This window comes from Citrobacter sp. KTE30 (genome assembly GCF_000398825.1).
Classification (GTDB): Bacteria; Pseudomonadota; Gammaproteobacteria; order Enterobacterales; family Enterobacteriaceae; genus Citrobacter; species Citrobacter freundii.
In genome coordinates this window covers 160,570-275,912 of record NZ_KB976055.1, presented here as the reverse complement: position 1 = coordinate 275,912, position 115,343 = coordinate 160,570, and the positions used below count along the sequence as shown (strand labels likewise).

Below are 115,343 nucleotides of genomic sequence, written 5' to 3'. Positions count from 1 at the left end.
GGCAGCGTAACCGCCTTATCCGGCCTGCAAATCAACAGTTAGCTAATGGCAATCGGGAAGATGGACCCGAGGATCATTGCCCCAAGGATCGCCCCGCCGGTAATCGGTTTTTGCCACAGATAAAACAGCAGCGCACCCGCCAGAGAACCGATTCCGATAGGAATAGAAGCCGTCATCGCGCTGAGGATAATCAACGGTCCGAGGAAGCGGCCGGAGGCGTTACCGGCCCCCATCATGACGTCCGCACCGTAGGTTGAGTCGCTCTGGTTGATGGTGAACTTACGCGCCAGAATGATGATGTAGCCAATCGCCAAACCAATCACCAGACCAGTGACCAGCGAGGCGGCAAAGTTGGCGACCGGGAAGATAATGCCCGCGCCCAGCAGCAGCGCCGGAACACCTAACCCAACCCCGGTCTGAATCGCCCCGCCGATATCCAGAATACCCACCAGCGAACCTTCAATGATGCGGGCAAACAGGAAACTTGCGCCAAATGCCGCCACCGCCCCGTAGGAGCCGGTATCCATTCCAGCTTTCAGCATCGCCACAAAAGCCACTTCGTTAAATGCGCCAATACCGTACAGGTAGTACATGTGCGTTCCGGCAAATACGCCGGATGAGAGCAGGCCCACGAAGATCGGGAACGACCAGTCAGCGAACCAAAAACCTTTATTCTGTTCCATGATGACCTCCGTTATTTGCCGCTGAGCGAGTTGTGGATAAGTTCGAGCCAGTTAGGCACGGTCAGATGGAAGGATTCGATCATCTTCATATCGAAACCGCGGAAGAAGCCGCTCAGAACAAACAGCGCGACGATAGCTACCATCATCACTTTCGTGACGTGGTTCCAGCCGCTTTCTTCAACACCTTTGCCGATCAGAATGCCGAGCACCAGCCCCGGAACGGCGTTGCCCATGATCAGCTGCGCCGCGCCGCCAAAAACGGTGGCCCAGAAGCCGGATTTCTTACCGGCGTCGATCGCCGCCAGCCAGAAGATCACCGGCATCACGGTGTTAACCAGCAGGTTAGCCGCGGGCACCAGTACCTTGACGGCGGTAACCTGCAGCGCTTCCGGTACGGATGACGCAGTGAGGTTCAGAAAGGTCACCACGATCATCCCGATAACGCCGCAGGCAATTGCCATGCGCTTAGGATCGTGCAGCGTTTCACCGACGTTGCGATTTTTAATCATCAGCGCGGCGGCGCCCCAGTTGGGGATGATGCGATGGTCGACGTCCTGAGTGAACGCCCCCGCCGCAACGGAGGAAGCCCAGGCGTTAAAGAAGAAGCCCAGGCCGAACGAGAAGTGAGAAGCCGGATCCCCTTCGCAGGAATTCAGTTCTCCAAGAGTACGAAACGCGCCCATCCCTTGAGTGGTAGGCGCATGAAACATGCGTGCAGCCCCAGCGCCGACACCAACGCCAACCAACGCGCCGATGATGAGCGATTTTATTAATATTATCAGGAACATAATTATGCCTTTTAATAGAAAATCAGCGTTGCGTAACGAAATCCACCTTGTCGAGATTGATGGCAGTCACGTTGACGGTCACGTCCAGCTCCACGCTGAAAGTGCGTCTTTCCCGGCGCAAAAAGAGGAATAAAAACGCCTCTTTACGCACCGATTCACGCGCTTGAACAACCTGCACATCCTGTGGCTCAATACGCAGTAAGATATGCGGCGACGCTTTCATCACCGCAGCCTGAACGTGGTTCAGGGCATCGGCAAAGGCGCGAGCTTTGGTCTCGCCCTTACCCGTGACTCTCACCGTGGTGGTGAATTGCTCTTTCATGCTTAAGCGCCGTGTTTCTTTTGCCAGGCCTGCACCAGGCGCTCGCCGAGCTCTTCTTTGTCCATAAAGCCGAATCCCAGTACGTTGCACCCTTCGTTGATGGCGGTTACCCCTTCATCGACCGAACGCATGCCGTATTTCGCCTTGTAGCCGTATTTGGTCTGCGCAGTAATCGCACCCGCACCACCGCTGCCGCAAAACGAGATACCAAAGGTGGCGTTTTCCGCCTTCATCACGTCACCCAGCTTCATATCTGCTGCAACGCCCGGCACCACAACGGCACGGCCACCCGCTTTCTCTACGCCTGCCGCCACTTTCTGGCCTTTACCCAGACGATCGCCAATCACTACGGTAATCTGTTCCATCTTTTTCTCCTTAAAGGTTGTCTTTCGCGACTTCAAAGTGCACCGACAGCAGCCAGGCCTCTTCCTCAGGAAGATTGCCAAACTCGGCGACCACGTCGCGGGCAAGCGCCATTGACTCGGCAGATATTTCATCAAACAAGCTGGCATCGACTTCTGGTAAGGGTTCACCCGTTGCCGAGCGGTGCGCCATGGCGCGAACATGCGACGTCAGCATCTGTTCCTGTACGGCGTTGGGAATAATGTTGCGTTCACGCAGCAAGGCATACACCTGCGCCAGCATGCGGTCGGCCAGTTCCACCGATTCCCCCATGTCATTCATTACAGCTCCGTTATTCACTCGTCTTACCCCGTTAATGTCTCTGAGGGTAAATTAGCGACGGAGGTTATAAGTTTGTAGCGAGTTGTTTTCCACTTCGAAGTGGAAAGGTGTGCAGCGATAGTGATCTGTGCCGCAAAAAGGGCTGGAACCACGATTTATCACCGGAAGAATGTGATTGAGATCGCAAGAGTGGGCAGCAAAATGGAAGGAAGTGCGAACAATGAATGGACGATAAAAATGAAAAAATGTGATGGGGATAGCGTTTACTTATGGGGCGTGCAGTAGCGGGGGATTTTATCCGGCCTACGGGTATGCAGGCCGGATAGCGCAGATTAGCGGAACTTCTTGTGGTTTTCGTTGCGCGTGGTTTTCAGCTCTTCCGCAACGGCTTTCGCCTCTTTAACTTTACCTTCGTTCGCCAGCTTCAGCGCGCCGTCAATCTGGCCGATCAGCGTGTCAAAGCCGTGGCGGAAATCTTTCATCTCCGGGCTGTCCGGGGATTTGTTTTCCAGCTTCGGCGGCGTACCTTTTTGCGCGTCCAGCGCGGCTGCACGCATTTTGGTTAACGCGTCTTTCAGTTCAGTCGCATTATCCGTTTTTTCGACAATTTTCAGGTTGTCGTTGAGGATCCCCATGTCATCTTCGAGATCGGCTGCAAACGCAGAAAAACCAAGAACCAGCGTTGAAGCCGCGACGATCGCTAACAGGTGTTTACGCATTGCTCACTTCCTTTTTTATTATTAAAAATTAACGCCTTAACGAGTATTACTGCCCGGCGATTTTCATCTCCGGTAACAATACCGAACCACATTGGATATTACTGCGCGTTTCAATATCGTTCCCCACGGTCACAATATTGCGCCACATCTCTTTTAAGTTACCGGCGATGGTAATTTCACTCACCGGATACTGAATTTCACCATTTTCGACCCAGAAGCCCGCCGCGCCGCGCGAGTAATCGCCGGTAATGCCGCTTACGCCCTGTCCCATCAGCTCAGTAACCACAAGACCTGTGCCCATCTCTTTGAGCAACTGCTCGAAGCTTAGACCTTGTCCCGGAATTCGCCAGTTGTGGATCCCGCCTGCATGACCAGTGCTCTTCAGCCCCAGCTTACGTGCGGAATAGTTGGTCAGCAGCCACTGAGTCAGCACGCCGTCTTTAATAATGTCGCGGCGTTCGGTCCGTACGCCTTCGCTGTCGAACGGTGAAGACGCCAACCCTTTCAGCAGGTGCGGATGTTCTTCAATAGTCAGCCATTCCGGCAGAATTTGTTTGCCCAGCGAATCCAGCAGGAAGGTGGATTTGCGGTACACCGAACCGCCGGCGATCGCGCCGACCAGGTGTCCGAACAGTCCGGTCGCCACTTCGTTGGCGAAAATCACCGGCGCTTTCATGGTGGACAGCTTACGCGGAGACAGGCGTGATAAGGTACGGCGAGCACAGTCAGCCCCCACCCACTCCGGCGTTTGCAGATCGCCCATCGCCCGGCCAATGGTGTAGGCGTAATCACGCTCCATATCACCATTTTCTTCCGCGATCACGCAGCTGGAAAGGGAATGACGCGTGGAGCAGTAGCCCTGCAGCATGCCGTGGCTGTTACCAAACACTTTGATGCCATAGTGGCTGTTAAAGCTGCCGCCTTCGGTATTGGTGATACGCTTATCAGCCTGCAGCGCCGCCTGTTCAGCACGAGCGGCCAGTTCGATGGCTTCATCAGGGGAAACTTCCGCCGGGTGGAACAGGTCCAGATCGGGCGCATCAAAGGCCAGCAGGTCTTTATCTGCCACGCCTGCGCACGGATCCGGCGAAGTGTAACGTGCAATGTCCAGCGCAGCCTGCACGGTGCGTGCAATCGCCTGCGGGCTTAAATCGGTGGACGATGCGCTGCCCTTACGGTTCTGGTGATAAACCGTAATCCCCAGTGCACCATCGCTATTGAATTCGACGTTCTCCACTTCACCATAACGGGTGCTGACGCTAATACCCGTGGTCTTGCTCAAAGCGACTTCCGCGCCATCCGACTTACCTGACGCTAATTCCAGTGCCGTCGAGACTGCTTCTTCCAGAATCTTACGCTGCGCTTCAACTTGTGAGATTACTTTCATCGCAAATGCCATAATGTAGAGAGAGTTTCTCTGAAGTCTAACAGAGAACCGTTTTTCAGTGCGCATCTTAACTGGTAACATTAGCCTCTTTTTTTAAGGAGCCTGAAATGACAAAGCAGCCCGAAGACTGGCTCGACGACGTTCCCGGTGATGACATCGAAGACGAAGACGATGAAATTATCTGGGTCAGTAAAAGTGAAATTAAACGCGATGCCGAGGAGTTAAAACGCCTGGGTGCGGAACTGGTTGATCTGGGGAAAAACGCGCTGGATAAGATCCCGCTTGATGCGGATTTACGTGCCGCCATTGAGCTGGCCCAGCGTATTAAGATGGAAGGACGCCGCCGCCAGCTGCAGTTGATTGGCAAAATGTTGCGCCAGCGCGATGTTGATCCTATTCGTCAGGCGCTGGACAAGCTGAAAAATCGTCACAACCAGCAGGTCGTTGTCTTCCATAAGCTGGAGCAACTGCGTGACCGAATGGTTGACGGTAGCGATGAAGCCATCGAAGAAGTGATGAATCTGTGGCCTGACGCCGACCGCCAGCAACTGCGTTCGCTGGTGCGTAACGCCAGGAAAGAAAAAGCGGGCAACAAGCCGCCAAAATCTTCCCGCCAGATCTTCCAGTATCTGCGTGAACTGGCGGAAAACGAGGCCTAACCTCTTTGTCCGCCGAAAGTGCCGGATGGCGGTGCAATCACCTTATCCGGCCTACAATCCGTGAATTCGTTGTAGGCCCGGTAAGCGTAGCGCCACCGGGCATTTTTTTACTCTTCCGCTTCCGCCTGAGCTTTCTTCGCCAGGCCATCCAGCAGTTTTTGATGAATACCACCAAATCCGCCGTTGCTCATCACCAGAATGTGATCGCCTGGCTGCGCGGTTTTCACCACCATATCTGCCAGGGCATCCACATCGCCACTCCAGTGTGCCGGCTGAACGCAGGCTTCAGCGACTTCGGCTACCTGCCACGGAATATGCGGAGGTTGCAGCAGGAACACTTCGTCCGCACGGCCTAACGACGGCGCCAGATCGTCTTTGCACAGGCCCATTTTCATGGTGTTCGAGCGAGGTTCCAGCACTGCGATGATGCGCGCCGTACCGCCTACTTTACCGCGCAACGCCGCAAGCGTTGCCAGAATGGCCGTCGGGTGATGGGCAAAATCGTCATACACCGTCACGCCATTGGCTTCACCGCGCAGCTCAAGACGACGACGGGCGTTAATGAATGAACCGAGCGCATTAGCTGCATCTGCAGGTACGACGCCCACATGGCGCGCGGCCGCAATCGCCATCAGACCGTTATGCATATTGTGCTCGCCCACCAGGCCCCACTTCACTTCGCCGACTTTTTCACCGTCCAGCCACACTTCCCACTCAGAAGCATCGGTGGTCAGTTTTTTCGCCTGCCAGTGACCTTGTTCGCCCACCAGCTCTTGTTCGCTCCAGCAGCCCATCGCCATCGTTTGTTTCAGATTGATGTCGTTTTCCGGGTAGATGATGCGTCCCTGGCCCGGCACGATACGCACCAGGTGATGGAACTGTTTCTGGATCGCTTTCAAATCGTCAAAGATGTCCGCGTGATCGAACTCAAGGTTGTTGAGGATCAGCGTACGCGGGCAGTAATGCACGAATTTAGAACGCTTGTCGAAGAACGCGCAGTCGTACTCATCCGCTTCAATCACGAAGAAGTCGCTTTCGCCCAGACGCGCAGAAACCTCGAAGTTACCCGGTACGCCGCCGATCACAAAGCCAGGCTTATAGCCGCAGGCTTCGAGGATCCAGGTCGCCATTCCGGCGGTGGTGGTTTTGCCGTGCGTACCCGCAACCGCCAGTACCCAGCGGTCGCGCAATACAAAGTCATGCAGCCACTGCGGGCCAGACATGTACGGAATGTTCTTCTCGAGAACCGCTTCCACGCACGGATTACCACGGGTCATGGCATTGCCGATGATCACTAAGTCCGGCTGCGGGTCGAGCTGGCTGGCATCGTAACCCTGAATCAGATCAATGCCTTGCTTCTCAAGTAAGGTACTCATCGGCGGATACACATTGGCGTCCGAACCGGTTACTTCATGACCGAGCGAGCGCGCCAGCATCGCCAGACCGCCCATGAAAGTGCCACAAATTCCCAAAATATGAATGCGCATACGTCACTATCCTTTTTTAATCTGGGGGCCATTTTACGCACATGTCCGGCAAGTGAGAAACGCATTTCAGGATATTCCGCAGTTTGCTGGCGCGATTCACCTAAGCGCAACAATGGAAATATTTGTTAATATTGTTGCGGTCGCTTTACTCCACATAAATTGCAGGGAAAGTGTTATGAAAACGTTAGGTGAATTTATTGTCGAAAAGCAGCACGAGTTTTCTCATGCTACCGGTGAACTCACTGCTTTGTTGTCGGCAATAAAGCTGGGCGCCAAGATCATCCACCGCGATATCAACAAGGCCGGTCTGGTCGATATCCTGGGTGCCAGCGGTGCTGAGAACGTGCAGGGAGAGGTTCAGCAAAAACTCGATCTGTTCGCGAACGAAAAACTGAAAGCTGCACTGAAGGCGCGCGACATTGTGGCGGGCATTGCCTCGGAAGAAGAAGATGAAATCGTCGTCTTTGAAGGCTGTGAACACGCTAAATACGTTGTGCTAATGGATCCGCTGGATGGCTCATCCAACATCGATGTTAACGTCTCTGTCGGTACGATTTTCTCTATTTACCGCCGCGTAACCCCAGTCGGTACTCCGGTCACGGAAGAGGATTTCCTGCAACCGGGCAACAAGCAGGTTGCTGCAGGTTACGTGGTTTATGGTTCTTCCACCATGCTGGTGTACACCACCGGCTGTGGCGTGCACGCCTTCACCTACGATCCTTCTCTGGGCGTATTCTGCCTCAGCCAGGAACGTATGCGCTTCCCGGCGAAAGGCAGCACGTACTCCATTAACGAAGGTAACTACATCAAATTCCCGAACGGCGTGAAGAAGTACATTAAATTCTGCCAGGAAGAAGATAAGTCAACCCAGCGCCCGTACACCTCGCGCTACATTGGCTCTCTGGTTGCGGACTTCCATCGCAATCTGCTGAAAGGCGGGATCTACCTGTACCCAAGCACCGCCAGCCACCCGGAAGGGAAACTGCGTCTGCTGTATGAATGCAACCCAATGGCCCTGCTGGCCGAGCAAGCGGGCGGCAAGGCGAGCGACGGTAAAAATCGTATTCTGGATATCATCCCGGAAAGCCTGCACCAGCGCCGCTCCTTCTTCGTGGGTAACGACCATATGGTTGAAGATGTAGAACGCTTTATCCGCGAGTTCCCGGACGCGTAAGCGCAACATCCGGCCTACAGCACGTTGCAGGCCGGATAAGCGAAGTGCCATCCGGCACAATACGGTGATATTGCCGGATGGCGGCGTAAACGCCTTTATCCGGCCTACGCACGGTTAGGCTGTCTGTAGCTTAAATACGGCCATTGCTTCGATTAGCGCTGAAGACTGTTCTTCCAGCGAGCGGGTAGCCGCTGACGACTGCTGTACCAGCGCCGCATTTTGCTGCGCCGTTTCATCCATCTGAATCACCGCAATATTCACCTGCTCTATGCCGCGACTCTGTTCCTGGGACGCACTGGCAATTTCACGCATTAGTTTGGTCATGCGCATGACTTCATTGGCAATCTCATCCATGGTTTCGCCCGCCTGCTGCGCCAGCTCACTACCTTCCCCTACGTGGGTGTGTGAATCACTGATTAACGTGCGGATCTCTTTGGCCGCCTCGGCGCTGCGGCTGGCCAGATTACGTACTTCACCTGCAACAACCGCAAAGCCCCGCCCCTGCTCACCGGCGCGCGCCGCTTCAACGGAAGCGTTGAGCGCCAGGATATTGGTCTGGAAAGCAATACCGTCGATTACGCTGAGGATGTCGGCGATTCGGCTGGAGCTGCCGGAAATATCGCGCATTTTCTCGATCACATAGCACACCATTTCGCTACCGCGATCGGCGGTATCCGACACCGATTTCGCCAGTTGGTGAGCCTGTTCCGCGTTCTGCGCATTCTGTTTCACCGTCGCCGTGAGTTCTTCCATGCTGGCGGCGGTCTGCTCCAGTGAAGTGGCTGTCGATTCAGTGCGTTGCGCCAGATGCTGGTTCCCGGCCGTCAGTTCACGACTGCCAATATCAATTTGCGAACTGGCATCGCGTACGCGTTGTACCGAGTCGCCCAGCGCATGGCGCATGTCATCCATTGCCGCGTTCAGGCGGTTGAATTCAGCGCTGGCCGACAGCGTGGTAACCGGTGATAAATCCCCCGTCGCCAGACGTTCCAGTTGCTCAACCATATTATCCAGCGGTTTGAGAAACTTATTTCGCAGCATAAACCAAATAACCGCCAGCAATGCGATAGCAGTCAACATCGCAGCACTCATAATACCGTGATAAATCAATGAGGTAATGACACGCGTAGAGGCATATAGCCCCATACCACCGGTCAGTAACAGAAGGAAAGTCAGCAAAGACAATAACACCAACAAACTTGATCGAATTGAAAGGGATTTTGGCATCGTTATATTTCCGGTTGTAGGGTTAAAACAGACCTGTACAGAACCTATCGACTACAACCGGAAAAAGTTTAGGTATTTAAATGTTTTGTGCAAAATCAGGATGTTACTTTGGTGTTGCCGCCGTACCCACTCGGGTAACCGGCGAGCTTTGACGATTTTCCCAAAGCACCGTCAGACCGCGTTGTAACGCTATAAAAATAAACAATAAAATGCCAATCGCGATCTTCGTCCACCAGGAACTTAATGTGCCATCAAAATTAATGTAGGTCTGGATCAACCCCTGAATGGCAACGCCAAACAACGTCCCTAACACCGTACCGACCCCACCACTTAGCAGCGTTCCGCCAATCACCACTGAGGCAATCGCATCCAGCTCAACGCCAACGCCCGCCAGCGCATAACCCGCCTGGGTGTAAATGGAAAACACAATGCCGGCAAGCGTCGCCAGCCCGGTAGACAGCATATAAATGCGGATCGTTGTGCTGCGAGTAGAAATGCCCATCAGGTTAGCAGAGGTGGCGTTGCCGCCAATGGCGTAAACCTGATTACCAAAGCGCGTACGGTGCGCAAGGAAGATGCCAATCACCACCACGCCCAGCATTAACAACCCCATCGCGCTCAGGCGACCGCCGCCAGGAATTTTCCATGCCAGACTTGAGAGCGTGTCATAAATCGGATGGTTAATTGGGATCGACTCTTCAGAGACCAGATAGCTGACGCCGCGCAGGAAAAACATTCCCGCCAGCGTAATAATGAATGCTGGGATCTTCAGCGCATCAATCAGTAACCCCATAAACGCGCCAAACGCACAGCCCATCAGCAAAATCAGGGGGAACGCCAGCAGCGGGGAAATACCCCAATAGCCAATGGCCTTCGCCAAAAATACGCCGGTAAACGCGATCACCGAGCCAACGGAAAGGTCGATCCCGCCAGAGAGGATCACGAAGGTCATGCCCACGGCGATAATCCCTAAAAAAGCGTTATCGGTCAGGATATTGCAAATCACCCGGGTGGAAGCAAAAGCTGGAAACTGCGTCAGGCAGTAAAGGTAGCCCAGCACAAACACGCCGAGGGTGATCATCAGCGGTAAATTACGTTTTATCATGACCACGCACTCCTTTTATCAGGCTGATAAAGCGTTGTGACTGCACGACCAGCACACACAACACCACCACGGCTTTGACCACCTGATTCAGTTCCGGCTGGAAGCCCGACAGCAAAATCCCGGTGTTCATGCCCTGAATAATCAACGCGCCTACCACCGACAGCAGCAGGTTAAAGCGCCCGCCCATTAGCGAGCCACCACCGATGACTACCGCCAGGATGGCATCCAGTTCCAGCCATAATCCGGCGTTATTGGCATCTGCCCCACGAATATCCGCCGTGACGATAATGCCAGCGATAGCCGCGCACAGGCCGCTCAACACATAGGTGAGCATCACGATAATGCGGGTGTTCACCCCAGCGTTTTTTGCCGCACGAATGTTGATACCCACCGCTTCGATAAACATACCCAGCGCCGTTTTCCGCGTCAGCAGCCAGAACACCACCAGCGTGAGCAGTGCAATAATTACCGGCGTAGGGAACAGTAAGAGCGAGCCGCTACCAAACCACGACAGCTCGGGCGAGTTGAAAGTGACGATTTGCCCGGAAGTGATAAGCTGCGCCACTCCACGCCCGGCCACCATCAGGATTAGCGTGGCGACAAACGGTTGGATCTTGAGTATGGCCACCAGAATCCCATTCCACAGCCCAGCCAGAATGCCGGAGCCTAAGGCGGCAAGCAGCACCACCGGTAGACTGTGCCCGGCCACCGTCATCGCCGCAGTAGTGGCGCCAGCAATAGCCATGACGGCCCCCACGGAAAGGTCGATGCCGCCGGTGGCAATCACCAGCGTCATACCAATCGCCAACAGCGCCACGGGAGCGGCGCGGTTGAGAATATCAATCGGGCTACCAAACAGCCGACCATCCTGCAAAATCACCTGGTAGAAGTGCGGGGCGACCAGGCTATCCACCAGCAGCACCAGCAGTAGCGCCACCAGTTGTGGCATCCCCTTTGGCCAACGGAACCGCCGTTTAGGCGGATTGGATTGAGGGAGGGATTGAGGCATCACCATAGTCTCCTTAGGCCGCAATGGCGTTCATGATCGCCGGTACGGACAGTTCAGCCAGTGGGATCTCGGCCACTTGTTTGCGATCGCGCATAATAATGACCCGATCGGCATAGCCCACTAACTCTTCCAGTTCGGATGAGATGACCAGCAGCGCCAGACCATCCGCGCACAGCGTTTCGATCAGTCGGATAATCTCCGCATGCGCGCCGACGTCGATCCCACGCGTGGGTTCATCGAGGATCAGGAACTGCGGTTTGGTCAGTAACCAGCGCGAGAGCAATACTTTTTGCTGATTGCCGCCGGAGAGAAACTCGATCGGCTGTTCAGCGTTGGGGGTGCGAATTCCGAGCTGGCGGATAAAACGCTCGGCAATCTCGTTTTGTTCTTTCCGTGGGATAGGCCGCAGCCAGCCGCGCTGCGCCTGCAATGCCAGAATGATGTTTTCCCGCACCGAAGCGGCGGCAATAATGCCATCCGTTTTGCGATCCTCCGGACAGAAACCGATTCCCAGACACGAAGCCTGATGCGGCGATCGCAAGGTCTGCGGTTTGCCTTTGATCAGCGCACTTCCGCTGTCGGCGGGTTTAATACCGAAGATCACCTCTGCCGTTTCCGTTCGCCCGGATCCCAGCAGTCCTGCGAGACCGACGATCTCACCGGGACGCACCTGTAGATCAAACGGCGCGATGGTGCCTTTTTTGCCAAAGTCGCTAAAGGCCGCCACCGGCTTATCGCTAAGCAATGTGCGTCCCGCACGCTGTAGCGCATGGGTATCCAGTTCGCGACCCAGCATCATTTTGACCAGTTCAATTTGCGGTAATTCCCGGGTTTCACGGCAGCCAACGAAGCCGCCGTTACGCAGAACGGTGATGCGATCGCTGACCTGATAAACCTGATCGAGGAAATGAGTGACGAAGATCAGGCTGACGCCCCGATCGCGCAGATGACGCATCAGGCCGAACAGCATTTCAACTTCCTGGGTATCGAGGCTGGCGGTCGGCTCATCGAGGATCAGCACTTTCGCGGAGAGATCGATCGCCCGACAGATGGCGACGATTTGTTGCATCGCCACGGAAAAGCGGTTCAGCGGCTCACGCACGTCAAGGGAAAAACCGTATGACGCCATCAGCTCCGTCGCGCGTTTTTCCATCTGCTTGCGCTGAAGCAGGCCAAAACGCCGCGGCTCACGGCCAATAAATAAGTTATCGGCAACCGACATATTGGGCAGCAGGTTCACTTCCTGGTACACGGTGCCAATCCCCAGTTGCTGGGCATGGGCGGTGTTTTTGGGGGAGATCGGTTGGCCTTCGAGCCAGATAGTGCCGCGATCTGCATGGTAAACGCCGGTCAGCGCTTTGATGAGCGTCGATTTGCCGGCTCCGTTTTCCCCCAGCAGCGCCATAATTTCACCGCGACGCAAGCTGAAATCTACGTTATCCAACGCTTTGACGCCGGGAAAGAATTTGCTTAATCCTTCGGTGCGGAGGATTTCCTGATGTTGGTCGGTGGTCATGATTCCTCCTGCATCACGCCGGATGGCGCTACGCTTATCCGGCCTACAAAAGAGCGTAATGTAGGCCGGGCAAGCGCAGCCCCCCGGCATTTTCATGAAGGCTTAGTAGCCCATGTTTTTCTTCTTCTCTAACTCTTCTTTCGCCGTATCCGGCAGATAGAGGATCGACTTGGTAATGGTCAGCTTCTCAGGCATCGTGCCGTCTTTTTTGAATTTCTCCAGCGCGTCGAATGCCGGCCCCGCCATATTCGGCGTCAGTTCAACGCTGGCGTTGGCTTCACCGTCAATCATCGCTTTGTAGATATCCGGTACGCCGTCGATAGAACCGGTGAGAATATCTTTGCCGGGTTTCAGACCCGCTTCTTTGATCGCCTGGATAGCACCGATCACCATGTCATCGTTGTGGGCGTAAACCATGCAGATGTTCTTGCCGTTGTTTTCTGCTTTGATAAAGCTCTCCATCACTTCTTTCCCTTTACTGCGGGTGAAGTCACCGGACTGAGAACGGATAATTTTGATGTTTGGCGCACTGGCGATGGCTTCAGCAAAGCCTTTTTTACGATCGATCGCCACGCTGGCCCCGACGGTCCCTTGCAGCTCAACGACGTTACACGGCTTGCCGTCCACTTGTTTAATCAGCCAGTCGCCGATCAATTTGCCTTCCAGCACGTTGTCGGCGGTGACGGTGGTCATATAGAGAGATTTGTCTTTTACATCGATGGAACGATCAAGCAAAAAGACCGGAATGTCGGCATCTTTCGCTTCTTTTAAAACCGGCTCCCAACCTGTTGCCACGACCGGCGCAATAAAGATGGCGTCGACGCCCTGCGCAACAAATGAGCGAACTGCTTTAATCTGGTTTTCCTGCTTTTGTTGGCCATCAGCGATTTTCAGCGTAATTCCCCGCTTTTCGGCCTCGCTTTTCGCGACGTTGGTTTCTGCTGCGCGCCAGCCCGATTCAGAGCCAACCTGCGAAAATCCTACGGTTAAAGGGGCTGCCATTGCCATAGACGACATGGCTGCCGAAACTGCTGTGACTAAAAGTAAGCGCTTCCACATAAGTGCGTCCTCGTAGGGTGATTATTGTTGGTTAATTAACCGTTGCGAAAAAACTATAGACAATTGAGCATGTAACGGATTGCGTTACATCACACTTCAAAAAAGTAAATAAAACGTTAATCACAACTTTGTAATCGCTTTCATCTCGCTATGAAAAATGCGGCTGAAGATATGGACTTTTCTGTCACGAGAGAGAGGTGAAAAGAAGAAAATGCACGCAGAGAAAGCGAAAACAAGCGGAGACATTCCGCGCGAGTTGGCTATAATACCCGCCACTTGTTTGCCATAGCTTATTTAAAGGAAACAGACATGAGCTTACTCAACGTCCCTGCCGGTAAAGACCTGCCGGAAGATATCTACGTTGTTATCGAGATCCCTGCTAACGCAGATCCGATCAAATACGAAGTTGACAAAGAGAGCGGCGCCCTGTTCGTTGACCGCTTCATGTCCACCGCGATGTTCTATCCGTGCAACTACGGTTACATCAACCACACCCTGTCTCTGGATGGTGACCCGGTAGACGTTCTGGTCCCGACTCCGTACCCGCTGGAGCCAGGTTCAGTGATTCGTTGCCGCCCGGTTGGCGTACTGAAAATGACCGACGAATCCGGTGAAGATGCGAAACTGGTTGCGGTACCGCACACCAAGCTGAGCAAAGAATACGATCACATCAAAGATGTGACCGACCTGCCGGAACTGCTGAAAGCGCAGATCACCCACTTCTTCGAGCACTACAAAGACCTCGAAGCTGGCAAATGGGTAAAAGTTGACGGTTGGGACAACGCTGAAGCTGCTAAAGCTGAAATCGTTGCTTCCTTCGAGCGCGCGAAGAAGTAAGTTGGCTTTCTAAGATCAGCATAACTTATTGAAGCCCCTCACTTTATGAGGGGCTTTTATTGAGATCAATCTAAACAATTAGTTTCAGTTCAGGCTTCGTTTCAAAGAAACGTTCTTGTTCTTGAAAATCTATTAACCTACTAGCCCCTTCAGGTATTTTGGTTCTCGAAATTTTCACTCCAGATTTACAGGTTTCGCACCAAATAACCTTCCAGCCAATATCACCATTATCGAAACCAAAGTATTGATAAGAAAGTCCTTTTTTACCACATGCTGGGCATTCACATGAACTGTAACTACCATCATCTTTTGGTAAGTGCTTCATCCATTCAAGATAGGTCAAAGAGTTCATCTATTTGTACTCCTCTAGCTTTCCGGTCTTATTATTCAGGTAAAATTGCCAAAAGTTATCTTCAATACTATGGGCGGCTTTTTCATTCAATATCAATTCTTTATTCATCTTGATTGCATCATCAGCATATGTATTTGGATGCTTAAAGAGATAGATTTGCATAGTATGTGTTCTTTCATGTCCTAACGTTTTTATTAATTGCTCAATATCCGCAAAAGCATCCGGGTACAAATCAATATCACCACTAGGGTGAGTATAACCATAGATATTCTTACCTTTCAGGTCAGAATCCCTGATAATTCTCACTTTAACTCCCCCCAAGCCTATCCCACCTTCACGTGCAGCCTGTTCAACATAGCGCATCTGCATAGGCACTTTTAGATCTGAAAACACTTCAGTATTGCTAGTCCGACGATATAAATTTTCAGTGGTGTTACTACGCCCTAATGATATGCTCTTGGTTTCAATCCGCCCCAGCTTTTCAAGACTTCTTATCGTCGAACTTAACTCCATCCTCCCAAGCCCATAACCAGCGGCAATAGAGGCAGCCGTAATGGCGACGCCGACCGTTTTCTCATTAAGAATCTGATCGTAGCCTTTGACGGCATCACCACCCAGTTTTTCTGCAGTGTCCCTGAACCCTTCGATGTTACCGTTATAAATCCCTCCAGCCGCCAGCAATCGGCCCACACCTGCACTGTTAAGAGTTTGAGTCTGGGGTTTCGGAATCGGAACAAAAAGCTTATTGTAGTCTGCAGGTAAAGCCAGATAGCTACACTCGGTATTGCTTATCAGGTGCTTACAAAGGATATAATCATAATTTACTGATATTATTTCTGTATCTATCTGGTCTTTTATAACCCTCATCTGAATACTTGATATCGATGCACCTCTGAGCTGAATATAATAATACTTCTCCCATTGACCATATCTATTTATGTGATAAAACCAAAACTCAAGAAACAGGTTTTCATTGTTATTAATCGCATTCATTAATAGTGGTGAGCTTTTATCTATTTGCTTACTGAATGTTAAGTTCTTTAGATTCGTACCTTTACCTGTACTCGCTACTCCTGCAACCAGAGAAAAAACAAATATTTCATTCACATGATTCTGTTGCCACCGATTACCAACTGAATCAATTGTGCCACATCCATCAGAAATATCGCCTTGTTGTTCACCAATGAGCTTGAGATAAACAATATTACTCATTCCATTACTATCCTTACCTGGATAATTATTTTTACAGAATGAGAGTGCAACTAAAATAAAATTATTTCTGCTAACGTGATCATATTGCCTTACAATAATCCACGGTGATGTTTTGAGTAAAATAATAAATTATATTAATTAACGCTTTATTGAACAGGTATTTTTATGTGATGAAAAAAAAGAGAAATGCTTCCTGATAGCCCAAGATTACAGCGACCATCGTATAAAACAACGCCACCCGAGGGTGGCGTGTTATACCTGTCGTCTTTCAAACTGCCTCTGCGTTGGCTTTACTCGGCCTTTGGCCTCGCCCCTTCGGGGCCAGCGTAAGCGCTGTTCAAACTGGCTGTGCCAGTTTGTCCTCGCTCACCCCAGTCACGTACTGAAGTACGCTCCTGGGGATTCTCTGCGTCGCCGCCTTGATGCAACTCGAAATCCATCAGGTATATGTTAGTACTGGTCTCTGTCTAACCAGTTACCGCTTTCAATCAGCGTTAAGCCATCAACCGGACGTTGGTACACGTACATCCATGCACTTCCGTACGGCGTTTGAATTAACTGGCGTGCGTATTCACCGCCGCGGGTACGCAGAGCGTCAAGCTCTGCCAGCGTGGCGTTATCAATACGATAAACTTCCCCGTGTACTGTTCCATTCCCCGGAACGGCGCCTGGATAGTGGCCCAGGCTGTACAACTGGTAGTTATCGATACTGAAATTTCCCAGCAACAGGGCATTGGTCATCCAGTGGCTGTTGCCTTGTTTGGTTCGTAAACTGCCGTAGACAAATATTCGCATTGCTAAAACTCGAACTGATAGAGCAAATCAAGTGCCTGATCTACGCCAGACACTGCTTCCAGATATAGCTTAGGCATCAGACGATAACGTAGCGTGAGTGTCGCTAAGGAGTCAAATATACCCACACCATATTTCACCTGCAGACCTGGCAGTACGTATCCGCTGACAACCACCTGAGATGAGTCGCCCACCCCTTGCGTGTCCAGTGCCAGATTGCTTACGCCAAATGTCTCCCCGATTTTACCCACAACCTGACCACTTTGTGCAACCCCCAGACCAATAAGCATTGAGGTCATCGCTGCGCTATCGCTCTGCTCGCTATCCAGCCCTTGTCCGCGTAGCAGGTAGGAAAGCGCCATTTGCTGCGACATTGCCGGGTCAGAGAAGATCTCCGCCTTCGGTTCATCGGCGGTACCAGTGACGCGAACGCCAGCGATCACGTCGTCTTCGGTGGCATCAGGGTTACGAATCGCTTCGATGTTAAGCAACGGCTGATCCGGCGGACCGGAGAACAACAGCTCGCCCTTACGCACAATCAGATCCTGACCATAGGCATGGAAGCGACCGCTCGGAATATTAATTTGTCCGTTCAGCCCCAGCCCCTGCTTATCCTGCACCACTTTCAGATCGCCCGTCAGACGCGCTTTCAGACCAAAGGCGTCAAGACGCACGTTGTTACCGACGTGGATGTTCAGGTTGCTGTTGATCGGAATGCCGGCGGTCTGCGGTTTCTCGGGCTGCAGATTGTTGTTAAGCATGACCATATCGCTGGAAACCCCAACCGCGCTTTCCGGCAGGTCATGTACCACGATACGCGCCCACGGCACATCCACGTTGCCATCAAGGGTGAACAGGCTTGGCGTGGCTTCAAAGACCACGTCCGGCGAGACATCCAGGCGGACCATTGGCGGTACGGTAATACGTACCCTACTGCCTTTAGCCGCGACGCGCGCCCGCCAGTTGTCTATTTGACTCCAGTCGGCATCGCCGCTCAGGTTAATTTCTCCCTGCTGCGTACGCACCACGCCCGCCAGCGTTGAGCGTGTTCCGGTGAAGTTAACAGCTAACTGGCTTGGCTGCATGTCAAACGGCATAAAGTTACCGTCTATATCAAGACCGCTCAGTTGCAGCTGTCCGAGCAACTGCGGGCTTTGCACATCGCCGCCCAGCCGCAGGTTGGCGTTGATCATCCCTGCCGCTTTTTCACCGCGCGAGAAGATGGGGTTCACCATCGCCAGATTGAAGTTGCGAATATTGACGTTACCGCCCAGATTACGGCGCCCTTGCGGGTCTGTTACCTGCACCTGTCCGTCAAACTGTCCGTTGTTGGTCAGACGAATCAGCCAGCCCAGCTCGGCACGGTTATTGTGCAGGTCGGCGGTGAGATTCAACGTTTCAAACGCCACGGGGAGCGGTGCATCATTCACGCTTTGCGTGACCTTCACGTTACGTCCGCTCAGGGTGACCTGCCCCTGTGGCAGACCCTCTTTGGTGGTGTCCCAACTCACATCGGCTTTACCGGTGAACACACCGCTGGCCTGGGTTGTCTCCGGCATAAACGGTTTTAGCATCGCCAGGTCGAAGCGGTTTAGATTCACCACCGCGCGCCCTTCCGCACCCGCATCAATCGTCTGTGGTACGCACAGCTCCGCATTCGGGTTGTTCCAGCAGTGCGGTCCGATACTAATTTTTTGTTCCTGATTACGGTAATCCAGCGCGATAGCCCGGTTGAGCGACCACGGACCGACCGGCGTCTGGAAGCGAGTATTGCTTAACTCTCCTTTCCAGCGCTGTTCTTTGCGATCAAAGCTCCCGGCAAGATCCAGTTGCCCGGAAACCGGTTCCCCCTGAATGCGCAACTGCAGCTCGTGCTGCTTTTCACTGCCTTTGGCGTTGAGCGTCACCAGGCCAATATTCACGTCAGGTTGTACAATCCGCTCTACGCGAACATTAAGATTACCGGCGATTTGCTCGGCCGATTTAACATCCCCTTCAACACGTACCTGAGCAACGGAAAGTTCCTGCCAGCGCAGACCACGGGCGGTAATATCCGCCAGCAGCTGTGGTGCTTCAACCGTACCGCGAACTTTTACCAGCCCTTTCGCCGTACCACCCAGCCCCGGCAGCGCGTTATCCAGGCTTGGGGCATCAATCGTCGCGTCGAGGTTGAGGTCTTTAACCCCCAGTTCACCTTTTACGTCCGCACTGTTGCGTCCCAGTTCCAGATGCAGGCCCGGGATCGTCCACTGCAGGTAGCTGTTCCCCTTCAGCGAACCGTTCACATTGACCTTATTCTGCTTCACGTTGCCGGTCAGCTTCAGCTCGGGAACCTCCATCTGCCAGCTTCCGCCGTACAGACTGCCGCGAGTTTTCACCAGGCCATTCAGTTTTGACGGCCAGTCCGGGATCGCTTTTGCGGTGTTGATACCATCCAGCGTTAGCTCCCCGCGCCAGCTGATCGCCTGCTGCCAGTCCACCAGCGCTTTCAGCTCGGTTTTCCCTTCCAGCGCCGCAACGCTGAGTTTGTCGAGATTGATCTGCTGCTCGTTGCCTTTGGCGTCCAGCGTGATGGTAGCCGGTGGAATATCCTGACCTTTCACGGCGGTACGCATCGACAGCGTATAGTCGGTCATCTTACCGGTCAGTTTGAGTTTGATGTCATCGGCCTGGAACTGTTTCTCACCGGTAAACGGCCAGTAAACCTGCTTACTCACCACCTCAATGTTGAGCGGTAATCCGGCTTCAGCCAGACGCGTCTGTGCACGCAGGTCCATATCCACCGGACCAGACAGATTGACGCCGACTTCCAGCTGCTCGCGCAGCGCGCCGCCGACCTTCAGCTTCACCTTTTCGCCTTTTAATGGGTCGATGTTTAGCGTGCTGTTTAACGTAATATCAACCGGCCACGTGTCGGTCAGTTGCGCCGTGCCGCTGGCTTTTACCGTTCCCTGATTCGAGTCGATGTCCAGCGCGTCGAGCTTCATGTTGCCGTCAATGCTGCTCACTTTTAGCAGCATGCTATGGACCGTTAAATCCGTATCTCCGGTCACGCGCAGCTGCTCGCCGCGAAACTCTTCAATATTGAGATTGAGCGGCAGATGGACATCGGTCATTTCCGGCAGCACCGGCTGTGAGAACAGATCTTTTAGCGTTTCGCCGAGCGGCTTTTCATCCGGCTGCGGGTTTTGAATCTTCGGTTCGACAACCTCTTCCTGCGCCACTTCCGCCACTTTGGGCAGAGCAATCAGCAGCCCCTGTAATGACGTTGGCTTCAACGTCAGCGTTTTTTCCTGCCAGTTCAGGCCGGAGGTAAAATCCAGCACCGAAACCGTGGTGTCATCGATTTTGATATTGATGTTGTTAAGCGCCACGCGTGAAAGCGTGATGGGGTAAGGCGTGGAAAGGTTAAGCGGACCGCTCTCTTCTTCCTCAACCGGCGCAGATGGCGGCATCTTTTTGCTGTCGATCGCCACATTGATGTTTTTCAGTGCCAGATCGTTGACGCACAGACTGCTGTCCCACAGGCAGTTAAGCCCCACAGCCAGATGCACTTCGCCGGCATTCACCGCCACGCCAGGCTGGTCATAACGAATATTTTTCAGTGATAAATCCCGCCAGCCGCCGGTGACCTGACCAATCTCCAGCCCCGGAACCCAACGATTAGCTGCTTTGAAGATCAGATGCAGGCCCGAGGTGGTACCGACGAGGAACGCCACCGTGCCTAACAACAGCAGGATAAAAATCAGCACACCGAGGCTTATCTTCTTCCATAAACTCATAATTCAGGCCCCAGACCGATGTAAAACTGTAAACCATGTTCATCTTTGTCGCCGACCGGGACGGCAAAGTCGAGCTTGATAGGCCCCACTGGTGATTGCCAGCGTACGCCGACCCCGGCACCGGTTTTGAAATCGCTTCGGCGAATATCGCTGACCGCTTCACCGCTATCGACAAACATCGCGCCCCACCATTTACCGGTCACGTTGTACTGGTATTCCAGCGAGCCAGTTGCCAGCTTGGAGGCCCCTTTCAGCTTGCCGTCGCTACCTTCCGGCGAAATAGATTTGTATTTATAGCCGCGAATACTGCGATCGCCCCCGGCGAAGAAACGCAGATCCGGCGGTACTTTGTCGAAGTCTCCGGTCTCAATCCAGCCGAGATTACCGCGCATCACAAAACGATGGCGATCGTACAGCGTGCGGATCCAGACGTTTTGCGCCTGGAAAACGGAGAAATCAACATCTGACCCCCAGGCGGTGTTGGAGTAATCAATAGAATAACGCTGAGAGTCGCCCCAGACTGGCATCAAGCCGCCGCGTGAGCGCGTCCGGCTGATCATCACGCCCGGATAGAGCAGCATAGTGGTGTTGGTGACGTTACCCTGGGTAAAGTGGTCGAGGCTCCAGCGCAGGTTAATCGCGCGCTGCCAGCCGCTGGAGAGGTCCCAGTAGCGGGAAACCGCAAGCGTTGTGGAATCCTGCTCGGTATCGTTTAAATCGGTTCGCTTAAAGCCGCCCTGTACCAGGTAATACTGTTCCAGCGGGTTCTTTAACAGCGGCATTTTATAGCTGAAATCAAGCACCTGCTCTGGCGCCGAGATACTGGCGCTGGTTGTCAGGCTGTGGCCGTAGGAGTTCATCCACGGCTTTTTCCACGAGGTCTTCACCCGTGGTCCGACATCAGTTGAATAACCAACCCCGGTTTCGATGGTGTTTTCGGTGCGCGGTGAGACCACGCCTTTCAGCGGCAGCACTTTGGTTTTGCGGGCTTTATCAAACTCCGGCGCGACGACCACGGAGTTAAACCATCCGGTCGCCGACAGACGACGGTTTAGTTCGCCCAGATCTTTCGACTCGTACTCTTCACCTTCTTTAAAGGGCACCAGATTTTGCAGATACTCATCGCGAATTTGCGAGCCTTCAAAGGTGACATGCCCAAAGCGATAGCGTTCACCGCTGTTGTAATCGATATCCCAGAACGCCTGGCGGCGCTCAAGCGCTATTCCAAGCTGGCTTTTATTAAATTCACTGTCGAAATAACCTTTGCGCAGCGCCACGCTGGTGAGTGACTTTTTGAAGTTGTCATAGTCCCCCTGATTCAGCACGGTGCCGATTGCCGGGCGCGTTTTCAACAGATCCAGATAATCTTTATCCGTACGCGCGCCACCACGCAAAATCACCTCGGTGCCACCAATCAGCACCGGCTCGCCGGGGGTCACTTTGGCGATCAGCACCTGGCGGCCTTTCGCCGGCGGTGGACGTAGTTCAAAATCAATGGTCGGCTCAAAGTAGCCCAGCGCTTTTAGCCCTTCGCGGATGGCATCATCAACGCGCGCACGAAAGCGTCGGTCTGGAGTGACTTCATCACTTTGAATCGTGGACAGCTGCGCACGGACGTTTTTCTCCAGCGGTCCTGATAATCCTTCGACCTGTAAGCGAACATTCGCGGCGGCGGCGGAGCCACTTAAGCACAGTAATCCCACCCAACATAACTGACGGATATGTGGCACATTTTCTCCTGAATATCCTTTTTTCCCACCCCTGGAAAAAATACTATGCCGTTCCTCGGCTTAACAAAAAATCAACAATAAGAGTTGAAAAACAGACGGCAACCCAAATATTTCTTATGTTTAACTCTAGACGTATTCACGCCGTTTATTGTGGGCAAAGACGCGTCTCGTTACAACCTTAACCCAAATGACTGATTTCGGGAGAACGGCCATGAGTTTATTTGATAGAAAGCATCTTGTTACTCAAGCAGATGCGCTACCTGGACGCAACACCCCGATGCCAGTGGCAACGCTGCATGCGGTTAACCAACATTCGATGACCAACGTGCCCGACGGTATGGAGACCGCTTATTTCGCCATGGGATGTTTCTGGGGCGTTGAGCGTTTATTCTGGTCATTACCCGGGGTATACAGCACGGCGGCCGGATACACCGGCGGCTACACCCCAAACCCAACCTATCGGGAAGTGTGTTCTGGCGACACCGGGCATGCCGAAGCGGTACGCATCGTCTATGACCCGCATGTTATCAGCTACGAACAACTGCTGCAGGTGTTCTGGGAAAATCACGATCCGGCGCAGGGCATGCGTCAGGGGAACGACCAGGGTACGCAGTATCGCTCCGCCATTTACCCGTTAACGCCGGAACAAACCGCCGCCGCACAGGCCAGCCTTGAGCGTTTTCAGGCAGCAATGACCGCCGCAGGCGACGAGCGCACCATTACCACAGAAATCACTACGGCAACGCCTTTCTACTATGCCGAGGACGATCACCAGCAATATCTGCATAAAAATCCTTATGGATATTGTGGCATTGGCGGAATTGGCGTTTGCCTGCCGCCAGAGCGTTAATCCGCGATTAACGCGCTACCGTCACCCGCGCGGCATGGCGCGTTGCGTGGGTAACGGTACCTCGATCCGTCACCTTTCCTTTCAGCAACAGGTTAAAAACCGGCGCAGAGGGGCGATTAAGACGGTTCTGCAGCAAATGCACCGCTTCCACGCCCAACGCCCGACAAGGAATCGTGATACTGGTCACCGCAGCAACGATATGCGCGTCCAGTTCCTGAACATCCGTCGTCATCAGCGACAACTCACCGGGTATCTCCACGCCAATCTTTTCCAGCACCCGCTGGATGCCCGTCGACATTGACGCCCCGGCGCAGAAAATAACTTCCGGCCACGCTTCACGCGGCGTCTCATGTAGCCAGTTGCCCATCGCCCGCTCTGATTCGTCCTCAGAAAAGCCCTCCGTTACCAGCAGATCGCGCCCGGTATCAAACGGTATTTGATACTGTCGGTAGACTTCCTTGATGCCCTCCAGACGCCAGTACATCGTTTCCCGACGCAGGCTGGTGACATGGAGAATACGCCGGTGCCCCTGATCAAAAAGATATTGCACAGCACGGTTGCCAATCGCCCGATGATCGGGGGATACCGCATCCAGCAACCCTTCCTGGTCCTGCGAATTAATCAACACGCAGGGTTTATCCAACAGTTGCGCCAGTTTATGCACGGTCGGGTCATCAATGCCGATAAGAATAATCGCATTAATATTCTTATTGTTGGCCTTTTCCTGAAAGACCTTGATGTCCGCACGTTGCTCATCCAGTCCGCAGTAACTCAGATAGACATCATGCGGCGCTATCGCCTCGGCAATGCCGCGTGTCACTTCGAGGTAAAATGCATCACCACGGGCGGTAAAGGTGCGCAACGGGGCGAAAACAGCAATGCCGTTGATCAACAACCGCCCGCTGGACAACGAATCCAGAACCCCCAGCCTGCGCGCGCAACTGACAATCGCCTCACGTGCTTTATCGCTGGTGTATGACTTTCCGCTAAGCACCCTCGACACCGTACTCACCGAGTAGCCCGTCAGAGCAGCAATTTCGTCCATTTTTAGCTTGCCAGACATTCTGTGACCTCACTCGCAATCAATCTTTGCAATTTTTTGCAAACGCAGTTCATTGACTCTAAAACACTTTTTCAATGACTGGACCAACTTCTTTTTCATCCTGCAACCGTTCTCACAAAATCACATTGTCGATATTCCAGGCGTTTCTTATGTTCCGCATATCCCTTATTTCTGACGAAAAAGGCACGACATGAAAAAAATACGCTTTGGCATTATTGGGGTTGGCAACATTGGTACCGTCCACGCACGCTACCTGCTGGCCGGAACGGTACAAGAAGCAGTGCTCGCCGCAGTGTGCGATAACAATCCGGATAAACATCCGGCGATCCGCCGGCTGGTCGGCGAAGAGGTGAGATTGTTCAGCGATGCGCGAGAGATGCTGGAAAGTGGGCCGATCGATGCCGTCATCGTCGCCACGCCGCATTATGACCATCCGGGTTTATCGATGATGGCCATGCGTCTTGGTATTCATACGCTATGTGAGAAGCCTGCAGGGGTCTACACCGCGCAGGTACAAGAGATGAACGCCTGCGCGCGCGAATGCGATGTGGTGTTCAGCATGATGTACAACCAGCGCCCCAATCCGCTGTATCAGAAAGTAAAAGATCTGATCGACAGCGGCGAACTCGGCGAGCTACGTCGATCTAACTGGATCATTACCAACTGGTATCGTTCGCAAAGCTATTACAACTCCGGCGGCTGGCGCGCGACCTGGAAAGGTGAAGGCGGCGGCGTGCTGCTGAATCAGGATCCGCACCAACTCGATTTATGGCAATGGCTGGTCGGCATGCCGGTACGCTTGCGCGCTTTTTGCCAGTTTGGCAAGCATCGTCAGATTGAGGTCGAAGATGACGTCACGGCCTACGCAGAATACGCCAACGGCGCAACCGGGGTGTTCATAACCACCGTCGCCGAAACGCCTGGCACCAACCGCCTCGAAATTGTCGGCAGCAGGGGAAAAGTGGTGGTAGAAGAAGGTCGCCTGCGCTTCTGGCGACTGCGTGAATCCGAAACCGAGTTCAACGCCCGCTGGCAAAACGGTTTTGGTGAGCCGGAATGCTGGGAGGTCACCATCCCTACCGAACCGGAATGCAGCGAGCACTATGTCATTACCCGCAATTTTACCGCCGCGATCCTGCACGGCGAGCCGCTGATCGCCCCTGGCCTGGAAGGCATTCGCGGCCTGACGCTTTCCAATGCGATGCACCTCTCTACCTGGACGGATGACTGGGTAGAGCTGCCGCTTGACGAGCAACGCTACTTCCAGCTGTTACAGGAACGTATCGCCTCTTCAGTGGAAAAAAATACGGCCAGCCGCACGCTGGACGCTTCCGGTAGCTGGTAACGCGCAGGAGAAAATCATGCTGAACATTGCGATTGTCGGTACCGGGAATATCTCCCACAACCACATTCAGGGCTATTTACAGTTCGCGGATCGTTGTCGGATTGTTGCGCTGGTCGATATCTACCCGGAGAAAGCAGAGGAGAAGAAATCACGCTATGGCCTGAGCGAAGCGCAAGTCTTCCGCAGCCATCAGGCGATGCTTAACGCAGGCATTGAGGTCGATGTGGTCGATGTCTGCACGCCGCCGTACGTACACGCAGGCATCAGTATTGATGCGCTGCACGCCGGAAAACATGTGCTGTGCGAAAAGCCGATGGCCGCCTCGCTCGAAGAGTGCGATGCGATGATCACCGCGCAAAAGGCCAGCGGGAAAATCTTATCGGTCATCGCCCAAAACCGCTTTACCGATGCCTTCTGGCGTTTGAAAACCGTGGTTGATTCCGGGCTGGCGGGCAAGATTTGCCATGCGCAGGTGGATTCGTTCTGGTGGCGCGGACACTGTTATTACGATTTGTGGTGGCGCGGCACGTGGCAGAAGGAAGGCGGCGGCTGCACGCTGAATCACGCGGTGCACCACATCGACGCCATTCAGTGGATGCTCGGTTTCCCAACGGAAGTGGTGGCGATGATGACCAACGTCGCCCACGACAACGCCGAAGTCGAAGATCTTAGCGCGGCTATTTTCAAATACCCACACGGGGCGCTGACGCAACTGACCGCCTCGGTGGTGCATCACGGTGAAGACCAGAAAATTGTTATTCAGGGCGAAAAAGCGCGAATTTCTGCGCCGTGGCAAGTCCATGCCAGCCAGTCGGCGGACAACGGCTTTCCGCAAACGGAAAATAACGGTGAGCTGGAACAAGGTCTGGACGCGCTTTTTCACGCTACGCCAGCGCTGCAATGGACGCTGCATACCGGGCAAATCGACAACCTGCTTAGCGCCATCGAACGACAAACCCGTCCGCTGGTCGATGGCGAACAGGGCAAACGCTCGCTGGAGCTGATCACCGCTATCTATAAATCCGCCATCACCCGCACGGTGGTGACGCTGCCCATCCACCACAGCGATGCGTTTTATCGCACCGGCGGCCTGATTGAAATCGCCCCGCATTTCTATGAGAAATCCGCTTCCGTGAGCAATTTTGCGGAAGTAGGCGCCATCCCTCTGGGTAAAGACTTAGATTCAGGAGTTAAATCATGAACAAGCAAGACGGAATGAACTACGCCCCTACCGGGAAGCCTCAGCCGGTCGTGAAGCCTGGCGAGTTTGTCATTGCCGCCGCCACGCTCGACCACGGCCATATCTACGGCATGTGCAACGGGTTGATTGAGGCAGGCGCCACGCTGAAATGGGTTTACGATCCCGATCCGCACAAAATCGATCAATTTCTGCAGCAGTATCCGCAGGCGCAGGTGGCCGATTCGCTCGAGACAATCCTCAACGATCGTGAGGTACAACTGGTTGCCGGGGCGGCTATTCCGTCTGAACGCTGCCCGCTGGGGCTAAAGGTAATGGCGGCAGGGAAAGACTACTTCACCGACAAGGCTCCGTTAACCACCCTTGCACAACTGGAAGACGCCAAAGCGATGGTGGCGAAAACCGGACGTAAATACGCAGTCTATTACAGCGAGCGTCTGCACGTTGAAAGCGCTGTCTTTGCTGGTCAGCTCATTCAGCAAGGGGCGATTGGTCGCGTGATGCAAACCCTGGGCACAGGGCCGCACCGTGAAGGCAATGGGCGCCCGGACTGGTTTTATGACAAATGCTACTTTGGCGGCATTCTGTGCGACATCGGTAGCCATCAAATCGAACAATTCCTGTTTTATACCGGCAACCGCGAGGCACACGTCGTCGCCAGCCAGGTACGTAACGTCAATCATCCGCAGTACCCGCAGTTCGAAGACTTTGGCGATGCCATGCTGGCGGGCGACAACGGCGCAACGGGTTATTTCCGCTGTGACTGGTTCACGCCGCAGGGGCTCAGTAGCTGGGGGGATGGACGCCTGACGTTGCTGGGTACCGAAGGTTACATTGAGATCCGCAAGTATGTGGATATCACCCGAGGCGAACAGGACGTGGTGTATCTGGTGAATAAAGAAGGAGAGTTTCGTTTCCCGGTCGCAGGAAAAGTCGGTTTCCCGTTCTTCGGTGAATTCATTCTCGATTGTCTGAATCGCACGGAAAACGCCATGACTCAGGCCCACGCCTTTAAAGCCGCAGAGCTATGCGTGAAAGCGCAAATGCTGGCGAATGCCCGCACATAACCGGAGGTGACATGACAACACTCAATGCCGCCATCATCGGCGCGGGGGCGATTCACCGCAGCCACGTTAACGCCCTCCGGCTTTTGCCGGGGGTCACGCTGCGCGCGCTGGTCGATATTGATAGCGCCAACGGTTTGCAACAGGCCATGGCGTATAACTGCCGCTTTTACCAGAATTACCGTGAAATGCTGCTGGATAATGACATCGACGTCGTCCATATCTGTACACCTCATTTCGAGCACAAAAACATGATTACCGCCGCGCTTGCCGCCGGGAAACATGTGTTTTGTGAAAAGCCGGTGGGGTTGAATTGCACAGAAGTCGCAGACATCGCTAACGCAGCAGCGTCCGCCCAGGGCTTGCTGGGCGTGTGTTATCAAAACCGGCTTAATCCAACCAGCTTACGTATCCGCGACGAACTGGCGAAAAATACGCTGGGTAGAATGTTGAGTATTAAAGCGGTTTTGACCTGGTCACGCTCTAAAGCGTATTACAGCGAAAGCCCGTGGCGTGGGCGTTTTGCCAGCGAAGGCGGCAGTTTACTGATTAACCAGGCCATTCACACTCTCGATCTGATGCAGTGGTTCGCCGGCGGTGTAACGCGTTTGAAAGGCGTGGTGGACAGCGGCGAGCTGGCAGACGTTACCGAAGCTGAAGACTGCGCGATGGCGACCCTGCACTTTACCAACGGTGCCCGCGGTCTGTTTTATGCCAGCAACTGCAATACCCTCGATTCACCGCTGCTGCTGGAGATCCATTGCGAACACGGCATGCTGCAGCTCACGGATAACACCCTGTGGCGCGTTACAACGGATCGGCGCCTGAAGCTGGATTGCGACGGTTCACCGGACGGCCACAGTAAAAGTTACTGGGGCCTGGGCCACCAGCAGGCCATTCGTCAGTTTTATCATGCTATTACTCATGGAGGTCAAACAGAATATATCAATATTAATGATGCCCGCAAATCACTGGCGATGGTCGATGCTATTTATCATTCGTCTAAAACCCGACAATGGATAACCATTAATAATTAAAAATTAACCTGGCACTACAGAATTAATAAACATCAGCCGGATAATACCGGAGTACAAATACCCTACATACTGGAAAATATTATGGTCAAACCAACTGAACGCAGAGTCAGTTATGGTGTAGCGATCGGCTATGGCATTACTGATTTATTTGGCGGCGGTGCTTTCGCCATTATCGGAACCTGGCTTTTATTTTTTTATACCACCTACTGCGGTTTAAGCGTACTGGAAGCAGGCTCAATATTTGCTATTGCCCGCGTGATTGATGCGGTACTCAGCCCAATTATGGGTTACATCACTGATAACTTTGGCAACACGTGGCTGGGTCGACGATTTGGCCGCCGTCGCTTCTTTTTATTACTCAGTTCTCCTTTAATGTTTCTCTATGCTCTACTGTGGCTGACCGACATGGGTTACTGGTATTACCTGGGAACCTATCTGTCAATTGAGCTACTGTCAGCGATGGTGCTGGTGCCGTGGGAAACCCTCGCCGCAGAGATGACCAATCGCTACGAAGAACGCAGTCGCCTCTCCGGCGTGCGCATGATCTGCTCGCAGTTGGGCGGATTCCTTGCCGTCTCGGTACCCGGTATCCTGATGCAGTTCACCGGCAAAGATAATCCCTTTACCTATACGCTAACCGGACTGATTTTTTCCGTCGTGTTCTGTCTTGCCGTATTTATAACCTGGCGCTGTACATGGGAAGCCAAAGACGTTCAGGAAGAGACATTTCAGGCTGACTTACAACGAAATAGCGGGTTACTGAATCACCTTAAATATTTAATACTTGATCTGTTTTCGTCATTCCGTATCCGGGCATTTCGCTTGCATATCATTATTTATATTTTCTCATTTACCGCCATGGATGTATTCGGCTCGGTTTTCACCTATTACGTGGTGTATTGTTTAAGCCAGGATGCCGCCTCCGTTTCGGGCTGGTTAAGTATTGCCGCCTTTGCTTCAGTATTTGGCACCTATGGATTTATGCTACTACTGAACAAACTCAATATCACCCCGTCAGCGGCACTACGTCTTTCTTACACCTGTATATTTAGTGTATTACTCTTTTTATTTATTATTTATTACACTGAAACCCAGGTATCCAACATTCTGTTCTCGGCGGTATTTATTCTACTCGGTATGGCGCGTTCCGGCCTTTACTATATCCCATGGAATATCTACAGCTTTATTCCTGATATCGACGAAATGGTTACCCAACAGCGCCGTGAAGGGATTTTTGCAGGCGTTATGGTACTAACCCGCAAAAGTACCGTGGCAATCGCTATTTTGCTTATCGGCATGGTGCTGGAAGAGTCTGGCTTTATAAAAGGCAGCGGCGCACAGCCGGAAAGCGCGATCCACGCTATTATCGGATTGATGATCTTTGCCACCGCGGCGTTGCTGGCGGTGAGTTTCTACGCGACCTACAAATTCAAACTCACTCGCGAAACCCACAAAGTTCTGCTTAAAGAGATCGCTCGCCGCAAGCTGGGTGGCAACTATCGCGACTGCGATGAAGAAACTCGGGTGGTGATCAAGCAACTTACTGGCTACGAGTACGATGAAGTTTGGGGTGGCAGCGCCACGCAGCGTGCGACGGGACGCGTCAGTCTCTCAGATGCAGAATAAGGAGCGCATCATGTATAACCCATGGAACAAAGCACGGGCGCAAAGCTGGTATCAACAGCAACCCTGGGGCTGCGGATTTAACTACTTGCCGCGCACCGCGGTTAACTGGCTCGAAATGTGGCAGGCAGAGAGTTTCGATAGCAGTACTATCGATCAGGAACTCGGCTGGGCCAGCCAGTATGGCTATAACCAGCTGCGAACAAATTTACCGTTTACCGTCTGGCAGTATGACCGTGACGGGCTTCTCGAGCGCATAAATCTCTTCCTGAGCATTGCCCATAGCCACCGTATGAAAGTGATGTTGACGCTGCTCGACGACTGCGCTTTTTCCGGTGATGAGCCCGTTATCGGTCAGCAAAAACCGCCGGTTCCCGGCATTCACAACAGCCAGGCGGCGGGTAGCCCTGGGCGCGCCTGCGTGCTGGATCGACGCTGTTGGCCGCACATTGAAGCCTACGTCAGAGATATCATCCGTTACTTTCGCCATGACTCGCGCATCAGCGTCTGGGATTTATATAATGAGCCAGGCAACGGCGGGATTTTTTGTCATACTGGCGAATTTGCCCGCTATGATGACAGGCTGGAAATCTACGCCTTAACCCTGATGGCCCATCTGTTTAACTGGGCCCGACAGGAGTCACCCTCTCAACCGTTGACCGTAGCAGCCTGGCATATTGACGATCGCGCGGCGTGCGGGAATGCGTTTACGCATCCTGTTGATATAGCGGCTCTGCGACTTTCCGATGTGATTAGCTACCATGCCTATGTCGACACCCCTGGCCAGCTGTCTCTTCTGTCACAGTTGGCCGAATTTGGCAGGCCGCTTTTTTGTACCGAGTGGCTGGCACGCCATGTCGATAGCCGAATAGAAGAACAGCTGCCGCTATTTCGCGCCCAGCGCGTTTCCAGCTTCCACTGGGGGCTGGTACAGGGGAAAACGCAAACCTGGTTGCCGTGGCCGGATATTCCGCGGAACGAGACGACGGCGCAGCTATGGTTCCACGATGTGCTGAAGTCGGATGGTTCGCCTTATAGCGAAAAAGAGATGCAGATGGTGCGAAGGCTTAACGCCGCAGGATAAGGCCAAAAAAGCTCCTCTGGCGACTTTACAGTACCTTACGCTATACTAGCTTCTGAAATTACCGGTCCACTCCCTTCGGGCCGGTTTTCATTGAATATTCCATTGGATTTATACTCTATGGATTTCGAGTTGCAGGCCGGCGGCAAACTCGTGAATCCCCAGGAGCATAGATAACTATGTGACTGGGGTGAATGAGTGCAGCTAACGCACCTGCAGCTTGAAAGACGACGAGTATCAACTTCTCCCTTCCGAGGATCTGACCTGAACGGTCAGATAAGATATGTTAAACAGTATTTTAGTCATTCTCTGCCTGATCGCCGTGAGTGCGTTTTTCTCGATATCTGAGATCTCGCTTGCTGCATCACGCAAAATAAAACTTAAACTGCTTGCCGATGAAGGCAACGTAAACGCACAACGTGTTTTGAAGATGCAGGAAAACCCCGGCATGTTTTTTACCGTCGTGCAAATTGGCCTTAACGCGGTCGCCATTCTCGGCGGTATCGTCGGTGATGCAGCATTCTCCCCGGCGTTTTACAGCCTTTTCTCGAAGTACTTCGCTCCAGAGCTGTCCGAACAGTTAAGCTTTATTCTGTCATTCTCGCTGGTTACTGGCCTGTTCATCCTGTTCGCGGATTTAACCCCGAAACGCATCGGTATGATTGCGCCAGAAGCTGTGGCTTTGCGTATCATCAACCCGATGCGCTTCTGCCTGCTGGTCTTCCGCCCGCTGGTGTGGTTCTTTAACGGTCTGGCAAACAACATTTTCCGTCTGTTTAAGATCCCAATGGTGCGAAAAGACGACATCACCTCAGACGACATTTACGCCGTGGTCGAAGCCGGTGCGCTGGCGGGTGTTCTGCGCAAACAGGAGCATGAGCTGATTGAAAATGTGTTCGAACTGGAATCGCGTACCGTCCCGTCTTCAATGACCTCGCGCGAGAATATTATCTGGTTCGATCTCCATGAAGATGAGCAAAGCCTGAAGAACAAAGTGGCGGAACATCCGCACTCCAAATTCCTGGTGTGTAACGAAGATATCGACCACATCATTGGTTATGTCGATTCAAAGGATCTCCTCAACCGCGTACTGGCGAACCAAAGCATGGCGCTGAACAGCGGCGTACAGATCCGCAATACGCTGATCGTCCCGGACACGCTGACGCTCTCTGAAGCACTGGAAAGCTTCAAAACCGCAGGCGAAGACTTTGCCGTCATCATGAACGAGTATGCGCTGGTGGTGGGAATTATCACGCTTAACGACGTGATGACCACGCTGATGGGTGATTTAGTTGGCCAGGGTCTGGAAGAGCAGATTGTGGCGCGTGATGAGAACTCATGGTTGGTTGATGGCGGTACGCCGATTGATGACGTTATGCGCGTGCTGGATATCGACGAGTTCCCGCAGTCCGGCAACTATGAAACCATCGGCGGCTTTATGATGTTCATGCTGCGTAAAATCCCGAAACGCACCGACTCGGTGAAGTATTCTGGCTACAAATTTGAAGTGGTGGATATCGATAACTACAAGATCGATCAGCTGCTGGTGACGCGTCTGGACAGCAAACCTACAGTTCTGGTACCAAAACTGCCAGATGCAAAAGAAGAGGCAAAGGCGTCGTAACGCCTTACAGAAACATCAACGGCTCCTGTCCAGGAGCCGTTTTTTTAACTACTGCATAGCACTTGATCAAGCCATCTCAGTTTGCAGACGCAAGACCTGACGGTTAACTTCGGACATCACGGAAAAATGCAGCTTGTCCTTCACTTTTGGGATAAGAATCTTACCCTTATCAAATTCAAAAGCGCCTACATCCTTGATATATAACCGTCCACGAAACAGGATCTTCACGTACTTCGCCACCTGCAGCGGGTTGTATCGTTGGAAAATTTTCATTGTTGTCTCCTGCTGAGCATTACGCCTTTGCGGTACCACAATCGGTCCGACAATCCTCAGGCGCAAATTTTAATGCCCTATGACTATAGACTATCTCGTTGATGTTTCCAGCGTGTATAAGTTTATTTACCTTCAGGTTACAATTATTCAGAATTATCTTTTCAACGCTTCGCTGTCTTCAGTATAAGCCTTCATTTTTCGCAGGATTTGTGCGCCCGTCCGCAAACTGGCATCGCGCTTGCGGGAAAAAGCATCAATCGCACATATGATTAAATTCCAGACCCAAGTGGTCGGATCACCTGCAAAATAAAAGAAAGAAGGAAAACCTATGACCTTACGAAAACTGTTGGCGCTGTCGTTTCTGCTGCTGCCGATGATTGCCTCCGCACATAAGTTTGAGACTGACCAACGCGTACCACCGGTGGGGATCGCCGATCGCGGCGAACTGATTCTCGATAACGATAAGTTTAGCTACAAAAGCTGGAATAGCGCGCAGTTGCCTGGGAAAGTGCGAATAGTGCAACACATTGCCGGACGCACCTCCGCCAAAGAGAAAAATGCGACACTGATCGAGGCAATCAAAGCCGCCAACCTGCCGCACGACAAATATCAGACCACCACTATCGTCAACACAGATGACGCCATCCCCGGCTCCGGTATGTTTGTGCGCAGCAGTCTGGAGAGCAATAAGAAGCTCTACCCGTGGTCGCAATTCATTGTCGACAGCAATGGCATTGCGCGTAAAGCCTGGCAACTGGATGAAGAGAGCTCCGCTATCGTCGTACTCGACAAGGACGGACGCGTGCAGTGGGCAAAAGATGGCGCATTAACGCAGGAAGAGGTGCAGCAGGTGATTGCCCTGCTGCACAAATTGCTCAGTAAATAGAAACGCGGAAGCCGGGGTTGAGGAACGATTCACGTGGGGTGTAATCCAGAGGTTTCCCCTGCCAGTCGTGAACGTGCGCTCCGGCTGCGGCGGCAACAGCGTGGCCCGCGGCGGTGTCCCATACGTTAGTAGGCCCAAAACGCGGATACAGCTGTGCGTGCCCTTCCGCCACCAGACAGAACTTCAACGATGAGCCAATCGACGTGGTCTGGTGCTCGCCCAACTGTTGCAGATACTCTTTTAACTCATTATCGGCATGCGAGCGGCTAATGACCACCAGCGGCGGACGCGCGTCACGAACCTGAATTTGTTTACGTACGCCGCACTCTTCTTTCCACGCTTTACCTTCTGCTGCGCTGTACATCACTTTCATTACCGGCGCGTAAACCACGCCCAGAACCGGCTTTCCCTTTTCGATCAGCGCAATATTGACCGTAAATTCACCGTTACGCTTAATGAACTCTTTGGTCCCGTCCAGCGGGTCCACCAGCCAGTAGCGCTGCCAGTGCTGGCGAACATCCCAGCCAGGAGGCGCCTCTTCAGACAGAACCGGAATATCCGGCGTCAGCGCCAGTAATCCCTCGAGGATAACCTTGTGCGCGGCGATATCCGCCGCCGTGACCGGAGAATCATCCTGCTTGCTGGTAATCTCCATCGGTTTGATTCCATCGTAGACCTGCATAATGGCATCGCCCGCGTTCCGTGCAAGCTGGCATACATGTTCTAGCATTCTCCACCTCGTTTCTGTCAGTGGTGTTAACTCGTTGTTTTACTTATACCCGATCGTCAGGGGATCCGCCAACTGTGATAGCGTCTGCGGTTTTAAACGCTATATTCATGTCATGATTCACAGTTCTGTAAGCAAGAAGATTTATATACATTTTCTTTTGTGGCTTAGATCTTAAAAGGATGCCCCTGATGATTAAGTTTAGTGCAACGCTTCTGGCAACGCTGATTGCAGCCAGCGTCAATGCCGCGACCGTCGATCTGCGTATAATGGAAACCACTGATTTGCATAGCAATATGATGGATTTCGATTATTACAAAGATACACCGACTGAAAAATTCGGTCTGGTACGTACGGCAAGTCTTATCAACGCTGCGCGTGGAGAAGTCAAAAACAGCGTGCTGGTTGATAATGGCGATCTGATTCAGGGCAGCCCGCTCGGGGATTACATGGCGGCCAAAGGGCTGAAAGCGGGCGAAACTCACCCGGTATATAAGGCGCTGAATACCCTGGATTACGCGGTGGGTAACCTCGGCAACCATGAATTCAACTACGGTCTTGAGTATCTGCACAACGCGCTGGCAGGGGCGAAGTTCCCTTACGTTAATGCCAATATCATCGACGTTAAGACCAAAAAGCCGCTATTTACGCCTTATCTGATCAAAGACACTGAGGTTGTCGACAAAGAAGGGAACAAGCAGACGCTGAAGATTGGCTATATCGGTTTTGTGCCACCCCAGATTATGACCTGGGATAAAGCCAACCTCAGCGGTAAAGTGACGGTGAACGACATTACGGAAACTGCACGCAAATACGTTCCCGAAATGCGAGAAAAAGGTGCCGATGTCGTGGTGGTAGTTGCTCACTCCGGGCTTTCTGCCGACCCGTATCAAACCATGGCGGAAAACTCCGTTTATTACCTCAGTGAAGTCCCGGGCGTGGATGCCATTATGTTTGGTCACGCTCACGCCGTTTTCCCCGGTAAAGACTTTGCCAACATCAAAGGTGCAGATATCACAAAAGGTACGCTCAATGGCGTTCCTGCGGTGATGCCGGGCATGTGGGGCGATCATCTGGGGGTCGTGGATTTAGTGCTGAATAACGACAGCGGTAAATGGCAGGTCACCCAAGCGAAAGCCGAAGCACGTCCGATTTATGACGCGGCAGCGAAAAAATCACTGGCAGCAGAAGACAAAAAAATCGTTGAGATCCTGAAAGCCGATCACGACGCCACGCGTGAGTTTGTCAGCAAACCGATCGGTAAATCCGCCGACAATATGTACAGCTATCTGGCGCTGGTACAGGATGATCCGACCGTACAGGTGGTGAACAACGCGCAGAAAGCCTATGTGGAACACTTTATTCAGGGCGATCCGGATCTGGCAAAACTACCGGTACTTTCCGCCGCCGCGCCGTTTAAGGTCGGTGGGCGTAAGAACGATCCGGCAAGCTTTGTAGAAGTCGAAAAAGGCCAGTTAACCTTCCGTAACGCCGCTGATTTGTATCTCTATCCCAACACTCTGGTGGTGGTGAAAGCCAGCGGTAAAGAGGTGAAAGAGTGGCTGGAATGTTCCGCCGGGCAGTTCAATCAGATTGATATCCACAGCAGCAAACCACAGTCGTTGATTAACTGGGACGGCTTCCGTACCTATAATTTCGACGTGATTGATGGCGTGAATTATCAGATTGATGTTTCACAACCCGCCCGCTACGACGGGGAATGTCAGACCATTAATCCGAAAGCGGAACGTATTAAAAATCTGACCTTTAACGGCAAACCAATCGATCCGAATGCTACCTTCCTCGTCGCGACCAACAACTACCGCGCCTACGGCGGTAAGTTTGCCGGAACCGGCGACAACCACATCGCGTTTGCTTCTCCGGATGAAAACCGCTCGGTGCTGGCCGCGTGGATTGGTGCACAGACGAAGCGTGCCGGTGAAATTCATCCGGCGGCAGATAACAACTGGCGTCTGGCGCCAATTCACAGCGATACGCCACTGGATATTCGCTTTGAAACATCACCGTCTGATAAAGCCGCGGCGTTTATTAAAGAGAAAGGCCAGTATCCGCTGAAAAAAGTCGCGACCGATGACATCGGTTTCGCCATTTACCAGTTGGATTTAAGTAAGTAATTTTCGTGCCGGATGCGACGCAATAGCGTCTTATCCGGCCTACGAGTCGAAGTAATCTGTAGGCCGGATAAGGCGTTAGCCGCCATCCGGCAATACTTTACGCCGCCCGCTCTTCCCGCTGCGCTAAAACCTGCGGCAAATTCAGTTCTATCCAGTCCGCCAGCGCGGCGACTTTATCGCTCACCTGCTCACCCAACTGCGTCAGGCTATACTCCACGTGCGGCGGTACTACCGGATATGACACCCGATTGATAAACCCGTCCTGCTCTAACGCTTGCAGGGATTGCGCCAGCATCTTTTCACTGACCCCGCCCATCTTACGGCGCAAATCGCTGAAACGGTGCGTACCGTCGCGCAGCGCTACCAGAATCAACACGCCCCAGCGGCTGGTGACGTGTTTTAACACCTCGCGGGAGGGACACTGTTCGGCAAACAAGTTGCCATCGCGTAACTGCTGGGAGAGCGTCGAAGCTGTCATTTTTATACTAACCTTTTTGTACGTACTTACTAAAAGTAAGTTTAGGTGTTAGCGTGATTAAACACAAGACCAATACCAAGGAGTCACCCCATGATCGCGATTACCGGCGCCACCGGCCAACTGGGCCAACACGTTATTGAATCTCTGCTGAAAACCGTTCCTGCCAGCCAGATTGTGGCAATCGTGCGTAATCCCGCTAAAGCGACGGCGCTTAGTCAGCAGGGCATTACCGTTCGTCAGGCGGATTACAGCGATGAAGCCGCCTTTACAACTGCCTTACAGGGTATCGACAAGCTACTGCTGATCTCCTCCAGCGAAGTGGGACAACGTGCCCCGCAGCATCGCAACGTGATTAATGCAGCGAAAGCCGCTCACGTGAAATTTATCGCCTACACCAGCCTGCTGCACGCTGACACCTCCCCGCTGGGGCTGGCTGATGAGCATGTGGCAACCGAGCAGATGCTGGCTGAATCCGGTATCGCCTACGCGCTACTGCGTAACGGTTGGTACACCGAAAACTATCTCGCCAGCGCGCCGGCTGCTCTGGAACATGGCGTGTTTATCGGGGCTGCAGATGAAGGCAAAATTGCCTCAGCGACCCGCGCCGACTATGCCGCTGCCGCCGCGCGCGTCATCAGTGAAGACGGTCACGCCGGTAAAACCTATGAGCTGGCGGGCGACGCAGGCTGGACCCTGAGCCAGTTGGCTGCCGAGCTGGCAAAACAGAGTGGTAAAAAAGTGGTGTATCAGAACCTGAGCGAAGCTGATTTTGCCGCCGCGCTAAAAGGTGTAGGTCTGCCTGCCGGACTGGCGGACATGCTGGCTGACTCAGACACTGGCGCCTCCAAAGGCGGTCTGTTCGACGACAGCCATACGCTGAGCAAACTGATTGGTCGCCCGACCACCTCGCTGGCTGACAGCGTCAAAGGCATCTTGTAAGTGTTAAAAATTAGTTAATTGTGGTGGCATCCCCGCGCATCCTCTCTGATAATGACAGGATGATGCGTGGGGAGAGAAAACGTGCAAGGTGTACCTGAGCAGTTTATTGATGAGAAAGACAGCGCCCGCTTTCGCCATCTGGCGCAGGTGCCGGGCGTAGAGCTGTATCATGCGCACATCTCACGTTACGCCTTTGAGCCGCACACACATGAAGCATTCGGCATTGGCGCGATAGAAGCCGGAGCCGAACGTTTTCGTTATCGCGGCACGCAGTACGTGGCCCCCGCCCATTCCGTCGTAACCATGAATCCCGATGAGCTGCACACCGGCGAGGCCGAAACCGCCGATGGCTGGCGCTATCGGATGATTTATCTTGAGCCCGATCTTCTGGAAGAGGTCACTGGGATCCGCCACTGGTGGTTTCATGACGTAACGCGTCACGATCCGCTGCGCTCGCGCCAGATCTGCTCGCTGATCCACGGCCTGTGGAACACAGAAGATCCGTTGGCGCAAAAAGGACTATTGCTCGATCTGATCGACACGTTCCAGCCGCTGGCCCGCCATGCACCGGTATTGCCGGAGGGGGCGCATCGCTTTGAACGAGTACGCGAGTATCTGCACGATAATTATATGCATCCGGTCACGCTCGACGAGCTGGCGCAGGTTGCATCGCTGAGTCCCTGGCATTTTCAGCGCCAGTTTAAATCTCATTTCCACGTCACGCCGCACCAGATGTTGATGGCGATCCGCCTGTGGCGAGCCAAAGGTTTTCTCACTTGCGGTATGCCCGCCGCAGAGGTCGCCGCCGCAACCGGCCTCACCGACCAGTCGCATCTCACCCGCGCGTTTACCCATCGCTACGGCATTACGCCAGTGCGATATCAGAAACAAGTCGTCCGGCGTTGATCAGCAATCTCATACAATACGGCAGCATTTTTCCTGCCTACACTCGACGTATTGTTAAGCGATGTGGATATCAAAAATGATTAGCGGTGTGTTGTATGCCCTGCTGGCCGGGCTGATGTGGGGATTAATTTTTGTTGGACCGCTGATCGTACCGGAATACCCGGCGGTATTGCAGTCGATGGGGCGCTATCTGGCGCTGGGGCTGATCGCATTGCCGATTGCCTGGCTGGGACGTGTGCGCCTGCGTCAACTCGGGCGGAAAGACTGGTTAACTGCGCTGACGCTAACAATGATGGGGAATCTGATTTATTACGTTTGCCTGGCAAGCGCTATCCAGCGCACCGGCGCACCGGTCTCCACGATGATTATTGGTACATTGCCGGTGGTGATCCCGGTCTTCGCTAACCTGCTCTACAGCCAGCGTGACGGCAAATTATCATGGTGGCGTTTGTCGCCTGCGCTGGTGTTGATTGGTATAGGCCTGCTGTGCGTGAATATCTCGGAGCTGAATCAGGGACTCCCTGACTTTAGCGGATGGCGATATGGCTCTGGCATCGCACTGGCGCTGATTTCGGTGGTGTGTTGGGCGTGGTATGCGCTGCGTAATGCCCGCTGGCTGCGCGAGAATCCGGATAAGCACCCGATGATGTGGGCGACGGCCCAGGCACTGGTGACGCTGCCTGTTTCTCTGCTCGGCTATATTGCCGCCTGCCTGTGGTTGAACGGGCAAACGCCGGACTTTGCTCTGCCCTTCGGTCCGCGTCCAGCCGTGTTTATCGGCCTGATGATAGCCATTGCGGTATTGTGTTCTTGGGTTGGCGCACTGTGCTGGAACGTCGCCAGCCAGAAGCTGCCGACGGTGATCCTCGGCCCGTTGATTGTCTTCGAAACGCTGGCTGGTTTGCTGTACACCTTTATACTGCGCCAGGAATTTCCGCCGCTGCTGACGGTAAGCGGTATTACGCTGCTGATGGTTGGGGTAGTGATAGCCGTCAGAGCCAAGCCGCAGAAACCGAGCGTCATGGTGGTTTCACAATCATAATGTGCCGGATGGTGCTCCGCTTATCCGGCCTACTGGATAATATCTTGTAGGCCGGAGCAGACGTTAAACTTTAAACACCGCCACCGTCTGGTTCAACCGTGCGGCCTGCTCTTCGAGCGCGGCTGCGGCGGAAGCGGATTCCTCCACCAGCGAGGCGTTTTGCTGCGTGACGCGATCCATCTCAGCCACCGCCTGACCGACCTGATCGATACCCCGACTCTGTTCATCAGAGGCCGACGCAATTTCTCCCATAATATCGGTAACCTGGGTGACGGCACTGACAATTTCCGCCATCGTCTCACCCGCCTCATGCACCAGCGCCGTACCGGCATTGACCCGATTCCCTGAGTCATCAATCAACGCCTTAATTTCTTTTGCCGCCTGAGCGCTACGCTGCGCCAGCGTGCGCACCTCGCCTGCGACTACAGCAAAGCCACGCCCCTGTTCGCCCGCTCGCGCCGCTTCTACCGCCGCGTTCAGCGCCAGGATGTTGGTCTGGAAAGCAATACCGTCGATAACAGTAGTAATTTGCGCAATTTTGCTGGAACTGGTGGCGATTTCATCCATCGTACGCACCACGCCATCAACCACGGTTCCGCCTTTCTGCGCCGTCTGCGAAGCATTTTTTGCCAGGCTGGTCGCCTGACGCGCGTTATCTGCGTTCTGTCTCACGGTTGCAGTAAGTTGTTCCATGCTGGCTGCGGTCTCCTCCAGAGAGGCGGCCTGCTGTTCGGTACGTGAAGAGAGATCGTTACTGCCAGCGGCAATTTCACCCGCGCCGGTATAGATGGTGTCAGCCCCGTCACGCACCACGCTGACCGTGTTCGCCAGCGCCTGCTGCATGTCGCGGACGTTGCCTGCCAGCAGCGCCATTTCATTACTGCCATCGGCGTTGATGCGGTGAGTCAAATCACCTGCGGCAATATGGCGAATATGTCCCATCACCTCGTGGAGCGGCTTGAGCAGCACTCGCTGCATCGCCAGCCAACTGGCGATAATTACGGTGACGACAATCAGCATCACCGCGGACAGTAGCCAGATTATCTTCTGGTAGTCACTCTCATTGTCCTGTACCCCGGCAGTGGCCAGCGCCGTTTGCGCGCTACGCCATTCCCGATAAACTTCCTGCATGGCCGTTTGCTTTTGCTCGGCGTTCTGCTTGAACATCTCTTCCAGCTTTCCTTCAGCCAGCAGCGCGTTCATTTTTGCCAGCGTCGCAGAATAGATGCCGTACTGTTCTTCCAGTCGATCGGCCAGATGCTCATCCAACCCCGGCGTTTCCGGTAGAGCGTAGTATTTATCGTAATGCTCTTTCGATTCGGCCAACAGGCGATTTGCTGTGTTCACCAGCTCCTTCAACTGACCGCCGTTAATCTCGCTGGCCATCGTTCCCTGTAAACGCAGCATGCCCCGGTTGAGCGTGACGCGAGCCTGGTTCAGGCTAATCCACGCATCGGTAAACTCGGCCACATTCTGGCTGGAAAGTTGAGACACGTTAAAGTTCTGCTTATCGTTATTGAGCGCGCCAATAAAGACGCCCGCAGAGATGAGCTGCATTGCGCCCAGGGCGAGTAACACGGTGATAAGTAAGGTTATCACTTTGATTCGTTTGAACATCTGTAGCCTTTTTATTATGCAGGTATTGTCTGAGGTCTAACTATCGGCAGCGGCGTGCGCTTATTTAATCCTGTCGAGCCGCTTTTTTCGCCGCCCCTCACCTTTCCAATAAGATTCAGCACCTTAACGAAATAAGAAATTTTCGTGACGTTCATCACAAAACACCCCACCCCGAAAGGGTTATATCCTTCGCCATAAGTTGTATTTAAAATACATCTTATATTATTGAGAATGAGGTAACGGCAATGTCTTATCGCGATCAACCTTTAGGTGAACTGGCGCTCTCTATTCCTCGCGCTTCGGCCCTGTTTCGTAAATACGATATGGATTACTGCTGCGGCGGTAAGCAAACGCTGGCACGCGCTGCCGCGCGTAAAGAGCTGGATTTAGACGTTATTGAGGCGCAGCTTGCGCAGCTGGCTGAACAGCCGCTGGAGAAAGACTGGCGTACCGTGGCTCTGGCTGAAATCATCGACCATATCATCGTGCGTTATCACGACAGACACCGCGAACAGCTGCCGGAGCTGATCCTGCAGGCCACAAAAGTTGAACGCGTTCACGCAGACAAACCGAACGTACCGCGCGGTCTGGCGAAAAACCTGACCATGCTGCATGAAGAGCTGTCCAGCCACATGATGAAAGAAGAGCAGATCCTGTTCCCGATGATCAAACAGGGCATGGGTAGCCAGGCGATGGGGCCAATCAGCGTGATGGAAAGCGAACATGACGATGCGGGTGAACTGGTGGAAGTGATCAAACACATCACCCACAACGTGACGCCGCCGCCAGAAGCCTGCACCACCTGGAAAGCCATGTATAACGGCATTAACGAAATGATCGATGACCTGATGGAACACATCAGCCTGGAAAACAATGTGTTGTTCCCGCGTGCCCTCGCAGGTGAATAAAAAAAGGCGCCCGAGAGCGCCTTCCTGAAGTCCGAATTCGGCCACTGCTTATGTGGCCTTTTTTGTGTCCGATATGACAACGCTTAACGCATACCCGCCATACGTTTCTTACCGATAAACAACCAGCCCAGACCCAGCGCGATGAACCACAGCGGCGTCACCATCAACGCCTGACGGGTATCATCTTCCAGCGTCAGCAGTACCAGTACGAAGACGAAGAACGCCATACATACCCAGCACATCAGCTTGCCTAACGGCATCTTGTAAATTGATTTTTCATGCAGGTGAGGACGTTGCTTGCGGTACACCAGGTACGAGCAAAGAATGATGGTCCAGACGAACATGAACAGAATCGCCGACACGGTGGTGATCATGGTGAACGCGCCAATCACGCTCGGGTTCACGTACAGCATCACCACGCCGCCCAACAGACAGATACAGGAGAAGGTTAACCCCTTCGCCGGAACTGCGCGTTTAGACAGCTTGGCAAATGCTTTAGGCGCAACGCCTTCCTGCGCCAGGCCGAACAGCATACGGCTGGTAGAGAACACGCCGCTGTTTGCGGAAGAGGCAGCTGAAGTCAGAACCACAAAGTTGATCAGGCTCGCCGCAGCAGGCAGACCAACCAGCACAAACAGTTCAACGAATGGGCTCTTGGTTGGTACTACCGAGCTCCACGGCGTTACGGACATAATCACGATCAGCGCGAACACGTAGAACATGATAATACGGATTGGAATCGAGTTAATGGCGCGCGGCAGAGATTTCTCAGGATCCTTGGTTTCCGCGGCGGTCGTTCCCACCAGCTCAATACCCACAAACGCGAATACCGCTATCTGGAAGCCGGCAAAGAAGCCGCTCAGACCTTTCGGGAACCAGCCACCGTCATTCCACAGATGCGTGAACGATGCCTGAACGCCGGTTGGCGACTGGAAGTGCGTCAGCACCATCACCAGACCGACGACAATCAGGCCGATGATGGCGACGATTTTGATCATCGCAAACCAGAACTCCATCTCACCGAACATTTTTACGGTGGCGAGGTTGAGGCTCAGCAGCAGCACAATCACCGCCAGCGAGGCGACCCAATCTGACAGTTCGGGGAACCAGAATTGCGCATACGCGGTAATCGCGACAACGTCTGCCATCCCAGTAACGACCCAGCAGAACCAGTAGGTCCAGCCGGTAAAATACCCGGCCCATGGCCCGAGCAGGTCGGAGGCGAAATCACTAAACGATTTGTACTCCAGATTCGAGAGCAGCAATTCACCCATTGCCCGCATCACGAAAAACAGCATAAAACCGATGATCATATATACAAAGATGATCGACGGTCCGGCGAGACTGATGGTTTTACCGGAGCCCATAAACAGGCCAGTACCGATAGCACCACCAATAGCAATAAGTTGAATATGACGGTTTGTGAGATTGCGCCGTAGCGACTGTTCAGACGACGCCTCTTCAGCGGTGTCGACTTTTACCTGATCTACCATGTTTTTTCTTCCTGTACCTGTCTGTGTTGTTCAGGCTCTACGGCCTTTAGTGTGTCTATGATACGACGATCCTGTTATCAGGACTCATCGATATTAGGTAAGAATTGGCGGGATGAATACTAAGATTTAGATATAATGTTAATTTAATGTTTAAAGTGAGTGTCATATCACTCTGATAGCGCGAATCAGCTCACAAAAATACACGCTGATGCGGCATTTGCAAGATAAAATATCGACAACGACGTAACTATAGCTTTTCACGCTATTTATTTGTTCCCCCCGGCCTCGGGGGGAACAGAAGTCACTGCTTACAGGATCTCAAGCAGCTCAACGTCGAACACCAGCGTGCTGAACGGAGGAATGGACGCGCCAGCACCACGCTCGCCGTAAGCCAGTTCCTGAGGAATAGTCAGTTCCCATTTCGAACCTACCGGCATCAGGGTCAGTGCTTCAATCCAGCCAGGGATTACGCCGTTAACTGGGAATTCAGCCGGTTCGCCACGTGCGACAGAGCTGTCAAACACGGTACCGTCGATCAGTTTACCGGTATAATGCACGCGAACGCGGTCAGTACGCGCCGGAATAGCCCCTTCGCCCTGAGTCAGAACACGGAACTGCAAACCGGATTCAGTGCTGTTCACACCCTCTTTCTCACGGTTTTCTTCCAGATATTTGACGCCATCAGCCGCCATAGCCTGGAAGCGTTCGCGACGTACTGCATCAGCGCGTTCATGGATTTCACGCAGCGCGCGATGCACAACATCAACCGGCACTGCCGGGTGCTTACCTTCCAGCGCGTCAGCGATACCCGCTACCAGCGCTTCAGGCAACAGTCCTTCCAGTCCGGATTCGCTCAGCTGTTGTCCTACCTGCAAACCAATGCCATAGCTTGCTTGCGCTTCGATAGTGTCAAAAGTCGGGTTAGCCATCATATTTCCTTTCATCGGATGTAAAGTAGCGGGCAGCATATCAGCCATGCCGCATCCGGTAAAACTTTGTCTCGGGAACAGATGACAAATCGCGAGGAAACATAAACAATAGGAATATCCCGCGTTGACGTCACGAAAGCGGGTAATATGACGAACATCATAGCGTTAGCCATCTATACTCTATGATCGAGGAACGAGACGCGGAGCAGGAGGAAAGCCATGCCCGGGCGCTTTGAATTAAAACCAACCCTGGCGAAAATCTGGCATGCACCGGACAATTTTCGCATTATGGATCCGCTACCGCCTATACACCGCCGCGGCATTATTATTGCTGCTCTCGTGCTGGTGATAGGTTTCCTGCTTCCTTCCAGTGACACCAGCGATGCCCCTGTGGTGACGCGTACTGCCCAGCTGGATTTACAGTCACAGTCGCAGCCACCAACCGAGGCTCAGCTACAGGCACAGTTAGTCGCCCCGCAAAACGATCCCGGCCAGGTCGCTCCGGTTGCTCCAGAGCCAATCCAGGAAGGAGAACCTGATGCGCAGCCGCAGGCTCAGCAATCTCAGCCGCAGACGCAACCTTTCCAACAGGATAGCGGAATTGAGCAACAGTGGCGCTCTTATCGCGTAGACTCGGGCAAAACGCTGGCCCAGGTCTTCCGTGACCATAACCTCCCGCCAACCGATGTGTATGCAATGGCGCAGGTTGAAGGCGCGGGAAAACCGCTAAGCAACCTGAAAGACGGTCAGATGGTGCAGATCAGGCAGAATGCCAATGGCGTGGTGACGGGATTAACCATTGATACCGGGAATGGCCAGCAGGTTCTGTTCACCCGCCAGCCTAACGGCAGTTTTATTCGCGCCCGTTAAGCGGCGCCATCAGGCATCAAGGTGAAGCGTCAGCGCTTCACCTTATTCACCCACCAGATCCCCGAACAGACCAGCACCAGCGCCAGTGCGTATTTCCATTCGAGAATGTTTTCGCCGAGGAATATCGCCGACAGAACCGCCCCCGAAACCGGGATCAGGAAGTTAAACGGCGCAATCATCCCCACACGATTATGCTTGAGCAGAATACTCCACAAGGCAAAGGCGACCGAAGAGAGTAACGTCAGGTAGCCCAGAATTGCTACCGAAGACGCACCGTGTACGGTCAGCGTGCCGCCAAAAGCGTAGCCACCGATAACCAACGCCAGACCGCCACCGCCCAACTGGTACCCTGTCATTACCGTCGGGTCTACCGTCTGAGAAATACGTTTTCCATATAGCGTGGCAGCAGAAAGAATAAAGGCCGCCATCACTACTGAGCCGTCTCCTAACAGGCTAAAACTAAAATCCATTCCGCTGCTAAAGTTCACTACCATCACCCCAGCAAAGCCGAGGATACAGCCCAGCGCTTTGTTGTAGCTCAGTTTGTCATTATGGTAGATAAAATGGGCCAGTAGCACGCTGAAGAAGGTCCCGGTCGCATTCATGATGGACCCTTTCACCCCCGTCGTGAAAGCCAGGCCAATATAGAAGAAGATGTATTGCAGCGAGGTTTGCGTCAGCCCCAACAGCGTGAGTTGGCCGTACTGACGCGGGCTTAACCGACCAATCGGTTTTCGCTGCGCCATCGCCAGCATTAGCAGCAATATTCCCGCAAACAGAAAGCGATATCCGGCAAAGACAATCTTTGAGGGAATGTCATCCGTGGCAATCTGGAAGATCTCATATCCGCTCTTGATCGCCGGATAGGCGCTCCCCCACAGCAGGCAGCAGAACGCCGCGCTCAGATAGACAACATTTTTACGCGCAAACAGAGGTTGGTGCGTTGGTTCCATTCCATCACCACTTTGAAATAATGTTTTATTTTTGTGATTATCCCGAAAAGGATAAAGAATAGCCAGAGAGAAAAGCGGGGGAACAGAAAAGCAAAACGCCGGCACAGGGCCGGCGCTTTTACGCGGTCATCAGAATAAAAACTTATTCTGCAACTACGTTTACAGTCAGCTTAGCAAACACTTCGCTGTGAACCTGGAAGCTCACTTCGTGCTCACCAGTGGTACGCAGAACGCCGTTCGGCAGACGAACTTCGCTCTTAGCTACTTCAACGCCAGCTGCAGTTACAGCGTCAGCGATGTCGCGAGTACCGATGGAACCGAACAGTTTACCTTCGTCGCCAGCTTTAGACGCGATGGTTACGGTTTCCAGTGCGTTGATTTTCTCAGCACGAGCTTCAGCAGCGGACAGAACGTCAGCCAGTTTAGCTTCCAGCTCAGCGCGACGCGCTTCGAAAAATTCAACGTTTTTCTTGGTAGCAGGAACAGCTTTACCCTGTGGTACCAGGAAGTTACGAGCATAGCCCGCTTTAACGTTAACCTGATCACCCAGGCTACCCAGGTTTGCTACTTTATCAAGCAGAATAACTTGCATTACCTTATCCTCTCAAAGTCGTATTAATGGACCGTGACCGATTACTGATGACGATCAGTGTACGGCAGCAGGGACAGGTAGCGAGCGCGTTTGATAGCGCGAGCCAGCTGACGCTGGTATTTTGCACGGGTACCGGTGATACGGCTTGGGACAATCTTACCGCTTTCGGTGATGTAGTTTTTCAGCGTAGCGATATCTTTATAGTCGATCTCTTGAACGCCTTCCGCGGTGAAACGGCAGAACTTGCGACGACGGAAATAACGTGCCATATGGCTAGTCTCCAGAATCTATCAATTCAATCTGCTCGGCATGCAGAACCATTTTGCTCAGGCCGTTCTTTGCCTTGTGGCAAGAGATGAACCCCTGAACGGTCACTGCGCTACCGACCGTTATACTGTGAGTAATGGCCTGGTTTTCGTGTCCGCTAATAATAACGGGCATTTGGCACCACGCCTGCCGGTGAAACCCGGCTTCCTCCTGCACAGAACGATGCTCAAGCACGAACTGGCAATGAGGAATTCCTGATGGACTGACCTTTCGAAGGGGAGCCCTGCACACGGTGCCGGACAACGCCAGACGGTTGGTCATCAGAAATTACTCTTCAGAATCCCCAGCTTCAGCATCATCTGCGGTTTCGTTAGCGAAATCATCGCGACGCTCACGGCGCTCGTCTTTCGCTTTAACCATCGGAGATGCTTCGGTAACAGCGTGTTTAGTACGCATAACCATGCTGCGGATAACGGCATCGTTGAAGCGGAAGGTAGTTTCCAGCTCATCGATCACTTCCTGCGGCGCTTCAACGTTCATCAGAACGTAGTGAGCTTTGTGCAGTTTGTTGATCGGGTAAGCCAGCTGACGGCGGCCCCAGTCTTCCAGACGGTGGATCGTGCCTTCTGCACCAGTGATGGCAGCAGTGTAGCGTTCGATCATACCCGGAACCTGTTCGCTCTGGTCAGGATGGACCATAAAAACGATTTCGTAATGACGCATCGAATTGCTCCTTACGGATTATTCAGCCTCCTGTCTGGGTCAGCCGAGGCCCATGGAGGCAAGGAACGTGTTAAAGGTCGGCTGAAAAATGACGCGTCATAATACTGGGGTCAGCAGTTAAACTCAAGGTGCTTGTACGATTATTTATCATGTCGCCATTAATACATATCCAGCAGCATTTTGACGCTGATACAAATAGAGACGATGACAATCATGGGTCGGATGACTTTCTTGCCGCGCGTCAGTACGACTGTCGCACCCAGACGTGCGCCAAGGGATTGCCCGACAAACATCACCAGCCCCAGCGACCAGATCATTTTACCGCCGAAAATGAAGAACAGAATCGAGGCAATGTTCGACGCCAGGTTGATAAAATTCGAGTGGATTTGCGCTTTATCGATACTGTACCCCCACAGCAGGATATAGCAGAGCGTATAAAAGGAGCCGGCCCCGGCACCGAGAAAACCATCATAAAACCCAATACCTCCCCCGCAGATCAACGAGAAGAGAAACAGGGATACATGCTGCTTCCTTTTCGGTTCGCTAAGATTAGGCGCAGAAATAAAGTAGATAGCGACCGCGATAATCAGGATCGGCAGCAGTTTCTTCAACACGTCCGGTTCAATAAACTGGATAAGCGTTGTGCCCATCGCAGAACCGATAAAGGCAGATAAAAAGACATATTTGTGCTCCTGCACATTAATATGTCCCCGGCGTAAAAAGTAAATTCCGGAGGTTAGCGAGCTACCCAGTGCCTGAATTTTATTGGTTGCCAGCGCATTAGCCGGGGGTAAACCAGAAATTAAGAGAGCGCCAATAGAGAGAAAACCACCGCCGCCCGACACCACGTTAATAAAGCCAGCCACCAGCGCGACCATAAACATAATCACGAAATAGCTGAAATCCATGAATGAAGTATCCATAAGTTTTTGCCTAATTATCATAAAGTTATATTAATTATCTAGCTCACTATAAACGGCGTACTCACCCGATTAAATTGACTATTTGGTAAGAGCTTATGCGCGTAAGGCAGGTATTTTTAACCGTAGCGGAAGGCATCAGCTGATTGTTAATTAAAGAAAAGATGGCTTTGCGGTAATTTTTTGAACAACTGCATCAGAAATGGTCGCTATCGACTGCGCCGGCAGCGGTTAAAATTAAATCAGAAGTTATCCACTCACAGGAGAGAGCTAACCAGAGACCGCAGTCGAGGAGGTACATATGCGAGCCCGTGTTTTGACCCTTCTGGCTGTACTTTTGCTCAGTGCAAATGCAACGGCAGCCATCAAAATTGACAATCATCAGGCCAGGAATATGGATGATGTGCAGAGCTTAGGCGTTATTTACATAAATCATAACTTCGCCACTGAAAGTGAAGCCACTCAGGCCCTGAATGAAGAAACCGATGCGCAAGGCGCAACCTACTATCACGTGATCCTCACCAGGGAACCCGGTAGTAACGGAAATATGCACGCCAGTGCAGATATTTATCGCTAGCACCAGAAACAACCAACGAGAACATTGCCACAGTTTGACTTGCCCCCTTCACTGGGGGCTTTTTTTTGCAAAACAATCCCGAAGCCAGACCGATCTCATCCCCATGAAGAGTTGGCTCCGGAACGTTTTTTCTTACTTCTGGCCGTAATAGGCATTTGGGCCGTGCTTACGCATGAAGTGCTTATTCATCAGGTAACTGTCGATGGGGCTGAGCGCCGGATTAATGCCACGCGCAATCCATGCCATTTTTGCCACCTCTTCCATCACCACAGCGTTATGTACCGCGTCGTGAGCATCTTTGCCCCAGGCAAACGGGCCATGTTGGTACACCACTACGCCAGGCGTATGTAAAGGTTCCACCTCCCCGAGCGTTTCAATAATCACCCTACCGGTATTAAGTTCATACTCCTCCTGAACTTCAGCTTCAGTTAAAGCCCGGGTACAGGGAATATCGCCAAAGAAGTAGTCAGCATGCGTCGTGCCGAGCGCAGGAATTGCCAGACCTGCCTGCGCCCATGCCGTCGCGTGGGTTGAGTGGGTATGCACCACGCCGCCGAGAGAGGAATAACGGCGATACAGCGCCAGATGGGTGGCGGTGTCGGAAGAAGGACGATAGCGTCCCTCCACCACATTACCGTGCAGATCCACAACCACCATGTCATCCACTGTCATTGTTTGGTAGTCGACGCCGCTGGGCTTGCTCACCACCAGCCCGCGTTCGCGGTCGATGGCGCTGACGTTACCCCAGGTAAACGTCACCAGCCCGTAGCGCGGCAGATCCATGTTGGCCTCAAAAACCTGCTGTTTACGTTTTTGCATTACACAGCCTCCACCAGGCCCGCGTTGGCCATACGCGCTTTCACCCAGTCGCGCGCCTTCGCCACTTCACGTGCTGGGTCGTCCGACGTTTCGCTCCACATCTCAATCAGGTATGGCCCGCAATACCCACTCTGTTTGAGCGTCGCAAAACAACGTTCGAAATCGACAACCCCTTCACCAAACGGCACATTTTTGAATACGCCGGGTTTGGTATCTTTCACGTGTACGGCAACTATATGGCCCATTCCCGCCTGCAGCTCCATCTGCACGTCGTTATCCCACGCCGATAAATTGCCAATATCGGGATACAGCTGGAACCACGGATTGTTGAGATAGTGGGCGTATCCCAGTGCCTTACTGATCGAATTCATCAGTGGATAATCCATGATTTCCATCGCCAGCGTCACCTGTGCACGGCTCGCCATCTCTACGCTCTCTTTCAGCCCATCGCGAAACCGACGACGCGTTTCGTTATTGGCCTGCTGGTAATAAACGTCGTAACCCGCCAGCTGAATCACACGGATGCCGATATCCTGGGCGAACTGGATGGCTTTACGCATGATCTCCAGCCCCTGTTCGCGTACCGCATCATCTTCACTACCAAGCGGAAAACGACGATGAGCGCTCAGGCACATGGACGGTACCCGTATCCCGGTGTCGGCGATAGCGGCCACCAGCGCCAGTCGCTGCTCGCGGTTCCAGTCAAGACGCGCCAGGCGAGCGTCGGTTTCATCAACCGACATTTCGACAAAGTCAAAGCCCAGTTCCTTCGCTAGTTGCAAGCGTTCCAGCCAGCACTCCCCGCCGGGGAGTGCTTTTTCATAAATACCGAGCGGGACCTGTTTCGACAACATAGTCGCTCCTTATCCCCACAGTTGGGCGATAGAACGTTTGAACTGACGGGCCGCTTCCACCGGAGAGGCGGCATCGCGAATACTGCGGCCGGCAATAAAGACGTGAATCGGAATTCCCTGGAACAGCGGCAGATCTTCCAGCGCCAGACCGCCGGTGACGGTGACTTTAAAGCCCATCTCGGACAGACGCTTGATCGCGCTGATATCCGCTTCTCCCCACGCCACGCCCGCCGCCTGCGCATCACGACTGCGGTGATATACAACTTGCCCAATCCCTGCGTCACGCCACTCTTGCGCCTGCTCCCAGGTCCAGTAACCAGTCAGTTCAATCTGTACATCACCGTTAAATTCTTTCGCCACCTCCAGCGCCCCCTTGGTGGTGTTGATATCGGCACAGCAGATGACGGTGACCCAGTCAGCGTTGGCTTCGAAACACATGCGGGAGAGGATTTTTCCCGCATCGGCAATTTTGGCGTCCGCCAGTACAATTTTATGTGGGTAAAGCGCTTTCAGATCGCGAACGGCGCGCACGCCCTCTGCCACGCAAAGAATAGTGCCCACTTCAATGATATCGACCTCTTCGGCAATCAGACGCGTCGTTTCATACGCGGAAGACATTGATTGGTTATCCAGCGCAACCTGCAACATAGGTAATGACATTTTGGTATCCTTTTAAACAGCCGCCGCAGTGGCGTTATCAATTAAATCCAACACTTCCTGCGCGGTGCGGCAGGCGCGTAAACGGTCGAAATTGGCTTCGTCATCAAAGAGATTCACGATCTGCATGATGCCCACTTCCTGATGCGTGTTGGCGTCAACTGCCGCCATCGTGATCAGAATGTCGACCGGGTCGTTATCTTCGTGGTTAAACACCAGCGGCGTTTTCAGCGTCACCAGCGCAAAACCGGTTTTCTTGACCCCTTCCTCCGGACGGCCGTGCGGCATCGCCAGGCCTGGCGCAATCACAAAGTACGGGCCAAACTGCTCAACGCCATCAAGGATGGCTTGGTAGTAGCGTGGTTCAACCACATCAGCCTTAACCAGCAGATCCACGCCAAGCTTTACCGCTTCCTGCCAGGTACTGGCCTCGGCTTGCAAAAGGATGGAACTATTGTCTGCCAGCGAGTCACGTAATTTCATATGCCGCCCCTTACTTCACGTCCTGCGGAAAATGCGCTTTGATCACTTCCAGCAGTTTTGGTCCAAAATCGGCAGGAGACAGCATGTTGCGTACGCCAACGACATATTTATTGCCAGAAACGGTAATCTCACCGGCGATATGCGTAGAGGCGATGATAATATCCGCTCCGCTCAGTTCACTTTTGTATTCACCCACGGCGCAGCTGTTTACCGTATGGTCAATATTTGACTGGGTTAAAAACTGGTCCACCTTCATTTTCATGATCATGGAACTGCCCTGCCCATTGCCACACACAGCCAGAATACGTACGGTCATAATCGGAACTCCTTATTAAGCAGAGTGTTCTGCCAGTTGTTTTTCTGCGTCTTCCTCAGCACGCAACGTGCGTCCTGCGAAAAACATATAAGCCAGTGCAATCAGAATAATGACGGCCATAAACACGATGCCGATGGAGGCAAAGCCTTGCATCATCGGCGGTGCCAGAATTGACCAGTCCGCCATGCCCATCCAGGCGCTCATACCGGTGAGCTTCACCGCCCAGACGCAGCCGAAGATTTCGATCATCCCCATCACCAGGCAAATCTTGAGCGCTGCGCGCCAACCGCCAAAGTGGTTAGCAAATACGCCGATAGTGGCGTTCGAGAAGAACATCGGGATAAAGCCTGGGATAATCAGAATGGAAGAGCCGCAGGCCACAAGGATGCCCACCGCAATCAGTTGGCCGATGGTCCCCCACATAAAGCCCCAGACCACCGCGTTAGGAGCAAAGCTATAAATCGCCGCGCAGTCGATGGCCAGTACCGCGCCCGGGATCAGGCGTTGAGAGATACCGTTGAACGCTTCTGAAAGTTCAGCAACGAACATACGTACGCCCTGGGTGATGATGAAGATAGCGACAGCAAACGAAAAACCGGTTTGCAGGATATACACCGTCCAGTGGGTTTTACCCGCCATCGCCTGAACCACATCAATGCCGAAAGAGAGCAGGATCGCCCCGAAGAAGATGGTCATCACAATCGCGGTAGAAACGATGTTGTCATGGAAGATATTCAGCCAGCCTGGCAGCTTGAGATCTTCTACGCTCTCCTCTTTCTTACCCAGATACGGCGCGACTTTGTAAGCAATCCAGGAGGCGAACTGCTGCTGGTGACCGATGGAAAAACCACAGCCGTCGGTCACTTCCTGGGTCGGCTTGTACATCATATTGGAGGTAATGCCCCAGTAGAGCGACACCAGCACCGCGGTACAGATGATGGTGGTCCACATGGAATAGCCAAAGATGTAGAAAGAGACGGCGATCAGGCCCGCCTGCTGGAACATGATGTGCCCGGTCAGCATGATGGTACGAATACCGGTAATCCGCCGTAGCAGCACGTAACAAATGTTTAGCGCCAGCGCCAACAGTACCGCGTACCCTACCCAGCTATAGGCATCCCCCATACGTTCGATGGTTGCCATCATGGAGGCATAGGTATCGGAAATCGCACCGTTGATACCGTAAACCTCGGACATCTTCGCCACTACCGGTTTAAACGTGCTGGTCAGAATGCCCGACCCTGCCTGCAATAACATAAAACCGATAATCGTTTTGATCGTGCCTTTGATAATAACGCTGACACTTTTACGCAACAGGATGTAGCCGAGGCAGGTCACAATACCCAACAGCAACGGTGCATTGGTCATGACCTGATTAAAAAAGACGGTAAAGATGTTGTAGAGGATCTCCATAACGATCTCCAGTAGACGAAGTTGCTGAACATTCATTACAGATGCCCAGGATGTTGTGCCCTCACTCTAATTTTCAAAAGTAATCACAACAAGATTGAATTTGATTAAATGTGATGCAGTACGCAAATAATTCTCTTACTTGCAGAGTGGATTTACTCCTAATTCATTCGCTTCAAAATAAAACCAATCAAAACAATAAAATACAAAAATACATTTCATATAAACCATCTTGTCACGTTGTAATTTGTTAACAATTTTTCATTCAACACCAAAAATCAACGCATTGCCTTCTTGAGAAAATGATGTCAGTATCAATCAAAACAAATCACAATTTGATTCAACTTGAACAAACATGAAGGTAATTGCGATGAGTAAAGTAAAAAGCATCACGCGTGAATCATGGATCCTGAGCACATTCCCGGAGTGGGGAAGCTGGCTGAATGAAGAGATCGAGCAGGAACAGGTCGCACCAGGTACTTTCGCGATGTGGTGGCTCGGCTGTACCGGAATTTGGCTGAAGTCGGAAGGCGGGACTAACGTCTGCGTCGATTTCTGGTGCGGCACGGGCAAACAGAGTCACGGTAACCCGCTGATGAAAACCGGTCACCAGATGCAACGCATGGCAGGGGTGAAGAAGCTGCAGCCAAACCTGCGCACCACGCCGTTTGTTCTTGATCCGTTTGCCATTCGTCAGATCGATGCGGTGCTGGCCACGCACGATCATAACGATCACATCGACGTAAATGTTGCGGCAGCCGTCATGCAGAACTGTGCCGACGACGTGCCGTTTATTGGACCGCAGACTTGTGTGGATCTGTGGATCGGTTGGGGTGTACCAAAAGAGCGCTGCATCGTGGTAAAACCAGGCGATGTGGTAAAAGTGAAAGATATTGAAATTCATGCGCTTGATGCGTTCGATCGTACTGCGTTAATCACCCTGCCCGCCGATCAGAAAGCCGCTGGCGTACTGCCGGATGGTATGGATGCCCGCGCAGTAAACTATCTGTTCAAAACGCCGGGCGGTACGCTTTATCATAGCGGCGACTCACACTACTCCAACTACTATGCAAAGCATGGCAACGAGCACCAGATCGACGTCGCACTCGGATCCTACGGCGAGAACCCACGGGGTATTACGGACAAAATGACCAGTTCTGACATGCTGCGTATGGCGGAGGCCCTGAATACAAAAGTGGTGATCCCTTTCCATCATGATATCTGGTCAAACTTTCAGGCCGATCCGCAGGAGATCCGCGTACTGTGGGAGATGAAAAAAGATCGCCTTAAGTATGGCTTTAAGCCATTCATCTGGCAGGTAGGTGGCAAGTTCACCTGGCCGCTGGACAAAGATAACTTTGAATATCACTATCCGCGCGGCTTTGATGACTGCTTCACCATTGAACCGGATTTACCGTTTAAATCGTTCTTGTGATCCACACAAAATGCCGGGCCATCCCGGCATTTTTTTCCCATTTACTTTAGTATTTCCAGGCTATTTCAAATATCATCTTTTCAAATCAATTTGTATCGGAATAGCTCATGACTGAAGCACAAAGACATCAAATATTGCTGGATATGCTGGCGCAGTTGGGCTTTGTTACCGTTGAGAACGTAGTTGAGCGTCTGGGGATTTCACCCGCCACTGCGCGCCGGGACATCAACAAGCTCGACGAAAGCGGCAAACTCAAGAAAGTACGCAACGGCGCAGAAGCTATTACCCAGCAGCGGCCGCGCTGGACGCCAATGAATCTTCACCAGGCGCAGAACCACGATGAAAAAGTTCGCATTGCCAAGGCCGCATCCCAGCTTGTGAATGCGGGTGAAAGCGTAGTGATCAACTGCGGATCGACCGCTTTCCTGCTGGGTCGCGAAATGTGCGGCAAGCCGGTGCAGATCATCACCAATTATTTGCCCCTGGCGAACTATCTGATCGACCAGGAGCATGACAGCGTGATCATCATGGGAGGGCAATATAACAAAAGCCAATCCATCACGCTTAGCCCGCAAGGCAGTGAAAATAGCCTGTATGCCGGACACTGGATGTTTACCAGCGGCAAAGGGTTGACCGCGGACGGACTGTATAAAACCGATATGCTGACCGCGATGGCCGAGCAGAAGATGCTTAACGTGGTGGGTAAACTGGTGGTGCTGGTCGATAGCAGTAAAGTCGGTGAACGTGCGGGAATGCTGTTCAGTCGCGCCGATCAAATCGATATGCTCATTACCGGCAAAAATGCAAACCCTGAGATTCTGCAACAGCTTGAAGCTCAGGGCGTGAGCATTATGCGCGTTTAAAGGTGCTGGCGGAAAAACGTCACTGTTGCGGCCAACGCTTCTGGCGTGATGCGATGTCGTACACCCGCTTCCCACAGGCAGGTCAGATTGTTGTCCAAACCTGCCTGAATCAGCGCTTGCTGTAAGCGGAAGGTTTCAACAGCCGGTACAACATCATCATCCTGTCCATGCCACAGCAGCAACGGCCTGTCGGCAAGGCGTGGCAACTGATGCGTAACATCCCATTCGGCAAGCGGGGCGATAACGGCATCAAACTCCGCCTGTTGCTCTGGGGTCTGAACCTGTAAAGGAGGAAAAAGCGTCTGCGCAAGCCGGGTAAAATAGCCTGAGCCCATCAGGCTGGCTACACATTTAACCTCAGGATGGCGCGCCATTATGCCCAATGCAGTCATTCCCCCCATCGATGCCCCACCGACGGCAAGCCGCTCATCTGAAAGCCAATTTTCTGCCACCAGAGCCGCACGTAACGTCGTAAACTCCTGCATGTTTTGCTGCAATATATGCCAGAAGCGGAACATTCGCTCCTGAGCATTACCTTTAAAGCGGGCGCCATGTTCGGGCGCATCTGGCATGACGACGCGAAATCCGGCCTGAGCCAGCGCAACAGCAAAATAACTGTAGACCAAACTTGAAGATGTAAACCCGTGATAAAAGAGAATACAAGGGAGTGAACATTCGCGTTTACCAGCCGGAACGGCGTGCAGGACAGGGATACCAGCTAACTGTCGTGTCTCAATTTCTATCATTTGTTGCCCCTTTTTTTCTGGTATGCCATGCAGCGATACTTAACGCAAGCGAATGTGTTCGGCAATGATTCATAATGTTGAGAACTGGGTTACGCTTTCGCAACATTTTCATTCGAAAATCGCGTGAGAGATAACAATTCGGGAACATTCCCCTAAAGGGAAATTAATAAGGCACTACACTATGGCTATCAGGAAACGAGATAGAGTTATGCGTCGGTTTGCCTCTTTGTTGCTGGTTATGTTTTTAAGCGCCTGTAGCGTGCTACAGGGAACGCCGCAACCCGCACCGCCCGTTGCCGACCACCCGCAGGAGATCCGCCGTGACCAGAGTAATGGGTTACAGCGATTAGGGACGGTTAGCGCGCTGGTAAGAGGCTCTCCGGATGATGCGCTGGCAGAGATCCGTGCCAAAGCCGTCGCGGCTAAAGCTGATTACTACGTGGTTTTATTAGTAGATGAAACCATCGTGACAGGCCAATGGTATTCACAGGCAATTTTGTATCGTAAATAACATTGGGTTGAAATTTAGTCAGCTTTACATTGCTTTGCGCCTCTATGCGTTTACCTGTGCACAATAAACCAACAGCAGGAAGCTTGAGGTTTATTATCGCGATGGAATGCCCTGCCGTGTGTAGGGGTACGAATAATGGAGCTGACGATGAAACAATCTCTTGCCTTATCCTCACTGCTGCTTTCTGCCGGACTGGCAGGCACTACGGCGCAGTCTGCCGAATTCGCCAGTGCTGACTGCGTTACTGGCCTGAACGAAATTGGCCTGATCTCTGTCAGTAACATTGCAGGGAATCCGCAGGATGTAGAACGTGTAATCGCGTTAAAAGCGGATGAACAAGGTGCCTCATGGTATCGGATCATTCAGATGTACGAAGACCAGCAGCCCGACAACTGGCGCGTACAGGCCATACTTTATGCGTAACAGATTGCCGGATGGCGTAAACTTATCTGACCTGGACTGAGCGTAGGCATGATAAGACGCACCCGCGTCGCCATCAGGCAAGTTATTACCGTAACCCCCCCGTTGCCCGCAGGAGCAAATCGTTCAGCACCTGTTCAGACAATCGTAGTCCACCCCGCGTATCAAGCATCATTTGGCACCAGGCCTGCGCCACTGGCGGAGAAGAATAACGCAACATCTGCGCCCCGCAACCGAGCAGGAAAAGCTGCTGCGTAATCTCCCGTCCCAATGCCTCACTGGGTTTACGTAAACGCTGCTGCAACTGACGCACCATTCGATCGTAATGCCGATCCTGCCCCTTTACCTCCGCAAAGGCTTCGCTGAGCATATCGTAGATGCCGGGTTGTTTTGTCAGTACCCGCAATACATCAAGGCACATAATGTTGCCGGAGCCTTCCCAGATACTGTTTACCGGCATCTCACGATACAGGCGCGGCAGCTCACTCTCCTCGCAATAGCCAATCCCGCCCAGCACTTCCATCGCCTCAGCCACAAACGGCATACCGACCTTGCAAACGGAGAATTTCGCTGCTGGCGTGAACAACCTGGCCCACAGCGCTTCTTTGGCATCAGCACGACGGTCCCAGGCCCGCGCCAGTCGAAACAGTAGCGCCGTTTGCCCTTCCAGTTGGAGCGCCATCCGGCCTAATACCTGACGCATCATCGGCTGTTCAATCAATGGCTTGCCAAAAACCTGTCGCTGGTGCGCATGATAAATCGCGACGGAAAAAGCACGTCGCATCATGCCGTGACTGCCGAGCGCGCAGTCAAAACGCGTCATCCCGCCCATCTTCAGGATATGGCGGATACCCTCCCCTTCTTCGCCCAATAGCCAGCCAATCGCATCGTGGAATTCAACCTCGCAGCTGGCGTTGGAGCGGTTGCCTAATTTATCTTTCAGTCGTTCAAGACGGATGGCATTACGCTGCCCGTCAGGTAAAAATCGCGGTACAAAAAAGCAGGATAAGCCGCCCTTTGCCTGGGCCAGCACCAAATGGGCATCGCTTTGCGGTACGGAGAAAAACCACTTATGTCCCACCAGCCGATACGAGCCGTCGACAAGACGTTCTGCCTGAGTGGTATTGCTCAGCACATCTGAACCACCCTGTTTTTCGGTCATACCCATACCAATCAGTAGCCCGCGCTTTTGCCCTCCGGGCAGTAAATGCGAGTCATAACGATCGCTTAGCAGCGGCGTCAGCCAGTCGTTAAAGGGGGCGGGTAACATTTGAAGTAACAGCGGCGTGGCGGCAAACGTCATGGTCACCGGACACAAAGTGCCTGCTTCAACCTGCGCATGCAGCATGAAACGCGCCGCCCGGGCAACAAATGTTCCCTGCCTCGCGTCTTCTTCCCAAGCCAGATTATGTACGCGGTTGGCGCACAATCCCTGCATCAGCAAATGCCAGGCAGGATGAAAACGCACATCATCCAGCCGCTGCCCCTGCGGGTCGTAGCGCAATAGTTCAGGTGGAAAAGCATTGGCCAGACGACCCAGTTCGAGCGACTCGGCAGTCCCTAGCTGCTGACCAATACTGGCGAGAAGATCGCTATCCCAGCCAGCGCCTTCACGGATAACCGCTTCGCACAGCGCGCCGTCGGACAAATATAAGTTACTGTTATTGAGCGGTACAGGTTGGTTAAAAACGGTGTGCGTTTGCCAGTGCATTGTGTCTCCCTCCGTCAATGGCCGTCGCTTTAAGTATGGTCAGGCAGCAGAGAGAACGCATGGGACAACGGTCACAAAAAAGCCATCCCGAAAGATGGCTTGAGAGAAGAGAGAAATAAGGGAGATAGTTTAGCTGCGCTGGCGGACTGCTTCAAACAGGCAGATGCCCGTCGCAACTGAAACGTTCAGCGACGAAACGCTACCTGCCATCGGGATGCTGATGAGTTCGTCACAGTGTTCACGGGTCAGACGGCGCATACCCTCACCTTCTGCGCCCATCACCAGCGCCAGACGCCCGGTCATTTTACTCTGGTAGAGAGTATGGTCGGCTTCGCCAGCGGTTCCGACGATCCAGATATTCTCTTCCTGCAGCATACGCATGGTGCGCGCCAGGTTGGTCACGCGGATCAGCGGTACGCTTTCTGCCGCACCGCAGGCCACTTTTTTCGCCGTAGCATTCAACTGAGCGGAACGATCCTTCGGTACGATTACAGCATGTACGCCAGCAGCATCGGCGCTACGCAGGCATGCCCCCAGGTTATGCGGGTCGGTGACGCCATCGAGGATCAAAAAGAACGGCTGATCGAGCGTAGCAATCAGATCCGGCAGATCGTTTTCCTGATACTGACGGCCCGGCTTCACGCGAGCAATAATCCCCTGATGTACCGCACCCTCGCTTTTCTCATCCAGAAACTGACGGTTAGCCAGTTGAATGACAACACCCTGTGCTTCCAGTGCGTGGATCAGCGGCAGCAGGCGTTTATCTTCACGACCTTTGAGAATAAAGACGTCCTGGAAGCGCTCAGGCGCACGTTCCAGCAGAGCCTGCACCGCATGGATGCCGTAAATCATTTCACTCATGAATGTACTCGTTAATAGTTTATGCATAACGCGGGCAACACGAGATTGCCCGACTTACTGTTTATGGCAGTTATTGTGCGACTTTCTTTTTCGCCGCACGTTTAGCTTTGGTGGCGGCAGCAATTTTAAGCGTTTTTGCCGATGGCTTTTTCGCTTTTTTGTCGCCTTTCTTCTCAGCCGCATTCTTTTCCGCCTGAGGTTTGGCTCTGCCTTTTTTCTCGCCGCGGAAAGCGCTGTCCGGCTCGAAATTCACCTTTTTGCCCATCTGACGACGTTTACCGGTATTTTTACCCGCATCGCTTTTTTTGGCTTTTTCGCGCGCAGTTTTACCTTCATTACGCGGCGCACGTTCGCTGGAGATCAAGCTAAAGTCGATTTTACGCTCGTCCATGTTGACTGCTTCCACGCGAACTTCCACGCGATCGCCCAGGCGATACATCTGACCGCTGGATTCCCCCGTCAGGCGCTGCCCAACCTGGTCGAAACGATAGTAGTCGTTATCCAGGGAGGAGACATGCACCAGACCGTCGATAAACAGCTCATCAAGACGGACAAAGAAACCAAATCCGGTGACGCTGGCAATCACGCCTTTGAAGACATTCCCCACCTGATCCAGCATGAAGTCGCACTTCAGCCAGTCAGAGACATCGCGTGTGGCTTCGTCAGCACGGCGCTCGGCCATCGAACAATGCTGACCCAGTTGCAGCATCTCTTCCATCGAATAATGGTAGCCACCCGTTTCCGTGGTGTTGCCTTTATGACCCTGCTCCTGCGCCAGCAGGTACTTAATCGCCCGGTGCAAGGAGAGGTCCGGGTAACGACGGATCGGTGAAGTAAAGTGTGCATAAGATTGCAGCGCCAGGCCGAAGTGACCACGGTTTTCCGGATCGTAAATCGCCTGCTTCATCGAACGCAGCAGCATGGTTTGCAGCATTTCTGCGTCAGGACGGTCAGCAATCGACTCCAGCAGTTCAGCGTAATCGCGCGGCTCAGGTTTGTTGCCACCTGGCAGCTCCAGTCCCAGCTCTGCCAGGACGGAACGGAACGAGTTAATCGCTTCGGTCGTCGGCTTATCGTGAATACGGAACAGCGCTGGCTCTTTGGCTTTCTCAACGAATCGCGCCGCTGAGATGTTCGCCATGATCATGCACTCTTCAATCAGCTTGTGCGCGTCGTTACGCTGCGTCTGCTCAATACGCTCAATACGGCGTTCAGCATTGAAGATAAACTTCGCCTCTTCACTTTCAAACGAGATACCGCCGCGCTCTTCGCGGGCTTTATCCAGCACTTTGTAGAGGTTATGCAGCTCTTCAATGTGTTTGACCAGCGGTGCGTACTGCTCACGCAGCTCCTGGTCGCCCTGCAGCATGTGCCAGACCTTGGTGTAGGTCAGACGTGCATGGGAACTCATGACCGCTTCGTAGAATTTAAAGCCGGTTAAACGGCCTTTCGACGAAATGGTCATTTCACAGACCATACACAACCTGTCCACCTGCGGGTTGAGCGAACACAATCCATTAGAAAGCACTTCCGGCAGCATCGGGACAACCTGCGACGGGAAGTAAACGGATGTGCCACGGCTGCGGGCTTCCTGGTCCAGCGGAGTCGGCGGGCGAACGTAATAGCTTACGTCGGCAATCGCCACCCATAAACGCCAGCCGCCGCCGCGTTTCTTCTCGCAGTAAACCGCATCGTCGAAGTCACGCGCATCTTCGCCATCGATAGTCACCAGCGGCAGGTCGCGCAGATCGACACGTCCTATTTTCGCCTCTTCCGGCACTTCTTCTTTCAGTCCGGCGACCTGTTTCTCAACAGCCTGCGGCCAGATATATGGGATTTCATGAGTACGCAGGGCCATATCAACGGCCATGCTGGTTCCCATGTTGTCACCCAGCACTTCAACAATTTTACCCACCGCTTTGGTGCGGCGAGTAGGACGTTGGGTCAGTTCAACGACGACCACAAAGCCCATACGAGCGCCCATCACCTCTTCCGGCGGGATCAGGATATCGAAACTCAGACGGCTGTCGTCAGGGACGACAAACCCAACGCCAGCATCGGTGAAGTAGCGACCAACAATTTGGCTGGTTTTTGGCACCAGTACGCGCACAATACGCGCTTCGCGACGACCTTTACGGTCCGCGCCCAGCGGCTGCGCCAGCACCTGATCGCCATGAATGCAGGTTTTCATCTGCTCGCTGGACAGGTACAGGTCATCTTTGCGGCCTTCAACGCGCAGAAAGCCGTAGCCATCACGGTGGCCAATAACGGTACCTTTCAGCAGGTCGAGACGCTCCGGCAGCGCATAGCACTGACGACGGGTGAAGACCAGTTGTCCGTCACGCTCCATCGCGCGCAGACGGCGGCGCAGTGCTTCCTGCTGCTCTTCACCTTCAATGTTGAGTTCAGCGGCCAGCTCATCGCGGTTGGCCGGTTTTTCACGTTTAGTTAAATGTTCGAGGATAAATTCCCGGCTTGGGATAGGATTCGCGTATTTTTCAGCTTCGCGTTCCTGGAAAGGATCTTGTGACATTGAGGTTCCTCCATTGTCAGCTCTGATGGAATTCCTTCGTCTTTCACGACGCCTCTTTGTTGGCTGCCTTTGCTCCCACCAGTAACTTACTTTTGTAAGCTCCTGGCGACTCGCTCAGTTGCCGCCGCGATGCGACGCGAAATACTTTGGACTTCATTATTCCACCAGCAATAATTTATAAAGCGGTTGATTCTCTTCAACCAAATCAGCAAGTGTGTAGTTGTCCAGCTCCGTGAGAAAACTTTGCACTGCCTTAGAAAGCGCCTGTTTGAGTCGACAGGCTGGGGTAATGTGGCAAAACTCGCTGCTACAATTGACCAACGATAAGGGTTCCAGCTCGCGAACCACATCACCAATACCAATATCCTTAGCGGGTTTACCCAAGCGGATACCGCCATTTTTTCCTCGAATAGCAGTAACAAAGCCCGCCCGGCTAAGTTGATTGATTATTTTGACCATATGATTACGGGACACGCCGTAGACTTCTGTCACCTCAGAAATACTGGTCATACGTCCTTCGGGAAGTGACGCCATGTAGATTAGCGCACGTAATCCGTAATCGGTGAAACTTGTTAACTGCACATCAACCTCAGGAAAAGGGATAAAACGGATAAACCTGGTGGTATTAATTATATTGATGATAAACCAGCCACCAGCCAGGTCGCTAATTTATTTCAGTTCGGGAAGGAAAAAAGCGAGGAACTTACGTGATTTTAAGCCGGATTCTGATGCAAAGCACCTTATCCGGCTTGAGATATTGCAAGCGCAGCGCCATTCGACGCCACGCTATAACCAGAATTATGCGTCGAACGGGTCGCGCAGGATCATGGTTTCAGTACGGTCTGGGCCAGTTGAGATAATATCAATCGGCACACCGGTCAGTTCTTCAATACGCTTGATGTAGTTCAGTGCAGCCTGCGGCAGACCGCTACGTTCCTTCACGCCGAAGGTAGATTCAGACCAGCCCGGCATGGTTTCGTAAATCGGCTCGATACCTTTCCAGTCGTCTGCTGCCAGCGGAGTAGTCGTTACTTCACGGCCATCCGGCATACGGTAAGCGACACAGATTTTCACTTCTTTCAAACCGTCCAGTACGTCCAGTTTGGTCAGGCAGAAGCCAGACAGGGAGTTAATCTGTACTGCACGGCGTACAGCAACGGAGTCCAGCCAGCCGGTACGACGACGACGACCGGTGGTCGCGCCATACTCGTTACCTTGTTTGCACAGGAACTCGCCAACGTCATCAAACAGTTCAGTCGGGAACGGACCCGCACCTACACGAGTAGAGTAAGCTTTGATGATACCCAGAACGTAGTCCACATAACGTGGGCCCAGGCCAGAGCCGGTTGCCACGCCACCTGCGGTGGTGTTGGAGGACGTTACGTACGGATAGGTGCCGTGGTCGATATCCAGCAGCGTACCCTGCGCACCTTCAAACATGACGAAATCGCCACGCTTACGCGCCTGGTCCAGCAGATCGGAAACATCAACAACCATCGAGGTCAGGATGTCGGCGATAGCCATCACATCATCCAGCACTTTCTGGTAGTCAACTGCTTCAACTTTATAGAAATTCACCAGCTGGAAGTTGTGATATTCCATCACTTCTTTCAGTTTTTCAGCGAAGGTTGCTTTATCAAACAGATCGCCAACACGCAGACCGCGACGAGCTACTTTGTCTTCATAAGCCGGACCGATACCACGACCGGTAGTACCGATCGCTTTCTCGCCACGCGCTTTCTCACGAGCGTTATCCAACGCAACGTGATAATCAAGGATCAGCGGACAAGCTTCAGACAGCAGCAGGCGCTCGCGAACCGGGATACCACGATCTTCCAGTCCTTTCATTTCTTTCATCAGCGCGGACGGAGACAGAACAACACCGTTACCGATGATGCTGATGACATTCTCGCGAAGAATACCTGATGGAATAAGATGGAGGACGGTTTTTTCACCGTTGATTACGAGAGTATGGCCTGCGTTGTGACCACCCTGGTAGCGCACAACATATTTAGCCCGTTCAGTCAGAAGATCGACGATCTTCCCTTTACCTTCGTCACCCCATTGGGTGCCCAGTACGACGACGTTGTTACCCATTTTTCAAAATCACCGTTTGCTTAAAAATGGATTCTACCACCGCTTTTTCAGATATACAGCACTTTTTGCATGCGAAAATCCGCAAATTAGTCTACTAATTAATCAGCCAATCGTTTTCCTCAACATGTAGTAGACCACAACGCCCGCAACCACAAGACCGCCACCAAAACGACGCAAAATATTTTCGGGAAGTTGCGCCATTGCAGAGATCATTTTCTTCCATGCGCTGGGATAAAGCATCGGACCCAGCCCTTCCAGCACCAAAACCAGCGCGAGCGCCAGCAAAATTGTTGAATTCATCCATCGCCCTTATATAAAAAGAAAACCACCGCATCCCTGGAGATGCCGGTGGTTTTGCTGCTTTAAAACCGCTGGAACGCGATTAGCGTGTCGCGGAACTCGGTGTCTTCATGTAGCGGAAGAAATCGCTGTCCGGACTCATGACCATCACGTCCTGGTTGCCTTCGAAGCTCTTCTCGTAAGCACGCAGGCTACGGATGAAGGCGTAGAAGTCAGGATCCTGACTAAACGCATCGGCAAACAGCTTAGCGGCTTCTGCATCGCCTTCACCGCGCATGATACGGCCCTGACGCTCAGATTCTGCCAGCGTTTTAGTGACTTCATAGTCCGCCGTTGCACGCAGTTTTTCCGCCTCTTCCTGGCCTTGTGAACGATGGCGACGTGCTACCGCTTCACGCTCAGCGCGCATACGGTTGTAGATAGCCTCGGACACTTCAGCAGGCAGGTTGATTTGCTTAATACGCACGTCAACCACTTCGATGCCCAATGCCGCCATACTGTTCGGGTTGATGACCGGTACTTTACCGTTCGTTTCAGCCTGAACACGTTCAGCCGCTTCGGCAATCGCGCTATCTGCTGCCGGAGTCGCCACTTCATCTTCCGTGCCAGCAGAACCGGAGTTCAGCGCGTCACGAACTTCCAGGGTCAGACGACCGCGGGAATCGGTAACGATGTCCTTCACGTCCAGACGACCAATTTCAGAACGCAGACGGTCAGAGAACTTGCGTTTCAGCAGGACTTCCGCCTGAGAAACATCGCCACCGCCCGTTGCCAGGTAGTAACGGCTAAAGTCACTGATGCGCCACTTGATGTAGGAGTCAACAATCAGGTCTTTCTTCTCTTTGGTAACAAAGCGATCGGCCTGGTTGTCCATGGTCTGAATACGCGCATCGAGCATCTTCACAGATTCAATAAACGGAATCTTGAAGTGCAGGCCTGGTGCAACGACCAGCGGCTTGTTTTCATCGTCACGCAGAACTTTACCAAAGCGCAGAGTAATGCCGCGCTCGCCTTCTTTGACCACAAAGACAGACATGAACAGAACTACCAGAACGATGATGATAATCGCAATAACTGACTTACGCATCGTTATTCCCCCTGACGCTGGTAGTCGTTACGCTGCGCATTCGCGCGGCGTTGGTCCATAATATCGCCCTGACTGGTGGACGATGTATTGCTTGCTCCAGTGCTGGAAGTCGTTGCTGGCGGCAGACGCAACAGGTTTGAACTGCTGTCAGTCTTTGCTGCTGGCGCACTACCACCTTTCAGCATTTGATCCAGCGGCAGAACCATCAGATTGCTGCCTTTATCGTTAACCAGGACTTTGCGGGTATTGCTCAGCACTTTTTCCATGGTTTCGATATACAGACGCTCGCGGGTAATTTGCGGTGCGGCTTTATATTCCGGCAGAATTTTTGCGAAGCGAGCCACTTCACCCTGTGCTTCCAGGATGGTCTGAGTCTTATACGCACGCGCTTCTTCCAGAATACGCTGAGCCTGACCGTTTGCACGCGGCTGAACTTCGTTGGTGTACGCTTCTGCTTCACGAATGTACTGCTGTTCGTTTTCACGTGCTGCGATAGCATCGTCAAACGCGGCTTTTACTTCTTCCGGCGGACGTGCTGCCTGGAAGTTGACGTCCAGCAAGGTGATACCCATGTTGTACGGACGGATTGTTTCTTCCAGTTCCCGCTGGGTATCGCTACGAATAACGGTACGCCCTTCGGTCAGGATACGGTCCATGGTGTATTTACCGATAACCCCACGCAGGGCGCTGTCAGTTGCCTGACGCAGACTGTCATCCGCACTGGTTACGCTAAACAGGTAACGCTGCGGATCGGTCACGCGGTACTGTACGTTCATTTCGACGCGTACGACGTTTTCGTCAGAGGTCAGCATAACGCCGGATGCGGCAAGTTCACGCACGGCTTCAACGTTGACCGGTGTCACTTCATCGATAAAGGTCGGTTTCCAGTTCAGACCCGGTTCAACCAAATGGCTGAATTTACCGAAGCGTGTCACCACGCCACGTTCCGCTTCTTTAATGGTATAGAAACCGCTAGCCGCCCAGATAATGACGATGGCGGCCGCTGCGATAGTAAAGACTCGCCCGCCCAGTTGCGGACGCGGGCCTTGCGATGAACTACCGCCGCCAGAACCAGTACCTTTACCGCCACCCAGACCACCGAGCTTTTTACTCAGTTTGCGGAAGATATCGTCCAGATCGGGAGGTCCCTGCTCGCGACCACCTTTGTTTCCATTTCCCTCAGGGTTGCCGCCAGGTTTGCTGCTTCCCCAGGGGTCGCGGTCTTGTCCGTTATTACCGGGCTGATTCCACGCCATTTTTGTGCTCCATATTTGTTATGCGATGCTATACCTGCGTCTTTTGCGCTGCCGATGCGTTGGCTGCGTCCCTCAACTCCAGTCACATAGTTGACTATGCTCCTGGAGATTTCAGGACTTGCCGCCTTCCTGCCGCACAAAATCCACAAGGTATAGAGGCGAAAAAATCTTCAGGCCATATCCGTCAGATCAGACAACATAGTCTTCCAGTGCCGGTTCTTGTTTACAGAGGCGACGCCAGTCTACGATCGGCATACGAACCTGCAGACCTACGCTGCCGTCTTCCTCCATCCACTCTTTTTCTATTGCCTGAAGTTGATAAAACCGGCTTCTCAAACGCCCTTCCTGCGGCGGCAAACGCAACGTATGCTGCGCCACCTCACCGGAAAGTCGCTCAGTCAAAGCCTGAAAAAGTTGTGGTATACCAATCCCCGTTTGCGCTGATACCCAAACGCGAATGGGTTTATTCTCTTCATCTCTATCGATACGCGGCTCAAAGTCATCCAACATATCGATTTTATTCATCACCAGCAGGGTCGGGATCTCATGCGCATCGATCTCTTCGAGCACCGTGTCGACTGCCTCGATGTTTTCCTGCACACGAAAATCTGCAGCATCAATAACGTGCAGCAGCAATGTCGCCTGACGTGTTTCCTGCAAGGTGGCTTTAAATGCCGCCACCAGGTCGTGCGGCAAATGGCGGATAAACCCTACGGTATCCGCCAGCACGGTCTCCCCCACGTCCGCCACGTCTATGCGGCGCAGCGTTGGGTCCAGGGTCGCAAACAGCTGGTCCGCTGCATAAACCCGGGCTTCGGTGATCTGGTTGAACAGGGTGGATTTTCCGGCGTTGGTATATCCCACCAGTGATACGGTTGGGACATCCGCTTTCTTGCGCGACTGCCGCCCCTGCTCACGTTGCTTTTCAACTTTTTCCAGGCGCGACTGTATTTGCAAAATGCGATTACGCAGCAAACGACGGTCGGTTTCGAGCTGGGTTTCACCCGGACCACGCAAACCAATCCCGCCCTTTTGCCTTTCAAGGTGGGTCCAGCCACGGACCAGACGCGTAGCCATATGGCGCAACTGCGCCAGCTCAACCTGCAACTTACCCTCATGGGTGCGCGCACGCTGGGCAAAAATATCTAAAATAAGACCGGTCCTGTCGATTACAAGACACTGGCACAACTGTTCCAGGTTACGTTCCTGGGCGGGGCTCAGAGCATGATCAAAAATCACCACCGCAGCGCCAGTCGCTTTTACGGCTTCGGCAATTTCGATTGCCTTACCTTCACCAACAAAATACTTCGGGTGCGGTGCTTTACGGCTCCCGGTAATCACCTGCATTGCTTCGACACCGGCGGAAGAAACCAGAGATTCAAACTCCTGGAGGTCTTCCATATCTTTGTCTTGCGAAAAATAGATGTGTACCAGTACCGCCTGCTCACCGGCATCATAACGGTCAAACAAGCGTCAACCCCTTAATATAAATCAACGGGGAACGCAGGATCGCTGGCTCCCCGTATGTAAAACAGCTAATAACCTTATTCGGTTTCTTCGCTGTCCTGTTGCGCAGATGAACCTTGCGCGTTGCTACCGTGATGGTAGTTGCTGCCAGTGCCGCCGGTGGCATTATTGCTGTGATGAGAAACCGGACGAGACGGGACAACAGTAGAAATCGCGTGCTTATAAACCATCTGGCTGACCGTGTTTTTCAACAGGATCACGAACTGATCAAAAGACTCGATTTGACCTTGCAGCTTAATACCATTCACCAAATAAATAGAAACTGGAACACGTTCCCGACGCAGTGCGTTCAGGAACGGATCTTGTAAAGATTGCCCCTTAGCCATTCTCTCTTTTCCTTATATGCTTATTTGTACTTTGAACCTTTCGATTCTGAAAAATTGCGCACGATACGTTTCAATTGTACACATTCAGTTCGCGATAGCACCAACAACCTGTAATACTTCGTTTCGCGCCAGGTCAGGCTTTTCACTGTCAAGCCAGTGCACCCCTTCCCAACCACGCAACCAGGTTACCTGTCGCTTCGCCAACTGCCTCGTGGCGCAAACACCTCTATAAACCATTTCATCGTATGAAATTTCACCTTCAATGTATGACCACATCTGGCGATACCCTACACAACGAATGGAAGGCAAATCCGTATGCAAATCTCCACGGGCAAAAAGCGCCCGGACTTCTGCTTCAAAACCTGAAGCTAACATCTGATGAAAACGCTGCTCAATTCGCTGATGGAGCAGTTCACGGCTCGCCGGGGCGATTGCAAACTGATGCACCTGATACGGCAAAGCATCTCCTGACGTTTGCGTCAGCTCCGTTAAAGTTTTACCCGAAATGAAAAAAACTTCCAGTGCCCGGGAAAGTCTTTGCGGATCATTTGGATGAATACGCGCCGCAGCCACCGGATCGATGTCCTGAAGCTGTCGGTGTAACGCGTCCCAACCCTGCTCTGCCGCCTGCTGCTCAATTCTGGCCCTGACTTCCGGGTCCGCCGACGGTAACGGCGACAGCCCTTCAAGCAAGGCTTTGAAATATAACATTGTGCCGCCCACCAGCAACGGGATACGCCCCGCGGCGGTGATGTCGGCCATCTCGGCTAACGCATCGCGACGAAAATCCGCAGCGGAGTACGCTTGCGACGGATCGCGAATATCCAGTAATCGGTGCGGCGCGGCCTGTAATTCATCTGCATCGGGCTTGGCTGTACCGATATCCATCCCCTTGTAAATAAGGGCGGAATCAACGCTTATCAACTCTATGGGCAAAACTTTACGCAATTCAATTGCGAGTGCCGTTTTACCGGAGGCCGTTGGCCCCATCAAAAAAATCGCCTTTGGCAGGCTCGCCTTACGGGTATCACTCATGTTTCAGGGCATTCATTACCGAATGTAAATCAACAGGTTGTAACAGACCGCCCGGCGGTGCCTTCACGAGTTGTGGGCAGAGCCGCTCAACATCCGCTAACAGCGTAATCGCCTGTGCCATACTCCACTGTGGATGCTCGCTAATCAGGTTACGTGCGATCCACTGCGCAATATTGCCCGGCTCGAATACGGATTGCTGCGCCAGGTAGCCTATCAGTTCAGGAATCAAGATTTGTAAATTTTGTTGGCGTAAGGGTAAAGGCACCGCCCGGATGGTCACATGCTGCGCATCCAGTTGAAATTCAATGCCCAGCTCAGCCAGTTGGCTCTGTCCTTTTTGCAGCGCCGCTTTTTCATCGGCGTTGACTTTTAAACGTAAAGGGATCAGCAACGGCTGGGCGCAAACGGTCCCCTGGTCCGGCGTTAATTGCGCCTGACGCAGCCAACGCTCAGCCACCGGTAATGCCAGCAACCGAATATGGCCATCGCACTCGAGTAACGCGCAGTCTGCACCGACAATCGTTAGCACCCGGCCAAAGCCCTGACTACTGCCACTCAGAGGTACCGATGATGTTTCAGAGACCGGCGTTTTACGCGTTGGAGCCGGCGTCTGCATCAGTTTCTGATAAATTTCGCCCTGCTGCTTTTGGTATCCGGGTTGGGCATGAGGCCAACTGGCCCCCGCCTGACGGCCTGCGCCACTACTGCCGTTTCCAGCGACAGCTGAGTACTGCGGTGTCGCAGGTTCACGCGCGGGAGCCGGCTCGGCAAAATGGTTACGTCCGGCAGCAACGCGGTTTTCCGGAATGTGCCTTGGAGCGGGTTCGTCGTCATCAGCCAACGGCAGCGGCGTTTCAAGCTGCTGTTGCAGGACGCTCAACACGCCCTGGTAAATAAAATCGTGCACCAGGCGGGATTGATGGAAACGGACCTCATGTTTAGCTGGGTGTACGTTGACATCCACTTGATGCGGATCGATTTCCAGATACAGCACAAAAGCGGGTTGTTGATCGGCTCCCAGCTTATCTTCACAGGCCTGGCGGATAGCATGGTTGATCAGCCGATCTCGCATCATCCGACCATTCACATAACAGTACTGTATTTCTGCCAGTGCCGCCGTTGTGTGGTTAGGATCGGCCACCCAGCCGCGCAGCGTCAAATCACCATGCTGCCATTCAATCGCCAGCGCATGCTCCAGAAACGGCGTGCCGCAAATCGCGCCCAGCCGGCGCTCTTTCTGCCCATCCGCGGCCACTGCCCGGTACTGACGCACCACTTTGCCGTTGTGAGACAAATTAATCGTCACATCAAAACGCGCCAGCGCAATGCGGCGAATAATCTCGTCGATATGATTAAATTCAGTTTTCTCGGTGCGCATAAATTTGCGCCGCGCCGGGGTGTTGTAGAACAGATCTAACACCTCCAGTGTGGTTCCCACTGGATGCGCAGCAGGTTTTACCGTCACATCCATGTCGCGCCCTTCAGCATAGGCTTGCCAGGCCTCAGGCTGCTCTTGTGTGCGCGACGTCAGGGTTAAACGAGACACGGAGCTGATACTTGCCAGCGCTTCGCCACGAAATCCGAGGCTAACGATGGCCTCAAGATCGTCAAGCGAGGCTATTTTACTGGTGGCATGACGCGCCAGCGCCAGCGCCAGCTCGTCTTTTTTAATCCCGCAGCCGTTGTCACGAATACGGATAAGCTTCGCGCCGCCGCGCTCAATATCGATATCAATGCGCGTCGCACCGGCATCGATGCTGTTTTCCACCAGCTCTTTCACCACTGACGCAGGCCGTTCTACCACCTCGCCTGCGGCAATCTGGTTCGCCAGCTGTGGCGGTAGAACCTGAATCGGCATGGCTAATCCTTAATTTGTTAACGTGTTACCCGGCGATATGGCGCTGGCGGTTTGCGCCGGCGCGCCCTGCGGTCCGGTTTGCATCGGGTGCGCCTGGAAATAGTTACGCAATCCTTTGTATATCGCCTCAGCCAGTTGCTGCTGGTAATCATCGCTCGCCAACAGACGTTCTTCGCTGTTGTTACTGATAAAGCCGGTTTCAACCAGCACAGACGGGATATCAGGCGAACGCAGTACGCCAAGACTGGCGTGTTCCGGACGGCGCTTATGCATCGAACCAATACGTTCTAACTGGCCGATCATGCTGGTCGCCACATCATACCCGACGCGCTGCGAATGACCGAACTGCAGATCCAGTACGGCCTGGCTGAGATAAGGATCGGACTGGCTGTTTGCCAGCACATCGCCCGCGCCGCCCAACAGCTCCGATTGTTTTTCATGCTGTTCCAGCCAGCCGGCCATCTCACTGTTCGCCCGACGGTTCGACAACACCCAAACGGAAGCACCTGTGGCATCACGGTTTGGCGCGGCATCCGCGTGAATAGAAACCAGGAAATTGGCGTTTTGTTTACGTGCGACGTCTGAACGCCCCATCACCGAGATAAAGTAATCGCCATCACGGGTGAGTACGCCTTTAAACATTGGGTCATCATTGAGCAAGCTGCGCAGTTTACGCGCCACGGCAATCGTGACGTTTTTCTCACGCGTGCCGCCAGGGCCAATCGCCCCCGGATCCTGCCCGCCGTGTCCGGCATCAATGGCAATAACCACTTTTTCACCGCTGCCGGTGCTGGCGCGCGCCGCAGGTCGTGTGGAGGTATTACTGTTGGTCACCATCGTGGTGCGATCGTTCTCTGCTTTAAACGGGTTACGCGCAGGCTCGGCAGGACGAGGGGCGACAACCGGCGTTTCAACACGCTTAACAACCACTGGAGGTGGAGGCGGCGGCGGTGGCGCATCCGCTTTGATGGTAAACACAACGGTATAATTGCCGCCGTTCTGGCGTTTAACGGCTTCGGCCTTGCCGTTCTCGGTTAAATCCACCACCAGACGCAAGGACTGCGCATCTTTTGGCGTGCCGGAGCGGATAGATTTCACCAGATTATTGCCGCTAAACAGCAGCGGTAATCCCTGAATCACTCCGGTTTGTTTTATATCCAGCGCGACGGTGCGTTTCCCGTCCTGGCTCACGGCGTATTCAGGCTCGCCAATAAAGCTCAGCGTAATCCGCGCCTGTTGATTGCCATTGGAAACCTGAAGATCGGAGAGGCTGGCGGCCCCTGCCTGCGCGCACAGCAGGACCAGGGTTGCCATCAGCCAGTTTCTGATGCGATAAATCATCCCGCCACCCTTAAGGTTATTCGGCTAAACGCGCCAGCAATAATTCACCCGATGAGGAGACTGCGCTTACGCGCGCCTCTCGACCTTGCGCCTGATATTCAATGTGTATTTCGACGTCCGGGTCTGGCAGTACACCTTTACCTTGTTGCGGCCATTCCACCAGGCAGATGGCATCATTGGCAAAATAATCGCGGATCCCCATAAATTCCAGCTCCTCCGGGTCCGCAAGTCGGTATAAATCGAAGTGATATACCATCAAGTTATCGAGTGAATAGGGTTCAACCAGCGTGTAGGTGGGGCTTTTTACATTACCTTTATGACCTAACGCCTGCAGAAATCCCCGGCTGAAAGTGGTTTTACCCGCCCCCAGGTCGCCGTACAAATATATAACCGTCGCGCCGTCACAGGCTTTGGCTACCCGCAGTCCCAGGTCTAAAGTTGCCTGCTCATCAGGTAGTGGAATTACTCGATTCATCATGATAAACGTCAATCACATCAGGGTTAACAATACGCTGTAGCGTGGTAAAGAGATCTGTCGCCAGCATGCCGCGCGTACCAAAACGCGCCGCCAGCACATCCGCCGCCGCTCCGTGCGCAACACATCCCGCACATGCTGCATCATACGGGGTAAGCTTCTGTCCGAGCAATGCGCCAATAATACCGGAAAGCACATCCCCCATTCCGCCGCTGGCCATCCCTGCATTGCCAGTATCAATAATACCTAACTCAGCTTGTTCAGCAGCAACAACCGTACCCGCGCCTTTCAGCACTACCACACCTCCGTACCGTTTTACCAGACGTTGTGCACAAAGTAAGCGATCGTCTTCAATTTCTGCAATGGAACAGCCCAGCAGTCGCGCGGCTTCACCTGGATGCGGCGTGATCACGCGATTGTGACGTTTATCGGGGTTGATTGCCAGCAGGTTCAGCGCATCCGCATCCCAGAGCATCGGTTTGCGAAAATTCTCCACTTTTTGCAGCGCTTTTTTGCCCCACTCCTGCTGACCAAGCCCTGGTCCTATCACCACAACATCCGCCCATGCCAGGCTCTCTTCCAGAGTCTGCGGCGTCAGCGCATCGACCATCAGTTCTGGTCTGGCAGTCAGAACAGGTGCAATGTTCTCACTGCGCGTCAATACTTTGACCAGCCCGGCTCCCGCACGCAACGCCGCTTCACCGGCCATACGTATTGCACCTGCCGTGCCGTGGTCGCCGCCGATAATCACCAGCCGACCGTGGGAGCCTTTGTGTGAGGTGGGCCGACGCGGCGTTAGCCAGTGCGCAAGCTGTTGAGCATCAAAACGTTGCAGCGGCGCGTTCTGCCCCGCCAGCCAGTCGTCCAGCCCGAGTGCGTTAACATGCAGACGTCCGGTGACATCGCGTGCTTTACCGGTGAGCAGACCTGGCTTGAGCGCAATAAAGGTAACGGTATGCGCAGCGTTGATGACTGCCCCCGGCGTCGCCCCCGTCTGCGCAAGCAGGCCAGAGGGAATGTCGATTGCAATTGTAGGGGCTGGGTGGCTATTGGCACGTTCGATCAACGCCGGGAGAGGTTCACGCGGCGCGTTTTTTAAGCCAGTACCTGACAGCGCGTCGATAATGACGTCCACGCTGTCTGGCCAGTTAATATCAGCAGCATGAATAACGCCACCGGCGTTAAGCCAGGCGTCGTGCGCCTGCTGCGCTTCCTCGGGGAGCGGTTTATCACTCTCGTGCGCCAGCAACGTAACATTAAAACCCTGCGCTTTGGCAAGTCTTGCCACCACATAACCATCACCGCCGTTGTTGCCGTGACCACATAGCACCAGCCAGTGTTGGGCGTTCGGGTAAGCCTCACGGGTGACCTGAAACGCCGCCTCTCCCGCCCGTTGCATCAGCTCATACAACGTCAGCCCTAAACTGTCTGCCGCCTCTCGCTCCATCCGCCTGATATCATCGGCGTGCCAGATGGAGTGTGGTATACTTGCGGGGTTTTTCTTCATTGTATGGTCCGTCATGTCAGAGCCCCTCGATCTCAATCAGTTAGCGCAAAATATTAAGCAGTGGGGGCTGGAGCTTGGCTTTCAGCAGGTCGGTATTGCCGATACCGACCTCAGCGAAGCAGAGCCCAAACTGCAGGCCTGGCTGGATAAACAATACCACGGCGAGATGGACTGGATGGCCCGTCACGGCATGATGCGCGCCCGCCCCCACGAATTATTGCCCGGTACGCTACGTGTCATCAGCGTACGTATGAACTATCTTCCTGCCAAAGCGGCCTTTGCCAGCACGTTGAAGAACCCTTCTCTGGGTTACGTCAGCCGTTACGCGCTTGGCCGCGACTACCATAAGCTGCTACGTAACCGCTTAAAAAAGCTGGGAGAGATGATTCAACAGCACTGCGTTTCGCTGAATTTTAGACCTTTTATCGATTCTGCGCCCATTCTTGAGCGTCCTTTGGCGGAAAAAGCCGGGCTTGGCTGGACAGGTAAGCACTCACTAATCCTCAATCGCGAAGCCGGTTCATTTTTCTTCCTCGGGGAATTACTGATCGATTTACCCTTGCCGGTCGACCAACCAGCAGAAGAAGGATGCGGGAAATGCGTCGCCTGCATGACAATCTGTCCCACCGGGGCCATCGTTGAACCCTACACCGTAGATGCGCGCCGCTGTATCTCTTATCTCACTATCGAACTGGAAGGCCCGATACCGGAAGAGTTTCGTCCATTGTTGGGGAATCGAATTTACGGCTGCGATGATTGCCAGCTCATTTGCCCGTGGAACCGCTATTCACAGTTGACGACAGAGGATGACTTCAACCCGCGCAAGCAGCTTCATGCTCCGGAGTTAATAGAGCTGTTTAGCTGGAGCGAAGCGTGGTTTTTAAAAGTCACGGAGGGGTCTGCCATTCGTCGTATTGGCCACCTGCGCTGGCTGCGAAATATCGCCGTTGCGTTGGGTAATGCTCCCTGGAATGACGCTGTTATTCTCGCGCTGGAAAGTCGCAGAGGTGAGCACCCACTTCTCGACGAACACATAGACTGGGCGGTTGCTCAGCAAATCGAGAAGCGAAATGCCTGCGTAGTTGAGGTGCAGCTACCGAAGAAACAACGTTTGGTCAGGGTCATTGAGAAGGGTCTGCCGCGCGACGCTTAAGTCATCCACAGCTTGTGTATAAAAATAAAAACACATTGATATTCAAGAAGGAAAAAATCGTCAAGTGATCGCATTAACAATTTGAAATGATAATTAAGTCAATAATTTCAATTAGTTAAAATGATACTATTTACCCGGCGAAGCTTTTTGCATTCCAGGAATAATACCCGAACCTGTGGATAAGTCTGTTTACAAGAGTATGTCAATGACGAAACAAAACGTCCCCAACGCGATTATTCGTTGTGGATATTTTTATTGAGGTAAGAATTTGGAGCGGGAAACGAGACTCGAACTCGCGACCCCGACCTTGGCAAGGTCGTGCTCTACCAACTGAGCTATTCCCGCATAATCTTCGTCTTTCGAACCGCTACTGCGTTGGCTGCCTTCATTCGCCTGAGTCACTTACTTCAGTAAGCTCCTAAGGACTCATTCAGTTGCCGCCTTGTCGCAATTCGAAATCCTGCGATTGGTGGTCTGTGCTTATAAGCACTTTCAAATTTTGGAGCGGGAAACGAGACTCGAACTCGCGACCCCGACCTTGGCAAGGTCGTGCTCTACCAACTGAGCTATTCCCGCTTGGGTGCGTCTGTGCTTAATAAGCACTTTCAAATTTTGGAGCGGGAAACGAGACTCGAACTCGCGACCCCGACCTTGGCAAGGTCGTGCTCTACCAACTGAGCTATTCCCGCAAATTTGTTGCTGTCGTAATTCGCATTTCTGCGTCGTTACGGGAGGCGCATTATACGAGAAATCCGTTTAGCTGCAACCCCCTTGAATACGTTTTTTTCGAAAATTCGTTCAAGTGATTACTTTGCAATCAAGCTGAACAATTTAGCGTCAAAAAGCCGGTGACGCAAGCCACCGGAGAACAAAATCAAAGCTTAATAAAATGTTCGCGATAGTAAGCAAGCTCAGCAACAGATTCACGAATGTCGTCCATCGCCTGATGCGTTCCCTGCTTGGTGAAGCCAGCCAGGATTTCCGGCTTCCAACGACGCGCCAGTTCTTTGAGCGTGCTGACGTCCAGATAGCGATAATGGAAATACGCCTCCAGCTCCGGCATGTATTTAAACAGGAAACGACGATCCTGGCCGATGCTGTTGCCACAGATAGGTGATTTCCCTTCCGGAACCCACTCTTTCAAAAAAGCCAGCGTGGCCAGTTCTGCTTCACGATCGCCCATGGTGCTCGCCTTCACACGTTCCACCAGCCCGCTACCGGTGTGCGTACGTACGTTCCAGTCATCCATTAATGCCAGTTGTTCGTCGGACTGGTGCACCGCAATTGTCGGTCCTTCTGCCAGAATATTCAGGTTGGCATCCGTCACCAGCGTGGCGATCTCAATAATGCGATCGCGCTCGGGATCCAGACCTGTCATCTCCAGATCGATCCAAATCAGGTTGTTTTCATTGGCACTCATGCTATTTTCCACCCTTCAGCGTCACATTCAGTGTGACTACATTGATCTAAAATTGTGTGTATCATAAATGTTTTGCCCATCATGGGCGACCAGGAGCCAGTCCGATTGAGTAAGAATAAACTCTCCAAAGGCCAACAGCGCCGTGTGAACGCCAATCACCAGCGTCGTCTTAAAACGTCCACGGAGAAGCCCGACTACGACGACAACCTCTTTGGCGAAACCGCTGAAGGCATCGTTATCAGCCGTTTTGGCATGCATGCCGACGTAGAGTCTGCTGACGGTGAAATTCACCGCTGCAACATCCGCCGTACAATTCGCTCGCTGGTTACTGGCGATCGCGTAGTCTGGCGCCCGGGTAAAGCGGCGGCTGAAGGCGTGAATGTCAAAGGTATCGTTGAAGCGGTACACGATCGTACCTCGGTACTGACACGTCCCGACTTTTACGACGGGGTAAAACCTATTGCCGCCAACATCGACCAGATCGTTATTGTCTCAGCCATCTTACCCGAGCTGTCACTCAATATTATCGACCGATATCTGGTAGCCTGCGAAACGCTACATGTTGAACCAATTATCGTACTGAATAAGATCGATCTGCTTGATGATGAAGGCATGGCCTTCGTTAACGAACAGATGGATATCTATCGCGACATTGGCTATCGGGTGTTGATGGTATCCAGCCGTACTAAAGACGGCCTGAAACCACTTGAAGAAGCATTAACCGATCGCATCAGCATTTTTGCCGGTCAGTCGGGCGTAGGTAAATCCAGCCTGCTCAATAATCTTCTCGGCCTGCAGGAAGAGATCCTGACCAACGATGTCTCCGACAACTCCGGTCTTGGACAGCACACTACCACGGCCTCTCGCCTGTATCACTTCCCGCACGGCGGCGACGTTATCGACTCCCCTGGCGTACGTGAGTTCGGACTGTGGCATCTGGAGCCGGAACAAATCACGCATGGCTTTGTCGAATTTCATGACTACCTGGGCCATTGCAAATACCGCGACTGCAAGCATGATACCGATCCAGGCTGCGCTATCCGTGAGGCTGTAGAAAAAGGGGCCATAGCCGAAACCCGGTTTGAAAATTATCACCGCATCCTGGAAAGCATGGCGCAGGTAAAAACGCGTAAAAACTTTTCTGATACAGACAACTGACAACTAAGCTAAGCATCGCTAGAATCGTCCCCCTTTTTTCAGGATCCGGTCCACATGCCGGATCGGGAACAAATTATGGCCTGGAGGCTACCTTGTTAAACTCATTTAAGCTTTCGCTACAATACATTCTGCCGAAACTATGGCTCACTCGCCTGGCGGGTTGGGGTGCGAGCAAACGAGCGGGATGGCTGACCAAATTGGTTATCGATCTGTTCGTGAAATATTACAAGGTCGATATGAAAGAGGCGCAAAAGCCGGACACCGCCAGCTATCGCACCTTTAACGACTTCTTTGTTCGCCCGCTGCGCGACGATGCTCGCCCAATTAATACCGATCCAAACGTACTGGTCATGCCCGCTGACGGCGTGATCAACCAGTTAGGCAACATTGAAGAAGACAAATTGCTGCAGGCTAAAGGGCACAGCTATACCCTTGAAGCACTGTTGGCTGGCAACTATCAGATGGCGGACAAATTCCGCAACGGTACGTTTGTAACCACTTACTTGTCTCCACGCGATTACCACCGTGTACACATGCCGTGTAACGGTATCCTGCGTGAAATGATGTATGTGCCGGGCGATCTCTTCTCTGTAAACATCCTGACTGCGCAAAACGTACCGAACCTGTTTGCCCGCAACGAACGCGTAATCTGTTTGTTTGATACCGAATTTGGTCCGATGGTGCAGATTCTGGTCGGCGCGACTATCGTCGGCAGCATTGAAACCACATGGGCTGGCACCATTACTCCACCGCGTGAAGGCGTCATCAAGCGCTGGACCTGGCCGGAAGGCGAAAGCGAAGGGTCGGTAGCGCTGTTGAAAGGTCAGGAAATGGGTCGCTTTAAGCTCGGTTCCACCGTCATCAACCTGTTCGCACCTGGCAAAGTTAACCTGGTTGAGCAGTTGCAGGATCTTTCCGTGACCAAAATCGGCCAACCAATGGCCATCTCGACCGAGACTTTCGTGACGCCAGAGGCAGAACCGACCCCGCTGACGAAAGAAGAGATCGAAGCAGAACACGACGCCAGCCCGCTGGTTGACGACAAAAAAGACGAAAGTTAAACATAGGAATCGCTGCTGTGCGCCTGATTATCACTTTTCTGATGGCCTGGTGCCTCAGCCTGGGGGCGTACGCTGCGACGGCCCCCGATGCCAAACAACTCACCCAGGAACTGGAGCAGGCAAAAGCGGCAAAACCCGCTCAGCCAGAAACCGTCGAGGCGCTCCAGTCCGCGCTGAATGCCCTTGAGGAGCGGAAAGGCTCTCTCGAGCGCGCACAGCAATATCAGCAGGTTATTGATAACTTCCCCAAGCTGTCCGCAACGTTACGCGCACAGCTTAGTAACCTGCGCGATGAACCGCGCAATGTACCAACCGGGCTCTCTACCGATGCATTAAACCAGGAGATCCTCCAGGTTAGCAGCCAACTGTTGGAAAAGAGTCGTCAGGCCCAGCAGGAGCAGGATCGCGCCCGGGAAATCGCCGACTCGTTAAGCCAGCTTCCTCAACAGCAAACCGATGCCCGCCGCCAGCTCAATGAGCTTGAGCGCCGCATTGGTACCGCCAACGGCAATTCCGCGCAGAATCAGGCGATGCAAGCTGAATCCGCCAAACTTAAAGCCCTGGTCGATGAACTGGAGCTGGCACAGCTTTCCGCCAATAACCGTCAGGAACTGGCGCGTATGCGCTCCGAACTGGCAGAAAAGCAGAGTCAACAACTCGACACTTACCTGCAGGCTTTGCGCAATCAACTCAACAGTCAGCGTCAGCGCGAAGCAGAGCGAGCGCTGGAAAGTACCGAACTGCTGGCGGAAAACAGCGCGGGACTGCCGGAAGGTATTGTCGATCAGTTCAAGGTTAACCGCGAGCTGTCTCAGGCCTTGAACCAACAGGCGCAACGTATGGACCTGGTCGCCTCGCAGCAGCGTCAGGCTGCCAGCCAAACGCTGCAGGTCCGCCAGGCCTTGAATACGCTGCGAGAGCAGTCTCAGTGGCTTGGGGTTTCAAATATGCTGGGAGAAGCGCTGCGCGCGCAGGTATCCCGTCTGCCGGAAATGCCCAAGCCCCAGCAGTTGGATACCGAAATGGCGCAGCTTCGCGTGCACCGTATGCGCTATGAGGATCTCCTCAACAAACAGCCGCAGCTGCGTCAAATTCATCAGGCCGATGGACAACCGCTGACCGCTGAACAGAGCAGTATTCTCAACGCCCAGCTACGCACCCAGCGCGAGCTGCTGAACTCATTGTTACAGGGCGGCGATACGCTGATCCTTGAGCTGACCAAGCTCAAAGTCTCCAACAGCCAACTGGAAGATGCGCTAAAAGAGGTCAACGAAGCAACGCACCGCTATCTGTTCTGGACGTCAGACGTCAGTCCCATCTCGCTCTCTTGGCCTGTCGACATCGTTCAGGATCTGCGGCGTTTGATCTCATTAGATACGTTTAATCAGTTGGGTAAAGCCAGCGTCATGATGCTGACCAGCAAAGAAACACTATTGCCGCTGTTCGCGGCGTTGGTGCTGGTTGGCTTTAGCCTCTCTTCGCGCAAGCACTTCACCCGTTTCCTTGAACGCTCGTCCGCGCGAGTCGGGAAAGTCACCCAGGACCATTTCTGGCTGACAATACGCACGGTATTCTGGTCAATACTCGTCGCTTCTCCGTTGCCGGTGTTATGGGCAACGCTCGGTTACGGGTTGCAGGAAGCCTGGCCTTACCCGCTGGCTGTTGCTATCGGCGATGGCGTTACCGCCACGGTGCCTATGCTATGGGCGGTAATGATTTGCGCCACCTTTGCGCGTCCCAACGGTCTGTTCATTGCCCACTTTGGCTGGCCACGTAACCGCGTCGCGAAAGCCATGCACTACTACCTGATGAGCATCGGACTGATTGTCCCGCTGATCATGGCGGTGATTATGTTTGATAATCTCAATGACCGGGAATTCTCCGCCTCACTGGGACGTCTGTGCTTTATTCTGATTTGCGGTGCGCTGGCGGTCGTGACCCTGAGCCTGAAACGCGCCGGGATACCGCTGTACCTCGATAAAGAGGGCAACAGCGATAACATGGTCAATAGTATGCTGTGGAATATGCTGATGGGCGCGCCGCTGATTGCCATTCTCGCTGCGGCAGTGGGTTATCTCGCCACATCGCAAGCCCTGCTGGCACGCCTGGAAACATCTGTGGCGATTTGGTTCTTATTACTGGTGGTGTATCACGTCATCCGCCGCTGGATGCTAATTCAGCGCCGCCGCCTTGCGTTTGACCGCGCCAAACATCGACGCGCCGAAATGCTGGCGCAACGTGCGCGGGGCGAAGAGGAACCACCTCATTCAACCAGCCTTGAAGGTACGATCGATGTAGATGAAAGCGAAGTGGATCTGGATGCAATCAGCGCGCAATCGCTGCGCCTGGTACGTTCTATTCTGATGCTTATCGCCCTGCTCTCGGTCATTGTGCTGTGGTCAGAAATTCATTCCGCTTTCGGCTTCCTGGAAAACATCTCGTTGTGGGATGTCACCTCCACGGTGCAGGGCGTGGAAAGCTTAGAACCGATAACGCTGGGCGCGGTGCTCATTGCTATTCTGGTGTTTATCATCACCACCCAGCTAGTGCGCAACCTACCCGCGTTGCTGGAGCTGGCGCTACTGCAACATCTGGATTTAACCCCCGGCACCGGTTACGCCATCACCACTATCACTAAGTATCTTCTGATGCTGATTGGCGGCCTGGTGGGCTTCTCGATGATCGGTATTGAGTGGTCCAAACTGCAATGGCTGGTGGCGGCTCTCGGTGTCGGTCTGGGCTTTGGTTTGCAGGAGATCTTCGCCAACTTTATTTCCGGCCTGATTATCCTGTTTGAAAAGCCAATCCGCATTGGCGACACGGTTACAATTCGCGATCTCACCGGTAGCGTGACGAAAATTAATACCCGTGCCACCACTATCAGCGACTGGGACCGCAAAGAGATCATCGTACCCAACAAAGCCTTTATCACCGAACAGTTTATCAACTGGTCGCTATCCGATTCGGTTACCCGTGTGGTGTTAACCATCCCGGCACCGTCGGAGGCTAACAGCGAGGAGGTTACGCAGATCCTGCTGACTGCCGCACATCGTTGCTCGCTGGTTATCGATAACCCGGCGCCAGAAGTCTTCCTGGTTGACCTGCAACAAGGAATTCAAATCTTCGAACTGCGTATTTATGCCGCTGAAATGGGGCATCGCATGCCGCTGCGCCATGAAATCCACCAGCTGATTCTGGCAGGCTTCCGCGAGCATGGTATTGATATGCCATTCCCACCGTTCCAGATGCGTCTGGAGAGCCTCGGCGGTAAGCAAACAGGGAGAACATTAAGTTCTGCAGGAAGAGGCAGCCGTCCGGCGGGAAGCCTATAAACCGGAAAGTGCATTCTACATCGGCCACTTTTTGTGGCTGATTTCTTCCCGAAACTATCAGAAGCAAATCTGATATCGGATAAAAAAACGCCATAGCCAGTAGAAGACCATTGTAGCAATAACAGAATATTGCCAAAGAGAGCGCTGCCTCTTCCGAATAACAGCATAAATATATGGAATGAATAATGGTAAGGTCATTATAACACCAACTGGGCGAATATCATCATTTTCAAGGTATGTCATCACATCACAAATATTATTAATTCCTCTACCATCGATAAACCACTCTTTGTCTTGAACAGATAACATATCTATCCAAAATATGCTTATAACAAACCAGATAAAGTTAAGAACAAATGATTTCCAGCTCATTATAGACCTTTCATTATTTTCATTAAGGCGATTTTCTTTTCAAGAATACGCCGACCATATTCACTGTATTCTCTCTGATGAGATCCAATAGGTGCTGTAATGGAATCAATGATGTCTTGCTTATTTCTTTCGGTGCCGCGGTTGTATCTGGATCCTACAACAATTATCTGCTCATCGGTTAAGTTTGTGGTATCACCTATGTCAGGATAATCATAATGTATAAGGTCTCGTAAATGAAAGGCTACCACTCTAACGTTGAAACGGTCGTTTAGTAAGCACTGGGAAAGTTGGAACTGCTCAAAGGATGATAAAAGATCTGGTCGGATTCCCATAGTTCTGGCGGCAACCCCTAATTGTATAGCGACAGAACCTACTGAAGTAGAGTTTGAGTAGGTATTGCCTCCTCTCTTTGAAACAGCCTCCAGGATTTTTTTAATTTGTAGCACCACTGGTTTAAATCTTTCTGGCATTCCGCCAACCTCAGCAGCCGCAACACCGGCAAGTAACAATAAAGGTATTTGAGCCTCTCTGGCATATTGCCGAAGCATATCGCGATGGTAAATCAACCAAGATGTTTTATATAACCATAAATGTGCCGTCCCCGTACTGAACGTCCAGTTAGAAGGAAGATAATGCCATCTAAAATAATCAACACCATTCCATTTAGGAAAACCTAATTCATCAACCTGGCAAAATATAAGGTTACTCATTCTCCCCTCACTTAAATCAGCGCTTGAATTTAGACACAATACTATCAGCAAATAAAACAATTTGTGATGGAGCAAACAAAAAAATAATCACCAAAGAACACAATGATTTTATATAAAAATACAAAGCATACAAAACATAAATGCTTATTATAAATAAAAATGTTAATCCGGCTTACAGAGTAGACTGAGAGCCGGATTAAATATAAATTTGATTACTCCGTCGCCAACTGCGGCAGTTTCGCCATACGACGGCTGTAGTTCTGATAAATCGCCATCGCCAGCAGCGAGAAGAAGATCGGGCCGCCGGTCATCCACAAGGCACTGTTCCAGTCCCCGGCTTCAATTACCGGCTGGATGATGGTGAACACGTTGGCAAACGTCACCACCAGAACGACCACACCCGTTGCCAGCAGCGTCGCCGCTCGGGTTTTAAAGACAACAAACGGTCTTTCCAGACCCGGACGGGCTTTAAAGAACGGAAACGCCAGCGCCAGGAACAGATACGGCAGCGTCATGGATACGTTCGCCATCAGCGTCAGTTTGTTATAGAACGCTGAAGCCGTATCGCCACCAAATGAAACCAACAGGATAAACAGGCTCACCAGCAGGCACTGTAACCACATTGCCGTCGTCGGCATCCCTACGGCATTCAGTTTGGTCATCGGCGCGGGCCACAACGCTTTCGGCGTGCCCTGAATAATCGCTTTCAGCGGTGAGTAGCTGAGGGTGAAAAAAGCGCCGGTATAGGCAAGGAACATGGAAAGCCCGGTAATACGTGCAAACCATACGCCCATCACCATCGCGGTCTCAGGGGAAAGATGCAGCGCATTACCCAACGTCATCCCGAGGCTCTTCATCAGGATATAAGTAATATTGCCGAGGTTGACCGAGCTATTGCTTAATACCTGCTGCCAGTTGGTGCTAACGCCCCATAAAAAGATGGCCAGTGAATAACCAACAGAAATGACAATAGCGGCAAAAACAATGCCTTTAGCAAAGTTCTTTTCTGGTTTTTCTGTTTTATCAACCAGTCCCCCTACAGCTTCAATTCCGCCATAAGCAAAAATGGCAAACACAACAAATGACAACATTGCCAGCCCGGACTGATATCCGGGATTAGGTGAGGAGATAAAATTAATATCCTGTGCAAAGTGGCCACCAGTTAATAACAAAATAGCGACACTCACTAACAACAGAACTAAATTAAGACACATTACAGCAATTCCGCCTACTGCCGTAATACGCGCAATCTTATTAATACCCCGGGATGCCACGCAGGTCACCAGAATCATCCAGCCGACGGCGAGCAACCCGACAACCTGCGTAGGCTCAAGCCCTGCAATACGCCAGTGCTGCGTCATGTCTGCGCCAAACAAGAAGGTTGAAAAAGGTACCCAGACTTTCGCCGCAGTACTTACCATCCATATCACATAAGAAGAAAACCACATAAACGTGCCGATAAAGGCATAGCGCGGTCCAACGCTATTATTCATCCACGAATAGATTCCACCCTCTTCTTTCCGATAGGCAGAACCCATTTCCGCCATCATTAAAGCAAATGGAATAAAGAATAATAATGCAGAAAATATATACCACGGTATTGCACTATACCCCATTAAATAGAATGCGGAGGGGCTATTAGCAAAACCGAAAACTGACGTAAATATCATGAGAATGAGACCTGGCAGGCTCATCTTTTTTATTGTTTGGGTCATTAAACCATCCCTTACTCTGGCAAGCGTTTAGCAAACGCCGCTCACCGGTTGGCACTGCTCTCTTTGCAGAGTTCAGCGATAAAAAAATCAACACAGAATTGATACCTAAACGATATCAAATATCCAGATGTAAATTGTGGCTATTAGAGGGGAAATGAAAAAATATGCTACAAAGTGGCGATTAAGCCGCCACTTTGTATTGCGGAAGGGTAAGTTATGCGCGATCGACGGTAAATGCGATAACCTCAGCCAGGCTTTCTGCGCCCAGCGCCAGCATCACCAGACGGTCAACACCCAGCGCCACGCCTGAGCAATCCGGCATGCCTACTTTCAGCGCTTCCAGCAGGTTGGTATCGATAGGTTGCTGCGGTAAGCCTCGTGTGGCACGTTTGCGGTTATCCTGTTCAAACCGCTGCTGTTGTTCACGCGCGTCGGTCAATTCATGGAAACCATTTGCCAGCTCAATACCTTTGTAATAAACCTCGAAACGTTCAGCCACGCGGTGATCTTCGGTACTGATTTGCGCCAGTGATGCCTGGCTGGCCGGGAAATGATACACAAACGTCGGTTTGTCTTTACCAATATGCGGCTCAACGCCCATCGTAAACAGCAGTTGCAGTAAGGTGTCCCGGTCTTCTTCGGTATCGGCAATATTGCTGAGATCCAATTTCGCCGCCACTTCCCGCAGTTGGGTTTTATCCGCAGACAGCGGGTCTATCTCCAGATGACGCTGGAAGGCTTGCTGGTAAGAGAGGCTTTCCGCAGGCGAACAGTCCAGCACCTGCTGAAGCAAATCATCCACCTCATTCATCAGGCGATACATATCGTAGTGCGGACGATACCACTCAAGCATGGTGAATTCAGGGTTATGATGGCGCCCCATCTCTTCATTACGGAAGCTGCGGCACAGTTGATACACCGGGCCGCACCCTGCCACCAGCAGGCGCTTCATATGGTATTCAGGGCTGGTCATTAAATAGAGATTCATCCCCTGGGAGTGTCCAGGGCCAACGAAACGCGTTTCGAACGGGAACAGATGGATGTCCGTTACCGTTGCCTGACTCATACAAGGGGTCTCAACCTCAAGCACGCCACGATCGGCAAAAAAGCGGCGAATCTCCGCTATAATTGCTGCACGTTTTAACAGATTGGGGATGGACGCGCTCGGCTGCCAGGTTGCCGTTTCGCTCATGGTTGTTTCTCCGATTTATGACAAGGGCACGAAGTCTACTCGTATCGCGCTAACGAGACAAATTTCAGGCAGCAGTAATCAGCACCGGCAATTGGATAAAAAAAGCGACATAGGGTGGTTTAGTAATTAAATTAATCAAATTCAATGATAATTCCCCCCTGTGACACGCTAAAAAAATCGAACACGTCAAATTTCCCGCACATCCCTAAGACTATACTATTGTACCTATAAAGGAGCAGTGGAAACGCGTTCATAACCTGTTTGAAGCCGATGAAGCATCTGATTTCAGGCGGGGATGAAATAACAACAATCTGGAGGAATGTCGTGCAAACCTTTCAAGCCGATCTTGCCATTATAGGCGCCGGTGGCGCGGGATTACGTGCTGCAATTGCTGCCGCACAAGCAAATCCCAACGCTAAAATCGCACTGATCTCAAAAGTGTACCCAATGCGCAGCCATACCGTTGCTGCCGAAGGCGGCTCTGCTGCTGTCGCGCAGGATCATGACAGCTTTGACTACCATTTTCACGATACGGTAGCAGGCGGAGACTGGCTATGTGAGCAGGATGTCGTGGATTACTTTGTCCACCACTGCCCAACTGAAATGACGCAACTGGAACAATGGGGCTGCCCATGGAGCCGTCGTGAAGACGGTAGCGTCAACGTACGTCGCTTCGGCGGCATGAAAATCGAGCGTACCTGGTTTGCCGCAGATAAAACCGGCTTCCACATGTTGCATACGCTGTTCCAAACATCTTTGCAGTTCCCGCAGATTCAGCGCTTTGACGAACACTTCGTTCTGGATATCCTGGTGGACGAGGGTCATGCCCGCGGCCTGGTTGCCATGAATATGATGGAAGGCACGCTGGTGCAGATCCGTGCTAACGCAGTCGTAATGGCAACGGGCGGCGCTGGTCGTGTTTACCGTTACAATACCAACGGCGGCATCGTAACTGGCGACGGTATGGGCATGGCGCTGAGCCACGGCGTTCCGCTGCGTGATATGGAGTTCGTTCAATATCACCCGACGGGTCTGCCAGGCTCCGGTATCCTGATGACAGAAGGTTGCCGTGGTGAAGGCGGTATCCTAGTCAACAAAAACGGCTACCGTTATCTGCAAGACTACGGCATGGGTCCGGAAACCCCGCTGGGCGAGCCGAAAAACAAATACATGGAACTCGGTCCGCGCGACAAAGTTTCTCAGGCTTTCTGGCACGAATGGCGCAAAGGCAACACCATTTCCACTCCGCGTGGCGATGTGGTTCACCTCGACCTGCGTCACCTCGGCGAGAAAAAACTGCTCGAACGTTTACCGTTCATCTGCGAACTGGCGAAAGCTTACGTGGGTGTCGATCCGGTTAAAGAACCGATCCCGGTACGTCCGACCGCGCACTACACCATGGGCGGTATTGAAACCGATCAGCACTGTGAAACCCGCATTAAAGGTCTGTTCGCTGTCGGCGAATGTTCCTCTGTTGGTCTGCATGGCGCTAACCGTCTGGGCTCTAACTCCCTGGCGGAACTGGTGGTCTTCGGTCGTATGGCCGGTGAACAAGCTGCGGAACGCGCTGCAACGGCTGGCGCTGCAAACAGTGCCGCTCTGGATGCACAGGTTGCTGGCGTTGAAAAACGTCTGAAAGATCTGGTTAACCAGGAAGGTAACGAAAACTGGTCTAAGATCCGTGATGAAATGGGTATCTCCATGGAAGAAGGTTGCGGTATCTACCGTACGCCGGAACTGATGCAGAAAACCGTTGATAAGCTGGCTGAACTGCAGGAACGCTTCAAGCGCGTACGTATCACTGATACCTCCAGCGTCTTCAACACCGACCTGCTGTATACCATCGAACTGGGTCACGGTCTGAACGTTGCTGAATGTATGGCGCACTCCGCGCTGGCGCGTAAAGAATCCCGCGGCGCGCATCAGCGTCTGGATGAAGGCTGTACCGAGCGTGACGACGTGAACTTCCTCAAACACACCCTCGCCTTCCGCGATGCTGACGGCACGACTCGCCTGGAATACAGCGACGTGAAAATCACCACTCTGCCACCGGCTAAACGTGTTTACGGTGGCGAAGCGGAAGCAGCCGATAAGAAGGAGAAGGCGAATGGCTGAGATGAAAAACCTGAAAGTTGAGGTGGTGCGCTATAACCCGGAAACCGATACCGCGCCGCACAGTGCTTTCTACGAAGTTCCTTATGATGAAACCACGTCACTGCTGGATGCGCTGGGCTACATCAAGGATAACCTGGCACCGGACCTGAGCTACCGCTGGTCCTGCCGTATGGCAATCTGCGGCTCCTGCGGCATGATGGTCAACAATGTACCGAAACTGGCGTGCAAAACCTTCCTGCGTGATTACACAAACGGCATGAAGGTTGAAGCGCTGGGCAACTTCCCGATTGAGCGCGATCTGGTCGTCGACATGACGCACTTTATCGAAAGCCTGGAAGCGATCAAACCGTACATCATCGGTAACCCGCGTACACCGGATCAGGGTCCAAACACCCAGACTCCGGCGCAGATGGCGAAGTATCATCAGTTCTCCGGTTGCATCAACTGTGGTCTGTGCTACGCCGCGTGCCCGCAGTTCGGCCTGAACCCTGAGTTCATTGGACCGGCTGCGATTACGCTGGCGCATCGTTACAACGAAGATAGCCGCGACCACGGTAAGAAGGAGCGTATGGCTCAATTGAACAGCCCGAACGGCGTCTGGACCTGTACTTTCGTGGGCTACTGCTCCGAAGTCTGCCCGAAACACGTCGATCCGGCTGCGGCCATTCAGCAGGGTAAAGTTGAAAGTTCAAAAGACTTTCTTATCGCTACCCTGAAACCACGCTAAGGAGTGCACGATGACGACTAAACGTAAAGCCTATGTGCGGCCAATGACGTCCACCTGGTGGAAAAAGCTGCCATTTTATCGTTTTTACATGCTGCGTGAAGGCACGGCAGTCCCGGCAGTCTGGTTCAGCATTGAACTGATTATCGGCCTGTTTGCACTCAAGCATGGTGCAGAGTCCTGGATGGGCTTTGTCGCCTTTTTACAAAACCCGGTGGTGGTAATCCTTAACATTATCGCCCTGGCAGCAGCGCTGCTGCATACCAAAACCTGGTTTGAGCTGGCACCAAAAGCAGCCAACATCATCGTAAAAGACGAAAAAATGGGGCCAGAGCCGATCATCAAAGGTCTCTGGGCAGTCACTGTGGTTGCTACAGTAGTCATACTGTTTGTTGCCCTGTTCTGGTAAGGAGTCCGGAATGATTAATCCAAATCCAAAACGCTCTGACGAACCCGTATTCTGGGGCCTGTTTGGTGCAGGCGGTATGTGGAGCGCAATCATTGCGCCGGTAATGATCCTGCTGGTAGGCATTATGCTGCCGCTGGGCTTTGTTCCTGATGCTTTCAGCTATGAACGCGTACTGGCATTCGCTCAGAGCTTCATCGGACGTGCGTTTCTGTTCCTGATGATCGTTCTGCCGCTGTGGTGTGGTTTACACCGTATGCACCACGCGATGCATGACCTGAAAATCCACGTGCCGGCTGGCAAATGGGTATTCTACGGACTGGCAGCTATCCTGACCGTTGTAACGGCGATTGGTATTCTGACCATCTAAGTACATGCGTTAATTATCAGGCCCGCTATTGGCGGGCCTTTTTTATTTGTGCAGCACCCCGGTCAACCAACGGGAAAATTCACGCATCGCGGGCGTCTCCGGGCGAGATTGCAAACGCGTTATCCAGTAGCTTCCCAAATCAATCTGCGTTAAAAACGGCTGAACGATACGTTCACTGCTGAGTAAATGCGTGAACATTCTGACTGGCGCAATTGCCACACCCATTCCCGCCTGTGCAGCTTCCAACATGGTGACTGACGAATCAAACACCATCACATTGTGCGTCGGTGACGGAGGCGCCTCTCCGGCCGCCTGCATCCAAAGCGCCCATTCATCCCGCCGATACGATCGTAATAACGGAAATTTCAGGATATCCGCAGGCGTTTGAATCTGCGAAGCCAATGTTGGCGAACACAGTGGAGACATCAGCGCGCTACATAAATATTGCGCATCGGTATCGTGCCAGGCTCCCCCACCGTAGCGAATGGTATAATCCAGCCCTTCGGCGGCGGGATCCACGCGATTGTTATGGGTAGAAATATGCAAATCAATATGTGGGTAACTGCGCTTAAAATCGCTCAACAGCGGGAAAAGACAGCCGATAGCAAAGGTTCCCACTACGCCAATTTTAAGTTTTTCCTGGGTCTGTTTAGTGGCAAAACGATCCAACATCCCCGCCATACGATCGAAGGAGTCATTAAGTACAGGTAACAGACTTTCCCCTTCAGTCGTCAACATTAATCCACGAGAACCGCGCACAAAAAGCTGACAATTCAGCTGCTGCTCCAGCGATTTTACATGCTGGCTGATGGCAGAATGCGTCACGTTGAGCTCAATCGCAGCGCGGGTAAAGCTGAGATGTCTGGCCGCGGCTTCAAAAGCCCGCAGCGAGTTAAGAGGGATATAGCTACGCGTCATCATTAAGCCTGTTAGAAAAACTTATATCTGCTGCTAAATTTAACCGTTTGTCAACACGGTGCAAATCAAACACACTGATTGCGTCTGACGGGCCCGGACACCCTTTTGCTTTTAATTACGGAACTGATTTCATGATGAAAAAATCGATATGCTGCGCGCTGCTGCTGACAGCCTCTTTCTCCACGTTTGCTGCCGCAAAAACAGAACAACAAATTGCCGATATCGTTAACCGCACCATCACACCACTGATGCAGGAGCAGGCTATTCCGGGTATGGCCGTGGCGATTATCTACGAGGAGAAACCTTATTACTTTACCTGGGGTAAAGCCGATATCGCCAATAACCACCCAGTCACGCAGCAAACGCTGTTTGAATTAGGGTCGGTCAGTAAGACGTTTAACGGCGTGTTGGGCGGCGACGCTATCGCCCGCGGCGAAATTAAGCTCAGCGATCCGGTCACGAAATACTGGCCAGAACTGACAGGCAAACAGTGGCGGGGTATCAGCCTGCTGCACTTAGCCACCTATACAGCGGGTGGCCTGCCGCTGCAGATCCCCGATGACGTTACGGATAAAGCCGCATTACTGCGCTTTTATCAAAACTGGCAACCACAATGGACTCCGGGCGCTAAGCGTCTTTACGCTAACTCCAGCATTGGTCTGTTTGGTGCGCTGGCGGTGAAACCTTCAGGTATGAGCTACGAAGAGGCAATGACCAGACGCGTCCTGCAACCATTAAAACTGGCGCATACCTGGATTACGGTTCCGCAAAGCGAACAAAAAAATTATGCCTGGGGCTATCGCGAAGGGAAGCCTGTACACGTTTCTCCGGGACAACTTGACGCCGAAGCCTATGGCGTGAAATCCAGCGTTATCGATATGGCCCGCTGGGTTCAGGCCAACATGGACGCCAGCCACGTTCAGGAGAAAACGCTCCAGCAGGGCATTGAGCTTGCGCAGTCTCGTTACTGGCGTATTGGTGATATGTACCAGGGATTAGGCTGGGAGATGCTGAACTGGCCGCTGAAAGCTGATTCGATCATCAACGGCAGCGACAGCAAAGTGGCATTGGCAGCGCTTCCCGCCGTTGAGGTAAACCCGCCAGCACCTGCCGTGAAAGCCTCATGGGTGCATAAAACGGGATCCACAGGTGGATTTGGCAGCTACGTTGCCTTCGTTCCAGAAAAAAACCTTGGCATAGTGATGCTGGCAAACAAAAGCTATCCTAACCCTGTCCGCGTCGAGGCGGCCTGGCGCATTCTTGAAAAACTGCAATAACTGACAGAGGGGTCCGGTAAATCGGACCTCCTTTCTTGCTCTTTTTTTCCTGCTGTCATCTACACTTAACAAAAAACAGTAAGGAAAACACTATGCGCATTCTGCCCGTCGTTGCTGCAGTTACGGCTGCATTCCTGGTTGTCGCTTGCAGCTCCCCAACACCGCCGAAAGGCGTTACCGTGGTGAATAACTTTGATGCCAAACGCTATCTGGGAACATGGTATGAAATTGCGCGCTTCGACCATCGTTTCGAACGCGGGTTGGATAAAGTGACCGCAACGTACAGCTTGCGCGACGACGGCGGCATCAACGTTATTAACAAGGGCTATAATCCTGACAGGGAGATGTGGCAGAAAACGGAAGGGAAAGCCTATTTCACCGGCGACCCAAGCACGGCCGCGCTTAAAGTATCATTCTTCGGCCCCTTCTATGGTGGGTATAACGTAATTGCACTCGACCGGGAATATCGTCACGCGCTGGTTTGCGGTCCGGATCGCGACTACCTGTGGATCCTTTCACGGACCCCAACTATTTCAGATGAAATGAAACAGCAAATGTTAGCCATCGCGACCCGGGAAGGGTTTGAGGTGAATAAGCTGATTTGGGTGAAACAGCCTGGCGCTTAGTGAGTGCTCAGCTTCAGACCAATAATGCCAGCAACGATCAGCCCAAGGCTCAGCAAACGCGCCGGGCTGGCAGATTCACCCAGCAGCAAAATCCCTGTAATGGCCGCCCCGACGGCGCCAATGCCGGTCCAGACCGCATAAGCGGTTCCTACAGGTAATGTGCGCATTGCCCAGGAGAGCATGGCAATACTGACGATCATCGCCGCAATAGTGATAATGCTTGGCGTAAGACGCGTAAAACCGTGGGTATATTTCAGGCCAATCGCCCAGACGACTTCGAGCAAACCTGCAATTAATAAAACGATCCAGGACATATCAGGCTCCAGAACAATGGGGCCGTCCCCGGTGAAAGAAGCGTTTGCAGGTCGTCCTACAAAGCTGATGTGTGAAATGGCATTTTTGCCCGGAAGAAAATGAATTTCAACCTTTTTATTCACTGCCAGCTAAAAGCAAGAATTAAGCATAATTAGCGGCGTAGTTCCCGCATTTGGCACTCATCGGAGTTCTCTATGATGAAGGGCTTTCTGAAACCGGAAAGTCGATTGCCCCTCTTCTGAATGCGAAACGTTTATGCTTAAAATTTTAGTGATTGACCGGTGCCACTTTACCCGCACAGGGATAGAGGCCTTGCTTAATCATTCTGGCAGGTTCAGCTCTTCATTTCTGGTATCAGGAATCAATAATCTCCTGTTAGCAAAAGAGCATATTTTGCAATGGAAACCGCATCTGGTGATCGCGGATTTATACAGTTTTATTAGCGAGACGCACTCCAGTCCGCCAATTAACCCTTTTTTTATGAGTTGTGGCGTCATCCCACTGATTTTACTGCAATCAGCAGATAGACAGCATGCCCCCATCGCACCCTCTCAATTCGTCGCCCATTCGGTCTTGACCAAGCACACCACGCTGAACACACTCTCCCACACAATTCAGGAAGCACTTCAGGTTCGCCCCGCATTAGAAATACCCAAAAACGCCACGCCTTTGCTTACGCCGCAGGAGGAGAAAGTATTATCAATGTGGATGGATGGTGTGAGTAACAATGCCATTGCCGCCGCACTCAGCATACATGGCAAAACGGTCTACACCTATAAGCGGAATATCCGTATGAAACTGCACCTGGGGAACCGCTTCTCGCCGTTTCTGTCACTCCCAAGGAAGGGAGATTAACGGTACGACACGACGTCGTACCGTTCTTCATTATTGCTGAGCTTTTGTCGCTGCACCAGAAATGGCGCTACCGCCTTCAGAAATATCCTGTCCTACGCCTCGTGTGGTATTACACGCGGTTAAAACGGAAGAAAGTACCAACACAGAAAAGATCGCAGCAATTGTCTTCTTAACCATAACGTCTTCCTTTTCTAGCCAATATTGTTTGTGTATAGCTACTTAATAATAGACAAGATCTGGGAGTGTGATGGATAAACAATCGTTTTTAAGACTATATGAAATGATTAGCTGGCAGCGTGAGAGATTGAATTGCCAAGATGTTTGATGTCTTCACCGAAGCCGCGCGCGGTATTGCATCCCGTCAGGAGGGTGCTGGTGAAAAGGAGTAGCATTACAAGACCGAGAAGACGTTTCATCATTCCTGCCCTGGAAAAAATATGGCGCAGCAACCTGCGCCATAAGATCAAATGGAAGACTTATTTTACGCGAGAAACGTATTCGCCGGAGCGGGTATCCACTTTGATCACTTCGCCGATCTGTACGAACAGCGGAACTTTAACGACTGCGCCGGTAGACAGGGTAGCCGGTTTGCCGCCAGTACCAGCGGTATCGCCTTTCAGACCTGGGTCGGTTTCAACAACTTCCAGCTCAACGAAGTTCGGCGGAGTTACAGAGATCGGCTGACCGTTCCACAGGGTCACGATGCATTCAGCCTGGTCCAGCAGCCATTTAGCGTTATCGCCTACCGCTTTCTCGTCAGCAGCCAGCTGTTCGAAAGTGGTGTTATTCATAAAGTGCCAGAACTCACCGTCGCTATACAGGAAAGTCAGGTTCATGTCGGCTACGTCTGCGCCTTCAGCGGAGTCAGTAGACTTGAAGGTTTTCTCTACGCGAGTACCGGTCAGCAGGCGACGCAGCTTAACGCGCGCAAACGCCTGGCCTTTACCTGGTTTAACGAATTCGCTGGCTTCAACCGCATAAGGTTCGCCGTCCAACATGATTTTAAGACCAGCACGAAAATCGTTGCTATAGTACGTTGCCATAAGGCCCTCTGAAAATTGTTAACTGGTAGCTAAGCCACAAAATGGCGCATATTGTAACCCTAAATACCCCATCCAGAGAAGATTGGTTATCGCAACTTGCCGATGTTGTGACCGATCCCGATGAACTTCTGCATCTTTTGAATATAGACGCAGATGAAAAACTGTTGGCCGGACGCGATGCGAGACGGCTTTTCGCCCTGCGCGTGCCGCGCGCGTTTATTGCCCGCATGGAGAAAGGTAACCCGGACGATCCGCTTTTGCGTCAGGTACTTACCTCCCAGGAAGAGTTTGTTGCCGCGCCAGGCTACTCAACCGATCCGCTGGAAGAACAGCACAGTGTGGTTCCCGGTCTGCTGCATAAATATCGCAATCGGGCACTGTTGCTGGTCAAAGGCGGTTGTGCGGTGAATTGTCGCTATTGCTTCCGTCGACACTTCCCATATGCCGAAAACCAAGGCAATAAACGCAACTGGCAGGTCGCTCTCGACTACATTACCGCGCATCCTGAGCTGGATGAAATCATCTTCTCTGGTGGCGATCCGTTAATGGCCAAAGACCACGAACTGGACTGGTTGCTCACGCAACTGGAAGCCATTCCGCACATTAAACGCCTGCGTATTCACAGCCGTTTGCCGATAGTGATCCCTGCGCGCATTACCGAAGGACTGGTCGAACGTTTTGCGCGCTCCACGCTGCAGATTCTACTGGTCAATCACATTAACCATGCCAATGAAGTTGATGAGACGTTTCGCCAGGCGATGAGTAGTCTGCGCGCCGCGGGCGTTACGCTACTCAACCAAAGCGTATTGCTGCGTGGCGTGAACGATAACGCACAAACCCTGGCTAACCTTAGCAACGCACTATTTGATGCCGGTGTGATGCCCTATTACCTGCACGTGCTGGATAAAGTACAGGGTGCCGCCCACTTTATGGTCAGCGATGATGAAGCGCGTCACATTATGCGTGAACTGCTGACACTGGTTTCCGGTTACATGGTCCCCAAACTGGCGCGTGAAATTGGCGGAGAGCCAAGTAAAACGCCGTTGGACCTGCAGTTACGCCAACAATAACCATTATTGAGTGTCCGATTCCGGACACTCGCTATCGATCACGATTATTTAATATCCCTGCAGGTGGAGCCGCACTTTTAATATGTGCTATTTTAACTCGCAGCGCGCAATTAGTTATTTGCAAAACATATAAATCAAGTCAAATCTAGATTTTCAATAAATATATGGTTAGGGAGAACCTTTGATGGCTATCAGTATTAAAGGTATTAATACCGGTGTTATTCGTCAGAAGAATGAATTTGTTGCCTTGGCATTGAAGATTAAAGAACAAAGAAATAAAGAGTCGCTGTTTTTTCTCTCTCCGCTTGGGCTAAGAGATCTGCTTATCGCGCTCGAGAGCAGGCTCTATATGAAGCAACAGCTAAGCGAAGACGCACGTTTGCAATATGAAAAAGAACGTGACAAAGCCAGCAAAAAGATGCACGAAAACATTCCGTTAATTCAGGAAGATGAGCTAAAAAATGCGGATATTAACCGTCGCATAGATTCACTGACGTTAGTGGATGATAAAGGGGAAAACTTAGCATTTTCTCTGACGCTGCATGACGGGAAAACAGATGAATTACTGGTTAATGAATTACAGATTCAGGTGTTGGCGCATGCAATTATTCATGCAATAAATAATGCTGGCATGCGGGATTTAGCGCTACGAATTACATCGCTGCTGGATTTCCTGCCGCTGTACGATGTGGATTGCCAGCAAAACGACAATCTGGAATACGACTCTTATACACAACCCGAATGGAAACATAACCTGTTTAATCATTATCTGGCGATTATTTACCGCTATACGGATGATAAAGGAAAAGCCCATTTCTGTGGTTCGGTAGTAAAAACTCGCGCCGCTTCCGGCAGCAAAGAGGCCGAAGCCATTACTCGCCGCCTGCTCGATTTCAGCCCACGGCTGAAAAAACTTGCCGGTGTACCGTGCCAGGTATTTATCAGAACGTTGACGGGTGATAAGACGCAAAAGCTCAATCAGGATCAGTGCCTGCGAGCACTGCATCATTTACGCGTTCAGTCTGCACATAAGACTCAGAATGCCTGATGGCGCTGCGCTTATCAGGCCTACGATTGCATGAGTCTGTCCAGGCCACTTTATTACACAAAATCATTCAATCTGCATCGCGGCGGCAAGTGAAGAAAATCCCCAGGAGCATAGATAACTATGTGACTGGGGTTTCACAGCGCAGCCAACAAAGAGGCTGGTTGAAGGATGAAGTGTAATCAGTTAGGGCACTTATAAACCTGTCCAATCATCTCACTGGCGGTAGGAACAAAGCTGGACAGCATTCCCTGCGATGGGCTGCTGACACCATAAATCACGTTACCGCCCATTGCCGCAGCCTGGTTACGCAGATCGTTTGCTGCGCCACGCATTGAGCCGCCCTCTTCGCCGTGCTGGCCAGAAAGCCAGTTGCTTTGCTTACCGGTTGCCGTGCCTATCAGTTGGCACTCTGCGCCAGGCTTGTCTTCGACAAAGCGTACGCTTTGCCCGGCTGAACTCAGTTCGTTGCTGGAGCTACAACCCGCCATCAGTAGCGCGGCACCAACGATCCCTGCTAAATATTTCACGTGCATGTCATTCCCCATGATCAATTAGTTGGACGTTATGTCCGTAGCTGAATCATATACTAAAAAGATGACCAAAAGAAAAACCCCCGGACATTTCTGCCCAGGGGTTTCTCAATTCTGAGAGGTTCAGAACAACATGATTACATCATGCCGCCCATTCCACCCATGCCGCCCATACCACCAGCAGCACCTAAGTCAGGTGCATCGCCTTTCGGCAGGTCGGTAACCATGCACTCGGTGGTGATCATCAGACCCGCAACAGAAGCCGCGTACTGCAGAGCAGAACGAGTTACTTTGGTTGGATCCAGGATACCCATGTCGATCATGTTGCCGTATTCTTCAGTTGCAGCGTTGTAACCGTAGTTACCGTCACCGGCTTTCACGGTGTTAGCCACTACAGACGGCTCTTCGCCGCAGTTCAGTACGATTTGACGCAGTGGAGATTCCATTGCGCGCAGCGCAACTTTGATACCTACGTTCTGGTCTTCGTTCTGACCTTTCAGGCCGGCAATTTTAGACGCTACGCGAATCAGCGCAACGCCACCACCAGCAACCACGCCTTCTTCTACCGCAGCACGGGTAGCGTGCAGGGCATCTTCAACGCGGGCTTTCTTCTCTTTCATTTCAACTTCAGTCGCAGCACCAACTTTGATAACCGCAACGCCGCCTGCCAGTTTCGCTACGCGCTCCTGCAGTTTTTCACGGTCATAGTCGGAAGTTGCTTCTTCGATCTGCTGACGAATCTGAGTCACGCGACCCTGGATTGCAGCTTCGTCGCCCACGCCATCGATGATGGTGGTGGTATCTTTGTTGATAACAACGCGTTTCGCCTGGCCCAGATCTTCCAGAGTTGCTTTTTCCAGCTCCATACCGATCTCTTCAGAGATAACGGTACCACCGGTCAGGGTAGCGATATCCTGCAGCATTGCTTTACGACGATCGCCGAAGCCAGGTGCTTTAACCGCAGCGACTTTCACGATACCGCGCATGGTGTTAACAACCAGAGTTGCCAGCGCTTCACCTTCAACATCTTCAGCGATGATCAGCAGCGGTTTGCCTGCTTTCGCTACAGCTTCCAGAACCGGCAGCATTTCGCGGATGTTGGAGATTTTCTTGTCAGCCAGCAGGATGAACGGGCTTTCCAGTTCTACTGCGCCAGTTTCCGGCTTGTTGATGAAGTAAGGAGACAGGTAGCCACGGTCGAACTGCATACCTTCAACCACGTCCAGTTCGTCCTGCAGACCGGTACCGTCTTCAACGGTGATCACACCTTCTTTACCGACTTTGTCCATCGCTTCAGCGATCAGTTTACCTACGGTTTCGTCGGAGTTAGCGGAGATGGTACCAACCTGAGCAATAGCTTTAGAGTCGGAGCACGGTACGGACAGTGCTTTCAGTTCTTCAACAGCAGCAGCGACAGCTTTGTCGATACCACGTTTCAGATCCATCGGGTTCATGCCCGCAGCAACGGCTTTCAGACCTTCAGTGATGATGGACTGAGCCAGTACGGTTGCGGTGGTGGTACCGTCACCTGCAGCGTCGTTCGCTTTAGAGGCAACTTCTTTCACCATCTGCGCACCCATGTTTTCGAACTTGTCTTCCAGTTCGATTTCACGTGCTACGGAAACACCATCTTTAGTGATGGTCGGTGCACCGAAAGATTTATCCAGAACTACGTTACGGCCTTTTGGGCCGAGGGTAACTTTCACTGCATCTGCCAGTACGTTTACGCCGCGCAGCATTTTCACACGAGCGTCGTTACCGAATTTTACGTCTTTAGCTGCCATTTTCTCTTTCCCTTAAATTCGTATGTTCAGTGTCGTTCGCGGATTAGGCTTCAACAATTGCCAGGATGTCGCTTTCAGACATGATCAACACTTCTTCATTGTCGATCTTCTCAGATTTAACACCGTAGCCATCGTTGAAAATAACGATATCGCCGACTTTCACGTCCAGCGGCTGTACGGTACCGTTGTCCAGGATGCGACCCTTACCGACAGCGATGATTTCGCCACGAGTTGATTTACCTGCTGCAGAACCAGTCAGTACGATGCCGCCAGCAGATTTGGATTCAACTTCTTTACGTTTGACGATCACACGATCATGTAACGGACGAATACTCATTGATAGCTCTCCTTTGAGAAAGTCTTTATCAGTTATGGGTGACGCCGGCCCGTAAACGGTTTCCCGGCTAGTGACCAGAGAGATGGGGATGGGGTTTTGTGCCTTCAAGGGGGCAAGCGAAAAAAATTTTTTATCAGCAGAAAATCCCGTCAAAACGCCGACACACCTCACATTTCATAACGATTTCAGTCACGTCGTCATAAGCAAATCCGATTGTGATACCATCAAAAATCTGCGTTGTAGCCCGGTCAATGGGCATAATCGGATAACCACTTATGAGCGGACTGAAACAAGAGCTGGGACTGGCTCAGGGCGTTGGCCTGTTGTCGACATCATTGTTAGGTACAGGCGTTTTCGCCGTCCCCGCGCTGGCTGCGCTGGTGGCTGGCAATAACAGCCTGTGGGCCTGGCCGGTGCTGATTGTTTTGGTCTTTCCGGTGGCGATTGTCTTCGCCGTACTGGGTCGTCATTTCCCCAGCGCAGGCGGTGTGGCGCATTTTGTCGGCATGGCCTTTGGTTCACGACTGGAGCGCGTCACCGGATGGCTATTTTTGTCGGTCATTCCTGTCGGCTTGCCTGCGGCATTGCACATCGCCGCCGGATTCGGTCAGGCGATGTTTGGCTGGCATGACGAGCAGCTTCTGCTGGCTGAGCTGGGTACGCTGGCATTGGTTTGGTACATCGGCTCCCGCGGCGCAAGCTCAAGCGCTAATCTGCAAACGGTCATTGCCGGACTGATTGTTGCCCTCGTTGTTGCTATCTGGTGGGCGGGCGATCTGAAACCAGGCGAAATACCCTTCCCTGCAATTAGCGATATTGAACTCCCCGGTCTGTTCGCCGCGCTGTCGGTGATGTTCTGGTGTTTTGTTGGCCTCGAAGCGTTTGCTCACCTGGCGTCTGAATTCAAAAATCCGGAACGAGACTTCCCACGCGCGCTGATGATTGGCCTGCTGCTGGCTGGATCTGTTTATTGGGCATGCACCGTCGTCGTTCTCCATTTTGGTGCCTACGGCGAGCAAATGGCCGCCGCAGCATCGCTGCCAGAAATCGTCGTGCAACTGTTTGGTGTACAGGCACTGTGGGTCGCCTGCATCATTGGTTATTTGGCCTGTTTTGCCAGCCTCAACATTTATATTCAAAGTTTCGCTCGACTGGTCTGGTCGCAAGCGCAGTATAAGCCTGAGAGTTATCTGGCTCGTCTGTCCCCCCGCCACCTTCCGCGCAATGCGCTAAACGCCGTATTGGGCTGCTGCGTAGTCAGTACTCTGTGCATCTATATGCTGCAAATCAATCTCGATGCGTTAATCGTCTACGCCAACGGCATCTTTATTATGATTTATTTGCTGTGCATGTTGGCGGGTTGTCGATTACTGAAAGGGCATTACCGCGCACTGGCGGTCATTGGTGGTCTGCTGTGCCTACTACTACTGGCAATGGTCGGCTGGAAGAGTTTGTACGCGTTGATTATGCTGGCAGGGCTGTGGCTGTTTTTACCCCGCAGGCCGGATAAAGCAACGTTGACGCCATCATCCGGCCTATAAACACTTTTGCCGGATGGCGCTAACGCTTATCCGGCCTACATACTGAGCCTTAATCCCGACGATCGTCTTTATGTTCGATGCTGTCGCGCTTGTCATCCTTGCGCTGAAATTCACCATCAAAAGTCTCACCGCCACCGGTTCCGGCGCTAAAACCACCGCCAGGCATACGCGAAAAACGTAAATGTGGCAGCAGTTTCATCGTTAGATGTTTTTGCACCGGGGGTAATAAAAGAAGAAGACCGAGGAAATCGGTGAAAAAACCAGGCAGTACCAACAGCAGACCGGCGATAATCAGCGATACGCTTTTGATCATTTCTGCAGCCGGACTTTCACCAGCCGCCATTTTTTGTTGCATCAGTAAAAAGTTCTTAAATCCCTGATTACGAACCAGAGACATACCGATAACCGACGTAAAAATAACCAAAATCAGCGTCATCAGGACGCCCATCACATGGGCAACCTGAATAAAAATAGATATCTCTATGTAAACATAGAGAAAAATGGCAAGTAATGGTATCCAGCGCAAAGGGATCTCCTGTTAATAACAGCCGTTTTGTTCAACTTCTGTTCGAAAAATTATGTTAATCGCATCGATTTGATATTGTGGTGGTTAGCAAAATTTCAAGTGGCTTGTACACTAATATTTAGGGTTAATCACAAAGGGGTGATCCATTTCACAGAATAATAAATAAGGGGTAAATTCCACGCTTTAAGTGATCCAGATTACGGTAGAAATCCTTAACCAGCATATGATCTCGGGTATCAGACCGATGCAGGGGATAATCGTCGGTCGAGAAACAATCGAAATCACATATATCCTGTGTGTTTAGTCAAATCATTGGCAGCTTGAAAAAGAAGGTTCACATGTTAAACAACATTCGTATCGAAGAAGACTTGTTGGGTACCAGGGAAGTTCCAGCGGACGCCTACTACGGTGTCCACACTCTGAGAGCGATTGAAAACTTCTACATTAGCAACAGCAAAATCAGCGATATTCCTGAATTTGTTCGCGGTATGGTAATGGTTAAAAAGGCAGCGGCAATGGCCAACAAAGAGCTGCAAACCATTCCTAAGAGTGTGGCAAATGCCATCATCGCGGCGTGTGATGAAGTCCTGAATAACGGAAAATGCATGGATCAGTTCCCGGTAGACGTTTACCAGGGTGGTGCGGGTACCTCCGTCAACATGAACACCAACGAAGTTCTGGCCAATATCGGTCTGGAACTGATGGGTCACCAGAAAGGTGAATATCAGTACCTGAACCCGAACGACCACGTTAACAAATGTCAGTCTACCAACGATGCATACCCAACTGGCTTCCGTATCGCTGTATACGCATCCATCATCAAACTGATTGATGCACTGAACCAGCTGCGTGAAGGCTTTGAGAAAAAAGCCGATGAATTCCAGGACATCCTGAAAATGGGTCGTACCCAGCTGCAGGATGCTGTACCGATGACTCTCGGTCAGGAATTCCGTGCTTTCAGCGTACTGCTGAAAGAAGAAGTGAAAAACATTGGGCGTACCGCTGAGCTGCTGCTGGAAGTTAACCTCGGCGCAACAGCAATCGGTACTGGTCTGAACACGCCGAAAGAGTACTCTCCGCTGGCAGTACAGAAACTGGCTGAAGTCACTGGCTTCGCCTGTGTTCCGGCAGAAGACCTGATTGAAGCAACTTCTGACTGTGGCGCATACGTTATGGTGCACGGCGCACTGAAACGTCTGGCTGTGAAGATGTCCAAAATCTGTAACGACCTGCGTTTGCTCTCCTCTGGTCCGCGTGCGGGTCTGAACGAGATCAACTTGCCGGAACTGCAGGCTGGGTCTTCTATCATGCCAGCTAAAGTGAACCCGGTTGTTCCGGAAGTCGTAAACCAGGTTTGCTTCAAAGTCATCGGTAACGACATCACTGTCACCATGGCATCTGAAGCTGGTCAGCTGCAGCTGAACGTAATGGAGCCGGTCATTGGTCAGGCAATGTTTGAATCCATTCACATTCTGAGCAACGCTTGCTACAACCTGCTGGAAAAATGCGTTAGTGGTATCACTGCTAACAAAGAAGTCTGTGAAGCGTTTGTATTCAACTCCATCGGCATCGTTACTTACCTCAACCCGTTCATCGGTCACCACAACGGCGACATCGTCGGTAAAATTTGTGCCGAAACTGGTAAGAGCGTACGTGAAGTTGTCCTGGAACGCGGTCTGTTGACCGAGTCTGAACTGGACGATATCTTCTCTGCACAGAACCTGATGCACCCTGCTTATAAAGCAAAACGTTATACTGATGAAAGCGAACAGTAATCGTGTAGGGTAGTACCGGAGAAGGCACGTCATGATGACGTGCCTTTTTTCTTACTCGAAGTTACTTAAAAACAACAATTTAATATCAACTTGTTAAACAACAAGGAAGGCTAATATGATAGTTTTAGAACTTATCATCGTTTTGCTGGCAATCTTTTTAGGTGCCAGACTTGGGGGTATCGGTATTGGATTTGCAGGTGGGCTGGGTGTTCTGGTTCTTGCCGCTATCGGCGTAAAACCCGGTAATATCCCGTTCGATGTTATTTCCATCATCATGGCGGTTATCGCTGCCATTTCAGCTATGCAGATTGCAGGTGGTCTGGACTATCTGGTTCATCAAACTGAAAAACTGCTGCGTAAGAACCCGAAATACATCACGATCCTTGCACCTATCGTGACCTATTTCCTGACTATCTTTGCCGGTACTGGCAACATCTCTCTGGCAACGCTGCCGGTTATCGCTGAAGTTGCGAAGGAACAAGGTATCAAGCCTTGCCGTCCGCTCTCTACCGCAGTGGTTTCTGCACAGATTGCGATTACGGCTTCTCCAATCTCCGCAGCCGTGGTTTACATGTCTTCCGTCATGGAAGGTCATGGCATCAGCTACATTCACCTGCTGTCCGTGGTCATTCCGTCCACCCTGCTGGCCGTTCTGGTGATGTCCTTCCTGATCACCGCACTGTTCAACTCCAAACTGTCTGACGACCCGATTTATCGTAAGCGTCTGGAAGAAGGCCTGGTTGAACTGCGCGGTGAAAGACAAGTTGAAATCAAAGCTGGCGCGAAAACCTCCGTTTGGCTGTTCCTGCTGGGCGTGGTTTGCGTAGTTGTATACGCCATCATCAACAGCCCAAGCCTTGGCCTGGTCGCTAAACCGCTGATGAACACCACCAACGCAATCCTGATCATCATGCTGAGCGTCGCGACGCTGACCACGATCGTCTGCCGCGTTGAAACTGACTCCATCCTGAACTCCAGCACCTTCAAAGCCGGTATGAGCGCCTGTATTTGTATCCTGGGTGTTGCATGGCTGGGTGATACCTTCGTATCTCACAACATTGACTGGATCAAAGATACTGCAGGTAGCGTAATTCAGGGTCATCCGTGGCTGCTGGCGGTCATCTTCTTCTTTGCTTCCGCGCTGCTGTACTCTCAGGCTGCAACCGCTAAAGCACTGATGCCGATGGCTCTGGCTCTGAACGTTTCCCCACTGACGGCTGTTGCATCTTTCGCCGCTGTTTCTGGTCTGTTCATTCTGCCAACCTACCCAACTCTGGTTGCGGCGGTTCAGATGGATGACACCGGTACAACTCGCATCGGTAAATTCGTCTTTAACCATCCGTTCTTCATCCCAGGTACTCTGGGTGTGGTTCTGGCTGTCTGCTTCGGCTTCTTGCTGGGCAGCTTCATGCTGTAAGACTTTACTGCAGGGTGCCTTCGCGCCCTGCAGTTCCTCCTCCCCACCCCGCTTTAGCTAACATCCTTCCCTCGTCCGTTGTATAGTGACCATTCTTTTGCTGGTTACTCTGTTCTTTCGAGGTGTTTATGCTTGATGTAAAGAGTCAGGATATTTCCATCCCCGATACCGTTGTGGTGCTCTGTACCGCCCCGGATGAAGCAACCGCCCAGGATCTCGCCGCCAAAGTGCTGGCGGAAAAGCTGGCTGCCTGCGTGACCCTGCTACCCGGTGCGACCTCCCTCTACTATTGGGAAGGCAAACTGGAACAGGAATATGAAGTGCAGATGATTTTAAAAACCACCGTCACACACCAGCAAGCCCTTCTCGATTGCCTGAAGTCACATCATCCGTATCAAACGCCTGAACTTCTGGTTTTACCCGTCACTCACGGAGACTTTGATTACCGCTCATGGCTCAACGCATCCTTACGCTGATCCTGCTGCTGTGCAGCACATCTACCTTTGCTGGATTATTTGACGCGCCTGGCCGCTCGCAGTTTGTACCTGCCGATCGGGCGTTTGTTTTTGATTTTCAGCAAAACCAACACGATCTGAACCTCACATGGCAGGTTAAAGATGGCTATTATCTGTATCGCAAACAGATAAGCATTACGCCATCTCAGGCCGATATTGCCGAGATAAAACTGCCGCCAGGCGTCTGGCATGAAGATGAGTTTTACGGCAAAAGTGAGATTTACCGTAAACAGCTGACTATCCCGATCACGGTCAATCAGGCTAAGTCTGGCGCAACATTAACGATCACATACCAGGGCTGCGCCGACGCCGGATTTTGCTATCCACCAGAAACAAAAACGGTGCCATTAAGTGAAGTGTCTACCGGTGCCGCGGCCTCCCCTGCGCCAGCCCCAGCCACTACAGATCCGCAAGAGAAACCGCAGCCCACGGCCCAACTTCCCTTTTCCGCACTATGGGCATTGCTGATTGGAATTGGTATCGCGTTTACGCCTTGCGTACTGCCGATGTATCCGCTGATTTCCGGAATCGTACTGGGCGGCAAGCAACGCTTATCAACCGGACGGGCACTGCTGCTGACGTTTATCTACGTTCAAGGGATGGCGCTCACCTATACCGCGCTGGGTTTGGTTGTTGCAGCCGCCGGTTTACAGTTCCAGGCTGCGCTTCAGCATCCCTACGTCCTGATTGGCCTTACCGTCATCTTTACGCTGCTGGCGTTGTCGATGTTTGGTTTGTTCACGCTGCAACTGCCTTCATCGCTGCAAACGCGCCTCACGCTAATGAGTAACCGCCAGCAAGGCGGAGCTACCGGCAGCGTCTTTGCGATGGGGGCGATTGCTGGCCTCATCTGTTCTCCTTGCACAACGGCCCCGCTAAGCGCGATTTTGCTGTATATCGCTCAGAGCGGGAACATGTGGCTGGGAGGCGGCACGCTGTATCTGTACGCGCTGGGGATGGGATTACCTCTGATGCTGATTACCGTATTTGGCAATCGCCTGTTGCCTAAAAGCGGCCCATGGATGGAACATGTCAAAACCGCTTTTGGCTTTGTCATTCTGGCGCTTCCCGTCTTCTTACTCGAACGTATCGTTGGTGACGAGTGGGGCGTTCGCTTATGGTCACTGTTAGGCGTCGCGTTCTTTGGCTGGGCGTTCATTACCAGCCTGCAGGCAAAGCACGCCTGGATGCGTATCGTGCAGATTGTCCTGTTAGCCGCAGCACTGGTATGCGTGCGTCCACTGCAAGACTGGGCGTTCGGCGCGCCGCATACTCAAACCCAGGCACACCTTAACTTCACGCCGGTGGCATCGGTAGATGCGTTAAATCAAGCGCTGGAGCAAGCTAAAGGCAGGCCAGTCATGCTGGATCTGTATGCCGACTGGTGTGTAGCCTGTAAGGAATTTGAAAAGTACACGTTCAGTAATCCGCAGGTTCAGCAAGCGCTAGGCAACACGGTGCTGTTGCAAGCGGATGTGACAGCAAACAATGCCCAGGATGTCGCTCTGCTGAAACATCTACAGGTTTTAGGTTTGCCGACTATCTTGTTCTTTGATGCCGAGGGAAAAGAGCATCCGGAGGCCCGGGTAACGGGTTTTATGGATGCCGCTACCTTCAGCGCACATTTGCGCGATCGCCAACCGTGAGCGACACTTGCAACAGGAAATACGGAGGAGAATACCGTGCAACGTGAAGATGTCCTGGGAGAAGCCCTGAAATTACTTGAGGTGCAAGGGATAGCCAATACCACGCTGGAAATGGTGGCCGAACGTATCGATTATCCTCTGGATGAACTGCAGCGCTTTTGGCCCGATAAAGAGGCCATTCTGTACGATGCGCTACGTTACCTCAGCCAGCGGGTGGATATCTGGCGGCGTCAGCTTTTGCTGGATGACACCCTGAGCGCTGAGCAGAAATTACTGGCGCGCTACACCGCACTGTCCGAATGCGTGAGCAATAATCGCTATCCCGGCTGTCTGTTCATCGCCGCCTGTACGTTTTACCCCGATCCCGGGCATCCGATCCATCAGTTAGCCGATCAGCAAAAAAAGGCAGCACATGACTTCACCCATGAACTGCTCACGACGCTGGAAGTTGACGACCCGGCAATGGTCGCCAAACAGATGGAACTTGTGCTGGAAGGCTGCCTGAGCCGCATGCTGGTTAATCGTAGTCATGCTGATGTCGAAACGGCACACCACCTGGCTGAAGATATCCTACGCTTTGCCCAGTGCCGAATGGGCGGTGCGCTGACCTAAGCGAGCATTATCTGTTTTAGCCGCATCTGTCGGGGAGATTTGTGCAAACTTCAGGCATAACCATGCAGATTGCCGCAATATTAAGCGGTTGAACAATGTTTCCAGAAATTTGATTGACTGACAGACGTGAATACGGTTTAATGCGCCCCGTTGCCCGGATAGCTCAGTCGGTAGAGCAGGGGATTGAAAATCCCCGTGTCCTTGGTTCGATTCCGAGTCCGGGCACCACTATTCAGAAGAACCCGCCTATGGCGGGTTTTTTGCTTTCAGGGTTCTGCTAGATTTCTGATCGTTCTGTCCACAGCGACTCCTACCTACCCTACCTCATCACGCCAGTTAAACCTTTCAGTGAGACCACGATGGTACTGCAAAAAATATAGCGGTATCAGGCACACCTCCTTTTCTGACGTGCTTAACCGTAGGCCAGATTTGAGTAATTTATCTGAACAGCCTTGGGCACTGAACCAGCGGGTGAAGGAACTGGGCATAGAGTAGCCAGGATTCTGCAGGTAGCGAATAACCCGATCGCGTTGCAAGGTACGCACATTCATCCCCAGGGGCTGGAACTGGTCGCCGCCTCGATATCTGAAGCAAACGCCAGGGAGTAAAGGCCAACCTTAATCTACAATTGCCATCATACCGAGCAAATAGTGAGTCAACGAGGAATCTGGATGGTGAAAACAAAAATCATACAGCCAGCGCAGGGGGCTCATGCCTATCCGTTGCTGATCAAGAGCCTACTGCTGTCGGGTGGGCGTTCTCATCCCGAGCGAGAAATCGTCTACGCCGATAAGCTCCGTTACGACTATCGTACCCTCAAACAGCGCATTCATCGCCTGGCAAACATGCTGACAGCGGCCGGTGTCATGCCTGGAGACACCGTCGCCCTGCTAGATTGGGACAGCCATCGCGCCCTCGAGTGCTTCTTCGCGGTACCCATGATTGGGGCCGTGCTGCACACGGTGAACGTCCGCTTCTCGGCGGACCAAATCGCTTACACCATGAATCATGCCGAGGACAACCTGGTACTGGTGCACGACGACTTCTTGCCGGTTGTCGAGTCACTGGCAGAGACACTGACCACTGTCCGGGGATACATCCAGCTTAGTGACGAAGAATCGAAGGCGACCAGCCTGTCGGTGCTCGGGGAATATGAGACCCTGCTGGCCGCAGCGGGAGAACTCTTTGACTTCCCCGACTTCGATGAAAACTCGATAGCTACCTTGTTCTATACCACTGGAACCACGGGCAATCCCAAGGGAGTCTACTTTAGCCATCGCCAACTGGTCCTGCACACGCTCAATGAGCTGGGTCTCCTGGCTGCCCACGAGGGACAGTCGCTGCTACGATCGAACGATGTCTACATGCCGATCACCCCTATGTTCCACGTGCATGCCTGGGGCGCTCCTTATGTCGCAACAATGCTGGGTGTGAAGCAGGTATACCCCGGTCGTTACGACCCCAACAAACTGGTGCGGTTTTATCACGATGAGGGTGTGACCTTCTCGCATTGTGTGCCAACCATTTTGCAGATGATCCTTGAGTGCGAAGAAGCCACGCAGACTGATCTGTCAGGATGGAAGATGTTACTCGGTGGCAGTTCACTGTCCCTTGGACTGGCGACACAGGCCCACCATAGGGGCATACGCATTCACGCCGGCTATGGCATGTCTGAGACCTGTCCCCTGCTCTGTATGACTCACTTAAGCGATGCCGAGCTGGCCCTTCCCATGGATGAACAGTTACCCCTGCGGATTCGGACCGGCCTGCCTGTCCCGTTGGTGGATCTGCGTATCGTCGATGGCGAAGGTCGGGAGGTGGTGCACGACGGAGAAGCCCTGGGCGAAATAGTGGTACGAGCCCCTTGGTTGACTCAGGGCTACCTGAAGGAACCCGAGAAAGGAGCTGAGCTATGGAATGGCAGTTGGCTGCACACCGGCGACATAGCCTCTATCGATCCCCATGGAATAGTGGAAATCAAGGATCGCATCAAAGACGTAATCAAGACGGGCGGTGAGTGGATAAGCACGCTGGAGCTTGAGAGCCTCATCAGCTCACACGCGGCGGTCAGGTCGGTAGCCGTCGTCGGGATACCTGATGAGCAGTGGGGCGAACGCCCCCTTGCTCTGGTGGTTTGCAAGGAAGGGGAGGACCTGGAGCCGCAAGCCATAGCGACATATCTACAAGGATTCGTCGACCGCGGCCACATCACTAAATGGGCGATCCCACGACAGATAAGGATAGTCCCGGATATTCCCAAAACCAGCGTTGGCAAGATCAACAAGCGCCTGATTCGGGAGCTCGAAGCCAGCAATGGGAAGGATATCATTTAAGCGATCTGTCGCATTCACAGCGTAAGGTTAACAACAGTCACACTGCTTATATTTCAGGTAGCTTGCCGATATCAATGCTCTGCCGGGGAACTCACCGTCCCCGGGCGGATGCTGATCCCCCCTTTAGCAACATGGGGTTCTGGTCGATGTCAGGTCCTGCTGGACGAAAAACCCGTCCTCAGCGCCTTCCATTCAGCCTGATCATTTACCTAAATCTGCTTTATTCAACAACGCCAGATTCACCCTCACTCATGCTTTCTTTGCTTTGAATAAACCGCAGCGCCAAATAAAGGTCTGGTGCCAGAATCATGTCGTCGTCTTTCATTGTCGGTCGACTCTCTTTAAACCAGCGTGTTAACTCCGTTTTCCGGCCCGCAAGAATTAACTTAATCTGCCGCCCCTTCAGGTCCCGTTTTAACTCATTAATGGTTGCCAGGACGCTGATATCTGAATAGGTAAAGCAAGAAACGGCGTCAATGACCACCCATTTAGGTTGTAGTACTGCACCATCGACTAAATTCAAAACGCGGCGCTTAAAATAGGCCACATTAAAATAGGTCAGCGGTGAGTTAAATCGGTACATCAACACGCCAGGGATCATTTTCACATCAGTTGAATTACCTAATGAGTGAATCATCCCATTTTCGTCAATTCCTAATAAGTGTTCAGTAGGACGAAAAACTGTGCGCAGGAACTGCAACAGACCCAGCAATACCGCAAGGCCGATCCCCTGAATAACACCAATAATCAGAACACAGCCAAAGGTGAAGAACGCCAGGCGAAATGCGGGTTTATTTCTTCGCCTCAGATTCCAGAGTCCGCGTAAATCAATCAATGACCACGATGCATAAATTAGAACAATGCCTAATGCAGATACCGGAATAAATGGTAATGGCTGCGTGAAAAATACCACGACAATTCCGATGATTAAGGCTGCAACAACGGAAACCAGCTGACTTTTCCCTCCGGTGGAGTCATTTACCGCAGTCCGGGAATCGGCTCCGCTAATCGCAAACCCCTGAGATAAGCCAGACATCAGATTCGCAACACCCAAAGCCCTGAACTCAGCATCAGCATTTATTTCGTATCCATTTTTCGCGGCAAAACTGCGAGCGGTTAGCATCAGGCTAACAAAACTGACTAATGCCAGGTTCAGCGCAGGGATCAATAAATCACGTGCCAGACCAGGCTGAAATGAGCCCCAGTGAACAACAGGCAAACCAGACTGGAAGCCCGATCCCCCAATAGTGGCAATACCATACTGCTGTGCAGATGTGATCCATACCAGCGCCGTTGTTATCACAATTGCAATCAACGGTGCTGGCCATTGGCTACGAAACGTTTTGATAGCTATTAAAATCGCTAACGTTAGGATGGAGATCCCTAAGGTTAATAAATGAATTTCCGAGAGTCGGCCTGGCAGGGCAATAATCTTCTCTATCACTTGCTCTTCATCAAGCGTAATCCCCAGCACCTTACCGAGTTGCCCGACAATAATCGTCACGGCAACGCCGTTAAGCAGCCCCGTTAGAATGGGATGAGAAAGCAGATCAGCAAGCGCACCCAGGCGAAACTTACTGGCAAGTAGACACCATCCTCCCATCATCACGGTCATGACGATTGTTAACTGCCAGTGGAGTTCTGGATTTCCGGCAGAAAGAGGAACCACAACTGCCGCAATTACCGCGCAGGTCGTGGCATCAGGGCCAACAATCAATTGGCGGGAAGAACCAAACAGTGCATAAGCTAGCATTGGCAAAACGCAGGAATATAACCCGACGATAGCCCCGACTCCCGCCAACTCAGCGTAAGCAATCGCAACCGGTAGTGCTACGGCAGCAACGGATAACCCGGCTTTAACATCATGTTTTAGCCAGCTTTTATCGTACGCTAATAAATTTTTTAGTCCCGGCATGTAGTTTAATACTATTTTTCCGAACACTTTATTCTCCGGATTGCCCCTTACTAATAGATAAAGGTACACGTAACTGCCGCAGGAGATCCTGATATTTTCGGGAGGTAATACAGATAATTCAGATTGGGTGTTTATCGCGTATGCCGCAGAATGGCTTGTGTTATGCAGGCTCAGGATATTGCTTTGCACCCGATGGTGCGGCGATGTGCCTGATGCGCTGCGCTTATCAGGCCTGCACAATACGTTCAGCCCGGCGGTTTTTACCCCACACACACGCAAAAAAGCCCATCCGTCAGGATGGGCTTCTTCACTTTATTTGATGCCTGGCAGTTCCCTACTCTCGCATGGGGAGACCCCACACTACCATCGGCGCTACGGCGTTTCACTTCTGAGTTCGGCATGGGGTCAGGTGGGACCACCGCGCTACAGCCGCCAGGCAAATTCTGTTATTAACCCGCTT

At 52.4% G+C, this 115,343-nt stretch carries 111 protein-coding genes, 4 tRNA genes and 1 rRNA gene; 44 read left to right on the top strand and 72 right to left on the bottom strand.

The genetic code is table 11. The annotated features are described in order from the left end of the window. Positions 1-38: 38 nt before the first annotated feature. The 7 genes from WC1_RS21300 to pmbA all read right to left on the bottom strand — a co-directional run bounded on the left by WC1_RS21300 (position 39) and on the right by pmbA (position 4,595). The gene (locus WC1_RS21300) at positions 39-683 is read right to left on the bottom strand and encodes a DUF4310 family protein (RefSeq protein ID WP_003830379.1); all 645 of its coding nucleotides are present in this window, start codon (positions 681-683) and stop codon (positions 39-41) included. An 11-nt stretch (positions 684-694) separates the two neighbouring features. Further along, positions 695-1,471: a DUF4311 domain-containing protein gene (locus tag WC1_RS21305; protein WP_003025764.1), complete on the bottom strand. Its 777-nt coding sequence runs from the start codon at positions 1,469-1,471 to the stop codon at positions 695-697. A 22-nt stretch (positions 1,472-1,493) separates the two neighbouring features. Continuing rightward, positions 1,494-1,793: a DUF4312 family protein gene (locus tag WC1_RS21310; protein ID WP_003025762.1), complete on the bottom strand. Its 300-nt coding sequence runs from the start codon at positions 1,791-1,793 to the stop codon at positions 1,494-1,496. 2 nt (positions 1,794-1,795) lie between these two features. Next, positions 1,796-2,158, bottom strand: a complete 363-nt coding sequence (locus tag WC1_RS21315) for an SFCGS family glycine-rich protein (RefSeq protein WP_003830384.1) — start codon at positions 2,156-2,158, stop codon at positions 1,796-1,798. Positions 2,159-2,168: 10 nt separating this feature from the next. Then, the gene (locus WC1_RS21320; protein WP_016149470.1) at positions 2,169-2,477 is read right to left on the bottom strand and encodes a PRD domain-containing protein; all 309 of its coding nucleotides are present in this window, start codon (positions 2,475-2,477) and stop codon (positions 2,169-2,171) included. A gap of 332 nt (positions 2,478-2,809) precedes the next feature. Continuing rightward, complete coding sequence (gene cybC, locus WC1_RS21325) at positions 2,810-3,196, bottom strand: cytochrome b562 (RefSeq protein WP_016149469.1); 387 nt, start codon at positions 3,194-3,196, stop codon at positions 2,810-2,812. Positions 3,197-3,242: 46 nt separating this feature from the next. After that, the gene (pmbA, locus tag WC1_RS21330; RefSeq protein ID WP_016149468.1) at positions 3,243-4,595 is read right to left on the bottom strand and encodes a metalloprotease PmbA; all 1,353 of its coding nucleotides are present in this window, start codon (positions 4,593-4,595) and stop codon (positions 3,243-3,245) included. Between the two features lie 95 nt (positions 4,596-4,690). Between pmbA and yjgA the strand changes: the two genes are divergently transcribed. Then, the gene (yjgA, locus tag WC1_RS21335) at positions 4,691-5,242 is read left to right on the top strand and encodes a ribosome biogenesis factor YjgA (protein WP_003025750.1); all 552 of its coding nucleotides are present in this window, start codon (positions 4,691-4,693) and stop codon (positions 5,240-5,242) included. Positions 5,243-5,349: 107 nt separating this feature from the next. Here yjgA and mpl read toward each other — a convergent pair whose 3' ends face one another. After that, positions 5,350-6,729: a UDP-N-acetylmuramate:L-alanyl-gamma-D-glutamyl-meso-diaminopimelate ligase gene (gene mpl / locus WC1_RS21340; RefSeq protein ID WP_003839563.1), complete on the bottom strand. Its 1,380-nt coding sequence runs from the start codon at positions 6,727-6,729 to the stop codon at positions 5,350-5,352. Positions 6,730-6,904: 175 nt separating this feature from the next. Here mpl and fbp point away from each other — a divergent pair, with 175 nt between their 5' ends. Continuing rightward, complete coding sequence (fbp, locus tag WC1_RS21345) at positions 6,905-7,903, top strand: class 1 fructose-bisphosphatase (RefSeq protein ID WP_003025742.1); 999 nt, start codon at positions 6,905-6,907, stop codon at positions 7,901-7,903. Positions 7,904-8,017: 114 nt separating this feature from the next. Here the strand turns inward: fbp and WC1_RS21350 are convergent, their stop codons facing one another. From WC1_RS21350 to ytfQ, 5 genes are all read right to left on the bottom strand, one after another. Beyond that, on the bottom strand, positions 8,018-9,130 hold the full coding sequence (locus WC1_RS21350; RefSeq protein WP_003025738.1) for a methyl-accepting chemotaxis protein: 1,113 nt from the start codon (positions 9,128-9,130) through the stop codon (positions 8,018-8,020). A gap of 103 nt (positions 9,131-9,233) precedes the next feature. Then, on the bottom strand, positions 9,234-10,235 hold the full coding sequence (yjfF, locus tag WC1_RS21355; protein WP_003025736.1) for a galactofuranose ABC transporter, permease protein YjfF: 1,002 nt from the start codon (positions 10,233-10,235) through the stop codon (positions 9,234-9,236). Continuing rightward, on the bottom strand, positions 10,222-11,244 hold the full coding sequence (ytfT, locus tag WC1_RS21360) for a galactofuranose ABC transporter, ATP-binding protein YtfT (protein WP_008323019.1): 1,023 nt from the start codon (positions 11,242-11,244) through the stop codon (positions 10,222-10,224). Before ytfT ends, yjfF begins: the two co-directional genes overlap by 14 nt. Before the next feature lie 13 nt (positions 11,245-11,257). After that, positions 11,258-12,760: a galactofuranose ABC transporter, ATP-binding protein YtfR gene (ytfR, locus tag WC1_RS21365; protein ID WP_016149467.1), complete on the bottom strand. Its 1,503-nt coding sequence runs from the start codon at positions 12,758-12,760 to the stop codon at positions 11,258-11,260. 102 nt (positions 12,761-12,862) lie between these two features. Next, positions 12,863-13,819 carry a galactofuranose ABC transporter substrate-binding protein YtfQ gene (gene ytfQ, locus WC1_RS21370; RefSeq protein WP_003025728.1) on the bottom strand — a complete coding sequence of 319 codons (957 nt, stop codon included), beginning with the start codon at positions 13,817-13,819 and terminating at the stop codon, positions 12,863-12,865. A gap of 309 nt (positions 13,820-14,128) precedes the next feature. Between ytfQ and ppa the strand changes: the two genes are divergently transcribed. Then, a complete protein-coding gene (ppa, locus tag WC1_RS21375; RefSeq protein ID WP_003025726.1) occupies positions 14,129-14,656 on the top strand; it encodes an inorganic diphosphatase in 528 nt (175 codons plus the stop codon). 70 nt (positions 14,657-14,726) lie between these two features. On the opposite strand, the gene WC1_RS21380 is transcribed toward ppa, so the two are convergent. From WC1_RS21380 to tamA, 5 genes are all read right to left on the bottom strand, one after another. Then, entirely contained in the window at positions 14,727-15,008 is a 282-nt protein-coding gene (locus WC1_RS21380) for a hypothetical protein (RefSeq protein ID WP_003839553.1), read from the bottom strand. Further along, positions 15,009-16,220 carry a type VI secretion system tube protein TssD gene (gene tssD, locus WC1_RS21385; RefSeq protein ID WP_016149466.1) on the bottom strand — a complete coding sequence of 404 codons (1,212 nt, stop codon included), beginning with the start codon at positions 16,218-16,220 and terminating at the stop codon, positions 15,009-15,011. A gap of 450 nt (positions 16,221-16,670) precedes the next feature. Continuing rightward, a complete protein-coding gene (locus WC1_RS21390; RefSeq protein WP_003025723.1) occupies positions 16,671-17,015 on the bottom strand; it encodes a gamma-glutamylcyclotransferase family protein in 345 nt (114 codons plus the stop codon). 2 nt (positions 17,016-17,017) lie between these two features. Further along, positions 17,018-20,794: an autotransporter assembly complex protein TamB gene (gene tamB, locus WC1_RS21395; RefSeq protein WP_016149465.1), complete on the bottom strand. Its 3,777-nt coding sequence runs from the start codon at positions 20,792-20,794 to the stop codon at positions 17,018-17,020. After that, a complete protein-coding gene (tamA, locus tag WC1_RS21400) occupies positions 20,791-22,524 on the bottom strand; it encodes an autotransporter assembly complex protein TamA (RefSeq protein WP_003025718.1) in 1,734 nt (577 codons plus the stop codon). The genes tamB and tamA overlap by 4 nt, the downstream gene beginning before the upstream one ends. A 211-nt stretch (positions 22,525-22,735) precedes the next feature. Here tamA and msrA point away from each other — a divergent pair, with 211 nt between their 5' ends. Then, positions 22,736-23,374: a peptide-methionine (S)-S-oxide reductase MsrA gene (msrA, locus tag WC1_RS21405; protein WP_016149464.1), complete on the top strand. Its 639-nt coding sequence runs from the start codon at positions 22,736-22,738 to the stop codon at positions 23,372-23,374. Positions 23,375-23,381: 7 nt separating this feature from the next. On the opposite strand, the gene WC1_RS21410 is transcribed toward msrA, so the two are convergent. Beyond that, entirely contained in the window at positions 23,382-24,437 is a 1,056-nt protein-coding gene (locus WC1_RS21410; RefSeq protein ID WP_016149463.1) for a LacI family DNA-binding transcriptional regulator, read from the bottom strand. A gap of 190 nt (positions 24,438-24,627) precedes the next feature. Here WC1_RS21410 and WC1_RS21415 point away from each other — a divergent pair, with 190 nt between their 5' ends. From WC1_RS21415 to WC1_RS21445, 7 genes are all read left to right on the top strand, one after another. Continuing rightward, positions 24,628-25,782, top strand: a complete 1,155-nt coding sequence (locus WC1_RS21415; RefSeq protein ID WP_016149462.1) for a Gfo/Idh/MocA family protein — start codon at positions 24,628-24,630, stop codon at positions 25,780-25,782. A gap of 16 nt (positions 25,783-25,798) precedes the next feature. Beyond that, a complete protein-coding gene (locus tag WC1_RS21420) occupies positions 25,799-26,983 on the top strand; it encodes a Gfo/Idh/MocA family protein (protein WP_016149461.1) in 1,185 nt (394 codons plus the stop codon). After that, entirely contained in the window at positions 26,980-28,047 is a 1,068-nt protein-coding gene (locus tag WC1_RS21425; RefSeq protein WP_016149460.1) for a Gfo/Idh/MocA family protein, read from the top strand. The genes WC1_RS21420 and WC1_RS21425 overlap by 4 nt, the downstream gene beginning before the upstream one ends. Positions 28,048-28,058: 11 nt before the next feature. Further along, a complete protein-coding gene (locus WC1_RS21430) occupies positions 28,059-29,081 on the top strand; it encodes a Gfo/Idh/MocA family protein (protein WP_003839535.1) in 1,023 nt (340 codons plus the stop codon). A gap of 81 nt (positions 29,082-29,162) precedes the next feature. After that, positions 29,163-30,707 carry an MFS transporter gene (locus WC1_RS21435; RefSeq protein ID WP_016149459.1) on the top strand — a complete coding sequence of 515 codons (1,545 nt, stop codon included), beginning with the start codon at positions 29,163-29,165 and terminating at the stop codon, positions 30,705-30,707. Between the two features lie 10 nt (positions 30,708-30,717). Beyond that, complete coding sequence (locus tag WC1_RS21440) at positions 30,718-31,788, top strand: glycoside hydrolase 5 family protein (RefSeq protein ID WP_016149458.1); 1,071 nt, start codon at positions 30,718-30,720, stop codon at positions 31,786-31,788. A gap of 280 nt (positions 31,789-32,068) precedes the next feature. Continuing rightward, positions 32,069-33,409, top strand: coding sequence for a polyamine export protein PaeA (locus tag WC1_RS21445; RefSeq protein ID WP_003025713.1), 1,341 nt, complete (start codon positions 32,069-32,071; stop codon positions 33,407-33,409). 66 nt (positions 33,410-33,475) lie between these two features. Here WC1_RS21445 and WC1_RS21450 read toward each other — a convergent pair whose 3' ends face one another. Continuing rightward, positions 33,476-33,682, bottom strand: coding sequence for a DUF1107 domain-containing protein (locus tag WC1_RS21450; RefSeq protein WP_003025710.1), 207 nt, complete (start codon positions 33,680-33,682; stop codon positions 33,476-33,478). Positions 33,683-34,010: 328 nt separating this feature from the next. Between WC1_RS21450 and WC1_RS21455 the strand changes: the two genes are divergently transcribed. After that, the gene (locus WC1_RS21455; RefSeq protein ID WP_003025707.1) at positions 34,011-34,568 is read left to right on the top strand and encodes a YtfJ family protein; all 558 of its coding nucleotides are present in this window, start codon (positions 34,011-34,013) and stop codon (positions 34,566-34,568) included. Here the strand turns inward: WC1_RS21455 and cysQ are convergent. Then, positions 34,558-35,298: a 3'(2'),5'-bisphosphate nucleotidase CysQ gene (gene cysQ, locus WC1_RS21460; protein ID WP_003025705.1), complete on the bottom strand. Its 741-nt coding sequence runs from the start codon at positions 35,296-35,298 to the stop codon at positions 34,558-34,560. The genes WC1_RS21455 and cysQ overlap by 11 nt on opposite strands. A gap of 188 nt (positions 35,299-35,486) precedes the next feature. On the opposite strand from cysQ, the gene cpdB reads away from it, so the two are divergent. Then, complete coding sequence (gene cpdB, locus WC1_RS21465) at positions 35,487-37,430, top strand: 2',3'-cyclic-nucleotide 2'-phosphodiesterase (protein WP_016149457.1); 1,944 nt, start codon at positions 35,487-35,489, stop codon at positions 37,428-37,430. A 97-nt stretch (positions 37,431-37,527) separates the two neighbouring features. Here the strand turns inward: cpdB and WC1_RS21470 are convergent, their stop codons facing one another. Beyond that, positions 37,528-37,908: a winged helix-turn-helix transcriptional regulator gene (locus WC1_RS21470; protein ID WP_003839526.1), complete on the bottom strand. Its 381-nt coding sequence runs from the start codon at positions 37,906-37,908 to the stop codon at positions 37,528-37,530. A gap of 90 nt (positions 37,909-37,998) precedes the next feature. On the opposite strand from WC1_RS21470, the gene WC1_RS21475 reads away from it, so the two are divergent. The 3 genes from WC1_RS21475 to WC1_RS21485 all read left to right on the top strand — a co-directional run bounded on the left by WC1_RS21475 (position 37,999) and on the right by WC1_RS21485 (position 40,795). Continuing rightward, the gene (locus tag WC1_RS21475) at positions 37,999-38,847 is read left to right on the top strand and encodes an SDR family oxidoreductase (protein WP_016149456.1); all 849 of its coding nucleotides are present in this window, start codon (positions 37,999-38,001) and stop codon (positions 38,845-38,847) included. A gap of 81 nt (positions 38,848-38,928) precedes the next feature. After that, a complete protein-coding gene (locus WC1_RS21480; protein WP_016149455.1) occupies positions 38,929-39,753 on the top strand; it encodes an AraC family transcriptional regulator in 825 nt (274 codons plus the stop codon). A 76-nt stretch (positions 39,754-39,829) separates the two neighbouring features. Further along, positions 39,830-40,795, top strand: coding sequence for a DMT family transporter (locus WC1_RS21485; RefSeq protein WP_016149454.1), 966 nt, complete (start codon positions 39,830-39,832; stop codon positions 40,793-40,795). Between the two features lie 63 nt (positions 40,796-40,858). Here WC1_RS21485 and WC1_RS21490 read toward each other — a convergent pair whose 3' ends face one another. Beyond that, a complete protein-coding gene (locus WC1_RS21490) occupies positions 40,859-42,412 on the bottom strand; it encodes a methyl-accepting chemotaxis protein (RefSeq protein WP_003844953.1) in 1,554 nt (517 codons plus the stop codon). A 245-nt stretch (positions 42,413-42,657) separates the two neighbouring features. Here WC1_RS21490 and ytfE point away from each other — a divergent pair, with 245 nt between their 5' ends. Continuing rightward, a complete protein-coding gene (gene ytfE / locus WC1_RS21495) occupies positions 42,658-43,320 on the top strand; it encodes an iron-sulfur cluster repair protein YtfE (protein ID WP_003025690.1) in 663 nt (220 codons plus the stop codon). Between the two features lie 83 nt (positions 43,321-43,403). Here the strand turns inward: ytfE and cycA are convergent, their stop codons facing one another. Next, on the bottom strand, positions 43,404-44,813 hold the full coding sequence (gene cycA / locus WC1_RS21500) for a D-serine/D-alanine/glycine transporter (RefSeq protein ID WP_003025688.1): 1,410 nt from the start codon (positions 44,811-44,813) through the stop codon (positions 43,404-43,406). 308 nt (positions 44,814-45,121) lie between these two features. After that, a complete protein-coding gene (gene fklB, locus WC1_RS21505) occupies positions 45,122-45,742 on the bottom strand; it encodes a BamJ family beta-barrel-assembly machinery protein (RefSeq protein ID WP_003025685.1) in 621 nt (206 codons plus the stop codon). A 219-nt stretch (positions 45,743-45,961) separates the two neighbouring features. Here fklB and WC1_RS21510 point away from each other — a divergent pair, with 219 nt between their 5' ends. Next, positions 45,962-46,612 carry an OapA family protein gene (locus tag WC1_RS21510; RefSeq protein ID WP_016149453.1) on the top strand — a complete coding sequence of 217 codons (651 nt, stop codon included), beginning with the start codon at positions 45,962-45,964 and terminating at the stop codon, positions 46,610-46,612. A 29-nt stretch (positions 46,613-46,641) separates the two neighbouring features. On the opposite strand, the gene WC1_RS21515 is transcribed toward WC1_RS21510, so the two are convergent. From WC1_RS21515 to WC1_RS21540, 6 genes are all read right to left on the bottom strand, one after another. Next, positions 46,642-47,565, bottom strand: coding sequence for a DMT family transporter (locus tag WC1_RS21515; RefSeq protein ID WP_003844954.1), 924 nt, complete (start codon positions 47,563-47,565; stop codon positions 46,642-46,644). Between the two features lie 142 nt (positions 47,566-47,707). Then, positions 47,708-48,157 carry a 50S ribosomal protein L9 gene (gene rplI / locus WC1_RS21520; RefSeq protein WP_003025676.1) on the bottom strand — a complete coding sequence of 150 codons (450 nt, stop codon included), beginning with the start codon at positions 48,155-48,157 and terminating at the stop codon, positions 47,708-47,710. A gap of 41 nt (positions 48,158-48,198) precedes the next feature. Further along, positions 48,199-48,426: a 30S ribosomal protein S18 gene (gene rpsR, locus WC1_RS21525; RefSeq protein ID WP_000135199.1), complete on the bottom strand. Its 228-nt coding sequence runs from the start codon at positions 48,424-48,426 to the stop codon at positions 48,199-48,201. Positions 48,427-48,430: 4 nt separating this feature from the next. Further along, on the bottom strand, positions 48,431-48,745 hold the full coding sequence (gene priB, locus WC1_RS21530; RefSeq protein WP_003025674.1) for a primosomal replication protein N: 315 nt from the start codon (positions 48,743-48,745) through the stop codon (positions 48,431-48,433). Between the two features lie 6 nt (positions 48,746-48,751). Next, positions 48,752-49,147: a 30S ribosomal protein S6 gene (rpsF, locus tag WC1_RS21535; RefSeq protein ID WP_003025672.1), complete on the bottom strand. Its 396-nt coding sequence runs from the start codon at positions 49,145-49,147 to the stop codon at positions 48,752-48,754. A gap of 158 nt (positions 49,148-49,305) precedes the next feature. Continuing rightward, the gene (locus WC1_RS21540; protein WP_016149452.1) at positions 49,306-50,070 is read right to left on the bottom strand and encodes a TSUP family transporter; all 765 of its coding nucleotides are present in this window, start codon (positions 50,068-50,070) and stop codon (positions 49,306-49,308) included. Positions 50,071-50,368: 298 nt separating this feature from the next. Here WC1_RS21540 and yjfY point away from each other — a divergent pair, with 298 nt between their 5' ends. Next, complete coding sequence (gene yjfY, locus WC1_RS21545; protein ID WP_003025668.1) at positions 50,369-50,644, top strand: DUF1471 family protein YjfY; 276 nt, start codon at positions 50,369-50,371, stop codon at positions 50,642-50,644. A 132-nt stretch (positions 50,645-50,776) separates the two neighbouring features. Here yjfY and WC1_RS21550 read toward each other — a convergent pair whose 3' ends face one another. Genes WC1_RS21550 through ulaA form a run of 6 tightly spaced genes read right to left on the bottom strand, consistent with a single transcriptional unit; the run spans position 50,777 to position 55,186 of the window. Continuing rightward, the gene (locus WC1_RS21550; protein WP_016149451.1) at positions 50,777-51,463 is read right to left on the bottom strand and encodes an L-ribulose-5-phosphate 4-epimerase; all 687 of its coding nucleotides are present in this window, start codon (positions 51,461-51,463) and stop codon (positions 50,777-50,779) included. Then, complete coding sequence (locus tag WC1_RS21555) at positions 51,463-52,317, bottom strand: L-ribulose-5-phosphate 3-epimerase (RefSeq protein ID WP_016149450.1); 855 nt, start codon at positions 52,315-52,317, stop codon at positions 51,463-51,465. The genes WC1_RS21550 and WC1_RS21555 overlap by 1 nt, the downstream gene beginning before the upstream one ends. 9 nt (positions 52,318-52,326) lie before the next feature. Continuing rightward, positions 52,327-52,977, bottom strand: a complete 651-nt coding sequence (ulaD, locus tag WC1_RS21560; protein WP_003025660.1) for a 3-keto-L-gulonate-6-phosphate decarboxylase UlaD — start codon at positions 52,975-52,977, stop codon at positions 52,327-52,329. Positions 52,978-52,989: 12 nt separating this feature from the next. Continuing rightward, positions 52,990-53,457, bottom strand: coding sequence for a PTS ascorbate transporter subunit IIA (ulaC, locus tag WC1_RS21565; RefSeq protein WP_003025658.1), 468 nt, complete (start codon positions 53,455-53,457; stop codon positions 52,990-52,992). 10 nt (positions 53,458-53,467) lie between these two features. Then, positions 53,468-53,773 carry a PTS ascorbate transporter subunit IIB gene (ulaB, locus tag WC1_RS21570; protein WP_003025655.1) on the bottom strand — a complete coding sequence of 102 codons (306 nt, stop codon included), beginning with the start codon at positions 53,771-53,773 and terminating at the stop codon, positions 53,468-53,470. A gap of 15 nt (positions 53,774-53,788) precedes the next feature. After that, positions 53,789-55,186 (bottom strand): PTS ascorbate transporter subunit IIC, encoded by a 1,398-nt coding sequence (gene ulaA, locus WC1_RS21575; protein ID WP_003025652.1) that lies wholly within the window; start codon positions 55,184-55,186, stop codon positions 53,789-53,791. A gap of 367 nt (positions 55,187-55,553) precedes the next feature. Between ulaA and ulaG the strand changes: the two genes are divergently transcribed. Then, positions 55,554-56,618, top strand: a complete 1,065-nt coding sequence (gene ulaG, locus WC1_RS21580) for an L-ascorbate 6-phosphate lactonase (protein ID WP_003025649.1) — start codon at positions 55,554-55,556, stop codon at positions 56,616-56,618. A 107-nt stretch (positions 56,619-56,725) separates the two neighbouring features. Then, entirely contained in the window at positions 56,726-57,481 is a 756-nt protein-coding gene (gene ulaR / locus WC1_RS21585; protein ID WP_003839504.1) for an HTH-type transcriptional regulator UlaR, read from the top strand. Here the strand turns inward: ulaR and yjfP are convergent. Then, a complete protein-coding gene (gene yjfP, locus WC1_RS21590; RefSeq protein ID WP_016149449.1) occupies positions 57,478-58,227 on the bottom strand; it encodes an esterase in 750 nt (249 codons plus the stop codon). The genes ulaR and yjfP overlap by 4 nt on opposite strands. 181 nt (positions 58,228-58,408) lie before the next feature. Between yjfP and bsmA the strand changes: the two genes are divergently transcribed. After that, positions 58,409-58,738 (top strand): biofilm peroxide resistance protein BsmA, encoded by a 330-nt coding sequence (gene bsmA, locus WC1_RS21595; RefSeq protein WP_003025640.1) that lies wholly within the window; start codon positions 58,409-58,411, stop codon positions 58,736-58,738. Between the two features lie 147 nt (positions 58,739-58,885). Continuing rightward, positions 58,886-59,161 (top strand): DUF1471 family protease activator YjfN, encoded by a 276-nt coding sequence (gene yjfN, locus WC1_RS21600; protein WP_003839497.1) that lies wholly within the window; start codon positions 58,886-58,888, stop codon positions 59,159-59,161. 85 nt (positions 59,162-59,246) lie between these two features. On the opposite strand, the gene WC1_RS21605 is transcribed toward yjfN, so the two are convergent. From WC1_RS21605 to nnr, 15 genes are all read right to left on the bottom strand, one after another. Continuing rightward, positions 59,247-60,869: an isovaleryl-CoA dehydrogenase gene (locus WC1_RS21605; protein WP_016149448.1), complete on the bottom strand. Its 1,623-nt coding sequence runs from the start codon at positions 60,867-60,869 to the stop codon at positions 59,247-59,249. A 129-nt stretch (positions 60,870-60,998) separates the two neighbouring features. Next, positions 60,999-61,730 (bottom strand): 23S rRNA (guanosine(2251)-2'-O)-methyltransferase RlmB, encoded by a 732-nt coding sequence (gene rlmB, locus WC1_RS21610; protein WP_003025615.1) that lies wholly within the window; start codon positions 61,728-61,730, stop codon positions 60,999-61,001. Positions 61,731-61,800: 70 nt separating this feature from the next. Then, positions 61,801-64,263: a ribonuclease R gene (gene rnr, locus WC1_RS21615; protein WP_003025612.1), complete on the bottom strand. Its 2,463-nt coding sequence runs from the start codon at positions 64,261-64,263 to the stop codon at positions 61,801-61,803. A 156-nt stretch (positions 64,264-64,419) separates the two neighbouring features. Continuing rightward, positions 64,420-64,845 carry a nitric oxide-sensing transcriptional repressor NsrR gene (gene nsrR, locus WC1_RS21620; protein WP_003025609.1) on the bottom strand — a complete coding sequence of 142 codons (426 nt, stop codon included), beginning with the start codon at positions 64,843-64,845 and terminating at the stop codon, positions 64,420-64,422. Between the two features lie 216 nt (positions 64,846-65,061). After that, positions 65,062-66,360, bottom strand: a complete 1,299-nt coding sequence (purA, locus tag WC1_RS21625; RefSeq protein WP_003025606.1) for an adenylosuccinate synthase — start codon at positions 66,358-66,360, stop codon at positions 65,062-65,064. A 102-nt stretch (positions 66,361-66,462) separates the two neighbouring features. After that, entirely contained in the window at positions 66,463-66,660 is a 198-nt protein-coding gene (locus WC1_RS21630; RefSeq protein ID WP_003025602.1) for a DUF2065 domain-containing protein, read from the bottom strand. A gap of 82 nt (positions 66,661-66,742) precedes the next feature. After that, positions 66,743-67,747 carry a protease modulator HflC gene (hflC, locus tag WC1_RS21635; RefSeq protein ID WP_003025595.1) on the bottom strand — a complete coding sequence of 335 codons (1,005 nt, stop codon included), beginning with the start codon at positions 67,745-67,747 and terminating at the stop codon, positions 66,743-66,745. 2 nt (positions 67,748-67,749) lie between these two features. After that, entirely contained in the window at positions 67,750-69,003 is a 1,254-nt protein-coding gene (hflK, locus tag WC1_RS21640; protein WP_003025593.1) for an FtsH protease activity modulator HflK, read from the bottom strand. 189 nt (positions 69,004-69,192) lie between these two features. Then, the gene (gene hflX, locus WC1_RS21645) at positions 69,193-70,473 is read right to left on the bottom strand and encodes a ribosome rescue GTPase HflX (protein ID WP_003025589.1); all 1,281 of its coding nucleotides are present in this window, start codon (positions 70,471-70,473) and stop codon (positions 69,193-69,195) included. 74 nt (positions 70,474-70,547) lie between these two features. Continuing rightward, on the bottom strand, positions 70,548-70,856 hold the full coding sequence (gene hfq / locus WC1_RS21650) for an RNA chaperone Hfq (RefSeq protein WP_003025584.1): 309 nt from the start codon (positions 70,854-70,856) through the stop codon (positions 70,548-70,550). A gap of 84 nt (positions 70,857-70,940) precedes the next feature. Continuing rightward, positions 70,941-71,891 (bottom strand): tRNA (adenosine(37)-N6)-dimethylallyltransferase MiaA, encoded by a 951-nt coding sequence (gene miaA, locus WC1_RS21655; protein WP_016149447.1) that lies wholly within the window; start codon positions 71,889-71,891, stop codon positions 70,941-70,943. Further along, positions 71,884-73,749 carry a DNA mismatch repair endonuclease MutL gene (gene mutL / locus WC1_RS21660; protein WP_003839484.1) on the bottom strand — a complete coding sequence of 622 codons (1,866 nt, stop codon included), beginning with the start codon at positions 73,747-73,749 and terminating at the stop codon, positions 71,884-71,886. The genes miaA and mutL overlap by 8 nt, the downstream gene beginning before the upstream one ends. 9 nt (positions 73,750-73,758) lie before the next feature. Then, the gene (gene amiB, locus WC1_RS21665; protein WP_016149446.1) at positions 73,759-75,090 is read right to left on the bottom strand and encodes an N-acetylmuramoyl-L-alanine amidase AmiB; all 1,332 of its coding nucleotides are present in this window, start codon (positions 75,088-75,090) and stop codon (positions 73,759-73,761) included. A 16-nt stretch (positions 75,091-75,106) separates the two neighbouring features. Further along, positions 75,107-75,568 carry a tRNA (adenosine(37)-N6)-threonylcarbamoyltransferase complex ATPase subunit type 1 TsaE gene (tsaE, locus tag WC1_RS21670; protein WP_003025570.1) on the bottom strand — a complete coding sequence of 154 codons (462 nt, stop codon included), beginning with the start codon at positions 75,566-75,568 and terminating at the stop codon, positions 75,107-75,109. Beyond that, positions 75,540-77,087: a bifunctional ADP-dependent NAD(P)H-hydrate dehydratase/NAD(P)H-hydrate epimerase gene (gene nnr / locus WC1_RS21675; protein WP_032947889.1), complete on the bottom strand. Its 1,548-nt coding sequence runs from the start codon at positions 77,085-77,087 to the stop codon at positions 75,540-75,542. The genes tsaE and nnr overlap by 29 nt, the downstream gene beginning before the upstream one ends. Between nnr and queG the strand changes: the two genes are divergently transcribed. Further along, positions 77,086-78,225: a tRNA epoxyqueuosine(34) reductase QueG gene (queG, locus tag WC1_RS21680; RefSeq protein WP_016149444.1), complete on the top strand. Its 1,140-nt coding sequence runs from the start codon at positions 77,086-77,088 to the stop codon at positions 78,223-78,225. The genes nnr and queG overlap by 2 nt on opposite strands. Before the next feature lie 269 nt (positions 78,226-78,494). Here queG and WC1_RS21685 read toward each other — a convergent pair. From WC1_RS21685 to orn, 4 genes are all read right to left on the bottom strand, one after another. Further along, positions 78,495-78,570 (bottom strand) — tRNA-Gly (locus tag WC1_RS21685). A gap of 155 nt (positions 78,571-78,725) precedes the next feature. Next, a tRNA-Gly gene (locus tag WC1_RS21690) sits at positions 78,726-78,801 on the bottom strand. A gap of 37 nt (positions 78,802-78,838) precedes the next feature. After that, a tRNA-Gly gene (locus WC1_RS21695) sits at positions 78,839-78,914 on the bottom strand. Positions 78,915-79,099: 185 nt separating this feature from the next. Then, complete coding sequence (gene orn, locus WC1_RS21700; RefSeq protein WP_003839477.1) at positions 79,100-79,645, bottom strand: oligoribonuclease; 546 nt, start codon at positions 79,643-79,645, stop codon at positions 79,100-79,102. A 105-nt stretch (positions 79,646-79,750) separates the two neighbouring features. On the opposite strand from orn, the gene rsgA reads away from it, so the two are divergent. The 3 genes from rsgA (at position 79,751) to mscM (ending at position 85,196) form a co-directional block, all read left to right on the top strand. After that, on the top strand, positions 79,751-80,803 hold the full coding sequence (gene rsgA / locus WC1_RS21705) for a small ribosomal subunit biogenesis GTPase RsgA (protein ID WP_003025561.1): 1,053 nt from the start codon (positions 79,751-79,753) through the stop codon (positions 80,801-80,803). Positions 80,804-80,895: 92 nt separating this feature from the next. Next, positions 80,896-81,864 carry an archaetidylserine decarboxylase gene (asd, locus tag WC1_RS21710; protein WP_003839474.1) on the top strand — a complete coding sequence of 323 codons (969 nt, stop codon included), beginning with the start codon at positions 80,896-80,898 and terminating at the stop codon, positions 81,862-81,864. Between the two features lie 17 nt (positions 81,865-81,881). After that, positions 81,882-85,196 carry a miniconductance mechanosensitive channel MscM gene (gene mscM / locus WC1_RS21715; RefSeq protein ID WP_003839472.1) on the top strand — a complete coding sequence of 1,105 codons (3,315 nt, stop codon included), beginning with the start codon at positions 81,882-81,884 and terminating at the stop codon, positions 85,194-85,196. Positions 85,197-85,253: 57 nt separating this feature from the next. Here mscM and WC1_RS21720 read toward each other — a convergent pair whose 3' ends face one another. The 4 genes from WC1_RS21720 to epmA all read right to left on the bottom strand — a co-directional run bounded on the left by WC1_RS21720 (position 85,254) and on the right by epmA (position 89,185). After that, the gene (locus WC1_RS21720) at positions 85,254-85,568 is read right to left on the bottom strand and encodes a YjeO family protein (RefSeq protein WP_016149443.1); all 315 of its coding nucleotides are present in this window, start codon (positions 85,566-85,568) and stop codon (positions 85,254-85,256) included. Then, the gene (locus tag WC1_RS21725) at positions 85,568-86,278 is read right to left on the bottom strand and encodes a hypothetical protein (RefSeq protein ID WP_016149442.1); all 711 of its coding nucleotides are present in this window, start codon (positions 86,276-86,278) and stop codon (positions 85,568-85,570) included. The genes WC1_RS21720 and WC1_RS21725 overlap by 1 nt, the downstream gene beginning before the upstream one ends. Positions 86,279-86,490: 212 nt before the next feature. After that, positions 86,491-87,993: a glutamate/gamma-aminobutyrate family transporter YjeM gene (gene yjeM, locus WC1_RS21730; RefSeq protein ID WP_016149441.1), complete on the bottom strand. Its 1,503-nt coding sequence runs from the start codon at positions 87,991-87,993 to the stop codon at positions 86,491-86,493. A gap of 214 nt (positions 87,994-88,207) precedes the next feature. After that, the gene (epmA, locus tag WC1_RS21735; protein WP_016149440.1) at positions 88,208-89,185 is read right to left on the bottom strand and encodes an elongation factor P--(R)-beta-lysine ligase; all 978 of its coding nucleotides are present in this window, start codon (positions 89,183-89,185) and stop codon (positions 88,208-88,210) included. 324 nt (positions 89,186-89,509) lie between these two features. Here epmA and frdA point away from each other — a divergent pair, with 324 nt between their 5' ends. From frdA to frdD, 4 genes are read left to right on the top strand one after another with little or no spacing between them, the layout of a single operon-like run. Further along, on the top strand, positions 89,510-91,300 hold the full coding sequence (gene frdA / locus WC1_RS21740; protein WP_003025543.1) for a fumarate reductase (quinol) flavoprotein subunit: 1,791 nt from the start codon (positions 89,510-89,512) through the stop codon (positions 91,298-91,300). Further along, on the top strand, positions 91,293-92,027 hold the full coding sequence (gene frdB, locus WC1_RS21745) for a fumarate reductase iron-sulfur protein (protein ID WP_003025540.1): 735 nt from the start codon (positions 91,293-91,295) through the stop codon (positions 92,025-92,027). Before frdA ends, frdB begins: the two co-directional genes overlap by 8 nt. A gap of 10 nt (positions 92,028-92,037) precedes the next feature. After that, the gene (gene frdC, locus WC1_RS21750) at positions 92,038-92,433 is read left to right on the top strand and encodes a fumarate reductase subunit FrdC (protein ID WP_003025537.1); all 396 of its coding nucleotides are present in this window, start codon (positions 92,038-92,040) and stop codon (positions 92,431-92,433) included. 10 nt (positions 92,434-92,443) lie between these two features. Continuing rightward, the gene (gene frdD, locus WC1_RS21755) at positions 92,444-92,800 is read left to right on the top strand and encodes a fumarate reductase subunit FrdD (protein WP_003025535.1); all 357 of its coding nucleotides are present in this window, start codon (positions 92,444-92,446) and stop codon (positions 92,798-92,800) included. Between the two features lie 42 nt (positions 92,801-92,842). On the opposite strand, the gene ampR is transcribed toward frdD, so the two are convergent. Next, positions 92,843-93,718 carry a LysR family transcriptional regulator AmpR gene (gene ampR / locus WC1_RS21760; protein WP_016149439.1) on the bottom strand — a complete coding sequence of 292 codons (876 nt, stop codon included), beginning with the start codon at positions 93,716-93,718 and terminating at the stop codon, positions 92,843-92,845. A gap of 131 nt (positions 93,719-93,849) precedes the next feature. Between ampR and blaCMY the strand changes: the two genes are divergently transcribed. Both blaCMY and WC1_RS21770 read left to right on the top strand, forming a co-directional pair. Continuing rightward, complete coding sequence (gene blaCMY, locus WC1_RS21765; protein ID WP_016149438.1) at positions 93,850-94,995, top strand: CMY-2 family class C beta-lactamase; 1,146 nt, start codon at positions 93,850-93,852, stop codon at positions 94,993-94,995. A 92-nt stretch (positions 94,996-95,087) separates the two neighbouring features. Further along, entirely contained in the window at positions 95,088-95,621 is a 534-nt protein-coding gene (locus tag WC1_RS21770; RefSeq protein WP_003025522.1) for a lipocalin family protein, read from the top strand. Here WC1_RS21770 and sugE read toward each other — a convergent pair. Then, a complete protein-coding gene (gene sugE, locus WC1_RS21775; RefSeq protein ID WP_000118520.1) occupies positions 95,618-95,935 on the bottom strand; it encodes a quaternary ammonium compound efflux SMR transporter SugE in 318 nt (105 codons plus the stop codon). The two genes, WC1_RS21770 and sugE, sit on opposite strands and share 4 nt — an antisense overlap. Positions 95,936-96,191: 256 nt before the next feature. On the opposite strand from sugE, the gene WC1_RS21780 reads away from it, so the two are divergent. Further along, on the top strand, positions 96,192-96,791 hold the full coding sequence (locus tag WC1_RS21780; protein WP_016149437.1) for a helix-turn-helix transcriptional regulator: 600 nt from the start codon (positions 96,192-96,194) through the stop codon (positions 96,789-96,791). A gap of 30 nt (positions 96,792-96,821) precedes the next feature. Here the strand turns inward: WC1_RS21780 and ecnB are convergent, their stop codons facing one another. The 3 genes from ecnB to efp form a co-directional block, all read right to left on the bottom strand. Next, positions 96,822-96,968, bottom strand: a complete 147-nt coding sequence (gene ecnB / locus WC1_RS21785) for a lipoprotein toxin entericidin B (protein ID WP_003025482.1) — start codon at positions 96,966-96,968, stop codon at positions 96,822-96,824. Positions 96,969-97,075: 107 nt separating this feature from the next. After that, positions 97,076-97,210, bottom strand: coding sequence for a lipoprotein antitoxin entericidin A (gene ecnA, locus WC1_RS23180; protein ID WP_003830568.1), 135 nt, complete (start codon positions 97,208-97,210; stop codon positions 97,076-97,078). Between the two features lie 57 nt (positions 97,211-97,267). After that, a complete protein-coding gene (gene efp / locus WC1_RS21790; protein ID WP_003025478.1) occupies positions 97,268-97,834 on the bottom strand; it encodes an elongation factor P in 567 nt (188 codons plus the stop codon). A gap of 41 nt (positions 97,835-97,875) precedes the next feature. Between efp and epmB the strand changes: the two genes are divergently transcribed. Both epmB and yjeJ read left to right on the top strand, forming a co-directional pair. Then, positions 97,876-98,904: an EF-P beta-lysylation protein EpmB gene (gene epmB, locus WC1_RS21795; RefSeq protein ID WP_016149436.1), complete on the top strand. Its 1,029-nt coding sequence runs from the start codon at positions 97,876-97,878 to the stop codon at positions 98,902-98,904. A gap of 184 nt (positions 98,905-99,088) precedes the next feature. Continuing rightward, the gene (gene yjeJ / locus WC1_RS21800; protein ID WP_003844989.1) at positions 99,089-99,952 is read left to right on the top strand and encodes a YjeJ family protein; all 864 of its coding nucleotides are present in this window, start codon (positions 99,089-99,091) and stop codon (positions 99,950-99,952) included. Between the two features lie 179 nt (positions 99,953-100,131). On the opposite strand, the gene WC1_RS21805 is transcribed toward yjeJ, so the two are convergent. The 3 genes from WC1_RS21805 to WC1_RS21815 all read right to left on the bottom strand — a co-directional run bounded on the left by WC1_RS21805 (position 100,132) and on the right by WC1_RS21815 (position 102,603). Next, on the bottom strand, positions 100,132-100,485 hold the full coding sequence (locus WC1_RS21805; protein ID WP_003025468.1) for a DUF4156 domain-containing protein: 354 nt from the start codon (positions 100,483-100,485) through the stop codon (positions 100,132-100,134). A 134-nt stretch (positions 100,486-100,619) separates the two neighbouring features. Then, positions 100,620-102,266, bottom strand: coding sequence for a chaperonin GroEL (groL, locus tag WC1_RS21810; protein ID WP_003025464.1), 1,647 nt, complete (start codon positions 102,264-102,266; stop codon positions 100,620-100,622). Between the two features lie 43 nt (positions 102,267-102,309). Beyond that, the gene (locus WC1_RS21815) at positions 102,310-102,603 is read right to left on the bottom strand and encodes a co-chaperone GroES (RefSeq protein ID WP_000027827.1); all 294 of its coding nucleotides are present in this window, start codon (positions 102,601-102,603) and stop codon (positions 102,310-102,312) included. Positions 102,604-102,878: 275 nt separating this feature from the next. Between WC1_RS21815 and yjeH the strand changes: the two genes are divergently transcribed. Then, positions 102,879-104,144 (top strand): L-methionine/branched-chain amino acid transporter, encoded by a 1,266-nt coding sequence (gene yjeH / locus WC1_RS21820; protein WP_016149435.1) that lies wholly within the window; start codon positions 102,879-102,881, stop codon positions 104,142-104,144. Positions 104,145-104,193: 49 nt separating this feature from the next. Here the strand turns inward: yjeH and WC1_RS21825 are convergent, their stop codons facing one another. Next, the gene (locus WC1_RS21825) at positions 104,194-104,670 is read right to left on the bottom strand and encodes an FxsA family protein (protein ID WP_003025457.1); all 477 of its coding nucleotides are present in this window, start codon (positions 104,668-104,670) and stop codon (positions 104,194-104,196) included. Between the two features lie 338 nt (positions 104,671-105,008). Here WC1_RS21825 and aspA point away from each other — a divergent pair, with 338 nt between their 5' ends. The 7 genes from aspA to WC1_RS21860 all read left to right on the top strand — a co-directional run bounded on the left by aspA (position 105,009) and on the right by WC1_RS21860 (position 112,968). Continuing rightward, a complete protein-coding gene (gene aspA, locus WC1_RS21830; protein WP_003025452.1) occupies positions 105,009-106,445 on the top strand; it encodes an aspartate ammonia-lyase in 1,437 nt (478 codons plus the stop codon). A gap of 115 nt (positions 106,446-106,560) precedes the next feature. Then, a complete protein-coding gene (gene dcuA, locus WC1_RS21835) occupies positions 106,561-107,862 on the top strand; it encodes an anaerobic C4-dicarboxylate transporter DcuA (protein WP_003025449.1) in 1,302 nt (433 codons plus the stop codon). Between the two features lie 128 nt (positions 107,863-107,990). Beyond that, positions 107,991-108,338: a divalent cation tolerance protein CutA gene (gene cutA, locus WC1_RS21840; RefSeq protein WP_003025447.1), complete on the top strand. Its 348-nt coding sequence runs from the start codon at positions 107,991-107,993 to the stop codon at positions 108,336-108,338. Further along, the gene (locus WC1_RS21845; RefSeq protein ID WP_016149434.1) at positions 108,314-110,023 is read left to right on the top strand and encodes a protein-disulfide reductase DsbD; all 1,710 of its coding nucleotides are present in this window, start codon (positions 108,314-108,316) and stop codon (positions 110,021-110,023) included. Before cutA ends, WC1_RS21845 begins: the two co-directional genes overlap by 25 nt. A 36-nt stretch (positions 110,024-110,059) precedes the next feature. Beyond that, positions 110,060-110,635: a transcriptional regulator gene (locus tag WC1_RS21850; RefSeq protein WP_003025441.1), complete on the top strand. Its 576-nt coding sequence runs from the start codon at positions 110,060-110,062 to the stop codon at positions 110,633-110,635. A gap of 152 nt (positions 110,636-110,787) precedes the next feature. Continuing rightward, positions 110,788-110,863, top strand: a tRNA-Phe gene (locus WC1_RS21855). Between the two features lie 443 nt (positions 110,864-111,306). Beyond that, positions 111,307-112,968: a fatty acid--CoA ligase gene (locus WC1_RS21860; protein WP_016149433.1), complete on the top strand. Its 1,662-nt coding sequence runs from the start codon at positions 111,307-111,309 to the stop codon at positions 112,966-112,968. Positions 112,969-113,188: 220 nt separating this feature from the next. On the opposite strand, the gene WC1_RS21865 is transcribed toward WC1_RS21860, so the two are convergent. Together WC1_RS21865 and rrf are read right to left on the bottom strand one after the other, a co-directional pair. Beyond that, a complete protein-coding gene (locus WC1_RS21865) occupies positions 113,189-114,910 on the bottom strand; it encodes a SulP family inorganic anion transporter (protein WP_016149432.1) in 1,722 nt (573 codons plus the stop codon). A 294-nt stretch (positions 114,911-115,204) separates the two neighbouring features. Further along, positions 115,205-115,320, bottom strand: a 5S ribosomal RNA gene (gene rrf, locus WC1_RS21870). Positions 115,321-115,343: the final 23 nt, after the last annotated feature.

Excerpts from the sequence above, each read along its gene's own strand:
- WC1_RS21310 (WP_003025762.1), bottom strand. The coding sequence starts at position 1,793 with ATGAAAGAGCAATTCACCACCACGGTGAGAGTCACGGGTAAGGGCGAG.
- sugE (WP_000118520.1), bottom strand. The coding sequence starts at position 95,935 with ATGTCCTGGATCGTTTTATTAATTGCAGGTTTGCTCGAAGTCGTCTGG.
- frdC (WP_003025537.1), top strand. The coding sequence starts at position 92,038 with ATGACGACTAAACGTAAAGCCTATGTGCGGCCAATGACGTCCACCTGG.
- WC1_RS21305 (WP_003025764.1), bottom strand. The coding sequence starts at position 1,471 with ATGTTCCTGATAATATTAATAAAATCGCTCATCATCGGCGCGTTGGTT.
- tssD (WP_016149466.1), bottom strand. The coding sequence starts at position 16,220 with ATGAGTAATATTGTTTATCTCAAGCTCATTGGTGAACAACAAGGCGAT.
- rpsF (WP_003025672.1), bottom strand. The coding sequence starts at position 49,147 with ATGCGTCATTACGAAATCGTTTTTATGGTCCATCCTGACCAGAGCGAA.
- rlmB (WP_003025615.1), bottom strand. The coding sequence starts at position 61,730 with ATGAGTGAAATGATTTACGGCATCCATGCGGTGCAGGCTCTGCTGGAA.
- WC1_RS21860 (WP_016149433.1), top strand. The coding sequence starts at position 111,307 with ATGGTGAAAACAAAAATCATACAGCCAGCGCAGGGGGCTCATGCCTAT.
- msrA (WP_016149464.1), top strand. The coding sequence starts at position 22,736 with ATGAGTTTATTTGATAGAAAGCATCTTGTTACTCAAGCAGATGCGCTA.
- WC1_RS21445 (WP_003025713.1), top strand. The coding sequence starts at position 32,069 with ATGTTAAACAGTATTTTAGTCATTCTCTGCCTGATCGCCGTGAGTGCG.
- ecnA (WP_003830568.1), bottom strand. The coding sequence starts at position 97,210 with ATGATGAAACGTCTTCTCGGTCTTGTAATGCTACTCCTTTTCACCAGC.
- WC1_RS21725 (WP_016149442.1), bottom strand. The coding sequence starts at position 86,278 with ATGAGTAACCTTATATTTTGCCAGGTTGATGAATTAGGTTTTCCTAAA.
- WC1_RS21320 (WP_016149470.1), bottom strand. The coding sequence starts at position 2,477 with ATGAATGACATGGGGGAATCGGTGGAACTGGCCGACCGCATGCTGGCG.
- WC1_RS21805 (WP_003025468.1), bottom strand. The coding sequence starts at position 100,485 with ATGCACGTGAAATATTTAGCAGGGATCGTTGGTGCCGCGCTACTGATG.
- WC1_RS21475 (WP_016149456.1), top strand. The coding sequence starts at position 37,999 with ATGATCGCGATTACCGGCGCCACCGGCCAACTGGGCCAACACGTTATT.
- rpsR (WP_000135199.1), bottom strand. The coding sequence starts at position 48,426 with ATGGCACGTTATTTCCGTCGTCGCAAGTTCTGCCGTTTCACCGCGGAA.
- ulaB (WP_003025655.1), bottom strand. The coding sequence starts at position 53,773 with ATGACCGTACGTATTCTGGCTGTGTGTGGCAATGGGCAGGGCAGTTCC.
- priB (WP_003025674.1), bottom strand. The coding sequence starts at position 48,745 with ATGACCAACCGTCTGGCGTTGTCCGGCACCGTGTGCAGGGCTCCCCTT.
- WC1_RS21780 (WP_016149437.1), top strand. The coding sequence starts at position 96,192 with ATGCTTAAAATTTTAGTGATTGACCGGTGCCACTTTACCCGCACAGGG.
- WC1_RS21415 (WP_016149462.1), top strand. The coding sequence starts at position 24,628 with ATGAAAAAAATACGCTTTGGCATTATTGGGGTTGGCAACATTGGTACC.
- ytfE (WP_003025690.1), top strand. The coding sequence starts at position 42,658 with ATGTCTTATCGCGATCAACCTTTAGGTGAACTGGCGCTCTCTATTCCT.
- cysQ (WP_003025705.1), bottom strand. The coding sequence starts at position 35,298 with ATGCTAGAACATGTATGCCAGCTTGCACGGAACGCGGGCGATGCCATT.
- WC1_RS21510 (WP_016149453.1), top strand. The coding sequence starts at position 45,962 with ATGCCCGGGCGCTTTGAATTAAAACCAACCCTGGCGAAAATCTGGCAT.
- WC1_RS21455 (WP_003025707.1), top strand. The coding sequence starts at position 34,011 with ATGACCTTACGAAAACTGTTGGCGCTGTCGTTTCTGCTGCTGCCGATG.
- bsmA (WP_003025640.1), top strand. The coding sequence starts at position 58,409 with ATGGCTATCAGGAAACGAGATAGAGTTATGCGTCGGTTTGCCTCTTTG.
- WC1_RS21815 (WP_000027827.1), bottom strand. The coding sequence starts at position 102,603 with ATGAGTATTCGTCCGTTACATGATCGTGTGATCGTCAAACGTAAAGAA.
- hfq (WP_003025584.1), bottom strand. The coding sequence starts at position 70,856 with ATGGCTAAGGGGCAATCTTTACAAGATCCGTTCCTGAACGCACTGCGT.
- WC1_RS21440 (WP_016149458.1), top strand. The coding sequence starts at position 30,718 with ATGTATAACCCATGGAACAAAGCACGGGCGCAAAGCTGGTATCAACAG.
- WC1_RS21605 (WP_016149448.1), bottom strand. The coding sequence starts at position 60,869 with ATGCACTGGCAAACGCACACCGTTTTTAACCAACCTGTACCGCTCAAT.
- mutL (WP_003839484.1), bottom strand. The coding sequence starts at position 73,749 with ATGCCGATTCAGGTTCTACCGCCACAGCTGGCGAACCAGATTGCCGCA.
- WC1_RS21630 (WP_003025602.1), bottom strand. The coding sequence starts at position 66,660 with ATGAATTCAACAATTTTGCTGGCGCTCGCGCTGGTTTTGGTGCTGGAA.
- ampR (WP_016149439.1), bottom strand. The coding sequence starts at position 93,718 with ATGACGCGTAGCTATATCCCTCTTAACTCGCTGCGGGCTTTTGAAGCC.
- hflK (WP_003025593.1), bottom strand. The coding sequence starts at position 69,003 with ATGGCGTGGAATCAGCCCGGTAATAACGGACAAGACCGCGACCCCTGG.
- WC1_RS21435 (WP_016149459.1), top strand. The coding sequence starts at position 29,163 with ATGGTCAAACCAACTGAACGCAGAGTCAGTTATGGTGTAGCGATCGGC.
- fbp (WP_003025742.1), top strand. The coding sequence starts at position 6,905 with ATGAAAACGTTAGGTGAATTTATTGTCGAAAAGCAGCACGAGTTTTCT.
- WC1_RS21770 (WP_003025522.1), top strand. The coding sequence starts at position 95,088 with ATGCGCATTCTGCCCGTCGTTGCTGCAGTTACGGCTGCATTCCTGGTT.
- hflC (WP_003025595.1), bottom strand. The coding sequence starts at position 67,747 with ATGCGTAAGTCAGTTATTGCGATTATCATCATCGTTCTGGTAGTTCTG.
- ulaA (WP_003025652.1), bottom strand. The coding sequence starts at position 55,186 with ATGGAGATCCTCTACAACATCTTTACCGTCTTTTTTAATCAGGTCATG.
- ytfT (WP_008323019.1), bottom strand. The coding sequence starts at position 11,244 with ATGCCTCAATCCCTCCCTCAATCCAATCCGCCTAAACGGCGGTTCCGT.
- WC1_RS21300 (WP_003830379.1), bottom strand. The coding sequence starts at position 683 with ATGGAACAGAATAAAGGTTTTTGGTTCGCTGACTGGTCGTTCCCGATC.
- frdB (WP_003025540.1), top strand. The coding sequence starts at position 91,293 with ATGGCTGAGATGAAAAACCTGAAAGTTGAGGTGGTGCGCTATAACCCG.
- WC1_RS21425 (WP_016149460.1), top strand. The coding sequence starts at position 26,980 with ATGAACAAGCAAGACGGAATGAACTACGCCCCTACCGGGAAGCCTCAG.
- ecnB (WP_003025482.1), bottom strand. The coding sequence starts at position 96,968 with ATGGTTAAGAAGACAATTGCTGCGATCTTTTCTGTGTTGGTACTTTCT.
- WC1_RS21485 (WP_016149454.1), top strand. The coding sequence starts at position 39,830 with ATGATTAGCGGTGTGTTGTATGCCCTGCTGGCCGGGCTGATGTGGGGA.
- ulaR (WP_003839504.1), top strand. The coding sequence starts at position 56,726 with ATGACTGAAGCACAAAGACATCAAATATTGCTGGATATGCTGGCGCAG.
- WC1_RS21470 (WP_003839526.1), bottom strand. The coding sequence starts at position 37,908 with ATGACAGCTTCGACGCTCTCCCAGCAGTTACGCGATGGCAACTTGTTT.
- rplI (WP_003025676.1), bottom strand. The coding sequence starts at position 48,157 with ATGCAAGTTATTCTGCTTGATAAAGTAGCAAACCTGGGTAGCCTGGGT.
- ppa (WP_003025726.1), top strand. The coding sequence starts at position 14,129 with ATGAGCTTACTCAACGTCCCTGCCGGTAAAGACCTGCCGGAAGATATC.
- aspA (WP_003025452.1), top strand. The coding sequence starts at position 105,009 with ATGTTAAACAACATTCGTATCGAAGAAGACTTGTTGGGTACCAGGGAA.
- WC1_RS21550 (WP_016149451.1), bottom strand. The coding sequence starts at position 51,463 with ATGCAAAAACGTAAACAGCAGGTTTTTGAGGCCAACATGGATCTGCCG.
- pmbA (WP_016149468.1), bottom strand. The coding sequence starts at position 4,595 with ATGGCATTTGCGATGAAAGTAATCTCACAAGTTGAAGCGCAGCGTAAG.
- WC1_RS21420 (WP_016149461.1), top strand. The coding sequence starts at position 25,799 with ATGCTGAACATTGCGATTGTCGGTACCGGGAATATCTCCCACAACCAC.
- WC1_RS21315 (WP_003830384.1), bottom strand. The coding sequence starts at position 2,158 with ATGGAACAGATTACCGTAGTGATTGGCGATCGTCTGGGTAAAGGCCAG.
- epmA (WP_016149440.1), bottom strand. The coding sequence starts at position 89,185 with ATGAGCGAAACGGCAACCTGGCAGCCGAGCGCGTCCATCCCCAATCTG.
- yjfY (WP_003025668.1), top strand. The coding sequence starts at position 50,369 with ATGCGAGCCCGTGTTTTGACCCTTCTGGCTGTACTTTTGCTCAGTGCA.
- yjfN (WP_003839497.1), top strand. The coding sequence starts at position 58,886 with ATGAAACAATCTCTTGCCTTATCCTCACTGCTGCTTTCTGCCGGACTG.
- yjfP (WP_016149449.1), bottom strand. The coding sequence starts at position 58,227 with ATGATAGAAATTGAGACACGACAGTTAGCTGGTATCCCTGTCCTGCAC.
- fklB (WP_003025685.1), bottom strand. The coding sequence starts at position 45,742 with ATGGCTAACCCGACTTTTGACACTATCGAAGCGCAAGCAAGCTATGGC.
- WC1_RS21555 (WP_016149450.1), bottom strand. The coding sequence starts at position 52,317 with ATGTTGTCGAAACAGGTCCCGCTCGGTATTTATGAAAAAGCACTCCCC.
- WC1_RS21515 (WP_003844954.1), bottom strand. The coding sequence starts at position 47,565 with ATGGAACCAACGCACCAACCTCTGTTTGCGCGTAAAAATGTTGTCTAT.
- WC1_RS21430 (WP_003839535.1), top strand. The coding sequence starts at position 28,059 with ATGACAACACTCAATGCCGCCATCATCGGCGCGGGGGCGATTCACCGC.
- ytfQ (WP_003025728.1), bottom strand. The coding sequence starts at position 13,819 with ATGTGGAAGCGCTTACTTTTAGTCACAGCAGTTTCGGCAGCCATGTCG.
- queG (WP_016149444.1), top strand. The coding sequence starts at position 77,086 with ATGTCAGAGCCCCTCGATCTCAATCAGTTAGCGCAAAATATTAAGCAG.
- WC1_RS21720 (WP_016149443.1), bottom strand. The coding sequence starts at position 85,568 with ATGAGCTGGAAATCATTTGTTCTTAACTTTATCTGGTTTGTTATAAGC.
- epmB (WP_016149436.1), top strand. The coding sequence starts at position 97,876 with ATGGCGCATATTGTAACCCTAAATACCCCATCCAGAGAAGATTGGTTA.
- WC1_RS21540 (WP_016149452.1), bottom strand. The coding sequence starts at position 50,070 with ATGGATACTTCATTCATGGATTTCAGCTATTTCGTGATTATGTTTATG.
- WC1_RS21390 (WP_003025723.1), bottom strand. The coding sequence starts at position 17,015 with ATGCGAATATTTGTCTACGGCAGTTTACGAACCAAACAAGGCAACAGC.
- frdD (WP_003025535.1), top strand. The coding sequence starts at position 92,444 with ATGATTAATCCAAATCCAAAACGCTCTGACGAACCCGTATTCTGGGGC.
- tsaE (WP_003025570.1), bottom strand. The coding sequence starts at position 75,568 with ATGATGAATCGAGTAATTCCACTACCTGATGAGCAGGCAACTTTAGAC.
- ulaD (WP_003025660.1), bottom strand. The coding sequence starts at position 52,977 with ATGTCATTACCTATGTTGCAGGTTGCGCTGGATAACCAATCAATGTCT.
- ulaC (WP_003025658.1), bottom strand. The coding sequence starts at position 53,457 with ATGAAATTACGTGACTCGCTGGCAGACAATAGTTCCATCCTTTTGCAA.
- cpdB (WP_016149457.1), top strand. The coding sequence starts at position 35,487 with ATGATTAAGTTTAGTGCAACGCTTCTGGCAACGCTGATTGCAGCCAGC.
- amiB (WP_016149446.1), bottom strand. The coding sequence starts at position 75,090 with ATGATTTATCGCATCAGAAACTGGCTGATGGCAACCCTGGTCCTGCTG.
- cybC (WP_016149469.1), bottom strand. The coding sequence starts at position 3,196 with ATGCGTAAACACCTGTTAGCGATCGTCGCGGCTTCAACGCTGGTTCTT.
- mpl (WP_003839563.1), bottom strand. The coding sequence starts at position 6,729 with ATGCGCATTCATATTTTGGGAATTTGTGGCACTTTCATGGGCGGTCTG.
- yjeH (WP_016149435.1), top strand. The coding sequence starts at position 102,879 with ATGAGCGGACTGAAACAAGAGCTGGGACTGGCTCAGGGCGTTGGCCTG.
- cutA (WP_003025447.1), top strand. The coding sequence starts at position 107,991 with ATGCTTGATGTAAAGAGTCAGGATATTTCCATCCCCGATACCGTTGTG.
- yjeJ (WP_003844989.1), top strand. The coding sequence starts at position 99,089 with ATGGCTATCAGTATTAAAGGTATTAATACCGGTGTTATTCGTCAGAAG.
- ytfR (WP_016149467.1), bottom strand. The coding sequence starts at position 12,760 with ATGACCACCGACCAACATCAGGAAATCCTCCGCACCGAAGGATTAAGC.
- WC1_RS21350 (WP_003025738.1), bottom strand. The coding sequence starts at position 9,130 with ATGCCAAAATCCCTTTCAATTCGATCAAGTTTGTTGGTGTTATTGTCT.
- WC1_RS21450 (WP_003025710.1), bottom strand. The coding sequence starts at position 33,682 with ATGAAAATTTTCCAACGATACAACCCGCTGCAGGTGGCGAAGTACGTG.
- WC1_RS21380 (WP_003839553.1), bottom strand. The coding sequence starts at position 15,008 with ATGAACTCTTTGACCTATCTTGAATGGATGAAGCACTTACCAAAAGAT.
- WC1_RS21845 (WP_016149434.1), top strand. The coding sequence starts at position 108,314 with ATGGCTCAACGCATCCTTACGCTGATCCTGCTGCTGTGCAGCACATCT.
- yjeM (WP_016149441.1), bottom strand. The coding sequence starts at position 87,993 with ATGACCCAAACAATAAAAAAGATGAGCCTGCCAGGTCTCATTCTCATG.
- rnr (WP_003025612.1), bottom strand. The coding sequence starts at position 64,263 with ATGTCACAAGATCCTTTCCAGGAACGCGAAGCTGAAAAATACGCGAAT.
- nnr (WP_032947889.1), bottom strand. The coding sequence starts at position 77,087 with ATGACGGACCATACAATGAAGAAAAACCCCGCAAGTATACCACACTCC.
- ulaG (WP_003025649.1), top strand. The coding sequence starts at position 55,554 with ATGAGTAAAGTAAAAAGCATCACGCGTGAATCATGGATCCTGAGCACA.
- cycA (WP_003025688.1), bottom strand. The coding sequence starts at position 44,813 with ATGGTAGATCAGGTAAAAGTCGACACCGCTGAAGAGGCGTCGTCTGAA.
- miaA (WP_016149447.1), bottom strand. The coding sequence starts at position 71,891 with ATGAGTGATACCCGTAAGGCGAGCCTGCCAAAGGCGATTTTTTTGATG.
- efp (WP_003025478.1), bottom strand. The coding sequence starts at position 97,834 with ATGGCAACGTACTATAGCAACGATTTTCGTGCTGGTCTTAAAATCATG.
- groL (WP_003025464.1), bottom strand. The coding sequence starts at position 102,266 with ATGGCAGCTAAAGACGTAAAATTCGGTAACGACGCTCGTGTGAAAATG.
- yjfF (WP_003025736.1), bottom strand. The coding sequence starts at position 10,235 with ATGATAAAACGTAATTTACCGCTGATGATCACCCTCGGCGTGTTTGTG.
- tamB (WP_016149465.1), bottom strand. The coding sequence starts at position 20,794 with ATGAGTTTATGGAAGAAGATAAGCCTCGGTGTGCTGATTTTTATCCTG.
- purA (WP_003025606.1), bottom strand. The coding sequence starts at position 66,360 with ATGGGTAACAACGTCGTCGTACTGGGCACCCAATGGGGTGACGAAGGT.
- yjgA (WP_003025750.1), top strand. The coding sequence starts at position 4,691 with ATGACAAAGCAGCCCGAAGACTGGCTCGACGACGTTCCCGGTGATGAC.
- dcuA (WP_003025449.1), top strand. The coding sequence starts at position 106,561 with ATGATAGTTTTAGAACTTATCATCGTTTTGCTGGCAATCTTTTTAGGT.
- orn (WP_003839477.1), bottom strand. The coding sequence starts at position 79,645 with ATGAGTGCCAATGAAAACAACCTGATTTGGATCGATCTGGAGATGACA.
- blaCMY (WP_016149438.1), top strand. The coding sequence starts at position 93,850 with ATGATGAAAAAATCGATATGCTGCGCGCTGCTGCTGACAGCCTCTTTC.
- WC1_RS21410 (WP_016149463.1), bottom strand. The coding sequence starts at position 24,437 with ATGTCTGGCAAGCTAAAAATGGACGAAATTGCTGCTCTGACGGGCTAC.
- WC1_RS21490 (WP_003844953.1), bottom strand. The coding sequence starts at position 42,412 with ATGTTCAAACGAATCAAAGTGATAACCTTACTTATCACCGTGTTACTC.